Origin of the sequence: Pseudomonas sp. PSKL.D1, from assembly GCF_028898945.1 — a bacterium.
In the GTDB taxonomy this organism is placed as follows: Bacteria; Pseudomonadota; Gammaproteobacteria; order Pseudomonadales; family Pseudomonadaceae; genus Aquipseudomonas.
Window position 1 is genome coordinate 2832941 of record NZ_CP118607.1, and the last position, 115343, is coordinate 2948283.

Below are 115343 nucleotides of genomic sequence, written 5' to 3' on the forward strand. Positions count from 1 at the left end.
GATGAACACAAGCTGCGCCACCACCAGTATCCAGTTCACCCGGGTGATCGACTCGATGCCGATCAGGTTCAGAAAGGTCACCAGGGCAATCGACCCCGCCACCCACACCCAGGCGTGCACGGCCGGGAAGTATTCGGACATGTAGATGCCGATCAGCAAATAACTGAGCAACGGCAGGAAGATGTAGTCCAGCAGCAGCGTCCAGCCCGCCATGAAGCCGAAGTGGCTGCCGAAGGCTTTGCGGGTGTAGGTGTAGACCGAGCCGGAATAGGGGTGGGCCTGCACCATGCGCCCATAGCTGTAGGCGGTGAGCAGCATGGCGGCGAGGGTGATCAGGTAGGCGGTGGGCAGGTGCCCCTTGGTCATCTGGGTGACCAGCCCGTAGGTGGTGAATACGGCCAGCGGCACCATGTACGCCAGGCCGAACAGCACCAGCGCGGTCATGCTCATGGACTTTCTGAAGCGGCCTGCAGTGCCGACGGGCGACGCATGATGGGGGTTCAAGGCAGGGGCTGTAGTTGTTGTTGTATGCATTGCTAACTCCTGAAAGGGGATGCAGGAAGCCGCAGTACGCGAGCAGGCTCGCTACTGATAAGGGAGTTGGAAGGGAAACGCTGTCAGGGGTGGGGCTGGTTGAATGCTCCCACACTCGTCAGGGGCTCGATATCACCCTTTGGGGGGAGCTGATGTTTCGGCGCTCGTAACATTTTGCATTAATTGCTTACATTTATAGAATGGCTGCATCAATCCGCCCGTCACCGAGTGCGCGCCATGGCCATCAACTTTGACCTCAACGACCTGCAAGCCTTCCGCGCGGTGGTCGACCAAGGCAGTTTCCGCAGGGCCGCCGAAGCGGTGCGTATCTCCCAGCCCGCCTTGAGCCGGCGCATCGAAAAGCTGGAAGACGCGCTGGGCGTGCGGCTGTTCGAGCGCACCACCCGCAAGGTCAGCCTGACCCAGGCCGGGCGTGGCTTCATGCCCAGTGTCGAGCGCCTGCTGGACGACCTGGACAACGCCCTGCTGGGCATCAGCGAAGTCGCCTCCACCCGGCTTGGCCAGGTCACGGTCGCCTGTGTACCTTCTGCCGCGTACTACTTCATGCCCCGGGTGGTGGCCCATTACCACCGGCAGTTTCCGCGCATCAAGGTCAAGGTGCTGGACGCCAGTGCCCACGAGGTGCTGAGTGCCGTGGTGGAGGGCGAGGCCGACTTTGGCCTGAGCTTCATCGGCACAACCGAAGCCGATGTGGAATTCGAGCCGCTGGTGCAGGAAAGCTACGTGGTGGCGTGTCGGCGTGATCACGTATTGGCCGGGCGCGCCAGCGTGACGTGGGAAGAGTTTTACCAGCAGGACTACATTTCGCTGGGCAAGACTTCGGGCAACCGCTTTTTGCTGGACCAGGCGCTGAGCGGCATCGTGCCGCAGCGCCAGAGCATTTGCGAGACGCGCCATGTGACCACGATGATAGGGCTGGTGGAGGCGGGCCTGGGCGTTGCCGCCGTACCGCTGATGGCCATGCCAGCGGCGGATCACCCGATTCTTACCCGCGTGCCGCTAACCGATCCCCAGGTGATGCGCAGCGTTGGCTTGATCAAGCGCCGGGGCCGTACCCTGACCCCGGCGGCGCTGGCGCTGGAGCGCCTGGTGGTGGAAATGAAAGCCGCGCAGGTCAGCGCTTAACGGAATCCAGGCCGGTGGCCTGCACCTGTGGCTGAACGGCGGGTGAGGCCAGGTAATCCAGCAGTGCCCTGGCTTGAACCGGGTGTTGCGCGCCCACCGGGATACCGGCGGCAAAGCGGGTGACTGACTGCACCTCCTCGGGCAATTTGCCGACAAAGCTCACACCTGGCACCGGCAGCAGTTCACTGACCTGCTGAAAGCCAAACTGGTAATCACCCTTGGCGACCACCGACCCCACCGGGATTTTCTCGATCATGCTGGCTTTGGGTTTGACCTGGGTTTCGATGCCCAGGCGTTTGAACAGCTGGTCCTGCACGTATACGCCACTGGCGCTGTCCGAATAGGCCACCGAGCCTGCGTCGAGCAGGGTCTTTTTGAGCGCGGGCACGGTGCTGATATCCGGTTTTGCAGCACCTTCGCGTACTACCAGCCCGATACGTGAATCGGCCAGTTCCACCCGTGAGGCCGGGTCGACCTTGCCTTGCCTGATCAGCTCGTCCAGGGCGTAGCCGACCATGATCACCACGTCGGCCTGCTCGCCACGGGCCAGGCGGTTGGGGATGGCTTCGGGGGCTTTGCCCATCGACGGGCCGAGGGTGGTGGCCAGTGTGTTGCCGGTATCGGCGGCAAATTGCGGGCCCAGTGCTTTGTAGGCTGCGGTAAAACCACCGGAGGTCATCACCCGGATCTCTTCAGCCTGGGCCACGCAGGCCAGGCTGACACCGGCCAGCAAGGCCAGGGATTTAAGCAGTTTGTTCATGTTCATTCCTTGTTCTTATGGGTTTTGTGGGAGCGGCTTTGTGTCGCGAAAGGGCCGCAGAGCGGGCCCGGCGATATGTGCGTTACGCTGAAATCCTGGGGCCGCTGCGCGACCCTTTCCGACCGGTCCGGCGTCCCGGCAAGGCCGCTCCCACAGGGATTGCGCATGCCTTGAGGTACGCGTTGAACCTGGACGCCGGCACAAGACAGTTGCACCCACACCGGCCCGGTGTTTGTCAGCTGGCCACGGCCGGCTTCAGGCCGCCGCCGGAGCGGCGATACATGAACAACGTGGCGCACAATGCACACAGTGCGGCAAAGCACATCCAGTAACCCGGGGCCGCCTTGTCACCGCTGTACTGGATCAGGAACGTCGAAATCGCCGGCGTGAAGCCGCCGAAAATCGCGGTGGCGAGGCTATAGGCCAGGGAGAACCCGGCAACCCGCACTTCAGCCGGCATGATTTCGGTCAGCGCCGGGATCATCGCGCCGTTGTACAGGCCATAGATGAACGACAGCCACAACAGCACTTCCAGCATGTGCAGGAAGCTGGGTGCGTTCACCAGGTAGGTCAACGCAGGGTAAGCGGTAGCCAGGGTCAACAGCGTCATGGCGATCAGCACCGGGCGCCGGCCAATGCGGTCGGACAACATGCCGCCCAGCGGCAGCCAGATGAAGTTCGACACACCCACCAGCAGGGTCACCAGCAACGCATCGGACGTGCTCAGGTGCAGCACGGTCTTGCCAAAGGTCGGCGCGTACACGGTGATCAGGTAGAACGCCGTGGTGGTCAGCGCCACCATCAGCATGCCGGCAATCACGGTTTGCCAGTTCTTCAGCAGCGTACGAAACACCTCCGCCATGGCCGGGCGATGCTTGCGCGCGGCGTACTCTTCAGACTCTTCCAGGTTGCGCCGCAACAGGAAGATGAACGGCACGATCAGGCAACCGACCAGAAACGGAATACGCCAGCCCCAGTCGGCAATGGCTTCTTGCGCCATCCACTGGTTCAGGGCAAAGCCCAGTGCAGCAGCAACCACGATGGCCACCTGCTGGCTGGCCGACTGCCAGCTGGTGAAGAAGCCCCGGCGGCCCGGTGTGGCGATTTCCGCCAGGTACACCGACACCCCGCCCAGCTCGGCGCCCGCCGAAAAGCCTTGCAGCAGCCGGCCGACCAGCACCAGAGCCGGCGCCAGCAGGCCGATGGTTTCATAGCCGGGAACCAGCACGATCAATATCGTGCCACTGGCCATGATCGACAACGTCACGATCAGGCCTTTGCGCCGGCCCACTTCGTCAATGTAGGCGCCCAGCACCACAGCGCCCAGCGGGCGCATGAGGAAGCCCGCGCCGAATACGGCGAAGGTCATCATGAGTGAAGCGAATTCGCTGCTGGCAGGGAAGAAGGCCGCCGCGATGTGCGTGGCGTAGAAGCCGAACAGGAAGAAGTCGAACTGTTCCAGGAAGTTGCCTGAGGTAACCCGGAAGATGGCACCGGCCCGGGAACGCCCGGTGGGGTTTGCTGCTGTCATTGCCGTACTCCATACCGCTTTTGTGACGTGCACCGCCTGGATGCGGGCACGGTTCTTATTGAGCGGTTATGGTGCGGCAGGGGTATTGATCTGTTAATTGCATTGTTCGCATGGATTGATGTGTGGGCTGGATGAGTGCGTTTGTCTGTGGGGGCCTATCGCGGATAAATCCGCTCCTACAGGTTACGCGCAACGCGTTGTAGGAGCGGATTTATCCGCGATAGGTCCAACTCATTCTTCCAGCCCGGCCCGGCGAAGCCCCTCGGCCAGCCGGTCCATGTCCACCTGCCGGTGAACCGGCAGCCAATCCTTCAACCGCGAAACCCGCAGTGCAGGGCCTAGCGCCAGTAAGGTTTCCAGCGCCCGGGCCGCTTCCACCTCACGCCCGCTCAGCCCATGGCACGCCGCAATCACCGCATGCGCCGGCAACAGTGTCGGCAGGCTCAAGGCAGCCTTTTCGGCCCACTCCAACGCCACATCCAGCCGCCCGGCAAAGAAATGCGCCAACGCCATGCCCACCTGAATGCGGAACATCTCCGGGTCCAGCGGGCTCAGGCGCTCGGCATGGGTGAGGTTTTCTACCGCCACCTCGGCCTCGCCACGCAGCGCCCGCAAGATACCGCCCAGGTACCACGCCGGGGCAAGGTTGGGGTTGAGCACGCGGGCGCGGTCAAGCAGCGCGATGCCGCCCTCCAGGTCGCCGGCCAGGTGCGCCAGGGCATGGCCGCTGCGGGTCAGCGCCACGGCGTCGTCACGGCCCAGTTCAACGGCCATTCTGGCCAGGCGAATGCCTTCGGCGATTTCCTGCGGGCGGTCGAGCATCCAGGCGTTGATCTTGCGCCAGAAGTAGCACCAGGCCGCCATGGCGTAGGCCGATGCAAACTCAGGGTCCAGCTCGATAGCCTTGTAGTACAGGGGCAGGGCGGCTTCGATGGCCTCGCGGGTGCCCTGGTGCAGCTTGGCCGTGGCGCGCAGGTAATAGTCGTAGGCGCACAGGTTGTCGGTGGGTTTGCGCTTGGCACGTTCGATTTCGGCAAGCTCCAGCTGTGGTGCTATGGCCCCCACAACGCATTGCGCGACGCGGTCCTGCAGCTCGAAGATGTCATCCAGTTCGCCTTCAAAACGCTCGGCCCACAGGTGCGCGCCGGTGCTGGCATCAAGCAACTGGCCGGTAATGCGCACCCGGTTGCCAGCCTTGCGTATGCTGCCTTCCAGCACATAGCGAACCCCCAGTTCACGGCTGATGGTTTGCAGGTCAACCCGCTGGCCTTTATAGGTGAAGCTGGAGTTGCGCGCGATCACGAACAGCCAGCGCACGCGCGACAGGGCAGTGATGATGTCCTCGACGATGCCATCGGCAAAATAGTCCTGCTCCGGGTCGCCGCTGAGGTTCTGGAACGGGAGCACGGTAATCGACGGCTTGCCGGGCAGCGCGGGCGGTTGCTGCGTGGTCGGTGCCGGGGGGGCGTCATGGTGCTGTGCCTGCACTTCCCCGACAAACCGGTAACCCTTGCGTGCCACGGTGCGCAGCAGCCGCTGTTCGGCGCCGGTGTCGGCAATGGCCGCGCGCACGGCGTTGATATGGCTGGTGATGGTCGATTCCGAGACGATGCGCCCGCCCCACACGGCCTGCAGCAGTTCATCCTTGCTCAGCACACGGTCGGGGCTTGTGATCAGCGCCAGCAGCAGGTCGAACGCCTGGGGGCTGATGGTCACGGCGTCGCCGCGCTGGGTCAGCTCCCGGCGTTGCTGGTCGAGCACGAAGTCTTCAAACAAAAAACGCACGGTGTTTATCCTGGCCGCACTGAGGGTGGTTAACCCCCGATGATACGGCAGCGCCAAGCGGCCTGCACCGTGCGTGAAGCTGGACGCTATTCCAATACTTTCTGAAGGTAAAACCAAGGGTTTGGCAAGGACTCACCGGCGCTGCTGGCGCATCCTCAAGCGGCATCGACGGCAACGGCTGCGGTCGAACACGCGGAGAATCGCCATGAAATTCGTCATCATCGGAGGCACTGGCCTCATTGGCTCGCAACTGGTCAGCCGCCTGCGCGAAGGTGGCCATGAAGTGATCGCGGCAGCGCCCAGCACCGGCATCGACAGCATCACCCGCGAAGGCCTTGCCGCGGCCATGGACGGCACCGACGTGGTGGTCGACGTGGCCAACGCGCCGTCCTGGGAAGACCAGGCTGTACTGGACTTTTTCCAGACCTCCACCGGCAACCTGCTGGCGGCCGAAAAAGCTGCCGGTGTGCGCCACCATGTGGCGCTGTCGATCGTGGCTTGCGAGCGTTCACCGGCAAACGGGTACTTCCGCGCCAAGGTCGCGCAAGAAGACCTGATCAAGGCATCTGGCCAGCCCTACAGCATCCTGCGGGCCACGCAGTTCTTCGAATTTGTCGGCGGCATCGCACAATCGGCCACGGTGGGTAACGAAGTGCGGGTTTCACCTGCGCTGATTCAACCGTTGGCTTCGGCCGATGTGGCGGCTGCGCTCGCCGAAGTGGCCCTGGGCGCGCCAGCGAACGCTACGCTGGAAGTGGCCGGCCCTGAAGCCTTGCCGCTGGACGAGCTGATAGGCCGTTACCTGCGCCTGACCGGCGACCCCCGTCAGGTTGTGGCCGATGTGCATGCGCGCTACTTCGGCGATGTGCTGGATGACCAGTCGCTCACCCCGGGCCCGCACGCCCGTCTGGGTAAAATTCGCTTCGAAGACTGGCTGGCGCGGTCCTGACCCCTTACTCGATCCAAGGAGAATCACCATGTTCACTCGCACCCTTATGGCCTGCACCCTCATGGCGTTGTCGGTTGGCGCAATCGCCGCCGATAGCCCGCCGGCCAGCAAAGTCACTGAAGTGTTCAACCAGCCGCTGCCGAACGTGCCGGGCAAAAGCATGCGGGTGGTGGAGGTCGATTACGCGCCGGGCGCGGCATCGCCGTCCCACCGCCACCCCAAAACCGCGTTCATCTATGCCACGGTCATCGAGGGCGAAATCAGCAGCGCCGTCAATGGTGAGCCGGCGCGCACCTTCAAGGCCGGTGAAAGCTGGTCCGAGTCGCCCGGCGACTTCCACGGCGTCAGCGCCAATGCCAGCAAGACCAAACCGGCGCGGCTGAAGGCGGTGTTCGTGCTCGACAGCAGTGAAACGCAGTTGGTAACGCCGGCCGACAAGTAACGGCCACTGCAGGAGCCCCGATCATGGACACCCCGCTGCAAGACACCCCTCAGGCCAGCCCTCGGCGGCGGCTGGGCATGCTGTTGTGCTTCGGTGCACTGGCCGTGCTGGCGGTGGGCGGCTACCTGGCTTGGTCGGGCGCCGACACCTCCACCGACAATGCGTACGTGCGGGGTGATGTCACCGCGATTGCCGCCAAGGTGCCCGGTTATGTGACCGAAGTGGCGGTGGCGGACAACCAGCGTGTACAGGCAGGTGACGTGCTGTTTCGCATCGATGACCGCGATTACCGCGCGCATCTGGCGCAGGCCGAGGCCAATGTGCAGGCGGCCGAGGCGCGCCTGGCCAACGTCGACGCCGAAACCCGGTTGCAGGGGGCGCAGATCCGTCAGGCCGACGCCCGCCTGCAATCGGCGGTGGCCGAACGCAATTTGGCCAGCAAAACCCACGAGCGCAACCGCAAGCTGATTGCTTTCAACGCTGTCAGCCAGTCGCTGGTCGACCAGACCTACGCCGCGCGCACCGACGCTGAAGCTTCTGTGGCCGCGACGTCGGCCACCCGCGATGCCGAGCAACAGCGCCTGCTGGTGTTGCAGGCACAACGGCAAGCTGCGCTAGCCGCCATCGAGCAGGCCCAGGCCGCCCGTGAACTGGCCATGATCGATCTGGAGCATACCCAGGTGCGGGCGCCGGTAGCGGGTGTGGTGGGTAATCGCCAGGTGCGGGTAGGGCGTTACGTAACCGCCGCCGGTGCATTGCTCGACCTTGTCCCTGTCGACAACGTGTGGGTGGTTGCCAACTTCAAGGAAACCCAGGTGGAGCACATCCGCCCAGGGCAACCTGCCCGTATTGTCATCGACGGCTACCCTGACGACGTGCTCGACGGGGTGGTCGATAGCGTTGCACCCGGCAGCGGTGCGGCATTCAGCCTGTTGCCGCCGGACAACGCCACCGGCAACTTCGTGCGTGTGGTGCAGCGGGTGCCGGTGAAAATACGTCTGGTCGCCAACCCTTTGCCCGGGCGGATTGTGCCGGGGCTGTCGGCACGCGTGGTGGTCGAGGCAGGTAAAGAATCGTGAACCGCGTGCAGGCGGGTTGGGCGCTGATTGCCGGCATCGTGCTGGCCACCCTGACCGAGGCCATTACCAGCAGTGTGCTGGCCTTGGCGCGTAACGACATCATCGGCGACACGGCCGCCACCCCGGATGAATTTGCCTGGTTGGACGTAAGCTATATCGCCTGCAAACTCACCGGTTTTTTGCTGGCGCCCTGGCTGCTCGGGCGCCTGGGGCCGCGCAACCTGCTGTTGAGCGCAACAGCCCTGATGGGGGTGGCCTGCCTGGCTGCAACCCTGAGCCTGCAACTGCAGTGGCTGATTGCCTTGCGCGTGGTTCAGGGGCTGGCCGGCGGTACCTTGCTGGTAGCCGGGCAGGCGGCGCTGTTCTACGGTTTTGAAAGCCGCCGGCAGCCCACACTGCAAGCGCTGTTTGCCATCGGCTCGGTGGTGGCGCCCGGCACCCTGGCGCCGGCCCTGCAAGGCTGGTTGATCGATACCCGGTCATGGGGCTGGGTGTTTTTCAGCGCGGTGCCGCTGGCGACCGTTGCCATGGCTCTGATTGCCCATGCCGGCTGGCCGCGGGCATTGCGACCACCCGCACAGCGCTTCGACTGGCTGGGGATGGCGCTGATCGCCGCCAGCCTTGGTGGCTTCACCTACCTGTTGAGCCAGGGCAACCGTTGGGACTGGTTCGAACAGGCGCATATTCGATGGGTGGCAGTACTGGCCCTGGCCTCGTTGTTGGCGCCTTTCGGCCAGCAGGCCATGCGCAAGGGCCCTGGCGTCTTCGACTTCACCCTGTTTCGTACCTACGATTTCACTTTCGCCTTCATCGTCAGCTTTGTCGCCGGGGCGGCGTTGTTCGGCAGTGCTTACCTGATACCAGCGTTTGCGCTGTCGATGCTCGCGTTCACGCCTACCGACGCGGGCCTGCTGCTGTTGCCCAGCGCAGGGTTGTTCATCGCGGCGCTGTTGTTGGCGGCCTGGTTGTTTCAGGTACGCAAGGTGGCGCCGTTTGCCACAGTGCCGTTCGGCATCCTGCTGATCATGCTGGCCATGTGGATGCTGGCCCACGTGAGCGGCGAGAGCGGGGCGCAGGACATGACGCCCGCCATCCTGCTGCGCGGCCTGGGCCTGGGTTTTCTGTTCCTGTCTATTACCTTGATTGCGTTTTCGGGCCTGAACCACGAGAACCTGGCAGCTGGCATCGGCCTGTTCAACACCGGTCGGCAGTTGGGCGGCCTGCTGGGCGTAGCCGGGCTGCAGACGCTGATAGACCACCAGGTGGCCGTCAATGGCGTTGTGCTGGGGGCGCATGTGGTCAATGGCGCACCGGCAGTGGTGCAGCGGTTGGCCACCACGGGCACGCTGTTGTCAGGCAAGGGCATGGGCCCGGAAGCCGGGCAGGCAGCAATCACGCTACTGGGGCGCAGCGTAGCTACGCAGGCGGGGGTGATTGCCTTCGACACAGCCTTTTATGCCGTGGCGCTGCTGTTCGTGGTCGCAGCCCCGGTGCTGGTCGGCATCAAAGTGTTGCTCGCGCGGCGCGCAAAACACGCGAGTTCGGAACGATCCTTGCTGATTGCTAGCAATCCATGCGAAGGAGCTAGCAATGAATCCATCCCTGACCGCCCATTCCCGTGGCGGCGTGTTGTGCACCCCACACCCCCTGGCCAGCACGGCGGGCCTTGAAGTACTGGACGGCGGCGGCACGGCCATTGATGCAATGCTGGCCGCCAGCACGGTGCTGGCGGCGGTATACCCGCACATGACGGGCCTGGGCGGCGATGCACTGTGGTTGCTCCACGATGACCGCATACGCACCATTATCGGGATCGGCCAGGCGGGCACGCAGTTGCCGCAGGGCGGGGTCATCAGCCTGCGGGGCCCGGCATCGGTGGCGACCACTGCTGGCGCCATGGCCAGCTGGCTGCAGGCCAAGGCCGTGAGCGAAAGCTGGGGCTCGCGCATGGGGTGGGGCGATTTGCTTACCCCGGGCGCCGAGTTAGCCCGCGAAGGGGTGGAGGTGTCTGCCTCGCAGCTGTTCTGGCAGGGCCAGCGCGCCGGGTTGATCGACACGCTGCCCAGCCTGCACCCACTGTGCAAACGCGATGGCCAGTGGCTTCAGGCCGGCGACCGGTTGCGCCAACCCGCGCTGGCCAACAGCCTGGAACATCTGGCGCGCCATGGGCTACAGGACTTTTACCACGGTGAACTGGCGCACGCTTTCGGTAATGCCTTCGAGGCGCTGGGCTGCGGCCTCACGGTTGACGACTTGCGAGCGACGCGGGCACACCTGGCCGAGCCGATCTCGGTACGCTACCGCAACGGTCGGCTGTTCAATGTGGCGCCGCCTTGCCAGGGCCTTTATACGCTGCGCGCCATGGCGGCGCTGAACACGGTGGAGCTGGGCGAAAACGGCAGCCCGCGTTACTACCACTTGCTGGTCGAGGCCATCAAACAAGGCCTGCTGCAGCGTAACGCGCAGTTGCATGACCCGCGCGCAAGCGGCTGGGATTACCACCAAAGCCTGGCTCAACCCGCCGCGCCGCTCGACCCGCACCATGCCGCCCCCTGGGCCGAACCCGGTCGATCGGCCGACACCGTCTGGATGGCCGCCACCGACCGCGAAGGGCGCAGCGCCTGCCTGATCCAGAGCCTGTTCCACGACTTTGGCTCCGGCTGCATCCTCGGTGACACCGGCATCCTCTGGCACAACCGGGCCGCCGGCTTCAACCCGCAGCCCGGGCACGCCAACACCTGGGCACCCGGCAAGCGGCCGGCGCACACCCTCAACCCGTCAGCCTACGTGGCAGACGATGGCCGGCGCTGGTTCTTCGGCACCCAGGGCGGTGATGGCCAGCCGCAAACGCAAATGGTGCTGGCCACCCAGTTGATCGACTACCAGCAATCCCCTCAGGGCGCACTGCGCACGCCGCGCTTCTTGCTGGGCCGCAGCTTCTTCGACAGCACTGACAACCTGAAACTGGAAGCCGATATCGGCCAGGCAGTGCTTGAGGGCTTGGCCAAGCGTGGCCACGCCCTCGAGACCACCCCGGCACTCAGCCCGCTGATGGGCCTGGCCGGCGTGATCGCCATCGACGCCGACGGCAACCGCAGCGCCGCCTACGACCCGCGCAGCCAAGGGAGCGCCCTCGGCCAGGCGCGCTGAAACACCCGATTGCCGTGGCAACGGGCCGGGCGGATAATGCCGGCCCATCGCGTACGAGGGTTTCGAGGTTTTGATGAAAGGCAAAGCGGTCAGCAGCAAGCAACAGGAAGTCCAGCGTATCGCCGACATGCTCGCCAAGGCCATTGCCCAGCACCGGCTGCGCCCCGGCGCGCGGCTGGTCGAAGCGCAGATCGTCGAGACCCTGCAGGCCAACCGCAACCATGTACAGGCGGCGTTGCAGCGCCTGGCCATGCAGCGCATCGTCGACATCGAACCTAACCGTGGCGCCACCGTGGCCCAGCCCAGCGCCCGCGAGGCCCGGGAAATCTTTGCCGCCCGCCGGGCGGTGGAACGGGCGATCGTCGAGGCCATCACCCCGGCGCACATCGCCGAGCACCAGGCACGCATCGACCAGCACATGTGCAATGAACGCCAAGCTACCGCCAGCACCGACCGCCGGGCCATCGTCGGCAGGCTGAGCGAGTACCACCTGCTGCTGGGCACGGTGTGCGGTAACCAGGTGTTGGCCGACATCCTCGCCAACCTGATGGTGCGCAGTTCGCTGATCGTGGCCCTTTACCAGCGCGGTGACAGCCCGCCCTGTGCCTCGGATGAACACCAGGCGATCATCGATGCCCTGGCTGCCGGTGACACCCAGGCGGCGGTACGTGAAATGATCGCGCACCTGGATGAACTCGAGGGCCAGTTGGCCCTCGAGGAAGTGGCGGCCCCTGAAGTCAACTTGCGACAGGCACTGGACGGGCTTTGAGCGGGCTGCGCAGCAACTGCGCGGCCGGGCGCTCGAAGGTTTGCACGCCGTGCTTGAAGCCCATCAGCGGTGGGGCGATGCGGCCAATCACATCGGCGGGCGAAGGCACGTCGAACACCACGAAGTCGGCCCGGCAGCCCGGTTCCAGGCCATAGTCGCGCAGGCGCAGCAGGCGCGCCGAGGTGCGCGAGATCCAGCCCAGGCACATCAGCAGCTCCTGCGGCGTGCCCAACTGCGCGACGTTGGCGTACAGGTTGGCCTGGCGCACCAGTGACGCGTCGCCATAAGGGGTGAAAGGGTTGCCGATGTTGTTGCTGGAAACCGAACAGGTGACCCCGCACTGGTGCAGTTGCGCCAGCGGCGCGACTCCCCGTGGCTTGTCATGGAAGCGTTCGCGCCCGGTCAGGAACAGGTCGGTGGCCGGCAGGCAGGTCACCTGCACGCCGGCCTCGGCCAGGGCATGGCCCATGGCGATGAGTTCGGCCTTGGGCAGCGCCGACAGCTTGGTGGCATGGCCCACTGTGACGCGGCCGTGCCAGCCGTGCGCATGGGTGCAGCGGATCACCTCGCCCAGGGTCATGCCGGCCACCTGCAGGTCGAAATCCAGGTGCAGGTCCAGGTCGCGGTCATAGGCCACCGCCAGTTCGAACAGCCGGCGAATCTGCGCGGGCGGGTCGCTGTCGGTGTAGGGGCAACCGCCCAGCACCTCGGCGCCTTCGTCCAGGGCCTGGCACAGCAAGGCTTCGGTGCCGGGGTTGTCGAGCATGCCTTCCTGGGGGAACACGCAAATCTCAAGGGTCACGGCCCAGGCGTAATCGGCCTGCAACTGGCGGATGGCACGCAGGCCGGTCAGGCCGATCCCCGGGTCGATTTCCACGTGGGTGCGCATGTGTGTGGTGCCCTGTGTAATCGCCTGCTCCAGCACGGCGGCGCCCCGGGCGTAAACATCCGCCTTGGTGAACGCCGCCTTGGCCTGGCGGGTCTGGGCGATGGCTTCGGCCAGGGTGCCTTCCTGCAAGTGGCAGCGCGACAGGATGCAGGCTTTGTCGAGGTGGATATGGGTTTCCACCAGGCCCGGCAGCACCAGGCAGCCTGCCAGGTCCAGCGTGGGGGCCGGGCGGCTCAGGCGGGAGACGAAGCGGCCGTCTTCGATCAGCAGCCGTGTGGGGGCAGGGTTGTCGCCAACCCGTACGTTAATCAGTTCCAGTGAAGTCATGCGGCGGCTCCTGCACCCAGGTAGGCGGCTTCAAGTTGAGGGTCGCCACGCAAGGCTTCGGCGCTGCCTTGCTTGACGATACGGCCGGTTTCCAGCACGTAGGCGCGGTCGGCCACCTGCAGCGCCAGGTTGGCCATCTGGTCGACCAGCAGCAGGGTCACGCCTTCGTCGCGCAGAGCGGCCAGGGCATCGTACAGTTCGCCGATCATTGCCGGGGACAGGCCCAGTGAAGGCTCGTCCAGCAGCAGGATGCGCGGCTTGGCCATCAGCCCCCGGCCGATGGCGACCATTTGCTGCTCGCCGCCCGACAGCAGCCCGGCGGGGCTGTCGATGCGATCGCGCAAGCGCGGGAAGCGTTTGAGGATGGCCTCGATCTCGGCGTCGCTGTCCACGGCATCGGTGCGCACGTTGGCGCCCAGCAGCAGGTTCTCACGCACGCTCAGCTGGCCGAACAGTTGCCGGCCCTCGGGCACCAACGCCAGGCCCAGGCGGGCAATCTGGCTGGCGTCGAGGCTTTCGATGCTGCGGTCATCCAGCACGATACTGCCACGGCCAGGGCGGTGCAGCCCGGCCAGGGCTTGCAGGATGCTCGACTTGCCCGCGCCATTGGCACCCAGGATGGCGATCAGTTCGCCGGGGTTGACCACGAGGTCCACCGCTTGCACCACGGGGGCGGCGCCGTAGTCGATGGTCAGGTCGCGCACGTGCAGTACCGCATCGCGCGCCCCGGCCCAGGCCTGGGCACGGGGTTGTGCCTGGTATTGAGTGCCACCCAGGTAGGCCGCGATCACCTTGGGGTTGTTGCGCACCTGCTCAGGGGTGCCCCAGGCGATCGGCTGGCCCGCATCGAGCACCAGCAGCCGCGCCGACACGGCCATCACCAGCGGCATGTCGTGCTCCACCAGGATGATCGTCAGGTTGAAAGCGGCCAGCCGTTGCAGCAGCGCGGCCAGGCGGTCGGTGTCCTGGCGGCCAAGGCCGGCGGCGGGTTCGTCCAGCAACAGCACCTGGGGGCGGGTGGCCAGCGCCCGGGCGATTTCGACCAGGCGGCGGTCGACGTGGGGCAGGTCATCGGCCGCCACATGCAGGTTGCCCCGGTAACCGACCAACGCCAGCAACTGGGTGGCCATGGCGTGGCGTTCGGCCTGGTGCACGGCCCAGGGGCGTTCGATGGCGCCTTGCTGGAATGCCACCAGCAAGTTCTCCAGTACGCTCAGTTCGCCGAACAACTGGGTGGTCTGATAGGTACGGGCAATGCCGGCGCGGGCGATGCGCCATGCGGGTTGCCCGGCCAGCTCGTCGCCCAGGGTGATCGAGCCGCTGTCGGGGCGGTAGAAACCGCTGATCAGGTTCAGCACCGTGGACTTGCCGGCGCCGTTGGGGCCGATCAGGCTGGTGATGCTACCGGGCACTGCATGCAGGCTCACATTCTGCGCTGCCTGCACCCCGCCAAAGCGGATGCCGATGCCTTGCACTTTGAGGCCGGTGGTGTTGCCCCCGGCAAAGAAGGCCTGCAGCTTGCCGGTATCTAGCTCGGCCGTGACCGGCACCTGCAAAGGGCGCCAGAAACGCCGGGCCAGGCTGCCCAGCACACCCCGTGGCGCGGCCCACAAAACCGCCAGCAACAGCACCGAGAACGCCAGCAGGCGGTATTCGGCAAAGTCGGCCAGCAACTCGGGCAGCACGATGATCACCAACGCCCCCAGCACCGGGCCGAACAACAGGCCGGCACCGCCGACGATCACTGCCAGCACGAACAGGATCGACTGGGAAAACGGGAACGCCGCCGGGTTGATGAACATCAGCGCCGGGGCCACCAGCGCCCCGGCCGCGCCCGCCAGGCCGGCCGACAGGGCAAAGGCCAGTGTGCGCGTTTGCACCGGGTTGATGCCCAGCGAGCGGGCGGCAATCTCCGATGCCTTCACCGCACGCATGGCCAGGCCCCAGCCACTGCGTTGCAGGCTCCAGTAGAACGCCAGCGCCGCCAGCATCAGCAGCACCGCGCCCACGCCTAGCAGCACGGCCGGGTCCAGGGTGCCGAATTCGGGCAGCGGGATGCCCATCAGACCGTTGGCGCCGCCGGTCACGCTGCGCCACTCGATCAGGCCGTTGTGCACCACCAGCGCAAAGGCGATGGTGATCATCGCAAGATACGGCCCGCTGACCCGCAGCGCCGGTATCGCCAGCAACCCGCCCAAGGCCGCACAACCCAGGCAGGCCAGGGGCAGGGCAGCGGCGAGTGGCAGCCCGGCGATGGTCAGCAGCGCCGACAGGTACGCGCCAATGGCGTAGAACGCGATATGGCCGAAGGACATCTGCCCCGACAGCCCGATCAGGATGTTCAAACCCACCCCGACGGTGACCGCCAGGGCATACAGCGTCAGGATCAACAACGAGTAACTGTCGAGGCTCACGGCCAGGCCCAGCCCGGCAACGCCGAGCAGGGCCAGGCCCAAAGGGGCGAGCAATTGGCGCATCGTCATACCTTTACCCAAAGTTTGCGGCCAAACAGGCCGTCGGGGCGTACCGCCAGCACCACGATCACCAGTGCAAAGCACAGCAATTGGGTGAAGGCAGAACCGAAATACAGCGTCACCAGCGCCTCGACCAGGCCAAACAGCAGGCCGGCGGCAAATACCCCACCGGCGCTGGCGATGCCGCCCAGGATGGCCACGGCGAAGGCCTTCAGGCCGAACAACGTGCCCATGTCGGCATGCACGCTGTACAGCGGAGCAATCAACAGCCCGGCGATGGCAGCAAACACGGTCGACAAGGCAAAGGCCGCCGCCACCACCCGGTTCACCTCGATGCCCATCAGGCGCGCTGCGCGCGGGTTTTGCACGCAGGCTTCCAGGCGCAGGCCAAGCTGGGTGCGCTTACGCACCCAGAACAACCCGGCCGCGACCGCCGCGCCCACCAGCGGGATCGCGATCTGCACGGCATTGAGGTTGCTGTCACCCAGCGCAAAGCGCAGGTTGGCCAGGTCACTGCCGAACTGCCGGGGCTCCTTGCCGAAGGTGAACATGGCCAGGTTGTCCAGCAGCAACCCGCCGGCCACGGTGGCCATCAGCCAGGCGTCCGACCCGCGCGCATGGAAAGGCCGCACCAGGAAGCGCTCGATGGCCAGGCCCAGCACCGCGCACAGGATGAGGGTGGCCGGCAGTGCCAGCCACAGCGGCCAGCCCCAGGTCACCGCCAGGCTGTAACCCAGCACGGCGCCGACCATCATGGCGCTGCCCTGGGCAAAGTTGACCGTGCGTGACACGGCGTAGGTGAGGTGAAAGCCCAGGGCCAGCAGCGCATACATGCTGCCCAGGCCCAGGCCGCTGACCAGTGCGGTGGTAATCATCCGTTAAGCCTCCGCTCAGGGCGTGACGGGCACGATGGTGTCGCCGTCGAAGCGGCTGAACACGTAATCGTCAGGCCCCAGGGCATCGTGGCGGGCGGGGGTGAATGGCTGCTGGTAATGCTTGATCAGGCCGGCGTAGTCGTTGATGGCATAGAAGCCGTCGCGCACTTTGCTGCCGCTGGTGTCCTGCGCCTGGCTGATGGCAAGGCCCACCAGGTGCATGGCGTCATAGGCGTTGGCAATGCCCACGGCTGGCGTCACATCGGCCAGGCCCTTGATTTGCGGGTAGCGCTGCTTGAGCGCGGCCAGCAGGGCATCGCCACGGGCACTGTTGTGCTCGCCGAACACGAACGTCTGGATGAAGTGCACACGCCCGGCATCCGGCCCGGCCAGCTCACCGAAGCGTCCACCGGCCGGCCCCCAGTGCGACACCACCGGCACCTGCCAGCCCATCTGGTCGAGGGACTTGACCACTTGCGCCGACGGCCCGACGTTGCCCACCAGTAGCAGGGTGTCGACGCCCGCGTTCTTCAGGCGGGTAAGTTGCGGGACCATGTCCAGGTCGCTGTCTTCAAAGCGCTCGGCCGGTGGCTGTGGCAGGTTGCGGCGGGCCATGGCGGCGTTCAGCCCGGCCAGGTTCGACTCGCCCCACGGGTTGTTGGCCAGGATCAGCCCCGGCTGCTTCATGCCCTGGCGCAGGCCGTAGGCCACCAACGCCTCGTCGACCTGCTCATCCACCGCCGACACGCGGAACACGTAGTTATCCTTCGCGCCGTTTTCGGTGATCTTGGTGCCAGCGGCCCAAATCCCCATGAACGGCGTTTTCATCTGGTTGGCCAGCGGCACGATGGCCAGCGACACCGGGGTATCGAGCCCGCCGAACAGTACGCTGACTTTCTCCCGCTGGATCAGCTCGCGCGCCGCCAGCATGCCCTTGGCCGGGTTGCTCTCATCGTCACGGCGCACCAGCTCCACCGGCCGGCCCAGCAAGCCGCCTTTGGCGTTGATCTCGTCGATGGCCAAGGTCAGGCCGCGGGTGAGGGCCTCACCCGATTTGGCCGACTGCCCCGACAAGGCGGCCACCAGGCCCACCTTGATCGGCTCGGCCGCCTGGGCCCAGCCCGTGGCACAGGCCAGTGTAAGGGCTGCGCAAGGCAGCCAGCGACGCAGCAAGGAACGGGTGAACATGGGGCGAACTCCTGATTGCTAGCAATTTGTGAAAATGTGCTAGCAAAACAGGTGCCATTCGGGAAATACTCGAAAAACCCCGTGATACGGGGCTTGTGCCTGCGGTCCAGCTGCGCGGTCGTGCACTGGATCAAGGCAACGCAGGGGCACAACGCCCCGTTCTGGACAACCTCGGAGATTTTCCATGACCGACAGCAACGCCGCCGTACAGCTCGTGCGTGACTTCCTGGCCGCTTCGATGGCCCCCGACCCGGTGCGCGCCGCCACCTACATGAGTGCCGACGTGCGCATCACCTTCACCGGCGGGCGCCACATGCCCACGCCCACCGACATCACTGCCTTCAACGGCGCGCGTTACACCTGGGTGAAGAAAGAGCTGGGGCAGTTCGACTGGTGCGAGCGTGAAGACCATACCGTGGTGTACTCCAACGGTACGTTGTACGGGCAATGGCCGGATGGGCGCAGTTTTTCGGGTAACCGCTACCTGGACCGGTTTGAGGTCAAGGGCGGCAAGATTGTGCGGATGGATGTGTGGAATGACAGTGCGGAGTGGATGCTGGTGCCGGAGATTGCCCGGGGGGTGTGAAGGATGGCACGGGCTTCGCCCGTGCTGGCCTGATGCAGCGTTACTCGGCACTGCCCGAGCGGGACAAAGCCTGCAGTACCTGCATCGCTTTGGCTGCGTACTCCAGGCCCACGAAAATGTGGTCATGGTAATAGCCCGCGACAACGTTGCAACTGATGCCGGCATTGCCCAGCGCAGTGGCAAAAGCTGCCGTCAGGCCCACCGCATCCAGCGCCGAATGGACCGTCAACGTGATCCACGCCGACACGAAGCTGTACTCAAGCCCAAGCGCGTCGGCGTGGGCCCTTTCGATGATCACAGTAAGGCCTTCTTGTTCGCGGAAGGTGCCAATCACTTCAGTCCCTTGCAGCACCGAAATGTCCGGTACCGTGCAGAACACGAATTCACCTTCGTTGAGGGTAGGGCGCATGTTGCGCAGCAGCACTTCGATCGATGTTTCGCCAGCCATTGGGTAACTCCCATCCAGTAGAGCGGGCCAGTGTGCACGCCAGTGGGCGATTCGCTTAATTAATGTTGCTCATGCTCGATTAGCGGTGCTGATGAACTTTACATCGGTTCTGGGCAGGGCACGTGCTCTGGGGGCACACTGTGCCTTTCGCCCGCGCGTGGCGTTTGGAGACCAACATGATCAACCTTGGCGATTCGCTGCCTGATGTCACCCTGTATGAGTACAACGATGGCGAGGGCGGCTGCTCGATCGGGCCGCGGGCGTTTTCCCTGCGTGCACGCTGTGTCGGCAAGAAAGTCGTGATCTTCGGCCTGCCCGGCGCGTTCACGCCAACCTGCTCGGAGCGCCATGTGCCCGGCTACCTGGCGGCAGCGCAGGACCTGTTCGATGCCGGCGTGGACGAGATCCTCTGCGTGGCGGTGAACGATGCCTTTGTGATGCACGCCTGGGGCAAGACGTTCGCGGCCGAGGGCGAGGTGGGCATGATTTCCGATGGTAACTGCGCGCTCACCGATGCCCTGGGGCTGGCCCAGGATGCTTCGGCCCGTGGCATGGGCCGGCGTTCGCAACGGTATGCCTTGCTGGCAGATGACGGGGTGGTGCGGCGCATCGTGGTGGATGCGCCGGGCAAGCTGGAGGTCAGTGATGCTCAGAGTATGCTGGCGTTTTTGCGAGGCTGACTCAGGCGCCTAGCGTGCTGTTGTCGATGACGAAACGGTATTTCACATCGCCCTTGAGCATGCGCTCGTAGCTGGCGTTGATGTCGTGCGCACTCACCAGTTCAATGTCCGCGACCAGGTTGTGTTCGGCACAGAAGTCGAGCATTTCCTGGGTTTCGGCAATGCCGCCAATCATCGAACCGGCCAGTGTGCGGCGCTTCATGATCAGGTTAAACACGTTGGGGCTCGGGTGCGCCGTTGCCGGCGCACCGACCAGCGCCATGCTGCCGTCGCGCTTGAGCAGCACCAGCAGGGCATCCAGATCATGGGGGGCGGCCACGGTGTTGAGGATCAGGTCGAAGCTTTTGCCGTGGGCGCGCATTTCGTCCTCGTTGCGCGACACTACGACTTCATCTGCACCCAGGGCGAGCGCAGCGTCGCGCTTGGATTCGGAGGTGGTGAACGCCACGACGTGCGCGCCCATGGCGTGGGCCAGCTTGATGCCCATGTGGCCAAGGCCACCGATACCGACAATGCCAACCTTCTTGCCGGGGCCAGCCTGCCAGTGCCGCAGCGGCGAGTAGGTGGTAATGCCCGCGCACAGCAGTGGCGCCACGGCTGCCAGTTGCTCGGGGGCATGACGAATACGCAGCACGTAGCGTTCGTGTACGACGATGGCCTGGGAGTAACCGCCCAGGGTCCAACCGGGTGCATCCGGGGTTGGGAAATTGTAGGTGCCGACCATGCCGTCGCAGTAGTTCTCCAGCCCTTCGTCACAATCCTGGCAATGTTTGCAGCTGTCGACGATGCAACCCACGCCCACCAGGTCGCCGACGGCGAAACCTTGCACATGGGCACCCACCTGGGCCACGCGGCCAACGATTTCGTGGCCGGGCACACATGGGAACTGTGTGCCCGCCCATTCGGCGCGGGCCTGGTGAAGGTCGGAATGGCAAATGCCGCAATAGGCGATCTCAATGCGCACATCGTGTGCGCCTGTGGCCCGACGGGTGATGGTCATGGGTTCGAGGGGCTTGTCGCCCGCATGGGCGCCATAGGCATTTATCGACATGGTGTGGCTCCACATAAGTGAGGTGTGCAGCCATTGTCTGCCTGGGCTTGCGCGGGCGGATAGCGCATTACGCCGGGGTGATTGCCTGATCCTTCCTCAATGGCACCCATCGCGGCTAAAGCCGCTCTCATGGAACTGCACATAACGTATTGGCAGTAGTTCCCGGAGCGGCAGTGCGTTCAGAGCACCTTGAACCCGTGGGTGCCGTCTCGCTCCAGTTGGGCGATCAGGCCGAATTCCCAGTCGAGGTAGCCCTGCATGGCTTCACGCGGGTTGTCGGTGCCCTCGTAGGGGCGCCGGTAGCGGTCGCTGCGGGGAACTGCAAGGCGGGTTTCGCCGGTTTCCAGCGGTTGGCCGGCGGCTATCCACTGGGCAGTGCCGCCTTCGAGCACGTACACCGGGGTGCGGGTCAGGGCTTGCAGGTCGTGGGCGGCGAAGCGTGCCAGCAGGCTGCTGCCACAGGTCAGCACGTAGCGCTGTGCCTGGGGTACGTGCTCCAGCGCTTCGGCCAACTGCGCGCGGATGGCCCAGTGGGCGCCGGGGATGTGGCGTTTGACGTAGTTGGCACTGGTGGTGAAGTCCAGCAGCACGGTGCCGTCTTCCTGCAACCAGTCGGCCAGTTGCGCAACGCCGATTTCGCTGGCGGTCGGCAATCCGGGCAGGGGAGGCTGCCATTCGCCTTGGGCACTGAAGTCGGCTTCGGCCAACCCGTCCAGCACAGCCACCTCCCAGCCCATTTGTGCCAGCCACGAGGCACTCATGTTGGCACGCACGCCATCGTTATCCAACAGCACGATGCGCGCCCCGCGTACGCTGGCCACGTGGTCGGTTTCCTGTACCAGTTGCCCGCCGGGTACAGAGCGGCTGCCGGGCAGGTGGGCGGCGGTGTATTCCTCAGGGGTACGCACGTCGAACAGGTAGGTGGTGCGCGTGCTGTCGGCTTGCCAGTCGGCCAGGCCAACCGTGGTCAGGCGCAGCACACCGGCGCGGTCGGCGACTGCGCGGGCCTGTTGCCCGGCGTGGCTGCGGGTACCGGCGCTGACCTCGGTAAAGCGGCGCTCCTGGCCGTGGGCAAGCTGCTGACCGGCCAGGGTCCAGCCAATGGTGCCATTGCGCAGGGCCGCCACCGGGTTGGGGATGCCGGCGTTCACCAGCGACTGGGTACCGATGATGCTGCGGGTGCGCCCGGCGCAGTTGACGATCACCTGGGTGGCCGGGTCCGGGGCCAGCTCGGCCACGCGCAGTACCAGTTCGGCACCGGGCACGCTGATGCCGCCGGGGATGCTCATGGTCTGGTACTCGTCGAAACGGCGGGCATCGAGCACCACCACGTTGGCCTTGGCATCAAGCAGCGCCTGCACCTGCTCGGCGGCCAGTGACGGGGTGTGGCGCACGCTTTCAACCAGCTCGCCAAACGCTTTGCTCGGCACGTTGACGTCACGGAACAACTCACCGCCAGCGGCGCGCCAGCCCGCCAGGCCGCCCTCTAGCAGGGCTACGTTGGTGTAGCCCAGTGCCCGCAGGCGTTCGGCAGCCGTTGCGGCCAGGCCTTCACCATCGTCGTACAGGGTGACGGCGGTGTCGCGCCGCGGTACCCGGGCGTACACCTCGATTTCCAGTTTCGACAGCGGGATGTTGACGGCGAACAACGGGTGCTCCTGTGCGTACGGGTCTTCCTCGCGAACATCGATCAGGGCCAGTTCTTCGCGGGCCAGCAAGGCCCGGCGGATGTCATGCAAGCTTCGGGTGACAGGGTTGCTCATGGGGCGACGCTCTCTTTGGACAGGTCCCAGATGTTGGGCAGGCGGGTATTGGAATAGCCGGAAATAAAGGGTTTTTCGGTGCCGTCGGGCAAGTACACGGCGCGGCTGACCGCGCCGATATTGGCGCCATACACATGAATGCTGATCGACACCCGGTCGCTGAAGGCGTTGCTGACCTGGTGGATATCGCCAATGCGCGGCGAAACCGCCTCCACGTGGCCGGGGTCGATGCGCACCGGCGCGCCGCTGGGCACCAGGGCGCCCTGCGGGTTGCGGGCGAACCCTTGGGAATATTCGGCGCCGCGCAGCATGCCGATCAGGCCCCACACGCGGTGGTCGTGAATCGGGGTTTGCTGCCCCGGGCCCCAGACAAAGCTGACCACTGAGAAACGCTGGCGCGAATCGCAGTGCAGCAAGAATTGCTGGTAACGCGTCGGGTCGGGTTGGGCCAGCTCATCGGGTAGCCAGTCGTCGTGGGCAACCAGGCTGCGCAACAGGCCTTGGCCGTGGTCGAGCAGGGTGGCTTCGTCGGGTTGCCGGTCCAGCAGGTCGGCGAGGGCGCCGATGAAATGACGCAGGCGGTCGGGGCGCGATGGTTGGCTCATGGTTCAGGCTCTGCGTAGGGTTTCCGATAACCCTAGCAAACACCCTGATTATTCTCAAAATTCAAATTATGCATAAGCTAATATGCAATTACTGCATTTACAGTCACGCCATTATGCTTTCAAATTCGCTCATGACCGTGGCATTAGGTTATGCCAAAAGCGCATTTCACAGCCCGGTTTATACGTTTTAGTTTATTAACTGTCGCGTATTTAGATTAAAAACGCATATTCGAACCTCCCTGACCAAGGTCCCTCCCATGAGCGTTCAATTCATCGGCATGATCGGCCATCGGCTGTCTTCGGAAACCCACGAGCCTGAAGGCCCGATTCTCGACAAGGCGTACATCACCCGCTTCGCCCAAGCCCACGAACAGGCGGGGTTCGATCGTATCCTGGTGGGCTACTGGTCTGATCAGCCGGACGGTTTTCTGGTGACTGCCCTGGCGGGCCTGGCGACCTCGCGCATTCATTTTTTGCTGGCGCACCGCCCCGGTTTCGTTGCCCCGACGCTGGCCGCACGCAAGCTGGCAACCCTCGAACACCTGCTCGACGGCCGCCTGGCTGTGCATGTGATCAGCGGCGGCAGCGACAACGAGCAGCGCAAGGACGGCGATTACCTGGACCACGACCAACGCTACGCCCGCACCGACGAGTTTCTTGAGGTGGTGCGCAAGGTGTGGACACAGGCCGAGCCTTTCGACCACGCGGGCGCCCATTATCAGGCGCAAGGCGCGTTCTCGGCGATCAAGCCCTTGCAGCAGCCCCACCTGCCGATCTACTTCGGGGGTTCTTCCCCGGCTGCCCTCGAAGTGGCTGGCAAGCACGCCGATGTGTTTGCCTTGTGGGGCGAGTCGCTGGAGCAGACAGCCGAAACCATTGCTGCGGTGCGTGCGCAAGCCGCACGCCACGGCCGCGAGGTGCAGTTCAGCGTGTCGTTTCGCCCGATCATTGCCGCCACTGAAGAAGCCGCTTGGGCAAAGGCCGAGGGCATTCTCGGCCAGGCCCGTGCGCGCCTCGAACGCGCCGGGCCGGTGATTGCCAACAAGCCGCAGAGTGTGGGCGCCCAGCGCTTGCTGGACACGGTGGCCAAGGGCGAACGCGTCGATCAGCGGCTTTGGACCGGCATCGCCGCGCTGGTGGGCGGCGGGCACAACTCCACCGCACTGGTCGGCACCCCGGAGCAGGTGGCCGATGCTCTGCTGGCCTACTACGACCTGGGCGTCACGCGCTTTTTGATCCGCGGCTTCGACCCGCTCGAGGATGCCGAGGACTACGGCCGCGAACTGATCCCGCTGACCCGCGCCAAGGTTGCCGCGCGCAACGCCTGAAACTTAATTTCATCAAGTAACGACGAGACCGCACGCGCGGATCGCCATGCCATGCCCCACGGGGTATCTGGAGACGAACGTGCGCTACCTCAAACAATTGGCCGCCGGTGTGCTGGCCGCCTCACTGAGCCTGTCGGCCGCCGCGCAAACACTGGTTGTCGGCGACCAAAGCTTCAACGCCAGAGCCGTGATGGAAGCGGCCGGTGTGCTCGACAACCTGCCGTATACCCTGGAATGGAAGCAGTTCACCGCAGGCTCCCCTGTGGCGGAAGCCCTCAACGTCGGCAGCCTGGACATCGGCCTGCTGGGCGATGCGCCGCCGCTGTTTCTCGGTGCACTCGGTGCGCCGATCAAGGTCATCGCCGTCAGCCGGCAGAACCTTGACGGTGTCGCAATCCTGGCCCGCAAGGACTCGAACATCCATAGCCTGGCCGACCTGCGCGGCAAACGGGCAGCCATCTGGAAGGGGTCCTGGAGCCAGCAACTGCTGTTCAACGCACTCGACAAAGCTGACGTGCCCCGTGATGCACTGGAGCTGCGTTACCTCAGTGCGCTGGATGCCTCCCACGCGCTGGACGGCGGCTCGGTGGATGTGATTGCCACCTGGGAACCCTATGTCACCCAGCAAGAGCGCCAAGGCGCACGGGTGCTGGCCACCGCCGAAGGGCTTATTCCGGCGCAGAGCTTCGTGGTGGCCAATGCCAAAGCAGTGGACGCCAAGCGGGCGCAGATCAGCGACTTCCTGCAGCGCTTGAAAAAGGCCCGCGAGTGGACCCTGAGCGACCCCGCCAACACCGAGGCTTATGCCGATGCCTGGGCCAAGCGTACCCGCGCCGACACCGAGATCGCCCGCGCCTGGTTTGCCCGCGCGCGTACCGACCTGGCCCCGCTCAGCCCACAGGTGATCGTGGATGCACAGAAGACCGTCGACTTTTTCGCCGGGCTTGGGCTGATCAAGGGTTATCCGGCGGGGGAGCTGTTTGATACCTCGTTCGGGCCCTCCATTGGCGGCGACTGAGCCAGCCTGCACGGGCCCTATCGCGGATGAATCCGCTCCTACAGAGGGAACGCAGCCCCTGTAGGAGCGGATTTATCCGCGATGAAGCCAACACTATTCGCAAGGATTTTCACCATGACCAAACGCCAGATCAAACTCGGTGCCCTGACCATGGGTTGCGGCGGCCCAGGCCGCCATAACCTGTGGCTCGACCCCGAACTGCCCGCCGACGCCAGCGTCAACATCGACTGGTACATCGACATTGCCCGCCAGGCCGAGGCAGCGCTGTTCGACCTGATGTTCATCGTCGACAGCCAGTTCATCACCCCCGGGTCGCCGTCCCATTACCTGAACCGCCTGGAGCCGTTGACGCTGTTGTCGGCACTGGCGGTGACCACGCGCCACATCGGCCTGGTCGGCACCCTTACCACGTCCTACAACGCCCCTTACAACGTGGCCCGCCGGCTCGCCTCGCTGGACCTGATCAGCAAAGGCCGCGCAGGCTGGAACGTGGTCACCAGCGGCGATGCCGGCACGGCCGGCAACTACGGGTTGGACGAGCATTACGATTACGACACCCGCTATGCCCGCGCCAAGGAACACGTGCAGGTGGTGCAGGGCCTGTGGCATTCGTATGAAGACGACGCCTTCCCCCGTGACCGGGCCACTGGCCGCTTCCTGGACCCGGGCAAGCTGCACGGGCTGGCGCACAAAGGGGAGTATTTTTCGGTGGTCGGCCCGCTGAACATCCAGCGTTCGCCGCAAGGGCAACCGGTGATCTTTCAGGCGGGTGACTCCGAGCAAGGCCGTGATCTTGGTGCTGCCACGGCGGATGTGGTGTTTACCCATGCAGCCAGTATCGAACAGGGCCAGGCGTTTTACCGCGACATCAAGGCACGTGCGACACAGCTGGGGCGCGACCCGGAGCAGCTCCTGGTGCTGCCCGGTGCGGAAATCTACGTGGGCGACAACGACGCGCACGCCCGCGAAATAGAACGGCACTACCATCAGCAGGACCACAGCTTCGAGCTGGCCCTGAAGGAGTTCGGGCGCAACTTCGGCTGGCATGATTTCAGCCAGTACGACCTCGATGCGCCGTTCCCGCAGCAAAGCCTTGAGTTTGCCCGCAGCAGTTTCTTCACCAACGCCAAGCGTATCGCCGACCAGGCTCGGGACAAGGGTTTCAGCTTGCGCCAGGCGGTCGAGTTCGGCCGGCAACTGCGGCCCGGGGCGTTTGTGGGGTCGGCGCCAACCGTGGCGGCGAAGATGGCTGAGTGGTTCGAGGCGCGGGCGCTGGATGGGTTCAACATCTACATTGGCCACCCCGGGCAGTTCCGTCGGTTCACCGAAGAGGTGGTGCCGTTGCTGCAGGAGCGGGGGCTGTATCGCACGGCGTATGAGGGCAATACCCTGCGGGAAAGCCTGGGGTTGGCGATCCCGCAGTTCGGCCGCTAAGCGCTTTTAGAAGTCATACGCCAGCTTGGTGTACCAATACCCGCCGCCCGGATGGAACGGCGGGTTGCCGTAGGCGGCCTGGTTGCCATTAGGGTTGTAAACGCCGTTTTTGTCCGGGCGCACGTTGAAGATGTTGGTGCCGCCCAGGCTCACCGTCAGGCTGTCGAACAACAGGTAGCTCAAGTCCAGGTCGGTGATCCACTTGGCACCGAAGCTGCGGTCCTGAGCGGGGTTTTGCTGCCAGGTCTCGACCTTGCCGTAACGGGTGGTTTGCAGGGTGCCGGTGAAGTTGCCGAGCAGCCATTGCCCGCCCAGCACCCATTTGGTCTTGGGCGACGCTGCCACCAGGTCGCCCTCACGGCCATGGCCCACCACCTGAATACCGGCATCGGCCAGCGCCTGCGGCGTGTTGCGGGTGCCGCGCACGGTGGTCTTGTTCCAGTTGAAACCCAGGGTCCAGCGCACATCACCAAACGCGCCGAATTCGCTGGTGTGGTCGGCCACCAGGTCGAGCCCGCGGGTGCGGGTGTCGAAGGCATTGGTGTAGTAGTTGATCCAGGTGGTGCGGGCCAGGCCGAGCGATTCGAGGATGTCGCCAACCGCACCGGCACCGCCTGCACGGTCGTAGATGTTCTCGGTGAGCAGGATGCGGTCGTCGATGTCGATCACGTAGGCGTCCAGCGTCACGCTGGTGCGCCGCGCCGGTTGCCAGGTGATGCCCAGGCCGGCATTGCGTGATTTTTCCGGGTCCAGCGAGTCGCCGCCAAAGGCCTTGGCCGCGGCGCTGCCGGGGGCGACGGTGCGGCGCAGGGCCGGGACCACGTTGCCATTGGCGTCCAGCGCGGTGCGGTTGTCGCTGACGGTGTAGCCGGTCTGGGTCAGCGACGGCGCACGAAAACCGCTGCCCAGCGTGCCGCGTACGGCCACGGTTTGGGTCAGCTCATAACGCGAGTTGAGCTTGAAGCTGGCCGTGTTGCCGGACTCGTCATCGTAATGCTCAAAGCGTGCGGCGGTGCCCAGGTACCAGCGGGGCGTCAGGTCGAAACCCAGGTCGAGGTAGGCGGCGTAGTTGTTGCGCTTCACATCGGCTTCGTCTTCCGGGCGAATGGTCAACGCCGCCTGGGCACCCACGGCGGTCTGGCCGTTGGCCAGGGCGTACAGTGGGTTGGGGCTGCCGTCGGCCAGTGTGGCCGGGTAGGTGTAGGGGCCAACGCTGTAGGCAACCGGGTCGCCGGCAAAGGTACGGAACCGCTCCCAGCGGTGCTCCAGGCCGGCCGACACGCGGGTCGGCACCGCCAGCCCGAACAGCCCGTCGAAGGCGCGGCTGATGTCCAGGTTGTTCACCCACTGGTCGAACTGCAAGGTGGCCAGGTCGTCGAAGGAGGTGGGCGAGGCCGGGCCGTAGGTGGGGTTGATGGTCAGGTCGCTGGACTGTTCGTTCTTGTTGCGCCCGTAGGTGGTGGACAGGTCCCAGTCCCAGGCACCGGCGGCGCCTTTGGCGCCGAGCAGCCACTGGTAGTCGGTGTCCTTGATGTTGTTGAGGGGGAAGTAACCGTCCGGGAACAGCTCGGGGATCGAGGCATTGCTGTTGGGCAAGCGGTAGTTGTTGTAGGCCTCAAGCTTGCGTTCGGCGTAGGTGGCGAACGAGTACAGCTTCAAATCGTCGCTCAGGGGCAGTTCGGCGTTGTAACCCAGGCTGAACGCGCGCAGGTCGGGGTCGCCGTTTTTCACGGCCTGGTGGTCCCAGGCGGCTTGGCGATCATCCTCGAAGTAGGCGCGGTAATCGGGGGCGGCCTTGTCGATCCAGTTGGCCGTGCCGCGTTTGCGGGCTTCGCCCGAAAGGTGCAGAAAACCGCCGTCACCCAGGGTAAAGCCCTGGTCACCCGCCATTTTGATGGTTTCGCCCTGGCCGCTGTACAGCTGGCCGTAGCTGCTTTCGTAATGGCCGCCACTGCTGGCGCTCTTGAGGATGATGTTGATCACCCCGGCCACGGCGTCGGAACCGTATTGGGCGGCGGCGCTGTCCTTTAGCACTTCGATGTGCGACACGGCGCTGACCGGGATCATGTCGATGTCGACTGCGTTGGCGCCGCTGTTGTCGGTGGAGCCGCTGGCCGGCACGGCGCTGTTGTGGCGCCGCTTACCGTTGACCAGCACCAGGGTGTATGCGGGGCCGAGGCTACGGTTGCTCAACGGCCGTACGCCCGACTGGAAGCCAGCGATGTTGGTGCCGAAATTGAACGAGGGCAGTAGTTTGGCGATGGCTTCGGACAGTTCGGCGCGGCCGGTGCGCAGCAGTTGTTCGCTGCTGATCACGTCGATGGGTGCCGGGCTGTCGGCGACGGTGCGCTGGTTGCCGCGTACGCCGGTGGAAATCACCGTGACGGTGCTCAGGCGTGGGTCTTCGGGGGTGGTATCGGCGAAGGCCTGCGGGGTAAGCAGGCAGGCCAGGGGCAGGGCGATGAAAGGCGGTTTGAACATCAGGGCCTCGAAATGCACGCAGGGGTACAGGCGCCAGGCCCGGTTTGGGCTGGCGGTGGGGTTTGAGAATCGGGAATTGTGTTGGGGCTATCGCGGCTGAAGCCGCTCCTACAGGAGGGGCGTCATTTGTAGGAGCGGTTTTAACCGCGATGGGGCCGGCTCAGATCAAGCGCTACGGGTACTACGCCCCGTTTCCAGTTGCTCAACCAGCGCACGAATCCGTGGGATCAGGTCTTGCCCGTACTCCACGGCATCGCGCAGCTGGTCGAAGCCACGGAACAGGAATGTGCTCACGCCCAGTTCGTAGTAGGCCAGCGCCGCTTCGGCCACCTGCTCGGGCGTGCCGACCAGTGAGGTGGAATTACCGGCACCGCCACCCAGTGCGGCAATCTCGGTCCACAAACGGGTGTCGTGCACCTTGCGCTCGCTGGCCAGTTGCACCAGGCGTTCGGAGCCCGCGTTGCTGCGCCCGAAATTCTTCTCGCGGCGGTTGCCCTGGCGGATGCCGATGCGTTGCTGCGCGTCGGCCAGAATGCGCTCGGCACGGGCCCAGGCTTCGGCTTCTGTTGCCCCCAGGATCGGCCGTAGCGAGAGGCTGAAGCGGATGTGTTTTTCCCGCCCGTAGCGGGCAGCAGCCTTGCGCACCTGGGCGATGCGTTCGCGGACCTGCTCCAGCGGCTCACCCCACATCATGTACACGTCGGCGTGCTTGGCCGCGACTTCCACCGCGGCGTCCGAGGCACCGGAGAAGTAGATGGGCACGCCTTCTTTGCGCACCGGTTTCACCAGGGTCAGGTTGTCCTCCACCCGGTAGTGCGCGCCCTGGTGGTCGAACGGCTGCTGTCGGGTCCAGGTGTTGCGCAGCACTTCCAGGTACTCGTCGGTGCGGGCGTAGCGGGCGTCCTTGTCGAGAAAGTCGCCGTCGCGTTGCAGGTCGCCGCTGTCACCGCCGGTGATCACGTTGATCGAGGCGCGCCCGCGGCTGAGCTGGTCAAGGGTGGCGAACTGGCGGGCTGCGAAAGTGGGCGCCTGAAAGCCTGGGCGATGGGCGACCAGCAGGCCGATGCGTTCGGTCAATGCGGCGACGTAGCTGGCCAGAATCATCGAGTCGGGTGCGCTGGTGTTCACTGCCAGCAGCGCTTTGTCGAAGCCGCCGTATTCCTGCGCCTGGGAAAAGGCCTTGATGAACTCCAGATCAACCAGCGGGCCACGCGGGGCTTGTGATTCGCTGCTTTCCTGGGGGCCGATCAGGCCGATGAATTCGAGGGTCATGCGGTGGAACTCCTTTTCGTCGTGGTAATTGGCCTCCGCCGGGAAAGGGGTCGGTCTGTTCAAGGATGACGTTAACGTGGGGCAGTGCGGGTTGTGAAAGGCTTTGTGGTTCTAAGCTAAGTATGCAATCGGTTAATAACAGTAGATCAACAATATGCGTATAAATACGTTTCTTTACACAGCTACCGGAAGCACGCTGCGCGAATGCCCTGGGACGGCCGCAATCAGCTCACGCGTGTAGGCACTGGCCGGGTGGCTGAACACCTGCACCGCCGGCCCTTGCTCCACCACCTGGCCGCGACGCAGCACCAGCACCTGGTCTGCCATGCTGGCAACCACGGCCAGGTCATGGGACACCAGCACGTAAGCCACACCCAGCCTGCGCTGAAGGTCGTCCAGCAGCGCCAGGATCTGCGCCTGTACCGACACATCCAGTGCGCTGACGGGCTCATCCAGCAACAGCACGTCGGGCGCTAACGCCAGTGCCCGGGCAATCGCCACCCGTTGGCGCTGGCCGCCCGACAGTTCTTTGGGCAAGCGGTCAAGGAAGTGAACGGGCAAGTGAACCTGCCGTATCAGCTCGCGGGCCTTGCGTTCCAGTGCTTCACCTTTGAGCAGGCCGAACGACACCAAGGGTTCGACGATGCTCTCAAAAACGGTAAAGCGGGGGTCGAGCGCGGCGAACGGGTTTTGCTGTACCAGCTGGATGCGCTGGCGCAAGGGGCGCAACTGCTGCCAGTTGTAGCCGGTGACATCGTTGCCCGCGATTTCGACACGCCCCTGGCTGGGTTTTTCCAGCCCGAGGGCAATACGCAATGCGGTGCTTTTGCCCGAGCCGGACTCGCCGACAATGGCCAGCGTCTGCCCGGCGTGCACCTCAAGGCTCAGGGCATGCAGGGCCGTGAAGGGCTCTGCTTGCCCGGGCACTGCAAAGCCTTTACCGACGTTGTTCAGGCGCAACAGCGGCACCTGGCTCGCTGCTGCGCCTGGCCTGCGCCGTGGCACAAAGGCTGGCGCCGCATCAAGCAAGTCGCGGGTGTAAGGCTGCTGCGCAGCCCAAAGGATTTGACGGGGTGAGGCCTGCTCCACCAACTGGCCTTGCCTCATCACCAGCAGCCGGTCGGCACGGTCGCAGGCCATACCCAGATCGTGCGTGATGATCAACAAGGCAATCCCGCGTTCGGCGACCAGTTGTTGCAAGTGATCGAGGATGCGCCGCTGGACAGTGACGTCCAGCGCGCTGGTGGGCTCGTCGGCGATGATCAGTTTGGGCTGGCCGGCCAGGGCGATGGCAATCAGCACCCGCTGGCGCATGCCGCCAGACAGCTCGTGGGGGTACTGGCGGGCTCGCAGGGCCGGGTCGTCCAGGCCGACCTGGGCCAGCAGGTCGAGCACATCGGCATCCAGCCCTGGGTAGCGCCTGCCACGGGCCAGCAGCAGGGCCTCGGCGATTTGCTGGCCAACGCGCAGGGTGGGGTTGAGGCTGACCATCGGGTCTTGCGGCACCAGGCCGATGGTGCGCCCACGCAATTGGCGTTTGGCGCGTTCGCTGGCGTGGGCCACATCGATGCCATCGACCCGCAACTGGCCGCTGTCAATCCGGGCATTGCCCGGCAGCAGGCCGAGCAGGGCGTTGGCCAGGGTGGATTTGCCCGAGCCGGACTCGCCGACGATCGCCAGGGTTTCGCCCGGTGCCAGGTTGAACGACAACTGCTGCACGGCCTGGGTGCGTTGGCCGGCGAAGGTATAGCTGATGCTGAGGTCGCGGACCTCGATCAAGGCGGGCTGGCTCATCGGGCATGTTCCTCGGCGCTACGCGCCAGGTGGTTGAGGCTGAACACCACGGCCACCACGAACAGCCCCGGCAACAGGGATACCCAGGGCGCGGTGATCAGGAAGTGGCGGCCATTGGCGATCAGCGTGCCCCATTCGGCCGCGGGCGGCGCGGCGCCAAAGCCGAGGAAACTGAGCCCGGCGGTGGCCAGGATGGCCGCACCGAAGTCGAGGGTGGCAAGCACGGCCACCGGGCCCCAGGCGTTGGGCAGCACATGCCGCCACAGCGTGCGGGCCCAACTGGCGCCGCCCAGCCGCGCGGCCTCCACATAGGGCAAGGTCTTGATACGCAGCACTTCGGCGCGTGTGGTGCGGGCGAAGCCCGGGATGATGCCAACCCCGACCGCCACGGCCACCGGCACCGTGCCAAAGCCGATGGCCGTGACGATGGCCAATGCCAGCAGCAGGCCGGGCAGGGCCAGCAGCACGTCGATCAGGCGCATTAGCGCCGCATCCGTGCGCCCGCCGGCAAACCCCGCCAGCACGCCCAGGCCCAGGCCACCGACCAAGGCAATGGCCACGGCAAGCAGGGCGGCCAATACCGACAAGCGCGCGCCATACACGACACGGGTGTACAGGTCGCGGCCCAGTTCATCCGTGCCAAACCAGTGCACAACGCTGGGTGCGCTGAGTTTGTCGGCGGGCGAGGTGGCGTAGGGGTCGAAACTGCTCAACCAGTGGGGTGCCAGGGCGCAGAGCAGGGCAAACAGCACGGTCAGCAACGCCAGGGTGAAGCCTGGGCGGCGCAGCAGCGGCACAAAGGCCTGATGCACACGTTGCAGGCGGGTCCGCCGTTGCCAGGAGGCCTCGGCGGTGAGGGTGATGTCGAGGGTCATGTCAGCTCACCTTGGCAGTGTGGGTGATGCGTGGGTCAAGGTAGGGGTAAAGCAGGTCGACGATCAGGTTGACCAGCACGAAGGCGGCGGCCGAAACCGCGACAATCGCCAGCACCACGGGGATGTCCTGGCGCAACACGGCCTCCTGGGCCAGGCGGCCAACGCCATTGCGCGAGAAAATGGTCTCCACCAGCACGGCGCCGGACACTGTGTTGCCCACCTGCAAGCCGACCAGGGTCAACAGCGGCAGCGCCGCGTTGCGCAAGGCGTGGCGCGATTGCACCTGAGCGCGGCTCAGGCCCTTGGCGAAGGCGGTGGCGATGTACGGCTCTTGCCACACACCCTGAAACCCGCGCTGCAGCACCTGGGCGTATACGGCGGCGCTGGGGATTGCCAGCGTGATTGCCGGCAGCACCAGGCTGGCCAAGCCTTGGCTACCCGTGGCCGGGAACCAGCCCAGGCCAAAGGCGAACACCTGAATGAACAATAGGCCCATCCAGAACACCGGCACCGAAAAGCCTAGCGAAGGCACGCGGGCCAGTGCGGTCTTCAAGGGCCGCCATTGCAGGTAGGCGGTCAGGTAAGCCAGGCCAACCCCAAGCAGCAGCGACAACCCGATGGCCACACCGGCCAGGGCCAGGGTTTGAGGCAGGCGCTCGGCCAGCAACGCGGTGACCGGCCGGCCTAACGACAGTGATTGCCCAAGGTCGCCGTGCAAGGCACGCCAGAGCAGGTCGAAGTACTGCTCGAACAACCCCTTGTCCAGCCCGTAGTAAGCGCGGGCCTTGGCCAGGTCTTCGGGCGACAGGCCGTCGGCTTCCATGCCGGAGGCACTGAGCATGATCGCCAAGGTGTCACCTGGCAGCAGATACAGGATGAAATAGGTGATGGTATAGGCCCCCCACAGCACCAGCAGGGCCTGACCGATGCGGCCAATCAGGTAGCGCTTCATGGCTGGGCGACCTGAATGTCGCTGAGGAAGGCAAAGCCTTCGGCGGTCCAGCGGAAGTCTTTCACCCGTGGTGCAGTGGCAGCCTGCCAAACACGCTCGTACAGCGGGAACGCGCTGGCTTCATCGACCAGCAAATCCTGCAGCTGGCCATAGGCCTGAGCCCGTTGCGCGTCGGCGGTGGCGGTGATACCGGTGTCGAACAGCGCCTGCGCCTTGGCCAGGGTGTGGGGCTCGTAGGTGTTGGTGGCCACCGTCGCGCTGTTGGCGGCGCGGGGGTCGAGGATGGTCTGCAGGATGATCGGGTCGGCGCGGGTCATGTAGGTGGAGGTCAGGTCGTAGGTGCCTGCCGCGTTGCCTGCTACCCATTCGGCGCGGGTGAGCACGTTCAGCTTGAGGTCGATGCCGACCTTGCGCAGTTGGTCCTGCACCAGCACGTCACCGGCGCTTTCGGCAGGGGTGAGGTTGTAGCGCAGGGTCAGGCGCTGGCCGTTCTTGTGCCGGTAGCCGTCGTCGCCCCGGTGCCAGCCAGCGGCGTCGAGCAGCTGTTCAGCGCCCTTGGGGTCGTAGGCGAGTTTGTCGGCCTGGGGCTTGAAGTACGGCGTGGTCACGTCATAAACGCCTGTGACCACCGGGAAGTCGGCGTTGTACACGGTGTGCGCGTAACTGGTGCGGTCGATCGCTTTTTGCAAGGCCAGGCGCACCTGGCGGTCGCCCAGCAGGCGGTCGTTGCGGGTGTTGGGGTACAGGTTCAGCGCTGGCCCGGGCAGGGAGCGGCTTTGGATGGTTGCACCCTTGGACTGGAACAGTTTCAGGTCGACTTCCGAGAAGGGGTTGCGCGGCCACAGGATGTCGGCCTTGCCCTGCAGGAACAAACCGTTGCGCACGCTTTCTTCGGGGATGTAGCTGATGTCCACCGCATCCAGGTGCGCGGCGCCCTGGTTGCGCACGTTGGCCGAGGCCCAGGCATAGTCCGCCCGTTTGACCAGGCGCGCGCCGACTTCCGGGGTGTAGTGCTCAAGCACAAACGGGCCGGTGCCGATGATATTGCCCAGTGAGCGCTCCTGGGCAGTCAGCTGGTAGGAGGCCGGGGCCAGGATCGCCAGGTTGGTGGTGGAGGTGGCCTGCAGGAAGCCGGCGTTGGGTTTTGCCAGCACCAGGCGCACGGTGAAGTCGTCAATCACCTCGGCGTGGTCGTAGCCGGCCAGGTAGGTGGCGCCGAACGTGGCTGGCAACTGGGTGGCGAAGGCCTTGTTGCTGTCGAAGGCGGTTTTAACCGCGTGGGCGTCGAAGCGTTCGCCGTTGCTGAAGGTGACGTCCTGGCGCAGGTGGAAGGTGTAGCTCAGGGCATCGCTGCCCACCTCCCAGCTTGTGGCCAGCCACGGGATGATGCGGCCGGTTTCCGGGTCCTGGTCGGTGAGTGACTCGGCGACGTTGCGCAGCAAGACGCGGTGTTCCAGCCAGTAGACCTGGAACGGGTCAACGCTGACCAGCGTGGTGTTGTCGCCCCAGAAGGCGATGTTGAGGGTTTTGCTGGCGCTGGTGTTGTCTGCGGGAGAGCAGGCGGTGAGGGCCAGGGCGAGGGTGCCGAGGGCGAACAGGCGGTGGAGTGTGGGCATGGGGTGGTCCTTCAGGAATTGGGGGCGGCTTCATCGCGGATAAATCCGCTCCTACAGGGGATTGCGCTGCCTGTAGGAGCGGATTTATCCGCGATGAGGCCCTGGAGGTCAGGCTTGGTAATCGCGTCCTTCACGGTCCAACTGCCGAATCAACGCATCCCAATGCCGCTGGATGCCTTCCCCCTTGCCATCGGAAAACCGCTTCGACTGCTCATGCACCTTGGCAATCGCCGCCTCCGACGCATGCAGCAACTGGTCATTGCCGCCGGCCTGCGCCGCCACCTGGATGTTGCAGGCCCGCTCCAGCCCATGCAGTTCGCGGAACGCGTGCTCCACGCTGATGCCGCCGGTAAGCAGCCCATGGTTGCGCAGGATCAGGATGTTGCTGTCGCCCAGGTTGGCCACCAGCCGCTGCTGCTCGTCCAGGTCCAGGGCCACGCCTTCGTAGTCGTGGTAAACCACCCGGCTGTAGTAGGCCAGCGCGTGCTGGGAGATCGGCAGCAGGCCGCCGCGCTGGGCCGATACCGCCGCGCCGTCGCGGGTGTGCGTGTGCAGCACCGCGTGCAGGTCGGGGCGGGCGCGGTGGATGGCGCTGTGAATCACGTAGCCGGCCTGGTTGATGCCCAGGCCCAGCGGGTCGTCGATAATCGTGCCATCGACATCCACCTTGACCAGGTTGGAGGCGGTGATCTCGTCAAACAGCAAGCCGAAGGCGTTGATCAGGAAGTGTTCATCCGGCCCCGGCACGCGGGCGGAGAAGTGCGTGTAGATGTGGTCGGTCCAGCGAAACAGCGCGGCCAGGCGGTAGGCGGCGGCCAGCTTTACCCGCACCTCCCATTCTTCGGCGCTGACCCGGTCGCGGACGTTATGGGGTGTGGTGGTGACGGCAGACAGTGAACTCATGCGGGTGTTCTCCGATTAATCAGGGGGGGCTTATGCCAGTGCGGTGCGGCCGACCTGGCCGAACACCACATCGTCCTGTGGGGTATGAATGCGGCTGCACAGCACGTCGCGGTAATGCCGTTCCAGCGGGTTGCGGCGTGACAAGCCGGGGTTGCCGGTGGCTTCGATGGCCAGCTCAACGGCCTGGATCGCGTTGCTGCTCACCAGGTGTTTGACCTGCCCGGCATGCTGCGGGCCGACGTGCCCTGCAGCGGCCGAATCCAGCAGGCTATGGTTGGCGAACAGCAGGGTGTCGATGCGCCCGAGTGCATCCTGGAAACGGGGCAGGGTGGCCAAAGGGGCACCCAAATTCGAAGGCGCACGCTGCTTGAGAAATGCCACCAGCCAATCCCGCGCGGCGCGGGCCACGCCGTCGTATACCGCCGGCAGCAGCACGGCCATCCACAACAGGCTTTCGCCGTCCAGTTCGGCTTGCGGCGCGCTTGCGGGGCTGACGCTGACAGCGTGGTCGAAGGGGATCAGCACGTTGTCGAAACGCACCTCATGGCTGCAGGTAGCACGCATGCCAAGGTGGTCCCAGTCATCGATGATGGTGATGCCGGGTGTGTCGCGGTGTACCAGAAATCCGCCCACCAGCGGGTCGCGGTCATCGCTGCGGCCCCACACCAGGTACCAGGTCAGGCCGTGGCTGCCGGTGGAGTAGATCTTGCGCCCGCTCAGCCGCCAGCCTTCGGCGGTGCGCCGCGCCACGGTAGCCGGCAGGCCGCCCCGGGCCGGGGTACCAAGATCGGGTTCGACGCGCAGGGCGTTGATCAGCGCACCCTGCTGCACGGCATCGTGAGCGACGCGCTGGCGAAGGTGGCGGGGCCAGCGCGGGTCGTCCTGCAGGCGAAAGTGCTGCAGGTACTGCATTACCAGGATCAGCGCGGTGGCCGGGTCGCCTTTGGCCACGGCACTGATTACCCGGCGGGCGTTGGCCAGGTCGGCACCACTGCCGCCTAGGGCTTGGGGGACCGTGTAGGCCAAAAGCCCCAGGCGGTGCAGCAGGTCGAAATTATCCTGGGGGAAGGCGGCACTGCGGTCGTAGCGCTCGGCATTGGCCGCAAGGGCCTGCGTCAATTCGGCGAGCGCGCTGTCGGACGGGTGACTCATGGGGGTTCATCCCTGAATGACGGTGTGTTGGCTAAGACCGTATTCTTATGAATGAACGCTGTAAAAGTCTTTTTGGTTCTATGCTAATTATTTGTTTATAGAATGTATAAAGCTAAATGTTATGCAAAGAATGTATTTAAACAGTCGTGACGGCAGCGCACATCAACCCAGCAACCGGTGCCCGGCGACCTCGCCAAACAATTCAACCGGGTCTTGCAGGTTGCCCAGGTAACGGGGATGGAACAGCCATAGGTCGACCTGTGGCTTGAAATCGCTGATCGAGAGCACTTCCAGCGCATCGCGATGCTTGCTGGCCAGCAGCAGCGGCTCGGGCACCAGGCCCAGACCCTGGCCGTTGGCGACCAGCCCCAGTTGCAGCTCGGTGCCGAAGGTTTCCAGGTTGATTGACAGGCTCAGCCCTTGTTCGCTCAGCGCACGCTGCAGCCCGGCACGAAAGCCGCAACCATCGGGGTTGAGCACCCAGCCGCGGGTGTAGCAGTCCTTGAGCTTGTAACTGCGCTTGGCAACGCTGCCCTTGGCCGCCACCACTTTCAACGGCATACGCGCAATCGAGCGGCTGGCAATGCCCTCCGGGAAGATCTTGCCCGGCGGGAACAGTGCCGCGGCAGCATCCAGTTCGCCGTTTTCCATGCGTGCGATCAGGCTGCTGCCCCAGCCGCTGCTCACCTGGGTGCGCAACTGCGGGTAGGCCTCGCGGATGTGTGCCAGGGCCTCCAGCAGCACCACATCACCCAGGGTTTGCGGCACGCCCAGGCGCAAGGTGCCCGAGGGGGCACCGTCGTTGGCCACCAGTTCGCGCAGCGCGTCGATTTCGCGCAGTATTGCCTTGCACTGCTCGTACACCCGCAGGCCCATTGGGGTGGGCTTGAGTGGCTTGGTGTTGCGGTCGAGCAGGGTGGCACCAAGTGCTTCCTCGAAGTTCTGCACACGGCGGGTGATGGCCGGTTGTGTCAGTTGCAGGGCTTCGGCTGCCAGGTTGGTGGATTGGCAACGGATGACGGCGACGAACGCGTCCATATCATCGATTTTCATACTCGCGCTCACTGGTTCGAACGGGGGAAATACGTTTTTAGCATAATCTGACGGGTGAGTGATGCCATGTCAAAATGATCTTGCCCACGTTCAGAGCGGCTTCCATCCGGCGATGGGCATCTGCGGCGCGTTCGAACGGGATCGTGCTGTCGACTACCGGCTCCAGGCCGCCAGCGCCGACGAAGCGGTTGAGCCAATGCGCCCGAAAGCGCCCGACCATCGCGTGCTTTTCTGGCTGGGTACGCGATTTCATCACGGTGCCGATGATTTTCAGGTGGCGGTACAGGATGTCTTCGAGCCTTACCGCAACATCCCCGCCACCGCCCATGATGCCTACCTGAACCAGCCTGCCACCGTTGGCCAGTGCCTGCAGGTTACGGGCGAAGTATGGCTTGCCCACGAAATCGATGATCACATCGACGCCGCGGCCATCGGTGTGCTGCGCGACCACCTCGGTAAAGTCCTGCGCCTTGTAATCGATGGCTACAGCGGCCCCCAAATGCTCGACGCGGGTGAGTTTGCCCGCGTCGGTCGTGGCAAAAACCTTGGCGCCCGCGGCATGGGCCAACTGCACTGCGGCCGAGCCTACGCCCCCCGCGGCGGCGTGGATGAGCACGGTTTCACCGGCCTTCAGCTGCGCCAGGTGCATCATGGCTTCGTGTGCGGTGACGAACACCTCGGGTATGGCCGCTGCATGTACGTAGTCCAGGCCGGCAGGGATCGGCATTGCCATGCGGTAGTCGATGCGGGCGATTTCAGCATAGGCGCCGCCGCCCACAACACCCATGACTCGATCACCGATCTGGTAACCCTGTACCTGGCTGCCGATCTGGATGACCTCGCCGGCCATCTCCAGGCCCATGAGCGTCGAATCGCCAAAATTGGGGCGCCCGTAGCCGCCTGTTCGGTGGGTCAGGTCCGCCCGATTGACGCCGGCGGCATGCACTTGCACCAACAGGTCGGTAGGGCGCACGGCCGGTGCCGGTACGTCGCTCAGCTGGAGCACTTCTGGGCCCCCGAACGTTTCAAAGGTAATGGCTTGCATGGCGGTGCCTCAGATCTGGCTGATGAATTTGTGGGTGAGGTAGTACTCGATGCCTTCCACGCCGCCCTCGGCGCCGTGGCCGCTTTCCTTGATCCCGCCGAAGGGCAGCTCGGTGGCGACGATGCGGTACTGGTTGATGCCGATCATGCCGGCCTCCAGGCCGTCGGCCACATCGATGGCCGTGCGGGCGCTGCGGGTGAAGGCATAGGCTGAAAGCCCATAGGGCAGGCGATTGGCCTCTGCCAGCCCATCTGCAAGCTCATTGAATGGCATCAGGATGGCGATGGGGCCGAACGGCTCCTCATGCATGATGCGGGCGTCCATGGGCACGTTGGCCAGTACCGTGGGTGCGAAAAAGAACCCCGGGCCGGGCAAGGCTTCACCCCCTGCCAGCACGTGCGCGCCTTTGGCAACGGCATCTGCCACCAGCTCTTCCATCTTGCTCAGCTGCCGCCTGTTGGCCAGTGGCCCTACCTGGGTGTGCGGGTGCATGCCGTTGCCCACCCGCAATGCCAAGGTGGCGGCCACGAAGTGTTCGGCAAACTGCGCATAAGCCCCACGCTGGACGATGAAGCGTGTTGACGAAATACACACCTGGCCAGTACCCCGAAAGCGGTTGGCGGCGCCCTGTGTGGCGGCGTGCTCGATGTCTGCGTCGTCGAAAACCAGTACCGGGCCATGGCCGCCCAGTTCGAGGGTGATGGGCTTTACACCCTCGGCGGCCCGCCGCGACAGCAGGCGGCCGATGGGCACCGAGCCGGTGAACGTGACTTTGCGAATGATCGGCGAGGCAATCAGTTGGCTGGAAACCTCATCCGGTACGCCAAACACCACCTGCAGCACACCTTTGGGCAAGCCGGCATCGTCCAGTGCGCGGGCCAGTGCCAGCGCGGTGGCGGGGCTTTCTTCCCCGGGTTTGAGGATGACGCTGCAACCTGCCGCCAGGGCGGCAGACAGCTTGCGCGCCGGGGTGATGGCCGGGAAGTTCCAGGGCGTGAAGGCGGCCACGGGCCCGATTGGCTGGCGCTTGACCATTTGCAACACGCCGGGGCGGTTGGCAGGTACCACACGGCCATCAATGCGACGGGCACTTTCGGCGAACCATTCAAAGTATTCGGCTGCTCGGGTCACTTCGTCCATGGCTTCGCCAATTGGCTTGCCTTCTTCCAGGGTCATCTGCGCGGCAATGTGCGGCGCACGCTCCAGCAGCAGGTCGGCAGCACGCTTGAGCACCCGCGCGCGCTCTGCGGGCACGGTGCTGCGCCATTGCTCAAAGCCGCGTTGCGCGGCCAACAGCGCGCGGTCCAGTTCAGCCGTGGTGGCCAGTGGTATCTGACCAATGACTTCCTCGGTTGCCGGGTTGATGACCGGCGCGGTGTGGTGGCTTTTGGCGTCGAGCCATTGGCCGTCGATGAAGAGGTAAAGCGGGTCGTAGGGCGTGTTCATGGCGGTGGCCTTCATGGGGATCTCGGTTTGGGGTCAGCCTGAAGGGCGGCGGTTGCCGGCCCGTGAATCCAGTCTATGGCGGTCACCTGCGTGGATTTAGCCCGTTACAAGGGAATGATTGTTGTGGCCAACGGTAAAATCGCTTCCCAATGCGCGTTGATTTGCACACAGTGGCCGTTGAATGTGCTGAGCCGATGGGGAGGGGTGTGATGGACAAGTTTTCGAACATGGCGGTGTTCGTGAAGGTGGTTGAGATGGGCAGCTTCACGGCCGTGGCCAACCACCTGGACTCCACGGTGGGGAATGTCTCCCGGGCAGTGTCGGCACTTGAGCAGATGCTCGACACCCGCCTGCTCCAACGCTCCACTCGGCGCCTGGCGGTTACCGACGCCGGCCAGCGTTATTACGCACGCTGCACCGCCATCCTTGCCGACCTGGAAAATGCCGAAGCCCAAGCCCGCAATGCATTGCTCGAGCCACGTGGCACGCTGCGCGTGCACTGCGTACCGGGGCTGGCTCGGCACTTGGTGACAGCGGCGGCCCTGCACTATCGCGACACGTATGCAGAGGTCACGGTAGACCTGATGCTTTCGCAAAGAATGCCGAACCTGCTGGAAGACCAACTGGATGTCTCGATCCAGATCGCCAGGGTGTTGCCGGACTCAAGCTATGTCAGCCAGAAGATCGGGGTAAGTCACTGCGTGCTGGTGGCATCGCCGCAATACCTGGCAAAACATGGCGCGCCACAGGCACCCGCTGACCTGGCAGATCACGCCTGCCTGCTGCTCAACACCGTGGACTACGCGCGTGACGCGTGGGAACTCAAGAGCCGCAAGGGCGATGCAACGTTCATCCCCAGTGGGCCAAGCTTCAGTGTGAATGACATGGAGGCCATGGCCGTGGCGGTGCAAAGCGGGGCGGGGATCGGGCTGCTGGCGGGCTTCGCCGCCATGGACGGGTTGCGTGCGGGGAGCCTTGTGCGCGTGCTGCCGGGCTATTACACGCAGGCGCGCAATGTGTATGCGGTGTACACGTCGCGGCAGTTTGTGGATGCCAAGATCACGCGATTCATGGAGGTGCTCAGGGCCACCGTGGGTAATGAGCTGGCAGCGATTGCCGAAGCGCTGAACGTGGATTGAGGCATGCAGGGCCTTGCAGCAGCAAGGCCCTGCAGCACGGCTATCAGTCCTGCAGCCTGGCTGCCAGTTGCTGGACCCGCTTGAGGTCGGCCTTGGCCACTTTGGCCAGCCCGGTGCCGTAGTCCGCATCCGCTTTGTAGAAGAACGACAGCATGATGTAACGGCTTTGTTCGTCAGCGGTGGCCAACGCTTCACCCAGGCTGTTGATCAGGTCGGTCTGTTCCTTTTTGCTGTAGGACCGGTACAGCTCGCCTGCCTGCTTGAAGTTTTGCTCACGGCGGATCTTGGCTTGCTGGGTGGTGCCGTTGAGCGGGGTCTGAACGTAACGGGCAGCGGGCTGCTCCTCACGCGGCTGCAGCCGGCTTGGCTGGTAGTTCACGCCGCTGTTGCTGGCGCCATGGTTGGCCGGCCCATCCTGGTTGATGGTGTTGACCTCCACACGCGGGCGGTTGACCGGCAGGCTCAGGCCATTGGCACCCACACGGTGCATCTGCGTGTCGGCATAGGCGAACAGGCGCCCTTGCAGCAGGCGGTCTTCGGACGGTTCGATGCCCGGTACCAGGTTCGACGGCGCCATGGCGACCTGTTCGGTTTCCTGGAAGAAGTTGTCGACGTTGCGGTTAAGTACCATCTGGCCGATCTTGCGCTCTGGGATGTTGGGCCAGATCTTGGTGGCGTCCAGCGGGTCGTAGTCCAGTTTGGCCATGTCTTCAGGCTTGAGCACCTGGATGTACAAGTCCCACTTCGGGAAGTTGCCTTTGTTGATCGCGCTGACCAGGTCGTGGGTCATGTGGCTGTAGTCGCGGCCCTGGATTTGCGCGACCTGTTGCGGGTCAAGGTTCTTTTGGCCTTGCAGGCTCTTCCAGTGGAACTTGACGTAGTGCACGTCACCTTTGGCATTTACAAACTTGTAAGCGTGAACGCTGTTGCCGTCCATTTCACGGTAGCTGGCCGGGGTACCTTCGTTGGAGTACAACAACGTCAGCGTACGGGTTGCTTCAGGTACATGGGAGAAGAAGTCGAAGCGGCGCGAATCGTCATCGAGGTTGGTGCGCGGGTCCGGCTTGAAGGCATGCACCATGTCCGGGAACTTGATGGCATCGCGGATGAAGAACGTCGGGAAGTTGTTGCCTACCAGGTCCCAGTTGCCATCAGCGGTATAGAATTTGGTGGCAAAACCGCGGGGGTCGCGCAGTGTTTCCGGCGAGTGAGTGCCGTGAACGACCGACGAGAAACGCACCATGACCGGGGTCTTCTCCCCTGGGCGGAACACCTTGGCCATGCTCAGTTCGCTGATGTCGGCGCTGGCGACGAATTCGCCGTGAGCACCGGTGCCCCGGGCATGCACCACACGCTCCGGGATGCGTTCGCGGTCAAAGCGCTGAAGCTTTTGCAGCAGCTGTACGTCTTGCAACAAAACGGAACCGTTTTCGCCAGCGGTTTGTGAGTTCTGGTTGTCGCCGACGGGGGCGCCGTTGTCACGTGTCAGTGTGGCCGCTTGAACCGACTGCGCCAGCAGTGTCGTGGCCAAGGCGGCCGTGACCAGCAAGCGGCCGGGTTGGAAATGGGGCAGGGAAGGGATCATAGAGTACTCCTGATGGCTCTAGCATGCGCTTTTGGTGCGCTGGCCAGAATTCTAGGAAGTTAATCCTGATCATCTAAATTGATATCGCTTATGCGATTGATTGGCCATTTCAATTTGTGCAGGGAAGCGGCAGGGCTATAACCCTGCACTAAGCGCCTGCCACCAGTTTGTTCACGCTGGTAATCCGCCCGCTCCATACCATTTCATAATGAGATGACTGGATGATCGAGGCCACCTGGCGTGGAGTCGTCAGCGCCCAGCAGGTGTTGCCCATCGCGCGAACCGAGTGATAGCGCAGCCCCGGCGCCTTGGCAGCTTTCACGTCCCGGCCCAACGCGCGTGCAAACGTGTAGTCATCCGGTGCGTAGATCGGGTGCGTCAAAGGCAGGCTGGTCGCGTCGAGCACGCCGGCTTCATCAAATTGGCAAACCAGCCCCCTGAACACGAAGCGCTCGTAATTCAGGCCATGGACCTTGCTCCAGTACGCTTGTTGATGGTGGCGCACTTCGGCAATGGCGGTTTCCATGGTGTCGGCCAGGTACAGCATGCCGAACGAGCCGTCCGCGAAGCGCGAACCGTCAGGGTTCACATGGGTAAAGGGTGCTGTCGCGTAAGAACAACCCTTGATCCCGAATGGAATTTCGCTGCGTGGAATCAGGTTAAGGCTGCCGACTTCGTTCTGCAGCCGGGGGTTGGTGAGTGCCTGAACCGCATACAGGATGTCGAACTCATCCGCGCTCGCGACGTCATCGAACAGCGCGATGGGGGGGAACTTCGAATTCACCAACCGGTACGACTGGATGAGGCCACCGCCGCGTACTGCGTGCAAGCTTGCAGCATTTACCATTGGGCACCACGCAGCGCATCGATGCGCCGGAATGTTTCGTAAAGCTGGATGAAGGAGCCTTCCCCCATGATGTCCAGCGGTGAGCGGCCGTCGAAAAAGGCATTGTCATTGGCCATGGACGGGAAGCCGTAGACGTTCTCCGGGTTGTCGAAAATCGTGCGCAGGCTGGCGTGAATGTTCAGCACAAGGCTGATGCGGGCAATCTGGTCGCTGTCCAGGCTAACCGAGCGCTGTTGATCCTTGGCGCGGGCATAGGTGCTGCGGGAAATACGCAGCACATTTTCAATCTGCCTGGAGGTGGAGTTCCATTTTTCCATGATGTTCACTGCAGTGCGAAGCGCAACGGCACCCGCATCCTTGCTGGCAGGGGCTTGCTGGCTGGGCATTTGGCTCATGGGTATCTCCATGATTGTGATCTGTAGATTCAAATTTAGCTTAAATGAATCTTCAGATCAAATCCGCTGGCTCAGCATGACGCTTCGGTACATCGGGTAAAGGCCGGGGGGCAGCCTCCAGCCGTGCTTTCAATTGGGCTACGTAGGCCTGCGCTTGCTCAGCATTGGTAAACGAAACTGCAATACCATTAATGATCACTTTGCAGTCCGAGCCGTTGCAGGGGTACTGGATATCGATCTTCATGCTGCTCAGCTCCTGAGTGTTTAACGGTATGCGGGTGGGTCAGCTACCAGGGAAATACCTACCGTTGAACAAGGGTGCCGGGTTTACCGGGGCATGGCTGTCGGATAAATCCGTTTACGTTGACCGCGCGAGCATCACTTGAGGTGCGGGCGCTCCGCCAATGCCCACATCACCTTTTTGTTCTCCAGCCTCAGCTTTTCCAGATCAGCCATCAGCAAGGCATTCATCTGCACAAGCTTGGCCGTGTTCCTGCGCGAACGGCGCAGCTCGGCCCAGACATCCCTCAGTTCACTGTGGAGCAGGGCGCATTCTTCCCGGGCCATTGCCAACGGGCTTGGTACATCCAGGCTGAAGTCAGAGTCGTCATTCATGAGGGAAATCCGGAAGGAGAACATTTGTACTCCTGGCAGGATAGCGGCCATTACTGGATATATCAACAGTGGTTTATGGGTTCGGAAAAGTCGCAACCGGGGCGAGCAGTTTTCGCCCCGGTTGCGGGGTCAGGGGCGGTCCTTGAGCGTTTCGAAGGCTTCGACGCGTTTGATCAGGCTTTTGTGGCTGGCGGAGCTGGCAGTGTTGAACAGGAAGGAAAAATCAGAGGCCAGCGTGTCGCTGCCGGCAATCGTCGCGTATTGATGGCACTGGTTACAGTTATCCGCTTGCACGTAAGTTTCCATGGTGGTGTTGGCCACCGGCACGCTGCCCTCGCTGATGAACGGGCCGTACGAGAGTGGCGCTTGTGCCTTGGCACCTGGTTCCGGGCTGGGCGGCGTGGGGGTTTGGGTCCAGAGCACGTTGATCAGCTTGTAGTACTGGAACACCGATTGCCCTTGGCTGTGCTGCGCGAAGTTGGCTTGCACCGCGCTGTTGAGGGCTTGCAGGTTGCCGGGTACGGGGTGCTCGCGGGTGGTTTGTACCGGTTGGTCGCGGGGGAAAGGCTCGGTGCAGTCATTGCCGTTGCACTGGATGCGGGCCACGTTCGGCTTGCACTCGGGGCCGCTGCCGCAGTTGGGGTTGTTGAAGGCGAAACCTTCCGGCGGGGTTTGTTGCGCTGGGGTTTGCGCGGGTTCAGGCACGTTGTCCACCTGCTCGAAGGTGGTCCAGATGAAGTTGGGCGAAGCCTGGGTCTTGTTGATGATATGCAGGCCCACCAGCCCCACCACTTCCTGGGTGCACTCAAGGGTATCAGGGCGCTTGAGCCAGGCGACGGTGGTCAGGTAGCGCCCGTATAGTTCGGGCTTGCCAGTCAGTACTCGCCAGGCGGCCTTGAGTTCGATCGCGCCAAGGTCCTCCTGTGGCACGGGGTCGGGCGGCAGGGCGCGCATCGCTTTGCCGATGGGCAGCGACAGCCCTTCCGGTGTGTTGCCGTCCTGATTCTGCGCCACCTTCAGCTGGTTGGCAGCGTCATAGAGCGCATGCTTGACGATGTAGTCGAACTCGGCCTTGCCCACCTTGCGCTCAAAAAACACCAGGTTGCCCGACTGGTCCGTGAGCCAGCCACCGGACGCTTCCATCACCGAGTCGGGAATGGTCGCCAACGTGCCGGTCGACAGATGGAAGCCGTGCAAGGCGTTGATCGCGCCCTCGGAGGTGGCGTTCATGAACTTGCGCGCGCCTACCGTGAGTGCCGTGAGGCTGCCTTGGGTGCTGCAGCCATCTGGCACCAGGGTTTGCACGCCCCAGTCGCTTGGCTTGGGCGCGCCGGGCAGGAAGATGTCGTTGGCGTCCTTGTAGCTGGCCCATACCGGGGCCACGCTCATGGGCTTGCCCGGCTCGGAAGGCACGCCGAACTGGGCCAGTGTGCTTTTCATATCGGGCTCACCCGCCAAACTGGCGGTAGCAGGCCAACCGGGGTTCACCGGCCAGTTCAAGGCAATGAACAACTGCCAGCCAAAGCAGTTCATGAAGGCTTGATCGTTGGCATTGAAGTTGTTGACCGGCAAAAACCCACCGCTGGCCGGGTTGAACACCAACTGCTGCTGCACACAGGTGTCGGCCGCCGTAAGGGGAGCCGCCGAGGCAGGTTGCAGGACGGACAGGCACAGCAGAATGCCGCCCAGCAGCGACAGAAGACTCAAGCGTATCCTGAGCATGATTGCGCTCCTTGCACGTTGGGAGCCGCACCCGAAGGTGCGGCGAGGCGGGGTTGTTCAGGCGCCAGGCACCAATGCCAGGCCAGATTCCCAAGGGTGATCTGCCGCACTCACGTTCGCGTCTTCACCCGGGTTGAGGGCACGTACCGTTACCAGACCGGGTGTTGCGTTGGGGCTTACGTTGATGGTCAGGATGTAGGCCTGGGTGCCGCCCGAGTTGGTCTGGCCCGGAATGGCCGATGCGTCGGGCAAAAATTGCGTGACCTGCGCGGTCACGTCGGGGTTGGAGAACTGCACCCTGGCATTTTGCGCCGTGGTGCTCGGATCGGCACCTTGTACCACCAACACGAACGTGTTGCTGCTGCCCGGGGCAAGCCAGGCAGGCAAGTCGGTAGGGGATTGCCCGTAGAACAGGTCCACCGGCAGCAGTTGCACCGGCCAGGGTTGCAGGCCGCTCACACGGTTTTGCACACACGGGAAGGAGGATGGTGTGGTGGTGATCGGTTTGACGGTGACGCTCAGGCCCACCAGCAGTTGTTGGGCAATGACCCACACATAGTTGATCGGTTGTTTGTTGATGGTGATGTCATTGATCGAGAAACCGGCGCTTTCCGGCACTTCGAATACCGCCTGCAGGATCTGGTCGGAGCCATTGGCGGCTGTCTTGGCCGAGCCGCGGGTGATGCGCCAGTACTGGCTTACGTCCTGGCCTTGCGGGCCTTTCCAGGTACTGAAGTCGGTGGGTTGTTGCAGGTACAGGCCAATGGGGTTGGTCAGCGACAGGCGATTGTTCACCGCCGTTGCGTTGGCCATGTAACCGATGTGGGGGTCGGAGTTTCGGTAGTTTTGCCCATACTGGGCGCAGCAGATGAGCGACTGGGCGTTCTGGCTGCTGCTCAACGGCCGCAGGATGGTGCCGGCCGCGGCCAGGTAAACCTCGGCGCTTAGGGTGTTGGGGCCGGACGTGAGGTGCATGGCGCCGCCGTATTGGCCGGGTACACACGCGGTGCCGGCGTTCCACTTGTTCACCGTGTCGTAGGCCGGCTGGCCAGTGGTGGGGTCGATGACCGGGTCGCCGGCCTTGCCGGTGGGGCAGTCGACGGTGTAGCGCAGGTAAAGGTCTTCAAGCTGCACGCTCGGGTCGATGTAGTCGCGGTACAGGCCCAGCACTGCCTGCGGGTCGATGCGCCACATGGCCAGGAAATACGCCGGGTTTTCACACGTGAAGGTGATTTTGCGCATGTTGCCGTTGGCATCGCGCACGATCGACCACTCGCAATACTCGTCGAGCCAGCCCCGTGGGCCCGAGGGCGAGAATGCCGTGAACTTGCCGCTCCAGTCGATGCTCGGGCAGCGTTTGGCCGGCAATTGCAGCAAGGTGCCCTTGTTGTCAGGGTCGTACAGCGTGTACAGGGTGCCGTTGATGGTGATCTGGCCGTTGTCGGTGAGCTCCATCACCTGCTCCAGGGTCATTGCACCGCCACCCAGTTGAGGAATGACCGCCTTGCCCTGGTTGTAGAAGAAGGTCCAGAGCCGGTTGGGGAAGGGCTGCCAAGTGATGGCGGGCAATGTCTTGTCGCCAAAGCCTTCCACCAGCGGGTTGTAGTAACCCGATCGGGGGGCGTCGTTCAGGCCGGACCACGGGTTGCCGATGATGGACGATTCGGTCCAGCCGGTGAGGTCGTTGTTCCAGTCGGTTTCAAACTGCTGCAGCTGGTCTTCCAGCCCCAACTTGTTGTAGTCCTTGGGGGCTTGGCCGGCGGGAGAGGTGAATTGCTTGAAGGGCGTGCTCATTTCGGTTCTCCAGGTGTGTGTGAAGTGGAAGTGGAGCAGCAGCCGGCGACCGGAGGCGGACCGGCGAGGGTTTGGCGTGGGTCGTCCCACACCAGTACGGCGGTGAATCCGGGCAGGGCGGTGCAGTCGTCCGGCGTCAGCACCCGGCCGCTGTCAAGGTGGGTCACCACCAACGACAGTTGCACCGCATCGTGGGGGCCAAGGCCCAGCGCAGCGGCGTTGCGGGCCGCGTTCAGTGCGCGGGACACGCCATGGGTGATGCAGCGGCCCTTGTCATCGACCAACCCCATGCCGATACGGCTGAAGCGCCCCACGTAATGGGGGTTGTCAGCGCTTGCGTGGGCCGCGGTAGCCTCAGGCTGGTCGAGGAAGGCATCGATCAGGTAGGTGTCATGGGTGCAGCGCACATGGTCGAATACCACCCACGGCCCGGGCCCGGCCGCATTGCCCGCCGCAGGCGTGGTGTTTACGTTGTGCTTGCAGCAGGCGCTTGTTGCCGCCTTCGGCGCGCCGAACTGGGGGGCCACCGGTGTACCGTAGTCGTAGCCGATATGGCGGCTGTCCTGGGCCATGTCACCGAGGGTGGTATAGCGCCAGGCGTCGGCACTGGTGAAGGTGACCTGCGTGGCGTCATGGCCGGCGAAAGGTTGCAGCAGGCACTGGGTGGTGTACTGCGCCCCCGGGTTGGCCCTGATCCAGACCTCCAGCATGCGGTCGATGTTGGCGTGATACGAGCAGAACACCGGGTCGAAGGCGGTATAGGCATTGTCGGCCATGTCGCCGCCGATCCAGCCGTGATAGTTGTCGTGGGGTTGTTCGTACAGGCCGTCGAAGTTGAGGGCTCGATTGGGGTACAGGTTGTCCTTCTGGGGCGGGTCGAATACCGGAATGTTGGCCCATGGGTAACCCGGCACACCTTGTGGCTGGCTGAAGGTGGTGAACTTCAGGGCATCGACTACCTGTTGCTGGAAGATCCGGCTCATGGCGTACAACCGCGAGCGTGCCAGGCGTGAATCGTCACCACGGGTGTAAAACAAGGGGTCACGTTGCACATACCGGCAGTCGACCCCCTTGGTAGCGCCATTGGCGCACACTTTGGAGCAACCGTCCTTGGCGGCCGCATAGCGCAAAGGGTTGGGCCGGGTTTCGCCGGTGTGCGGGTGCACATAGGTTTCATCGAGAAACGCCTGGGGCAAGCCTGCCTGAGGGCTGCCGTCGACACTGGCATCTTCGGCCATCCAGTCCCAGTAAGGGATGGCGCAGCCGATCAGGCCTTCCAGATACAACAGGTACGCGCGGTGCCAGAGGGCAAAAGCCTCTTGATAATGCAGGCACCAGTTGGTGTGGATGTAGGCGTACCGTTGCCAGGGTGAACCGCTGTCCGGGTCGCCCACCCGCATCACGTCGTCCAGCTTGGCGCGGTACAGGTTCAGTTGATCAAGGGGCAGGGCGCGGATGTCCTGCCTCACGCGCTTCACCGTTTGCGGCAGGTCTGGTGGGGGAATGCGTTCGGCGATATCGAATGGCGCACTGGCGTCGAGGCGCCAGCCCTGGTTGACCCATAACCTGAAGGTTTCCAGCGCATCGATTGGCCAGAACTGCTGCTGGTCAAGGGTCAGCGGCATGTTGCGCGAGGCCAGGTGCTGGTAGATGGTTTCTGACCAGGTCTTGACCGATTCCGGGTTGTCCAGGTACACGAAATAGCCGTTCATGCACCCGGCCCAGGTGGCCGCCACAGCTGCACGCTGCTCGGCAGGAATCCAGTAGGGAGCGGTGAAAAGGCCGTGTATATCCGCGGTCCATGTCGGTTTGGCAACAATCATAAGATCCCTCTCATGCGCCCTGCAGGTGGGCTGCTAAGCTCAGTTGATGGTAAAGAGCCAGCGCGCAGGAATCGTGCAAATTGGCGCATCCTTGCGCCGCATTCATTGCAGTTTTTCAGGGAAGACACGGAAAAAATGACAGACGCCATGGATCTGAAAATTCTGGGCAAGCTGCAGAAGGATTGCAGCCAGAATCTGGAGTTGCTCAGCGACAGCGTCGGGCTGTCATCCACCAGTTGCTACCGGCGCATCAGGCGGCTGGAAAGCGCAGGCATCATCAAGGCCAAGGTCGCGATACTGGACGAGCGCAAGCTCGGCATACAGGTGACGGCCTTTTTTCTGGTCAAGCTGGACCGCGACAGCTACGACATCGACCGCAAGATGCAGCACATTCTGGCCAGCCACCCGGAGATTCAGGACTGCTACCTGATGACGGGCGAGTTCGATTTCGTGATGGTTGCCAAGTTTCGTGATGCGACCGAGTACACCGACTATATCTACCGGTTTCTGGACACGTACCGGGATATTCCGATTCGCACGTATTCATCTACGCTGGTGGTGCGTACGGTGAAAAAGTCGTATGAGTTGCCACTGGAGGGTGGGTGGCGTCATGCGGTGGATGGGTGATGCTCATGGGTGTAGGTTCTGTACGAAAAGTCTTGAGACGCAGGTCAGGCAAGGCGAAAACAGCCGAGGAAGCGCAGTGTACTGGAGTACATGAGCATTCCGAGGCTGTTTTCAACGCAGCATGAACAAGTATCAGGGCTTTTCGTACAGAACCTAGTGCAGTAACCAGCCAGCAGCCCCTTTTATGCAAGGATTTCGCGATGGCTGAGGCAAGCAGGAAGATGAGCCTGACGGGGCTCACTACGCTGGTGACGGTGAACATGATGGGCAGCGGGATCATCCTGTTGCCCACCAGCATGGCGCAGCTGGGGGCCGTTTCGCTGCTGTCCTGGGTGTTCACCGCCATAGGCTCCATGGCCATTGCTTACTGCCTGGCGCAATGCGGGGTGTTTTGTACACGCTCTGGCGGCTTGTCGGCCTACACCGAGGAAGCCCATGCGAAGTCGGGCTTCTTCCTGTGTTCCTATCTGTACTTCCTGTCCCTGGCCATCGCCAACGTGGCGGTTGCCATTTCCGCGGTGGGCTACATGACTGCGTTCGTGCCCTGGCTGGGGACCGGCGCGATTCCCCTGTGTGTCGGCACGATCAGCTTGATCTGGCTGACCACGCTGGCCAATTTCGGTGGGCCGAAGGTCACCGGCAAGATTGGCGCGTTCACGGTGTGGGGCGTGATCATTCCGGTCGCGGGGCTAAGTATCTTCGGCTGGTACTGGTTCGACCCGGACATCCTCAGGGCCGCCTGGAACCCCAACCAGCTGCCGATTTCCGAGGCTATCAGCAAGGCCATCCCGCTGACCCTGTGGGCGTTCCTCGGCATGGAATCCGCGGCCCAGGCCACCGACGCCGTGGAGAACCCCAGGCGCAACGTGCCACTGGCCTGCCTGTTCGGCACGCTGGGGGCTGCCGTTGTGTACGTGCTGTCCACCACGGTCATCCAGGGCATCATCCCCAATGCCGACCTGGCCAAGTCCTCGGCGCCGTTCGCGCTGGTCTATGCCACGATCTTCAGCCCGGCTGTAGGCAACTTCGTCATGGCACTGGCGGTGGTGGCCTGCATCGGCTCGCTGCTGGGCTGGCAATTCACCTTGGCGCAAACCGCCAAGATGACAGCGGACCAGGACCTTTTCCTGAAACTGTTCGGCAAGGTCAATGCCATGAATGCCCCCGCGATCGGCATGACTGTCTGCGCCATGCTGCAAACCGTGATGGCCCTGTCGACCATCTCGCCGGACGCCGCTGCCCAGTTCGCCAGGCTGGTCAGCCTGGCAGCGGTGACCAACCTGATTCCCTACATCACAGCCTTGACCGGCTTGCTGGTGATCATGCACAAGGCAGGCGTCACCCCGGGCGTGTATACCCGCAACATGGTGGTGCTGCTGGTTGCCGTGGGGTATTCGTTGTATGCGCTGCATGCCTGCGGGCTGGAGGCGGTGATGGGCGGCACCTTGGTGCTGGCGATCGGTTACCTGTGCTATGGGTTTCTGGGGCAGAAGTTTGCCGAAGCGTCCGTGCCTCGACGCTAGGCAGATGGGGAGGGTGGTTGGATCCTGTGGCGTAAAGCACTATCCTTGCCCCGCCACGCCGCGCTTGATGCCGGATGGCGCGCACTTTACCCTCAGGAGATTCACCGACATGAACGTCACGTTCCGCCCCCAGTGGCTGCTTGCCCTTGCTTTACCTCTCGTCCTTGCTGCCTGCGGCGACAATGAACCCAAGCAACGCGCTGCCTTCAGCGAATTCCTGCAAACCCGTATCGTCGACAAGCCAGGCGTGCACGTGCCCAAGCTGACCACGGACGAAACGCAGGCCTTCGGCCCCTACAGCGATCACTATGCGGTCATCACCAACTTCAACGGCGCCATGGATGCTGCCGTGAAGCCCTTGGGCAACCTGCTGCAAAAAGGCGCGGTACGCTCGCTTAACGATGTCACCGCCCGCCGTGACGACATCAAGGCGGTGCAGACGGGCCTGAATGACATGGGCAGCCAGCTGCAGGAGCAGAAGGCCAAGGCCGATACCGCGCACGCCCAGCTCAAGCAGCCAGAAGACCTCAAGGTTGTCTACGACAAGGCCTTCGAGCGCACTGTCAGCGTACCGGCCGATACCTTCCTGGAGGTGCTGCCGCAAATTAACGGCACCCTCGACAGCAGCCTGAAAATCGCCGACTACGTGGACGCCAACAAGGCCAAGATCGAAATCAACGGGCCAATCGTGAAGGTGTCGGACCCCAAGGTTCAGGCTGAGCTCAACGCGATGCTGGCGGATCTGAACACCCAGGCCAAAACCGTGCAACAGGCACAGACACGGCTGAAAACCGTGATGCTCGGGCGCTAATGCAGTAGCTGCGGATGTATCGCGCCTCCTGTGGGAGCGGCTTTAGCCGCGAAGCAGGCGACGCGGCACCTGGCACCGGCTTCGCCGGTGTTCGCGGCTAAAGCCGCTCCTACAGGGATTGCGCATGCCTTGAGGTAAGTACAGAACCTGTAGGAGCGGATTTATCCGCGAAGAGGCCGACACTAGCAGCACAAGACTGTTGCTCCCACATTACCCTGCTAAACCGTGAAGCACGACTAGAACTCCACCTTGCCGCGACCCGCCTTGACAGTGCTGCGCCTGGCTTTTCCTTCGAGGCGGCGGGTCTTCGAACCGAGGGTCGGCTTGGTGGGGCGGCGTTTCTTCTCGGTTTTGCCGGCAGTGCTGATCAATTCGGCAAGACGCGCCAGTGCGTCAGCGCGGTTCTGTTCCTGGGTGCGGTACTGTTGAGCTTTGATGATCAACACGCCGTCGCTGGTGATGCGACTGTCACGCAGCGTCAGCAACCGCGCCTTGTAAAACTCCGGCAGCGACGAGGCGGGGATGTTGAAGCGCAGGTGCACGGCGCTGGACACCTTGTTGACATTCTGCCCACCTGCGCCTTGGGCACGGATGTATGTCAGTTCGATGTCGGCGTCTGGCAGATGCACGGTGTTGGAGATGGTCAGCATGACTGGGCCTTTGTGATTGCCCACCATTATTACAGCCTTGGCCGCTCGCTTACACAACAGAACACGGTGTACCTGCGCGATCTTGAACTCCTGCCATCAACCGAGAGCGGCAGCCTGCTGCAGGCTCATCGCACGCGTCTCAGGGGCAAGCAGCCAAGACAGCAGCAAACCGAAGAAGGTGATGCCGGCAGCGATGTACATCGTTTGGGCAATGCCGAGGGTGTCGAGCGAGATGGGCACGAGATAGGTGCCTACCGCTGCACCGATTCGCGAAATCGACGTCCCGACACCCACCGCAAAAGCGCGGATCTCTGTCGGGAAGATTTCGTTTGGGTACACCAGGGTCAACACTTGTGCCCCGCCTATGAATAGCGCATAGAGTGCGAAAAACGCCAGGATTCCCAGGCCCGCGCTGTTGTTGAATGCGCCCAGGCAAAGCAGCGCGATACCCGACACGCCGAAGCTGTACAGCAAGAGGTTACGCCGGCCAAGCGTGTTGATGAGGCGTGTGGCGCCAATGCAGCCGACCACGAAGAACAACGTAATCAGTACCGACCCGATGGAAGCGCTGTCGCCTTTTACGTTCATCGCCGCGAGCACCTTGGGGGCAAAGGCATACACCGCGAACAGCGGAATGATGCAGCAGGTCCAGAAGACGATGATGAACAGCATGCGCTTGGCATAGCCCGAATACACGAGGCTCCAGACGTTGATCTTGTAGTTCGGGCTTTCTTCCGGCAGGTTTTCAAGGGAGAAATCGTCGCCATAAACCTGTTTGATGACCTGCTGCGCCTCGGCATCGCGGCCCTTGCTCAAAAGCCAGCGTGGCGACTCGGGCGTGCCGATGCGCACCACCAACAGCGCCAGGCCAATGGTGGCCGAACTGGCCAGTACCCAACGCCAGGCATCTTCACCGCCTGTGCGCAGTATCAGTTCGCCGACGATGTACGCCGCTGCAGCGCCAGCAAACCAGAGAATCGTCAGCATCGCCAGGCGAGGGCCGCGGTATCGCTTCGGCATGAACTCCACGAGCAGTGACGTGGCGACGGGGTACTCGATGCCGACCGCAATGCCGATGATCAGCCGCAGAATAAAAATCGCTTCAGCGGAGTCGGCCCAGAACTGAGCGATAGAGGCGAGAATAAAAAGGGTGGGGCCTACGAAAAACAGGCGTTTGCGGCCCAGGCGATCAGTGAGCCAGCCGCCGAGAAAACCACCGAAAAAAATGCCGATCAATGCGGATGCTGCGATCAGGCCTTCCCAGAAACTGCTCAGGGAAAGCGAGGCGGTGATGTGGGCCAAGGCCACGCCAATGATGCTCAGGACATAACCGTCCACAAAAGACCCGCCACCGGAGCGAAACGTGAGCAGTTTATGGAATGGGTTGAGGGGGACATCTTCAACCGAGATTTTAGGACTTGTCATTGTTGTCTCCTGATCAGGTTTATAAAAGATGGCAGCGCGATGCCAATACGCAGACGCGTCGGCTCGAAAACCGGCTCAAACTGGCTGTGAGCGGTCGTTTTATTGTTAGGGGTTTGTAAAATTCGATCGGTTTGCTTCAAGCACCGGCAACCGCTGTTCAAACGTCATACCGGATTTCTTTTGAAGGTGGGTGCCCAAAAAAAGCACTGTATGACCTGCTGAAGTGCGTGCAGGAGACGAAACCACAGGCAAGCGATACATCGAAGATCGACGCGCTGGAGTTCTGGATCAAACGGCGGGCCTCCGTAATCCTCAGCTGGAAGTAGTATTTTTGCGGTGTGGTATTGAGCTGATCCCGGAAGAGCCGCTGGACCTGCCTGATCGACAGGCCAACGACCCGCGCCAGGTGTTCCGGGCCAAGCGGTTCTTCAAGGTTGGCCTCCATTAACGCGATGATGTCGCGCAGTGCCTTGCCGAGCTTGGGTTGTTGCGGTTTCTGAAAGGCGCGGTGTTTGCTTCGATCGTAATCGAGGGTATCCAGCACCGCGTCTGCCAGCACTGGGGTTGTACCCTGGCCCAACCACCGGATCATCATGTCAAAAGCGCCGTTTGGTGTAGCCGAGGTCATGCGGTTTCTGTCGTATGCCAAAGGTTCGTGGGAGACGTTCGCACGGGGCGTGCGCTCTGCCAACGCGGTACGCTGCTCGGCGTGGATGGCACACCGGTAGCCATCCAGCAAGCCGGCAGCGCCCAGATACCAAGCGCCATTCCACAGGCCTCCAAGCGCAATGGGCAGCCTGGCGACTTTGTTGAGCAAGGCCAACAGCCAGTTCGGCACGGTTCGGGCGGCGCGCAACCCACCGCAGATCACCAGCAGGTCGAGATCGGACAGGCGTATATCGGTTAATGGCGTGTCTGGCCTGATCGGGATACCCAGGTCGCTGATAACCTCGGCGTGGTGATGGCTGAATGTATGCACCCGCACACGGCCAGGCGAAATGAGGTTGGCCGTGACCAGCACATCCAGTGCCTGGGTGAAACAGGGCAATGAAAAGTTGTCCAGCAGCAGGAAACCGACTCTGGAAACCGTGCACGGGGTGTGGCCCTGAGCGATGAAACCCAGGTTACGGTCGGCGAACGTTCGGCTGAAGGTTCTTGTAATTGTTTTCATTGTGGCACCCCAAGCTCAACGCTTGATGCTCTCGTTGATGGTGGCGCGTTATGGATAACGCATTTGAATCGTGAAGTTGTTGTCCGCCAGCCTAGGCTCTGGGCATATTCAGGGTCCAGCAATATTTCCGACCTTTTTTGGATAACGTCGAGTTATCGGTAGGGCGCGTGGCGGCCACTAAAATAGGGCGGAGTTCGAGTGGTTGTCCAGCAAGAAGTGTGCGTTGCCCCTGCATAACTTTGGGTTATGCAAACGGTAATTTTTTGCGCTGTAATTTTCGTTGAAGTGCGTACTATGAAAGCGGCGTAGTGCATGAGATGGGAGCGGAGCACAGTATGTCACAACGGCACGTTGACCCAGACACCTTGCTGCTCAAGATGCCGTCCCTTAGAGCGGTTAAAGCGTTTGTGGCTGCCGCAAAGTATGAAAGTTTCACCCGTGCGGCAGAAGCCCTGTGTGTAACCCAGGCGGCAATCAGTCGGCAGATCCGGGAGTTGGAACTTTACCTGAATGCGCCGTTGTTTGTGCGTGTGGGCAGGGCGGTAGAGTTGACCGCGGCAGGTGCTGTTTTCTTCGACGCTTCACAGATTTCATTTGTCAATATCGCGCAGGCGGCAGAGCGGATACGCAATATCCCCGGCGACCATGACAAGCGTGTATTGACGGTTTCATGCTCGCCCGCTTTTTCCTCGTTGTGGCTGGCGCATTACATACAGGATTTTCGCAACAAGCACCCTGATATTCAGTTGAACCTGATTACCACGCAAAACTTTCAGGCCAGAGAGCCGGGTGTCGAGCCAGATGTTGTCATTTCGAAATGCGTCAATGTGGGCGAGGGGTACACACCCTATCCGTTGTGTCACGACATCATCTACCCCGTGTGCTCCCCGGCCTATTTAAAGCAGCACCCTGGCGTCGCGACACTGGAGGGGTTGAGGGATTCCGAACTGTTGGACCTGAGCCCATACGGTCGCTCTGGCGTGGCTGAACATGTCGACTGGCGAGTATGGCTCGCTTTCCTGAATATCAATATCGATGAGCGGGCCCCAGCCAGCCCACCGTTGTTTCACGCCAACGATTACAGCTTGATCATCAATATGGTGCGTGCAGGTCAAGGTGTGGCACTGGGGTGGAACCAGTTGGTCGGCCACTTTGTGGAGAGCGGGCAACTGGTCAGGCCGACCCAGGAGCACGTGACACTGAATAACAGCCTGCACTACCTGGCGTATAAAGAAAACAACAGTGACGACGATGCCTGTGAGCGGCTGAGGGACTGGATCATGTCCAAATTCTCGTGGTGGAAAATTCCCGGGCGCAACGCATAACTGCCCTTGTGGTTATTTACAATAAAAAGTTTTCAGTCAATTGCACAGGGTGGCAACGCGCCTGGGTGCAAGGAGGATAATAATGAACAGTAATGAATCCGTCATTCGCCTGATCCAGCAGCGCAAGCCTCGCCATGTATTGCCCCGGCAGCTTTACCTTGACCCGGATGTATACCGCCAGGACCTTGAGCATATCTGGCACAAGGATTGGGTATTTGCAGGACACACTTTCGAAATCCCGAAAGCCGGCCAGTATTTCACCCTGCAGATTGGTGACTACCCGGTGGCTGTTGTGCGCGGCAAGGATGGCGAAGTCAGGGCGTTTCATAATGCCTGCCGCCACCGGGGTGCAAAAGTCTGTGAGCATGCCAGTGGCAAAGTTGCCAAGCTGGTGTGCCCTTATCACAAGTGGACGTTCGAACTGGATGGCAATCTGATCTATGCCGGTAACATGGGGGCTGATTTTGATCGTTCGAACTATGGCTTGAAGCCGGTGCATGTCGAGATCGTGCACACGTACATTTATGTGTGCGTGGCAGAAAAAGCCCCGGATTTTGCGGGCTTTCGTGCCGCCGTCAGCCCCTTCATCGCGCCGCACTTTCTGGAAAACTGCAAAGTTGCCTTTGAGTCGAACTTGATCGAAAAAGGCAACTGGAAGCTTGTGTTCGAGAACAACCGCGAATGCTACCACTGCGACGGTACACATCCGGAGCTGCTCAACTCGTTCGTCGAGAACCTCTCGGTGGCCGGCGTAGGCGGTGATGACGACCCCGAACTGGTCGCGCACTGGGATCGCTGCGAGGCAGCAGGCATGCCGAGCCGCCTTAACATGGACCCGCTGGGGCGCTTTCGCATGACGCGCATTCCGCTTTCTGCCGGCGCCGTGAGCTACACCATGGACGGCAAACCTGCCGTTGCCGGGCGGCTGGACAAGAGTGGCGAAGCTGACATCGGCGCGCTGTTGTATTTCAACTACCCGTCGACCTGGAACCACTTCTTGGGCGACCATGCGCTCAGCTTCCGGGTGTTGCCGGTTGGCCCGGGTGAAACCCTTGTGACCACCAAATGGCTGGTGCCTGAGTCGGCTGTCGAGGGGGTGGACTACGACCTGGAAAGGCTGACCAAAGTATGGCTCGCGACCAATGACCAGGATCGCCGCCTGGTGGAAGGCACGCATGCGGGGGTTTCGTCCCCGGCCTATGAGCCCGGCCCGTTCTCTGAGAATGCCGAGAATGGCGTGTGCCAGTTTGATGACTGGTACTGCGACACGATGCTGGATCGCCTCTCGGGGCGGCCATCATTGAAGTCAGTAGTTTGATTGAACGGCGCCTCAAAGGCGCCGTTTCTTCATGCCACGGCTTTTCGCTGCAGCCATTGCACGATGGTCATGACGGTGGGCGTCAGTTCACGGCCTTTGGGAATGACCAGGTAGTACGACTGAGGTGGCCTGACCACGAACGGCTCAAGCTTGATGAGCTGACCATTGTCGATGAAATGGTCCACCATGCGGCCCCAGCCCAATGCAACGCCATAACCGTTGACGGCTGCGTTCACGACATCGGTATACAGTGTGCAGCGCAAATTCAGGTTCAGTTGGCGGGTTGCAGCGCCCATCTCCGTGAACCAACCCGACCAGGTCATCCAGCCTTCGGAGGTAGCGTCGGACTCCAGTAATCCCGACTGTGCCAATTCAGCCAGGGTGGTGGGGGCAGGATTACGTTCAAGCCAGGCGGGCGAGCACACCGGAAACACCTCTTCTTCAAAGAGCAGTATCGATTGCGCGTCCGGCCAATGCCCATGGCCAAAGCGGATATCCAGGTCGTAGTTAGGTAACTTTAAATCCCCCGTGAACATCTGGGTCGCGAGCCGAAGTTTTACGCTGGGTAAAACGTCGGCCAATCGCTGCAGACGCGGCATGATCCGAAACTGGGAGAAGGTTGCCGTGGAGGCAAGAATAAGTTCTTCCCGTTCACTGCCTTCGCGGATCTGGTCAAACCCGCTGGCCAGCTTTTGCAGCGACTCTGAAATGATGGCGAATAATGTTTCACCGGCTGGCGTGAGCTGAATGTGCCGATGGTTACGCTGGAAGAGTTGAACGCCAATATTGTCTTCCAGCACCCTGATCTGTTTACTCACGGCGGCCTGGGAGACGCCCAGCTCTTCGCCCGCCAATGTAAAACTGTTCAGCCGGGCAACGGACTCGAATTGCAGCAAGGCGGTCATGGAGGGAATGATGCGCCGGTAGCCTTTATGCGGGGTGACAGGGCCTTGATTTTTCATGTTATTCCTTCCCGATACCGCGCCAAGCGTAGCATTTTTCGCTGGCCTGTCGGGGCGTAGAGCACCCGACAGTTTGGATAACGCCCGGTTATCCAAACGCGCGCCTAAATGTTGCTTGTCGCGGGTTCAGCCATCGAAATAGATTGCCTGTAAGCCTGTGCCTGCTTGAATCAACCCAGTCGTAGTCGTTAAGCAATCATATTAATAATGTGCTTGGAGACCGTGATGCCCTCAACGTATTCCATCCCACCTGACAGTCGACGCATTGACCCCGCCAGGCGGCGAACAACCGCGCTTAAACCTGACGGCTCGCTCGATGACAATGACCGGGCCGAGATCGGTCCGACGCAGTTGGCCTTTTCAGAATGGGCACAATTGGGATTACAAGTGCCCCACCTCGCGACCCTGCGTGAATACCGTTTAGGTCGAATCCGGCAGCAATTGATCGCCCGCGATTTGGCCGGCATCCTGCTGTTCGACCCGCTGAACATTCGATACGCCACCGACACCACCAACATGCAGCTCTGGACGACCCACAACCCGGCACGGGCGTGTTTTGTTGCAGCCAGTGGCCATGTAGTGTTGTGGGACTTCCATGGCTGTGACCACCTCAGCGCGCACTTGCCTCTGGTGAGCGAATTGCGCAGCGGCGCGTCGTTTTTCTATTTCGAAACAGGCGATAGAACTGAAGAGCACGCGCGCCGGTTCGCGGGCCAGGTCGATGGGATCCTGCGCACACATGCTGGCGCCAACCGCCGTCTTGCGGTGGACCGGCTAGAGCTTGCGGGTATTCGGGCGCTTGATGCATTGGGTATCGAGCTGCACAGTGGCCAGGAGGTCACCGAGTTCGCCCGGGCGATCAAATGCCCCGATGAGGTCAAGGCCATGCGCTGCGCGGTGGCTGCTTGCGAGGCGGCCGTTGCCGAGATGCAGCACGCCCTGTGCGCCGGCATGTCGGAGAACGATGTGTGGGCCGTGTTGCACGCTGGCAACATTCGGCGGGGAGGCGAGTGGATTGAAACCAGGATCCTCAGTTCAGGCCCGCGCACCAACCCGTGGTTTCAGGAATCCGGGCCTCGTATCCTGAGTGATGGTGACCTGCTGTCGTTCGACACCGATCTTATTGGTGTCTACGGCATGTGTGTCGACATGTCCCGCAGCTGGATATGCGGGGGGCTGGCGCCCACTGCCGAACAGAAGCGGTTGTACCGCATCGCCCATGAGCACATCACCCACAACATCGAGATGATCAAGCCTGGTGTGCGTTTCTCCGAACTCACGGCCAAAGGCCATCGGTTGCCGGAACCTTGCCGTGCCCAGCGTTACGGCGTCATGTTCCATGGGGTAGGGCTGTGTGACGAATACCCGTGCATTCGTTATCCCGAGGATATTGACGCGTACGGCTATGAGGGCGAACTGCAACCGGGGATGGCGTTGTGCGTCGAGGCCTATGTCGGCGAGGTGGGCGGACGTGACGGGATCAAGCTGGAGAACCAGTTGTTGGTTACCGAGACGGGGTATGAACTGCTTACCCATTACCCCTTCGAGGACAGCTTTCTGCTGGATTGACGGGTTCAGGCTCAAGTGCGCGGTCCGCTATGTCATCCAATTATTGAAATGTGTCTAACATGGGCATGCCAAGGCCCTGCCAGATCCAGTAGCATATGCGCCCGTTTTTTGAGGTTAGGTAATGATCACCAGCAAGCGCGGTGCCACGATGTCTGGCCTGTTGGCAATCGCTATGTGGAGTATGTCGATCGCGTTGATTCGCAGCATCAGTTCGACGTTTGGCCCGGCAGGGGGAGCGGCGCTGATCTACACGCTGGGCACGATCCTGTTGCTGGTGTTGCTTGGCAAACCGAGGTTGAGGTCTACGCCTTGGCTCTACCTGGTCGTGGGCGGTGCACTGTTCGTCACTTACGACGTCAGCATGTCCCTGGCGTTGGGCTACGCCACCACCGATACACAGGCGGTCGAGGTCAGCATCGTGAACTACCTGTGGCCTTGCCTCACGGTAGTGATCTCGATCTGGATGAACGGCCAACGCGCGCGCTGGATGATCGTCCCGGGCACGATGCTGGCCATATTCGGCATTTTGTGGGGCGTGGCAGGCGACGGGCTTTCACTGGAGCGGTTGGCAGCGAGTGTCGAGTCCAACCCCGTGGCCTTTGGTTTGGCCTTCGTCTGTGCACTCAGCTTCTCGCTGTACTGCAACATCACGCGTCGCTACGCCGGGGCAGGCAATCAGGTCGTGCTGTTTTTCATGCTGACCACTGCTGCGCTTTGGACCAAGTACGCCCTGAGCGATGAGCAGCTTCACGGATTCAGCCTGGCAAGCAGTGTTGAGCTTGCGGTCGCGGCGCTTGCTGTTGGCGGGGGGTATGCGTTGTGGAACCACGGCATCACACGAGGCAACCTGACTTTGCTGGCTACAGCCTCTTACTTCGCACCGGTGCTCTCGGCCGCATTTGCTGCGATCTGGCTGGGCGCGAACCTTACCGTGCAGTTCTGGCAGGGCGCTGTTCTGGTCACTGCCGGTTCGCTGCTGTGCTGGTACGCCACCCGGGAACTTGCACCCAGCGCTGAAGCGCAGGCTTGAACGCGTTATTTTGATACCGACGCGTTACAAGGGGGAGGTTGCTGCCCAGGACATGTTTTCCAGGATGGCGGCCTGGGTGCTCGGGGGCAGGGTAGGCCAGTACTTGAAGGCCAGGAAATACCCAAGACCCGCGATGATGTAAATCAGAAGGGCACAGGCTGGGATGACATAACGAACGCTGTAGATGAGGCCAGCGGTCTTTCTCAGAATTTCGGTCATGATGAGGGTTGCACAGGGGGCGATTGAAGGGGGAGCACTTTATGGTCTTGTATATTAGCAAGCTAAGCAATTATAGAGACAGTGGCATTGTGTCACATGCCCGTTAAATAAAGGGCAATTACAGAGCAAGCGATAGTTACCTGGAGCCATGAATGGATGTGCTGAATGCGATGTGTCGACTTGCCGGTGTCCGTGGGCCATCTGCTCATCATTCCGTCGCTCATGGAGTTCCAGCAACGCTACCCTGGGATCGAGTTGACGCTGGGTACCAGTGATAAACCGGTCGACCTGATCAGCGAAGGTGTCGATTGCGTCGTGAGGCTTGGCGCCCTGGAAGATTCCAGCCTGATTGCAAGCGGGATTGGTTATCTACCCATGGTGACGTGCGCGTCTCCAGCGTACCTGGCTCGACATGGGGTGCCCGAGTGCGTGGGGGATCTGAGCGAACACGTTGCGGTGAACTATTTCTCGGGCAGTAACCCTCGTACGCTGGAATGGTTATTTGTTGACGACGATGAAATTCAGACCGTGCGGGTCAGGTCGGCAATCAACGTGAATGACACGCAGGGCTTCGTCGCATCAGCCCTTGCCGGGTTCGGCCTGATCCAAGGCCCAGCGCTCAATGTTCAGGCACATCTTGATTCCGGCGCGCTGGTGCGGGTAATGCAGAATTGCCCGGTACCCGCCAAGCGTGTCTCGATCCTGTACCCCCATCGTGAACTGATGCCGCCGACGGTTGAGGTCTTCGTTGCATGGCTTCGGTCGCTGATGGCTGAGAAGGGCTTGATCCAGCCTTGATTGGTAATTTTGGGATACCAGTCTGTAACTCCGACGCGTCTTTTTCTCTGCCTTGCGGCTCGGTAATTTTGAGCTTTGAGCATTTGCAAGAGGAACAGAGACATGTCAAAGGTTGTTCGATTTGGCACGTGGTTTGAAGTCAGCACCTCATTTGTTTTCGGGTCGCTGTCGCCACTGTAGAGACGATAATCATAAGCTGTGTAACCCAGCAGCAGGTTGGATACGCTGAGCGCCTCAACCGCCAGCGAGAATGAGGTGAGAGCGAAACCAGGAAACAGAATGAAGCCAACGCGCCTTACAGGGGGCTGCGGTTGCGTTTTTTGCATGGCATGAATATCTCTGGCAGGACGTTCAAAGCAAACAGGGGATATTTGAATGTCAGCACAAGCTGTCTGGGCACCAGCCTGACAGTAATGCAGCCTGTACGCATGGATCAAGGTGTACAGAAGACTCGAGAGCAGCGTCAGTAAGCCCAGTTGCGGATTGTAACGCTCAAACAGAATACCAGATTTAACATAATCATCATTATGCGCACATTCGTATACACCGCTGAATGCCGACATGCTCAGATCCAAAAATGCAGCACGCACAAAATCCGCACATTGTTTGATCCTGGTTAAGGTTTCTGCCAATGACTTCCCGCATGCTCATGGCTCGGTATCCTCTTATCGCGGGAGGCTCCACATGACGCTCATCGTAACCGGCGCTGCCGGCTTCATTGGCAGCAACTTGATTCAGGCGCTGAACCAGCGTGGCGAAACCAACGTCATCGCCGTTGACGACCTGACTGATGGCGACAAGTTTCGCAACCTGGCAGACAGCGACATCGCTGATTACCTGGATAAAGATGATTTTCTTGAGCGCTTCAGCCGTGGCCAGTTTGGCAAGGTGCGCGCAGTGCTTCATCAAGGCGCTTGCTCGAGCACCGTCGAAGGCAACGGCCGCTTCATGATGGACAATAACTACCGCTTTAGCCGGGATTTGCTGCAGTCGGCTCAAGCCCAACAAATTCCGATGCTTTATGCTTCGTCTGCCGCCGTGTACGGCGCCGGGCAGGATTTTCGCGAGCAGCGTCAGTGTGAGCGCCCACTGAACGTTTATGGCTACTCCAAGTTTCTGTTCGATCAGTATGTTAGGCGTCAGTTGCAGGCGTCATGCAGCCAGATCGTGGGCCTGCGTTACTTCAACGTTTATGGGCCGCGTGAACAGCACAAAGGCACAATGGCGTCTGTTGCCCTGCATTGCTACAACCAGTATCAAGCGCATGGCGCTGTTCAATTGTTTGGCAGCTATGGAGATTATCCTGCAGGTGGGCATTTACGAGACTTCGTTGCTGTAGACGATGTCGTGCGGGTCAATCTGTTCTTTCTGGATCACCCGGGCCTGAGCGGAATTTTCAATGTTGGTAGCGGCCGCGCTCAGTCTTTCAATGACATAGCATTGGCGGTCATCAACAGGCTTCGCCTGGCGCGCGATGAGCCACCTGTTTCGCTGCAAGTGGCATTGCGTGACAAACTCTTGAGTTACAGTGAATTTCCTGTGCATCTTCGCGGTAAATATCAGTGCTACACCTGTGCCGACCTGAAGCGTTTGCGTGATGCGGGTTACCGGGCGGCAACCCTGACGGTTGAGCAAGGCATCAACCGTTACTGTGATGAGTTATTGGCCAATCGCGCCGCTGCTCCCTCCCCGGTGGCGCACGGTTTTGCCGCTTGAAAAGTTATAACTACACTAAATAGTCATTTAGTGTAGTTATATAAACGCAGTATTCATCGCTCAGCCACTTGCCCCATCAGTTGCCACGCTTTTTCGGACAAGGCCTTTAAACTGAACGGTTTGAGCATCAACTGCTGCGCGGGCACATCGTTGGTCGCATGCAGATACCCGGTCACAAACAATACCGGCAGTTCCGGGCGTATTTGCAATACCCTGTCCGCCAGTTGCCAGCCGTCTATCGCTCCGGGCAGGCCGATGTCAGTAATTAGCAGATCTACTTCACTGTGCCTGTGTAATTGCTCAAGGGCCGCCGCGCCCGCCATTGCCTGAACGACCTTGAAGCCACTGTCTTCCAGCGTTTCCGCCATGACTTGGCGCATCGTGTGCTCGTCCTCCACCAGCAAGATCGTCCCGCCCCGGTGCGCTTTAACCGTGGCAGTTTCGTCCGATGCGGTGCGCAATTGGCTGGCTTGCGCAAGGTAACGAGGCAGATAAAGGTCTACTGTGGTCCCCTTGCCCGCTTTCTACGTGGCCGCCTGATTGTTGAGCGAAACCGTAAATCATCGACAGGCCAAGGCCCGTCCCCTGCCCTGCGGGTTTGGTAGTAAAGAAGGGTTCGAATGCATGCGAGGCTGTTTCGGGGGGCATACCGATGCCGGTATCGATCACCCTCAGATGTACGTAATGGCCGGGTAGCAGATCGGTAGCCTGGGGGCTCTGCGCGTCCACCGCAACGTTGCTGGCTTTAAGGGTAATCTGGCCGCCGCTCGGCATGGCGTCGCGGGCATTGTTACACAGGTTCAGCAGTGCATTTTCAAGCTGCGCTGCGTCTACGTAAGCCTGCCATAATGCTTGGTTGCCCAGAATTCGGACATCAATTGCCGGGCCGAGCGTAGGGGCAATGAGTTCACTCATGCCCTCCAGCACGGTCATCACATCCACGGCCCTTGGGCTAAGCGCCTGGCGGCGGGAAAATGCCAACAATCGGTGCGTTAACGTAGCTGCACGGCTCACGTTGCCCTGGCAGACGGCCAGGTGTTTGTCCACCTCGGCCAATTGGCCCTCAGCAAGGCGATGACACGCCAGCTCCAGTGAGCCGGAAATGCTGCCGAGCAAGTTATTGAAGTCATGAGCCAGGCCACCGGTGAGCTGGCCCACAGCCTCCATTTTTTGCGATTGGCGCAAGCGCTCTTCCACAGCCATCAGTTCGTGGGTGCGGGTAGCCACCCGTTGCTCGAGGGTGTCGTTGAGTTCTTGCAGGCGCCCCTCTGTGGCTCTGAGCTCGTTGCAGGCGCGCTCCAGTGCTTGCTCACGGCTGCGCAACGCCTCTTCAGCCAGCGTGCGTTCGAGCAGGTCGGCAGCCGTGCGGGCGAGAATATCCAGCAGCCTCAAAACCCGTTCGGAAGGCTGGTGTGGCTCGCACCAGTGGTTGGACATCATGCCCAGTAGCCGACCGGTTCGCGACACCAGCGGCGTGGTTTGCGCCGCCCGGATGCCAGCGTCTCGAAATGCCTGAAGCTCCGGGGTGCCGGCAATATCGCTCCATTGCTCGAAGTCGGCGATGACCGCTCGCTTGCCTTGGCGCAGTGCCAGCCCACAACTGCTCAGCGCATTCTGGTTGACCCACTTCCAAAAAGCTTCCGCGTCGGCCGACAAGCCGCGTGAGCACAGCAACTGCAGCTCACCTGCATGCCCCGACGGGTCGTCCGGCGGGCAAAGCACCTGCATCGTGGCAAACTGGGAGCCGGTGATGGTGGCCGCCGCATCAATGATATGGCGGTACAGCATCTGCCGGTCCTGTTCGCCAATGAGCGCCACGCTGATGCTGTGCAACAACTCGATATCAGACATGCCGGGCTGCAAAGCCGCTGGCGAGCGCTGGGCAGATGTCATCATTGCGGTTCCCGTAAGAGCTACGCTGGTGCACAAGCGTAGCAATAAAAGGCACGGCTACACAGTCATGCCAGGCCGCCAAAACGCTTGTAGAAGTTCTCGTTCACATCGGGCAGTGGGCCATCGGCGGTTTCAAGCGCCGCATTCAGCCACGTTTCCGCCTTGGCAAATACCAAACGGTACAGATTACGGCACAATTGCCGCGCTGCCCGGCCTTCCCAGTCGCCAGGCAACAGCTCGTCCGGCAGTTGCGGGTCGCGCAACAACAGCCGGCGGTACTCGTGAATCAGCAAAGTACGAGCCAGGAAGCAGTCCTGGGCATCTAGCTCGTCCTGCTCTTTCAAGCCTTGCCACAACGGCCGGAACAGCTGGATGAATTCGCTGTACTGCTGGCCCAGCTCATCGATGCGCCAGCTTTCGCGCACTTGTGCGCGCATGGCCTTGGAGGCGAGCACCTCCTGGGTATGGGTATCGAACACAATGCTGTCGTCACTGGCCTCGAGTTCACGCAGGGTAGCCGCCAGGTCAGTGCGGTCCGCCCGAGGGCAACCGAGGACGTTCGGGGCCATCACACCAAAACCTTGCCATTCCAGTTCTTCGCGTACGGCCTTGCGCTTGGCGGCTTCCAGTTGAGAAAGCAGTACCAGCGTCCATGCACCGTCCCAGGCCGGCTGGCTAGGGCTGTACACCCGCTTGAAGGCTTTTTCGAAGCGGCGACGCCCAGTGCCGGTCAGGCTGTAATAGCTGCGTCGGCCAACCTTTTCGGCGGTTAGCCAGCCTTCTTTGGTAAGGCGGAAGATCGACGTGCGGATCAAGCGCTCGTTGATGCCGATCGGCTCCAGCAGGTTGATCAGGCTACCCAGCCAAACCGTTCCACCATGGGGCTCGATGGCATCACCGTACAAGGTGATGATCAGCGAGCTGGCACGGATCGGAGTCTGTTCCTGAAAGCGTTTGATCAGCGTGTTCAGTGGGGCGAGGTTGCTCATGAATGAACTGCTTGCAGATAAAGCATCGACTATACCTGTGCGGCGGCCCGCCTGACCATGGCGCTGCGCAGGGAGGTTCATGCGCCCTCCTCGCCTTTTGGCCTGAAGCCGCCGTCGCCCATGCGCGGGCGATGCGCTTCGGCCTCGGTCAGGGGCTGGCATTCCACGAGGCTGGCCATGCAGCGTTGTGTCAAATGGTGATACTCGGCGGTACCGCGCTTTTTCCAGGTGATTTCCTGGTCGCTTAATGCACGTTTGACCTGTGCGGGTGCGCCCATCACCAGGCTTTGCGCCGGGCATTCGAAGCCAGCCTTGACGAAAGCGGTGGCGCCGACGATGCAGCGCGGCGCCACGTGTGCGCCATCCATCACCACTGCGTTCATCCCGATCAAAGCGTCTTCTCCCACGCGGCAGCCATGCAGTACCGCGCCGTGGCCGACATGACCGTTGCGCTCGACCACGGTATCGCCCCCCGGGAAGCCATGCATCACGCAGGTGTCCTGCACGTTGGCGCCCTCCTCCAGCACGATGCGGCCGAAGTCACCGCGCAATGACGCCAGAGGGCCGATGTAGCAACGCGGGCCGACGATTACGTCGCCAATCAGCACGGCGCTGGGGTGCACGTAGGCGGTGGGGTCTACCACGGGCGTCAAGCCATCAAGGCGATAGCACGGCATGATCAACTTCCTGAAATAATTTATTGATAGGAACAATCCTGTATCGGGTCTGGTAATGCCGTCAACCAATAAAATAGGCACTAAGCTCTTCTTAAGTCACGCATAGGATACGTAAACACAATTTAGATGTTGCATTCATGTATCGCATGGTAGCTATACTGTCCACACCCTGGGTACGGCATCGCCCTGCCCCTGCAGACAATTCCAACAAGCGCCGGCCATGCAATGCGCCGCGCGAGCAGCCCGAGGACCCACCATGCCGCGTTTTCTCGAAGTGCAGGCGCCAGACCACGGCGTGCGCCTGATCACGCTGTACCGGCCCGAAGCGCTCAATGCCTTGTGCACCGAACTGTTGGCCGAGCTTGCCAACGAATTGAGCAGCGCCGACAACGACCCCCAGACCCTTGCAGTCGTGATCACCGGCAACCGCAAGGCCTTTGCCGCAGGTGCCGATATTGCTGAAATGGCCGAGCGGGACCTCGTGGGCATCTTCAATGACCCGCGTGCAGCCCATTGGCAACGCATTGCGGCCTTCAGCAAGCCCTTGATCGCGGCAGTGAACGGCTATGCCCTGGGCGGCGGCTGCGAACTGGCGATGTGCGCGGATATCGTCATCGCCGGTGAAGAGGCCCGCTTCGGTCAACCGGAAATCAACCTCGGCATCATGCCTGGCGCCGGCGGTACACAACGCCTGCTGCGCGCAGTAGGCAAGCCATTGGCGATGCAAATGGTGCTGACTGGCGAAGCCATCACCGCCCGCCACGCCCTGCAGGCCGGCCTGGTCAGCGAGGTCACCCAGCCCGAACTGGCCGTCGAGCGCGCCATGCAGGTGGGCCGAAGCATCGCCACCAAGGCGCCACTGGCCGTACGCCTCGCCAAGGAAGCCTTGCTAAAAGCCGGCGACACCGACCTGGCCAGCGGCCTGCGCTTCGAGCGCCACGCTTTTACCCTGCTGGCCGGCACCGCCGACCGCGAGGAAGGCATCCGCGCCTTCCAGGAAAAACGCCCAGCCCAGTTCAAGGGCTGCTGATACGCCCTCCCCATCGACCGACGGAGCAAGTCTGCGATGACTTTCGAGCACATTCTGTTTTCCATCGAGGGCGGCGTTGCCCTCCTTTCGCTGAATCGGCCCGAGCAGCTGAACAGCTTCAACACGCACATGCACCTGGAAGTGCGCGAAGCCCTCAAGCAAGTGCGCCAGAACAGCACGGTACGGGTGCTGCTGCTCACGGCCGAGGGCCGCGGCTTCTGCGCGGGGCAAGACCTGTCCGATCGCAACGTCGCCCCCGGTGCGGCAATGCCGGACCTGGGTGAGTCCATCGAAAAGTTCTATAACCCCCTGGTGCGCACCCTGCGTGAACTGCCGCTGCCTGTGGTGTGTGCGGTAAACGGCGTGGCCGCGGGTGCCGGCGCGAACATCCCGTTGGCCTGTGACCTGGTTTTGGCGGCCCGTTCGGCCAGCTTCATTCAGGCGTTCTGCAAAATTGGCCTGGTGCCCGACTCGGGCGGCACCTGGTTATTGCCGCGGCTGGTCGGCATGGCGCGGGCCAAAGCGCTTGCCATGCTGGGTGAGCGTTTGAGCGCCGAGCAGGCTGAACGCTGGGGGTTGATCCACCGCGTGGTTGACGATGCTGCACTGCGTGACGAAGCCCTTGCCCTCGCCCGCCACCTCGCCACCCAGCCAACCTATGGCCTTGCACTGATCAAACGCAGCCTCAACGCCAGTTTCGACAACACGTTCGACCAGCAACTGGAGCTTGAGCGCGACCTGCAGCGCCTTGCCGGGCGTAGCGATGATTACCGCGAAGGGGTGAGCGCCTTCATGGGCAAACGCACCCCCGCATTCAAGGGGCGTTGAGTATGAGCGCTTTAGGCAACAACGCCCTGGTGGCGGTAATCGGTGCAGGCGCCATGGGCGCTGGCATTGCCCAAGTGGCCGCCCAGGCCGGCCACCCCGTCAAGCTCTATGACAACCGCCCGGGTGCCGCGGCCGAGGCTGTGGCGGGCATTGACCGCCAATTGGGCCGATTGGTGGAAAAAGGCAAATTGCAGCCGGCTGCCCGAGAGTCGATCCGTGCGCGCCTGCAGCCAGTGGAGGCCATAGAGGCGCTCGCTGACGCGCGCTTGGTGATTGAAGCCATCGTTGAAAACCTTGAGGTCAAACAAGGCCTGTTCCTTCAGCTTGAGGCGCTGTGTGCCGACAATTGCATCCTTGCCAGCAACACCTCGTCATTGTCGATCACCAGCCTGGCCGCCGGCCTGAAGCGCCCGCAACAGGTCATAGGCATGCACTTCTTCAACCCGGCGCCGCTGATGGCTCTTGTGGAGATTGTTTCGGGCCTGGCCACTGACCCCGCGCTGGCGGTATCGCTTTATGAAACCGCCAAAGCCTGGGGCAAGCTGCCTGTTCACACCCGCTCTACCCCGGGCTTTATCGTCAATCGCGTGGCCCGGCCGTTCTATGCAGAAAGCCTGCGCCTTTTGCAGGAAGGCGCCGCCGATTGCGCAACGCTGGATGCCTTGCTGCGTGAGGCTGGCGGCTTTCGCATGGGCGCGTTCGAACTCACCGACCTGATCGGCCATGACGTGAACTACGCGGTTACCTGTTCGGTGTTCAATGCTTTTTATGGCGACTTTCGCTTCCAGCCGTCGCTTGTGCAGAAGGAGTTGGTCGATGCCGGCCGCCTTGGGCGCAAGAGCGGCCAAGGCTTCTATTGCTATGGCGAAGGCGCCGAGAGCCCACAACCCACCCAGTTGCAAAGCCATGAATCGGTGGACAGCTGCGTGATCGAAGGCGACTTGGGCATCGTGCAAGGGCTTGCCGAGCGCCTGCGCGGTGCTGGCATTGCCGTGAGCGAACGTGCCGGCCGCGGCCTGATCCAGGTCGGTGACGCAGTCATTGCCCTGTCCGATGGGCGCCTGGCGAGCCAACGTGCCCGTGAAGACGGCTTGCGCAACCTGGTACTGATCGACCTCGCCCTGGATTACCGCACCGCGTCGCGCATTGCCATCACCTGGTCTGCGGATACCACGCCAGTCGCCCGCGATCAGGCGGTGGCGTTGCTGCAACGTGCAGGCCTTGCCGTCAGTGCCGTTGCCGACCTGCCAGGCCTGGTAGTGCTGCGCACCGTGGCCATGCTGGCCAACGAAGCTGCCGATGCGGTGCTGCACGGCGTAGGCAGTGCCGCCGATATCGACCTGGCGATGTGTGCCGGTGTCAATTACCCACGCGGCCCGTTGGCCTGGGCCCAGCAACTGGGCGCTGGCTACACGCTGCGCGTGCTGGAACACCTGGAGCGCAGCTATGGCGAAAGCCGCTACCGCCCTTCGCTGTGGCTGCGCCGTAAAAACGCCCAAGGAGCCACGCTCGATGAATGACCTGCAACGTTCCCCCACCGAGCTGGCACTGGCCTGCGCCGACGCCATGTTCGCCCGCGACAACGCCACGCAGGCGCTCGGCATCAGCCTGCTGGGCGCTGGCCCCGGCTGCGCGACGCTGCGCATGCCGGTTCGCGCCGACATGATCCAGGGCCACGGCACCTGCCACGGGGGGTTCCTCTTCGCCTTGGCCGATTCGGCTTTTGCCTTCGCCTGTAACAGTTACGACGAGGCCACGGTGGCGCTCGGCTGCAGCATTGATTATGTGGCCCCGGCCATGCGCGACGACGTGCTCACCGCCACCGCCACCGAACTGAGCCGCAAAGGCCGCACCGGCCTGTACGACGTGCGCATCGAAAACCAGCATGGCGCGCTGATCGCCATGTTCCACGGCAAATCCTACAAAGTGCGCGGCACGGTGCTCGCGCAGGAGACGCAAGATGACTGAACCCACTGCCTGTGACGCCTTGATCATCGATGCCGTGCGCACCCCCATCGGCCGTTACGGCGGCGCGCTCAGCAGCGTACGTGCCGATGACCTGGCGGCGGTGCCGATCAAGGCGCTGGTCGAGCGCCACCCTGAACTGAACTGGCAGGCCATTGATGACGTGATCCTCGGCTGCGCCAACCAGGCCGGCGAGGACAACCGCAACGTGGCGCGCATGGCGGCGCTGCTGGCCGGGCTACCGATCAGCGTGCCGGGCACCACCCTCAACCGCCTGTGCGGCTCGGGCATGGATGCCATCGGCAATGCCGCCCGCGCCCTGCGCTGCGGTGAAGCCGGGTTGATGCTGGCCGGTGGCGTGGAGTCGATGTCCCGTGCGCCTTTCGTGATGGGCAAATCGGAGCAGGCCTTTGGCCGCAGTGCCGAACTGTTCGACACCACCATCGGTTGGCGCTTCGTCAACACATCGATGCAGGCGGCGTACGGCATTGATTCCATGCCGGAAACAGCAGAAAACGTCGCTGAACAGTTTGGCATCTCGCGTGCCGACCAGGACGCTTTCGCCCTGCGCAGCCAGCAGAAAGCCGCCGCTGCACAGGCCCGTGGCCGCCTGGCGTGGGAAATCGTGCCGGTGGCGATCGCCCAACGCAAAGGCCCGGCCAAGTGCGTTGAGCACGATGAGCACCCTCGCGCCGATACCACCCTTGAACAACTGGCCAAACTCGGCACGCCGTTCCGCCAGGGTGGCAGCGTTACCGCAGGTAATGCCTCGGGCGTCAACGATGGCGCTTGCGCCCTGCTGCTGGCCAGCAGCCAGGCGGCACGCAAGCATGGCCTCAAGGCCCGTGGCCGGATTGTGGGCATGGCCGTGGCCGGGGTCGAACCGCGCATCATGGGCATCGGCCCGGTGCCGGCCACCCGCAAAGTGCTGGCTCTGACAGGCCTGAGCCTTGCCGACATGGATGTGATCGAACTCAACGAAGCGTTCGCCGCCCAAGGCTTGGCCGTGTTGCGCGAATTGGGCCTGGCGGATGACGACCCGCGAGTGAACCCCAACGGTGGCGCCATCGCATTGGGCCACCCGCTGGGCATGAGCGGTGCGCGGCTGGTAACCACGGCCCTGCATCAACTGGAAGAAACTACCGGCCGTTACGCCCTGTGCACCATGTGCATCGGCGTGGGCCAAGGTATCGCCATGGTCATCGAACGCCTCTGACCAACGGTTTGTTACCCAACGCGACGCGGCCGGTTATGCTGCGTCCATGACACTCACGGCGCCTGCGGGCAGCCGGTCTACAAGAACAATTCGAGTGAAGCCATGAACATGTACCATGATGCCGACCGTGCCCTGTTGGACCCGATGGAAACCGCCAGTGTCGACGCCCTGCGCGAGCACCAGCTGCAACGGCTGCGCTGGAGCCTGAAACACGCGTACGACAATGTGCCGCTATACCGCAAACGCTTCGACGAATGCGGTGCCCACCCCGATGACTTGACCAGCCTCGAAGACCTGGCGAAGTTCCCCTTCACCGGCAAGAACGACCTGCGCGACAACTACCCCTACGGCATGTTCGCCGTGCCCCAGCAGGAGGTCGTGCGCCTGCATGCATCAAGCGGCACCACCGGCAAACCCACCGTGGTCGGCTACACCCAGAACGACATCGACACTTGGGCCAACGTGGTGGCTCGGTCGATTCGCGCCGCTGGCGGGCGCAAGGGCGACAAAGTGCATGTGTCGTACGGCTACGGCCTGTTCACGGGCGGCCTGGGTGCCCACTACGGTGCCGAGCGGCTGGGGTGCACGGTCATCCCGATGTCCGGCGGGCAAACCGAGAAACAGGTGCAGCTGATCCGCGATTTCCAGCCTGACATCATCATGGTCACGCCCTCCTACATGCTCAATCTGGCCGACGAAATCGAGCGCCAGGGCATCGACCCGCATGACCTCAAGCTGCGCCTGGGCATTTTCGGTGCCGAGCCATGGACCGATGAACTGCGCCGTTCCATCGAGCAACGCCTGGGCATCAACGCCCTGGATATCTACGGCCTTTCGGAAATCATGGGCCCTGGCGTGGCCATGGAGTGCATCGAGACCAAGGATGGCCCGACCATCTGGGAAGACCACTTCTACCCCGAAATCATCGACCCGGTTACCGGTGCGGTGCTGCCCGACGGCCAGCTGGGCGAATTGGTGTTCACTTCACTGAGCAAGGAAGCGCTGCCTATGGTGCGCTACCGCACCCGCGACCTGACCCGATTGCTGCCGGGCACGGCGCGGCCGATGCGACGGATTGGCAAGATCACCGGGCGCAGCGACGACATGCTGATCATTCGCGGGGTTAACGTGTTCCCGACACAGATCGAGGAGCAGGTGCTTAAAATAAAACAGCTTTCAGAGATGTACGAGATTCATTTGTATCGTAATGGCAACCTGGATAGCGTCGAGGTGCATGTGGAATTGCGTGGGGAGTGCCAGCATTTCGATGAGGGGCAGCGCAAGCTGCTGGCCGGGGAGCTGACCAAACAGATCAAGACTTACATTGGCATCAGCACCCAGGTGCGTTTGCAGCCTTGCGGGACGCTGAAACGGTCCGAGGGCAAGGCTTGTCACGTATTTGACAAACGGTTGGCTGGCTGAGTCATCTCAGTCGCCTTTGTAGCCCCGGCCTGGTCCGGGGTTTTTTTGCCTGTGAAACTGTCTGGGGCCGCTCTGCGGCCCAATCGCGACACAAGGCCGCTCCCACAGGAGATCGCGTTCCCTTGTGGGAGCGGCCTTGTGTCACGAAAGGGCTGCGCAGCAGCCCCTCGACCTGAAACCGATACACAAATTTCATTTGATACACATAAAACAGTTTGACGATGCGTTTTGTATCGCATACAAATGACTCATGCCTTAGCAGGAGTCGGAACATGTACGCACAGCTCGTGGAAACCGGTGTCAAGCACGTCAAGTCGCTGGAAGAAATGTCCCCGCAGGAACGCCACTTCCAGGAAAAGATCGACGCCGAAATCAAGATCGAAGCCAAAAACTGGATGCCGGACGCCTACCGCCAAACCCTCATCCGGCAGATCTCCCAGCACGCCCACTCGGAAATCGTCGGTATGCTGCCCGAAGGCAACTGGGTCACCCGCGCCCCCAGCCTCAAGCGCAAACTGCAGCTGATGGCCAAGATCCAGGACGAAGCCGGCCACGGCCTTTACCTGTACAGCGCCATGGAAACCCTCGGCGCCGACCGCGACGAAGAAATCGCCAAACTGCACAGCGGCAAGGCCAAGTACTCGAGCATCTTCAACTACCCCACCCTCAGCTGGGCCGACATGGGCGCGGTAGGCTGGCTGGTCGACGGCGCCGCCATCGTCAACCAGGTGGTGCTGCAGCGCACCTCCTACGGCCCCTACTCCCGCGCCATGATCCGTATCTGCAAGGAAGAGAGCTTCCATCAGCGCCAGGGTTACGAGCTGTTGCTGACCATGATGCGCGAGGGTACCCAGGCGCAGAAGGACATGGTCCAGGACGCCATCAACCGCCTGTGGTGGCCCGCGCTGATGATGTTCGGCCCCAGCGACGAGCACTCCCCCAACAGCGCCCAGTCGATGGCCTGGAAGATCAAGCGCCAGACCAACGACGAACTGCGCCAGCGTTTCATCGACCAGACCGTGCCGCAACTCGAACTGCTGGGCTGCACAGCCCCCGACCCACACCTGAAATGGAACGCCGAACGCGGCCACTACGACTTCGGTGACATCCAGTGGGACGAGTTCTACGAAGTTATCAAGGGCAACGGCCCCTGCAACCAGGAGCGCGTCGCCACCCGCCGCAAGGCCATCGAGGACGGTGCCTGGGTGCGCGAAGCCGCGGTGGCCTATGCACGCAAACAACAGAACAAGAACGCCGCCTGAGCGGCGATTGATGCGGAGATCGAAAATGTCTGTCTGGACCCTTTACGAAGTGTTCGTGCGCAGCAAGCACGGCCTGAACCACAAGCATGTTGGCAGCGTGCACGCCGCCGACGCCGCCATGGCCATTGAGAATGCCCGTGAGCTGTACACCCGCCGCAGCGAAGGCGTGAGCCTGTGGGTGGTGCCGTCGGCGCTGATTACCGCGTCGTCCCCGGACGAGAAAGACCCGCTGTTCGTGCCGTCGGACGACAAGGTGTACCGCCACGCCAGCTTCTACGAACTGCCCGACGAAGTCGGGCACATGTGAGGTTGGCCATGCACAAGCAAGCACTCATCCCCTACCTGCTGTTGCTCGGCGACAGCGCCCTGATCCAGGGCCAGCGCCTGTGTGAATGGTGTGGCCACGCGCCAGCGCTGGAAGAAGAACTGGCCCTGATGAACGTTGGCCTCGACCTGGTCGGCCAGGCGCGTAACTGGCTGGAATATGCCGCCGAGCTGCAGGCGGACGGCCGCGATGCCGACGCCCTGGCGTTCCGCCGTGACGAGCGGGCTTTCCGCAACTTGCTGCTCGTCGAGCAACCCAACGGTGACTACGCCGTGACCATGCTCAAGCAGTTTCTTTATGACGCCTGGCATTACGCCGTGCTGCAAGGCCTGGCCGCTTCGACCGATGAACGCATCGCCGGTATCGCCGCCAAGGCGCTCAAGGAAGTGACCTACCACCTGCGCCGCTCCAGTGAGTGGGTACAGCGCCTGGGCGGCGGCACCGACGAAAGCCGCCGTCGCATGCTCGAGGCGATCCCGGCCCTGTGGCGCTTTACCGTCGAACTGACGGCGGGCAGCGACAGCGAAACCGAACTGGCCCGGGCTGGGGCCATTGCCGACCCTGCCCAGGTGGGTGCGGCATGGCTGAAGCAGGTGAGCGCGATTTTTGCCTCGGTCGAGCTGCCGCTGCCCAAGGCTGCCAGCCACTTCTACCTGAGCGGCCGCCAAGGCCTGCACACCGAGCACCTGGGCTTGCTGCTGGCCGAGATGCAGTTCCTGCCGAGGGCCTACCCCGATGCAACCTGGTGAGCTGATTGCCGGCGACCGTGGCGCCCGCGCGCTGCGCGGTGACGACCTGAGCCGTGCCTGGGCCGTGCTGGGCCAGGTCATGGACCCGGAAGTGCCGGTGGTCAGCGTGGTCGACCTTGGCATCGTTCGCGACCTGGGCTGGCGCGCTGGCCACCTGCATCTGGTGGTCACCCCCACTTATTCCGGCTGCCCGGCCACCGAGGTGATTGAGGGCGACATCCGCGATGCGCTGGAGCAGGCCGGTTTTGCCGCGCCCGACCTGGAGCGGCGCCTGACCCCGGCCTGGAGCACCGACTGGATCAGCCCGCTGGGCCGTGAACGCCTGCGTGCCTATGGCATCGCACCGCCCCAGGGCAGTAGCAGCAAGCGCAGCCTGCTGGGCGAGGCACCCGAGGTGTGCTGCCCGCAATGCGCCAGCCACAACACCGAACTGCTCAGCCAGTTCGGCTCCACGGCCTGCAAGGCGCTATACCGCTGCCGCGAGTGCCTGGAGCCGTTCGACTATTTCAAATGCATTTGAGCCGTGGAGATCACCATGAGCCAGTTTCACAGCCTGACCATCAAGCAAGTGCGCCCGGAAACCCGCGACGCGGTGTCGATTGCTTTCGACGTACCCGCGCATTTGCAGCACACCTTCCGCTTCACCCAAGGGCAATACCTGGTGATGCGCACCCAGCTGGATAACGAGGAAGTGCGCCGTTCCTACTCCATTTGCAGCGCGGTGCAGGACGGCGAGCTTCGCGTGGCGGTAAAACGTGTACCCGGCGGGCGTTTTTCGGCCTTCGCCAACGATGTGCTCAAGGCGGGCCAGCAGCTGGACGTGATGCCACCGGCCGGCAGCTTCTTCGTGCCACTGGAGCCTGCTCGCCGAGGGCATTACCTGGGCGTGGCCGCCGGCAGCGGCATCACCCCGATCCTGTCGATCATCGCCACCACGCTGGACGCAGAACCGAACAGCCGCTTCACCCTGCTGTACGGCAACCGTTCCAGCTCCGGGGCGCTGTTTCGTGACACGCTCGAAGACCTGAAAAACCGCTACCTCAACCGCTTGAACCTGATCTTCGTGTTCAGCCGCGAGCAGCAGGACATCGACCTGTACAACGGCCGCATCGATGCCGACAAGTGCGGCCAGTTGTTTTCCCGCTGGATGGATGTGCCCAGTCTGGATGCGGCCTTCATCTGCGGCCCGCAAGCCATGACCGAAACCGTGCGCGACAGCCTGCAGGCCAATGGCATGGACAAGGCCCGCATCCACTTCGAACTGTTTGCCGCCGCCGGCAGTGAACAGCGCCGTGAAGCCCGTGAAGCTGCCCGCCAGGTGGATGCGGCGCTCAGCCATATCACCGTGATCAGCGATGGCCGCGCGCTCAGTTTCGATTTGCCGCGCAATACCCGGAACGTGCTGGACGCCGGCAACGCCATCGGTGCCGAGCTGCCCTACTCGTGCAAGGCCGGTGTGTGTTCGACCTGCAAGTGCCGGGTGATCGAGGGCGAGGTGGAAATGGACAGCAACCATGCGCTGGAGGACTACGAAGTGGCGGCCGGGTATGTGCTGTCGTGCCAGACGTACCCGATCAGCGACAAGGTAGTACTCGATTTCGACCAATTGTAAGACCGCGTCGCTTTCATCGCGGATAAATCCGCTCCTACAAACGCGTGCCCTTGTAGGAGCGGATTTATCCGCGATGAGGCCCTCAGCAACACCCGCGTGACCTCACCAAAACAATTACAACACCCACGAGATCGCAACCCATGACCCCCGAACACATCGAAACCATCACCAACCACCCCGATTTCCAGCACCTGGTGCGCCGCAAGCGCCGCCTCAATGGCAGCCTGACCCTGGCCATGCTGGTGATCTACTACGGCTTCGTCCTGCTGGTGGCGTTTTCCCCCAGCACCCTCGGCCAGTCCCTTAGCGGCGGCGTGACCACGGTGGGCATGCTGGTCGGCGTGCTCATGGTGCTGTTGTCGTTCGCCCTGACCGGCCTCTACGTGCACCGCGCCAACAACGTGCTCGACCCGCTCAACGACAAGGTCAAGCAGGAGTGCGCGCAATGAACTGGACTGCCATTTCGATGTTCATGGTGTTCGTCTGCTTCACCTTGCTGGTCACCCGCTGGGCCGCCTTGCGCACCCGTTCGGCCAGCGACTTCTACACCGCAGGTGGTGGCCTGACCGGCATGCAGAATGGCCTGGCGATTGCCGGTGACATGATCAGCGCCGCGTCTTTCCTGGGCATTTCGGCAATGATGTTCATGAACGGTTACGACGGCCTGCTTTACGCCCTGGGCGTGCTCGCTGGCTGGCCGATCATCCTGTTCCTGATCGCCGAGCGCCTGCGCAACCTGGGCAAGTACACCTTTGCCGACGTAGTCTCGTACCGCCTGGCACAGACCCCGGTACGCCTCACCTCGGCGTTCGGCACCCTGGCCGTGGCGCTGATGTACCTGGTGGCGCAGATGGTCGGCGCCGGCAAGCTGATCGAACTGCTGTTCGGTATCAGTTACCTGTACGCGGTGATGCTGGTGGGCGTGCTGATGGTGGCTTATGTGACCTTTGGCGGCATGCTGGCCACCACCTGGGTGCAGATCATCAAAGCGGTGATGTTGCTGTCGGGTACCAGTTTCATGGCGTTCATGGTGCTCAAGCACTTTGGCTTCAGCACCGAGGCCATGTTCGCCAACGCCGTGGCCGTGCACGCCAAGGGCCAGGCGATCATGGCCCCGGGCGGGCTGCTGTCCAACCCGGTGGACGCGATTTCTCTGGGGCTGGGCATGATGTTCGGCACTGCCGGCCTGCCGCATATCCTGATGCGCTTTTTCACCGTCAGTGACGCCAAGGAAGCACGCAAGAGCGTGTTCTACGCCACGGGTTTCATTGGCTACTTCTACCTGCTGCTGATCGTCATCGGTTTTGGCGCCATCGTCATGGTGGGCACCGAGCCCGCTTACCGTGATGCCACGGGCGCGATCATCGGCGGCGGCAACATGGTGGCCGTGCACCTGGCCCAGGCCGTGGGCGGCAACCTGTTCCTCGGTTTCATCTCGGCCGTAGCGTTTGCCACCATTCTCGCCGTGGTGGCTGGCCTGGCTCTGTCGGGTGCTTCAGCGGTGTCCCATGACCTGTATGCCTGCGTGGTGCGCAAGGGCCAGGCAACCGAACAGGAAGAAATGCGCGTATCGCGCATCGCCACCCTGGTGATCGGCTTGCTGGCCGTGGTGCTGGGCCTGGTGTTCGAGTCGCAGAACATCGCCTTCCTGTCCGGCCTGGTGCTGGCCGTGGCGGCCTCGGTCAACTTCCCGGTGCTGCTGCTCTCGATGTTCTGGAAGGGCCTGACTACCCGTGGCGCCGTATGCGGCAGCATGGCCGGGCTGCTGTCGGCCATCGTGCTGGTGGTGCTGGGCCCGGCAGTGTGGGTCAACGTGCTGCACAACGAGCGGGCACTGTTCCCTTACAGCAACCCGGCACTGTTCTCCATGAGCCTGGCCTTCCTCGGCGCCTGGGTGTTCTCGGTGACCGACACCTCCGAACGCGCCCAAGAGGAACGCGGCCGCTACCTGGCCCAGTTCATCCGTTCCATGACCGGCATCGGCGCTGCCGGCGCCAGCAAGCACTGATCCTTTCGAACCAATGTCGGGTATAAAAACAATGAACCGCCTGCACCTGAAATCGGCCGCTTGCCTGGCCACCTTTGCCCTGCCCCTGCCCGTCATGGCGGACTTCATCGGCGACAGCCATGCGCGGCTGGAACTGCGCAACCACTACATCAACCGCGACTTCCGCCAGAGCAATGCTCCTCAGGCCAAGGCCGAAGAATGGGGCCAGGGCTTTACCGCGCGCCTTGAGTCCGGCTTTACCGATGGCCCGGTCGGCTTTGGTGTGGATGCCATTGGCGAGTTGGGCATCAAGCTCGACTCCAGCCGTGACCGGCGCAACACGGGCCTGCTGCCATTCGGCCCCAACAGCCACGAGCCGGTGGACGACTACAGCGAACTGGGGCTCACCGGCAAGGTGCGGGTGTCGAAAAGCACCCTGCGCGTAGGCACCTTGCAGCCCATCCTGCCGGTGATTGTCTATAACGACAGCCGCCTGCTGTCCACGACCTTCCAGGGTGGCCAGCTGACCAGCCAGGACATCAATGGCCTGACACTCAATGCCGGGCGCCTGACCAAGGTCAACCTGCGGGATTCGTCTGGCCGCGAAGACATGGGCTACGGCGCCGCTGTCAGCGACAACCTGGACTTCGCCGGCGGCAGCTACGCACTCACCCCGCAAACCAGCATCAGCTACTACTACGCCAAGCTCGAAGACATCTACCGCCAGCAATTCGTTGGCTTGGTTGACACACGCCCGTTGGCCGAAGGCGTCAGCCTGCGTACCGACCTGCGCTACTTCGACAGCCGCGAAGACGGCGCCCAGCGTGCCGGCAGCATCGACAACCGCAACTTCAACGCCATGTTCACCCTGGGCGTAAAGGCGCACAAGTTCACCGCCACCTGGCAGCAGATGTCGGGCGACAGTGCCTTCCCGTTCGTCAACGGTGGCGACCCGTTCACCGTCAACCTGGTCACCTACAACACCTTCACCCGCGCCGGCCTGGACTCCTGGCAGGTGCGCTACGACTACGACTTCGTGGCCATGGGCATCCCCGGCCTGAGCTTCATGACCCGCTACACCGACGGCCGTCATGCCGAAACCGCCACGGTCAGCAACGGCCGTGAGCGCGAGCGCGACACCGACCTCACCTACGTCATCCAGAGCGGCCCGTTCAAGGACGTCAGCCTGCGCTGGCGCAATGTCACTTTCCGGTCCGGCAACGGCCTGACCAATGCCCTGGACGAAAACCGCCTGATCATCGGCTACACCCTGGCGCTGTGGTAAGCGCGCCCCTTGAAGGAGTACACCATGTCTGAAGCCCCTACCCTGCAAAGTTTCATTGCCGGCCGCTGGATCGGCCAGCACGGCGCCCAGGCCCTGCGCAGCGCCCTCGACGGCCACGTGCTGGCCTACAGCCACGAAGAGCGCTCGGATTTCGCCGAAGCGGTGGACTTTGCCCGCGCCCGTGGCCTGGCTGAATTGATGGCCATGGACTTCCAGCAACGCGCGGCACGGCTCAAAGCCATCGCGCTGTACCTGGCCGAGCGCAAAGAGCAGCTTTACGCGTTGTCGCACCACAGCGGCGCCACCCGTGCCGACAGCTGGATCGACATCGAAGGCGGCAACGCCACGCTGTTCGCCTACGCGGGTATTGGCAGCCGCGAACTGCCGTCGGGCAACCTGGTGCACGAAGGCCCCGCAATCCCGCTGGGCAAGCAAGGCCACTTCGCCGGCAGCCACATCCTGGTGCCACGGGCCGGTGTTGCCGTGCACATCAACGCATTCAACTTCCCGATCTGGGGCATGCTCGAGAAGTTCGCGCCAACCTTCCTGGCCGGCATGCCGTGCATCGTCAAGCCTGCCACCTCCACCAGCTACCTGACAGAAGCCGTGGTGCGGCTGATGAATGAGTCGGGGTTGCTGCCTGCCGGCAGCCTGCAGTTGGTGATCGGCAGCACCGGTGACCTGCTCGACCGCCTGCAAGGCCAGGACGTGGTCACCTTCACCGGTTCCGCCGACACGGCAGCCAAACTGCGCGTCACGCCCAACCTGATCCGCAATTCGGTGCCCTTCACCGCCGAAGCCGATTCGCTCAACTGCGCCATTCTGGGCCCGGACGTGAGCCCGGACAGTGAAGCGTTCGACCTGTACATCAAAGAGGTGGTGCGCGAAATGACCACCAAGGCCGGGCAGAAATGCACCGCCATCCGCCGCGCGATCGTGCCGGCCAAGCACCTGGACGCCGTGGCCAGCCGCCTACGCGAGCGTTTGAGCAAAGTGGTAGTCGGCGACCCGTCGGTGGAAGGTGTGCGCATGGGCGCCCTTGCCTCCCATGACCAGCAGCGTGACGTGGGCGAGCGGGTGCGCAGCCTGCTGCAAAGTTGCGACCAGGTGTTTGGCGCCAGCGACGGCTTCAGCCCGCGCGGTGAAGGTGTGGCCGAAGGCGCCTTCTTTGCCCCGACCCTGTTGCATGCCCGCAATCCGCATGCCGAGGGCGGCGCGCACGACATCGAAGCGTTCGGCCCGGTCAGCACCCTGATGGCGTACGACGACCTCGACGAAGCCTTGGCTTTGGCTGCCCGCGGCAAGGGTAGCCTGGTGGCGACGCTGGTGACCGCTGACCGCGCCGTTGCCGCCAAGGCCATCCCTGTGGCGGCCGCCTGGCATGGCCGTTTGCTGGTACTGGACAGCGAAGCAGCCAAGGAATCAACCGGCCACGGCTCTCCCCTGCCCCAGCTCAAGCACGGCGGCCCCGGGCGTGCCGGCGGTGGTGAAGAACTGGGCGGCCTGCGTGCGGTCAAGCACTACCTGCAGCGCGCTGCCGTGCAGGGTTCGCCGAGCATGCTCGCAGCCGTCACCGGTGAATACGTGCGCGGTGCCGAGGTGATCGAGACCGACGTTCATCCGTTCCGCCGCCATTTTGAAGAGCTGCGCATCGGCGAGTCGCTGCTTACCCACCGCCGCACCGTGACCGAAGCCGACCTGGTCAACTTTGGCTGCCTCTCGGGCGACCATTTCTACATGCACTTCGACGAAATCGCCGCCAAGGCGTCGCAGTTCGGCAAGCGCATCGCCCACGGCTATTTCGTACTGTCCGCCGCCGCCGGGCTATTCGTTTCACCAGGTGAAGGGCCGGTGCTGGCCAACTATGGGCTGGATACGCTGCGGTTCATCAACCCGGTGGGAATCGGCGACACCATCCAGGCGCGGCTCACCTGCAAGCGCAAGATTGACCAGGGCAAGAGCAGCCCGCTGGGGCAGCCGCAGGGTGTGGTGGCGTGGGACGTGGAGGTGACCAACCAGTTGGGGGAACTGGTGGCCAGTTACGACATTCTGACCTTGGTCCTCAAAAAGCAAGGCGTATAATGCTATTCACTTAAGATCGCCGGGGCCGCTTTGCGGCCCCTGCATTTTTGGGTGCGGGCCGCTCCTACGCATCCACTGCCGTGGTGGACCTGCTGCCAGACACGCGCCAACTCACCGCCGTAATCCCATAGCGCTCCGCCATCGGCCTGCTGATCTTTCTGATCTTCTCCCGCCCGAACTTGGGAATGATGCCGATCCCCGCATCGCAGCTCGCCCAATGCCACGCCTCAGCATTGTCGAGGCGGTCCAGGCGGATGATGAAACTGCGTGGCTGGCCATGCAGTTGGTAATCGATGATGTACAGCTGGGGGTTAGGCATCACGGGGCCTCCTCTTCTCCATGGATGACTCAATCATTGAGTGAGGCGCGCCGTGAAGATTCAAAAAACTTACGCATGCACACTCCATTGTGTGACGTCCGCCTCGACGGGCAGTTCGTCGATGGCATGGATCAGCCCGCAATCCAGCGCCTCGCGAGGCCCCAGAATGCGTGGGTAGGCCATCAGGTAACGCGGCACATCGAGCGTTTCGGCACTGCCTTCTGTGCGCTCGGCAACAATTTGCGCATACAGCCGCAGGTCGTAATCCAGGCTCATTGCATATTCGGCCATGCGCGCGTGGTCCACCGAGCCATGCAGCGTCCAGTGGAACGGGTGGAACAGGAACTTGCTGTAGCTGCAGGCGGTGCGGTGTTCGCCCGCCAGGAACAGGATGTTGCCCATGGACTCCACGGTGCCCAGGTTGTGCGTGTGTACCGGCACCGGTAAAGCCCGCAAAAAGTTGTACAGGGTAAAACCGTAGCTGCATTCCCCGCCCATGGTGGCGATGTTCAATTGCAGCACCTCAGCCCCCTGTTGCAGCACTTTGGCGCACGTATTGATCAGGTTGCCGCAGGTGGACGAGTTGATTGGGCCGGTGAAATGGATGATGTGTCTGGCCATGTTTGCCTCCAGGGTTGGCGGGGCCTTCCTGTAATGCCGCCCTACGGTGGAAACACGCACCGGCACAAAGTTCACCTGTGGCGCCGGACGGCCACTGGTCAACTGTGCTGAACCCTTGCCGCGCTGCTCAGGTCACACCTCAAAGGACGTAGCGAGGATGGCGGCGTGACTGAAACCCACAGCAAAAACGCAACGACCGGTACACAAGAGCAAATTGCCACGGTGCACCGCCTGAATGTGCTGACCATCAATGTGCACAAGGGCTTCACGCCGTTGAACCGGCGCTTCATCCTGCCGGAGCTGCGTGAGGCCGTGCGCGCCACGGGTGCAGACCTGGTATTTCTGCAGGAGGTGCACGGCAGCCATCAGCACCATGCACAGCGCCACCCTCACTGGCCGCAGACGCCGCAATACGAGTTTCTGGCCGACAGCATGTGGCCGCAGTTCGCCTACGGGCGCAACGCGGTGTACCCCCACGGCGACCACGGCAACGCCTTGCTGTCGAAGTTTCCCATTGCCGATCACCGCAACCTCGACGTGTCGATCCATGGCAACGAGGAACGCGGGCTGCTGCACTGCCAACTGGACGTGCCGGGCCACACTCAAGTGCATGCCGTGTGCGTGCACCTTGGGCTGCGTGAAGCCCACCGCCGTCGTCAGGTGCAGCTGTTGCTGGAATTGCTGGAAAGCTTGCCTGCCGATGCCCCTGTCATTGTTGCCGGTGATTTCAACGACTGGCGCCTGAAAGCAGATGCGGTGTTGTCGAAGCAGCTGGTGGAGGTATTCGGCGAGCGTTTTGGCAGCCCTGCACGCAGCTTCCCGGCCCGTTTGCCATGGTTGCGGCTCGACCGCATCTACCTGCGTAATGCCGAGCCGGCCAAGGCCCAGGTACTGGCCAAATACCCGTGGTCGCATTTGTCCGACCACGCCCCCTTGGCGGCGGAGGTGCACCTGTGAACAGGTCTTGGGTGGACGGTAATCAGGTAGAGCTGCTGATCAACGGTGAGCAGTATTACCCAAGGGTGTTCGAGGCCATGGCCCAGGCGCAGGAAGAAATCCTGCTGGAAACCTTCATCATCTTCGACGACAAGGTTGGCCAGCAGCTGCGCCAGGTGCTGATTCACGCGGCGCGCCGGGGCGTGCGGGTAGAATTGGCGGTTGACGGCTATGGCACGGCGGACCTGCCTGACGGCTTCATTGCCTCCATGACCGAAGCGGGCGTGTGCTTTCATGCGTTCGACCCCCAGCCCCGCCTGGCCGGCATGCGCACCAACCTGTTCCGTCGGCTGCACCGTAAGATCGTGGTGGTCGATGGCAAACGAGCGTTCATTGGCGGGATCAATTACAGCGCCGACCATTTGGGCGACTACGGGCCGATGGCGAAGCAGGATTATGCCGTTGAGGTCACCGGGCCGGTGGTGGCGCAGTTGCATGCGGCCAGCCAGCGGCTGATGGCGCCGGTGCTGCAACCGCCGAGTGCCGTGCGCCCCGCCTTGCAACGCACTGGCCCTGCCAGCGCATTGTTCGTGGAGCGCGACAACGGGCGCCATCGCACCGACATCGAACTGAGTTACCTGCAAGGCATACGTGCCGCCCGTACGCGCATCATGGTGGCCAACGCGTATTTCTTCCCGGGCTACCGGCTGCTGCGCGAGCTGCGCAATGCGGCCCGGCGCGGTGTCGAGGTGACCCTGATTTTGCAGGGGCAACCGGACATGCGCTGGGTGCGGGCGCTGTCGCGCCTGCTGTACAACTACCTGCTGCGCGATGGCGTACACATTCATGAGTATTGCCAGAGGCCGTTGCACGGCAAGGTCGCCCTGGTTGATGACGAGTGGGCCACGGTCGGTTCCAGCAACCTGGACCCACTGAGCCTGTCGTTCAACCTGGAGGCAAACCTGCTGATTCGCGATCGCGCCTTCAACCGGCAGCTTCACCAGCACCTCGCCACACTGGCCAGCGAGCAATGCAAGGCCGTGACGCTGGAACGCATGATCCGCGGCTATTGGTGGCGGGCGCCGCTGATCTTTGCGGGGTTCCACCTGACGCGCTACTTCCCGCGCATTGCCGGCTGGTTTCCGGCGCACCGGCAGAAGCTGCGCTCGGTACAACCGGAAATTGACGCACACAGGGATTTGCACGAGGGCAATACCTGATGGCACAGCCGGCCTGGCAGACCTGGGGCAAGCGCGTGCTGACCCTGTTGTTCGTGCTGTTGATCCCGGCGTTGCTGTACACGCTGGCCAGCAACCTGGACTGGCAGGAGGTGCGTCAGTCGCTGCTCGCCTACAAAGCCAGTACTTTGGCCATCGGCCTGGCCCTGGCCTTGTGCAGTTACCTCACGTTCGCCAGCTATGACCTGCTGGCCCGCGCCTACACAGGGCATCAGCTGCCGGCCCGGCAGATCTTGCCGGTGGCGTTCGTGTGCTATGCCTTCAACCTCAACTTCACCACCTGGGTGGGCGGTGTGGCCCTGCGTTACCGGTTGTACAGCCGGCTCGGGCTGGACACGGGCACCATCACCAGGATCCTGACGCTTGGCCTGCTGACCAACTGGATGGGCTACATGCTCATTGCCGGTACGGTGTTCGCCTTGCGCCTGGTCAAGCTGCCGGCAAACTGGGCAGTCGGTGAAACAGGGCTGCAGCTGATCGGCTTGCTGTTGCTGGCGATCGCGCTCGCCTACCTGCTGGCCTGTACCTTTGCCAAGCGCCGTACCTGGCAGTTTCGCGGCCATGAAATCATGTTGCCTTCATGGCGCCTGGCGCTGTGCCAGGTGGTACTGGGGGCGTGCAACTGGGCCTTGATGGCAACCTTGATTTACTGGCTGCTGCCGCAAGGCCTGTTCTACCCGACGGTGCTGGGCATTCTGCTGATCAGTTGCGTGGCCGGCGTGGTGGCGCACATACCCGCCGGGCTCGGCGTGCTGGAGGCGGTGTTCCTGGCGCTGCTGCACGGGCAGCTGGGCCAGGGCAGCCTGGTGGCGTCGTTGCTGGGCTATCGCACGCTGTATTACCTCATTCCCTTACTGCTGGCGATAGGCATCTACCTGGTGCTGGAAAAACGCGCCCGGGCCATGCGCCAGCATCGGGAAGGCTCGCTGCGCAAATCCTGAGCTGCACTCAGAACAAGACGCGACGGAAGGCCTTGGCGGCCAGGTGCACCTGCACCGACCAGTCCTCTGCCGCATCACTGCCGGCATCATCGGAGATGTACTTCAGGCACACGAACGGGATGCCCTCATCGCGGGCGATCAGTGCGAACACGTAGGCTTCCATATCGACGATGTCATACGGCACGTCGCCGTGGTTCACTTCGAAGCTGTCGCCACTGCCACAGGTTTCAACGGGCAGCCCGGCAATCACCTCGCCATGCTCCAGGAACACGGGCACGTCAGAAAGCGGCGTCTGGTAGCGCTCGAAGCCCAATGGTCTCACATCCATGTCGCGCTGCACGAAGCGCGTGCAGCACACCACCTCGCCCTTGCCGTGGCGTTGGCTGCCGGCCGAGCCGAGATTGACGATCAGTTTGGGGCGGTGTTGCTGGATGGCTTTGGTCAGCGCAATGGCGGCGTTGACCTTGCCGATACCGGTGAACACGGTGTTGACGTCGGCAAACACGTCCCCCGCCTCTGCCTCCAGGGCAAAAACGAACAGGGTGTCGGCAAGGGAAATGGCAGGGAAATGTGTGTTGAGCAACATAGGGCGGTAGGTCCGAATGGCCTGCGTGGGTGGCAGCCATTGTCGGTATCTACCGGGGGATTGCAAGCGCTGGCAACGACCGGGGCATTACAAGCCATTGCAGTGCCAGGTTGCCCCGGCACTGCATTGCAAGGCTTACGAACGGCCGCCTTTGTGGCCTTGTTCGCGGTCTTGCTTCTCGCGGTCCTGGGTCATGTTGCCACCGGAGGATTGGCCACCTTTGCGGCCTGCTTCGGATGCTTTCTGCCGGTCATTGGCGAAATTGCCTGGGTTTTTGTTACCACCTTGGCTGCCCATGCGGCTGTTCTCTTTGTTGGCCATGGTCTTGAAACCTCATGTGACTTCAGGATGCACGGCAAGCGCCGTACACAATGTCGGAGTATGGCAACACGGCGGGATTCGTTTTATTGCAGGGGCTTCGGACCGGTGGCGTTAAATAAACGGTGGTTGTGTATTTGGCGCGCCAGCTGCCGTCGCAGGTTCCTGGCCCAGATTTTGCGCCTCCAGTTGCCGCTGCCGGCGCCCCAGCCAGCCGCCAGCAAGACCCCAGCCCAAGGCGATGACTGCACCCATCAACATGGCCAATTGCGGATGGTCGCCGATCACATCCAGTGCCCGTTTAACCCAGCCGCTCAAGGCATCACCGCCGCGGTACACCACGGTATCAATGAAATTCTTGGCTTTGTACTTGTCCTCGGCGGGCAGTACGGTGAACAGCATTTCCCGCCCAGGGCGCACCAGGGCGTACTCGCCCGCCCGGCGCACCACCATCACCACCACGAACACGGCAAACACGGGCGCCAGCGCCAGCCACACAAAGCCCGCCGCCATCACCAACGGCACCGCCACCAGTAATACGCCAACCCCCAGACGCCGGGCCAGGCGGCCGGTGATGAACACTTGGGTGAGGATGGCCAAGGCTTGCACCACGGTGTCGATCAGGCCGAATACCTGCGTCTGGCGGGTGCGATCGGTGAAGGTTTCGCTGACGATGCGGGCCTGTTCGAAATACAGGAAGGTGCTGACGCTGGCCAACAGCACCACGAACAGTGCGATGCCCAACAGGTAGGGTGAGCGCAGCACGGCCGTCGCCCCGGCAAACGGGTTGCCGCCCAACGGGCGGGAGGCCGGGTGTTCGGCCGTGGCGGGTAACGGATGGCGGTCACGCCAGCGCTGCAGGGCGATACTCGCGCCAACGCTGCCAATCAGGAACAACGCAGCCAGCACCACCAGCCCTGCATGCCCCAGGGGCGCCACCAGCAAGGTGCCCAGGATCGGCCCGCTGAGCCCGCCCAGGCTGGCCCCGGCCGCCAGCAACCCGAAAAGGCGTTTGCCCTGCTCGGTGCTGAACAGGTCGGCAAGCACGCTCCAGGCCAGGGAGATGGTCAGCAGATTGAACACCGACAGCCAGATGTAAAAGGCCCGCGCGTGCCACAGGTCGTCCGGGTTGTAGGCGAACAGTACGGCAAACAGCAACAGGTTGGTGGCAAAAAAACCGTAGGTCCACGGCAGGATATGCCGACGCCGCACCCGGGAAGCCAGCCAGCCGAACAGCGGCAGGCACACCAGGGTGGCAATGAAGGTGCCCGTGAACAGCCACTGCAGGTTGTCGACTCCCCCCGCCACCCCCATGGTTTCGCGCACCGGCCGGAGCATGAAATAGCCCGTGAACAGCAAGTAGAACAGCGCCAGCCCGGCCATTACCGCCGGGCCTTCACCGGGCTTGACGTTCAGCCCTTGCTCGATGCGCGCTCGCCAGGTGCTCATGGCATCAGCTGAACTGCTGGATCAGCGCCTGCTGCTGGGCGCTGGTGAGCAGGGGCTCATGCCCCGCCTTGAGCTGGTCGAGCTGGCGATCGGGCCGACCGGTCGCGGGTATGACGGTGGTAACCGCCGGGTGGCTGATGGCGAATTTCAGGAACATCTGCGCCCAACTGCCAATGCCCGCCTCTGTCGCCCAGCCGGGCAGCGGTTGGTCCTTGACCCTGGCGAACAGGCGGCCGTCGTCAAACGCCCGGTTGATCAGCACCGCGATGCCCTTGTCCTGGCACAGGGGTAGCAGTTCACGGGCGGCCTGGGGCGCGTTCACCGAGTAGTTGATCTGGATGAAGTCCAGCGGTTCGCTGCGCACGATGCTGGCGACAGCGTCCTGGCCACTTTCCAGGTAATGGGTAATGCCCACGTAACGGGCCTTGCCCTGTTGTTTGAGTTCGCGGGCGTAAGAGAGCTGTGTTTTCCAGTCTCGCAGGTTGTGGATTTGCAGCAGGTCGACCTTGTCGGTGCGCAGGCTCTTCAAGGTACCCGCCCATTGCGCTTCGGCGTCAGCCCGGCTGTCGGCAGCAATCTTGGTGGCAATAAAGCATTGGCGGTGCCAGCCACCCTCCTCCAGCAACTGGCCGAGGATGCTGTCGGCGCCACCATAGTTCGGCGAGGTGTCGATGACTTTGCCACCGCCATCGAAGAAGGCTTTTAGCACCACTTTGAGTTGCTGGTACTCGGCAGAGCCGGCCGGCACTTCAAAGCTGCCGGAGGTGCCCGCGCCGATCACCGGCAACGCCTCGCCGGTGGAAGGGACTTTGCGGGTCAGCAGCCCGCTGGCGGGGGCGGCATACAGCCAAGGGCTAGCGGCCACCAGGCCCAACGCCGCCCCGGCGCGTAGGATTTCGCGACGTCCGTACATGGGAAAGCTCCCGTCATCAATCGGAAACTTTCAAGGCTAGCCGCTCTACTGCGCCCCGGCGGGTGATTCTGTTTCTGGATGTTTAGTGCTCAGGCTTTCAGCAACAGGCTCAGGTCCAGAGCGGCCTCACCCCGTGGCGGGCACCAGTAATAGCCACCGGTCAGTGGGCGGCTGAAGCGGTACAGGCCATCTATGATGCCGTCCTCCAGGCCGCTCATGCGCCGCAATTGCGCGTCGAACGCCGCAAAGCTATGGCCCAGGGCGACAAACGCCAGGCCCGCGCCGCGCTCGTCGGCCCAGGCCAGCGAACGGCGCACCATGAATGCCTCGGGTTCGAAGCTTTCCTGGGCGGTGCGTTTGACGTGGGCCGACTCAGGCGCGTCGTCGAGTTCTTCGTTGTCGCTCAGGCGGCGGCCGATGATGTTGTCCTGGTCCGCTTGCGGCAACGACTTGAAGTAGCCCAGGTCGTGTTTCCACAGCTGAAAGGCGGCGAAGCTGGAGCCAACCAGGCCCGGCTGGCCGTCTGCGACGATCGCGGCGTCGATGGCGTCCTGCTCGACCGGGTTTTCGGTGCCGTCTTCATAGCCCGTGAGGTCATGGCCACCACGGTGCAGAAAGCCATCGACGCTGTCGACCAGGGTGAGCGCGGGTGCGAGCAGTTGCTCCAGCGCCTGGCCCTGCAGCAGCAGGTCGCCGCGTTCGTTGCCGCGCAGCCACAGCCACAGGGCGTGCTGGGTGCTGGGGTTCTCAACCACCGCGCCCAGCAACGGGAACGGCTGCAAACCCGGCACTTCGCGGCCCAGCGCTTTCACCAGCGGTGCGCCGACGCCCAGGATCAGGTTCAGGCCATCCACCTGTGGCAACAATGCATCCAGTACACCGGGCAGTGCCTCGGCCGCGTGCAGGGTGAAGAACAGGTGACGGGCATGGGCCGGCACCGGGGTGGCAAGCAAGCCTTGCTGGAACGGCATGACGGGCGAATCCTCGGTAAAAGCGGGAATGCTACTTTGATGGCAACGTCGTCGCAATTAGGCGCAAGCCTGTGCGTTAACAAAACATTACCCAAAAGCCTCCCGTAGCGATTAGCCATTCCCCGCCACCGTCCTACACTCCTCGGAATTCTTCGTCCGAGTGCCCGCCCATGACCGCTTCGCCCCTGCTTACCGCCGTCCTCCCCCTCGCCTTGGGCATCATCATGCTGGGCCTGGGGCTGTCGCTGACGCTGGCGGACTTCGCCCGTGTGGTGAAATACCCGAAACCGGTGGTGATCGGGCTGGCCTGCCAGATCCTGCTGCTGCCGCTGGTGTGCTTCCTGATTGCAAACGGTTTTGGCCTTGAGTCGGCGCTGGCGGTTGGGCTGATGCTGCTGGCGGCCTCGCCCGGTGGCACCACGGCTAACCTGTTCAGCCACCTGGCTCACGGCGATGTCGCTTTGAACATCACGCTCACGGCGGTGAACTCGCTGATCGCGATCCTGACCATGCCATTGCTGGTGAACCTGTCGCTGATGTGGTTCATGGAGTCCGATCAGGCCATCCCGCTGCAATTTGCCAAGGTGATGCAGGTGTTCGCCATCGTGCTGCTGCCGGTGGCGCTGGGCATGCTGATCCGCCGCTTCGCGCCGCGTTTTGCCGGGCGCATGGAAAAGCCCATGAAGCTGGTGGCGGCGCTGTTTCTGGCATTCACCATCGTGCTGGCGCTGGCCAAGGACTGGCAGACGGTGGTCGAGTACGCCCCTGTGGTTGGCCTGGCGGCGCTGCTGTTCAACCTGCTGAGCCTCAGCGTCGGCTACTGGGTGCCACGCCTGCTGAACATCCCCAAGCGCCAGGCGATTGCGATCGGCATGGAAATCGGCATTCACAACGGCACATTGGCCATTGCGCTGGCATTGAGCCCGTCGCTGTTGAACAACCCCACCATGGCCGTGCCTGCAGCGCTCTACAGCCTGATCATGTTCTTCACGGCGGCCGGCTTTGGCTGGTGGGTAAGCCGTGGCCATGCGGCCGAAGCACCACAAGGCAAAGGGGAAACGGTGAACTGAGGTATCAGTTGCGGTTGCGCCGCGCCTGCAGTTGCCGCTTGAGCACTTGCAGCGGCGGCGCATAGAAGAAGCCGAACGATACGCTGCCCTTGCGGCCCTTGATGGCGTGGTGCAATTGATGGGCGCGATGCAGGCGTTTCAGGTAGCGGTTGACCGGCCGCGGTGCACGCGGCCAGTGCCGGTGGAAAAACCCGTCGTGGGCAATCACGTACAGCACGCCATAACTCGCCACGCCGCCACCCACCCACTGCAGCGGTGCATAGCCGGCCTTGCCCAAGGCCACCAATGCAGCGGCAATCAGCCCCAACGCGACCAGATACAGGTCGTTGGTTTCGAGCATGCCCAGGTGCGGTTCGTGGTGCGAACGGTGCAGCCACCAGCCCCAGCCATGCATGACGTACTTGTGCGCCAGCGTACCGACACCTTCCATGGCCACCAGCGTGCCGAGCAGCACGGCGAGATTGAACAGCATGTAACGGTCCGCAAGAAGGCAAAGAATGGCGCAAGGGTAACGATTGCCGGCTGATTTTTCCATTCAGCCGTGACTGGTGGTGCCGCTACCGTCACGCCCCCTGGGCAGGGATTGCCTCGTCACGTTTGCGCAATTCACCTTGCAGAAACGCCAGCTGCCGGCCCTGTTCAGCCTGCAGGGCGCGTTGTTCATCCAGGCTCTGCGCCTGCAGCTGCAGTTGCCGGCGCATTTCATCGCTGGCGCCCTGGGCTTGCGCGAGGATCGTGCGCAAGCCCTGAATTTGCGCGTCGCGCTGCTCCAGCAACTCAACCTGCACCTTGCATTCGCCGCTGGCCTGGCGGTGCTCGCCCAACAGCCGTTCGTTGTCGCGGTGCAGGCGGGTCAGTTCGTCCTGCTTGACGATCATGCCCTGCTGCAGCTGGCGCAGCTCCACCTGCAACTGTTGAAGCTGCGCCTCATGGCGACGTTGGTCCTGCTCACGTTGCTCGCGGCTGGCGGCGCGGTAATGCTCCAGCGCATCGCGGGCGTGGCGGTGTTTGTCTTCCAGCGAGCGTACCTGCTCGTCCTTGTCGGCCAGCCGCAGCTGCAACTCGCCCAGCGACTGGTTGAGGCTTGCGCTGCGCAGTTGTTCGGTTTGCAGCGTGCTTTGGGTTGCCGCAAGCCGTTCGGACTCGGCCGCCAGCGCGGCTGCCTGAATTTGCTGCTGTTGATGGGCAGCTGCCAGCGCCTGGCGGGCCAGCTCCAGTTGCGCCTGCAGCTGTTCGCGCTGTTCGGTGAAGGCTGCCAATGCCTGCTCGACCCGGGCATCTGACTCTTCCTGCAGCTGCTCGGCCAGCTGGGTCACCAGCTTGGTCAGCGGGTCGCTTAGCGCGGAGGCACCCTGCAACACCAGAGGCTTCTTGTCTTCCAGCTCTTTGAGGTAGCGATGGATGGTGGTTTTTGAGCCTGTATTGCCCAGCTCGATACGTACCGCATCGATGCTGGGGTACTCGCCCCGGGCGATCAACAGCTGCCTGGCCTGCTGCACTAGTGCCTTGTTTACGCCGCCTCGGGCCATGCTTGCTCCTACGATTTCGTATTGTGGTACGTACCATGTATATATTGGTGGATTCTCTTCCTATTCAGGTAGGGTTTCAAGTGGAATCTAAGGCTTAATAATCACGGCTTATCGAATCTTTTGAGGCTTGAGACGCGGTCAAGAGGTGAAGGTGTTGACGGTAGTACGATGGTGGTGGGCAAATCGCGGATAAATCCGCTCCTACAGGGGATCGCATTCCTTTGTAGGAGCGGATTTATCCGCGATGCGCCGCGGGGCGGCGCCCCATCTCACAGGCGCTACAACTCCCCGATCAAGACGCCAGAATAAAGTCCGCCACGGTAACCGTGGTGGCATCCGCCACCCCAACCAGCCGTATCGAATCCGCCCCGCCGATGGTCACCAACGTGTCCGCCCCCACATCGGCGATGTTGACGTTGGCGGCAAAGCTCGCCGCCGTAATGTTCAACCCCGTCACATCCAGCCGGTCCTGCCCGCCCGCCGGGTTGGCATCGAAGTTGATGATCAGGTCGGCGCCAAACCCGGCGGCAAACTGGAAGATATCGTTGCCGTCGGTGGCAACCATGGTGTCGTTGCCCGCCCCGCCGATCACCGTGTCATTACCCTCTGCGCCGTTGAGGAAGTCGTTGCCGGCGCCGCCCTGCAAGGTGTCGGTGCCGGCCGCGCCAAACAGCGTGTCGTTGCCGTCGCCACCCACCAGCAGGTCATTGCCCACGTCCCCGTTGAGGTTGTCGTTGCCCGCCCCGCCCAGCAGCGTGTCGTTGCCGGCGCCGCCATTGAGTGTGTCGTCGTTGTCACCGCCATCCAGGCTGTCATCACCGCCGCCGCCGTTCAGGCTGTCGATACCCAGGCCACCGAACAGCTGGTCGTTGCCTGCGTCACCGTTGAGGGTGTCGTTACCGGCATTGCCGTTGAGGATGTCGTTACCGCCGTCGCCGTTCAGGGTGTCGTTGCCCACCCCACCATTGAGCGTGTTGTTCAGGCCATTGCCCACGCCCGTGAAGTTGCCGACGCCTGTGTAGGTCAGCATTTCCGCATTGGCTGCCAGCGTGAGGGTGGCCAGCGAGGTGAGCACCGTGTCCGTCCCGGCACCGGTGCCCTCCACCACCACATCACTGGCGTTATCGACCACGTAGGTGTCGTTGCCCACACCACCCACCAGGCGGTCAGCGCCAGCACCACCGTTGAGCAGGTCGTTGCCGGCAGCACCGGTCAGGGTGTTGGCCAATGCGTTACCGGTGCCGGTGAAATTGCTGCTGCCGGTGTAGGTCAGGTTCTCGACGTTGTTGCCCAGCGTATAGCTGGCCAGGCTGGTCTGAACCAGGTCGGTACCGCCATTGGCGGCTTCGGTCACGGTGTCGCCTGCGTTGTCGACCACGAAGGTGTCATTGCCCAGGCCGCCATTCATGGCATCGGCACCCGTGCCGCCGTCGAGGATGTCGTTGCCATCCTCGCCATTGAGGATGTCGTTATCGGCACCGCCATTGAGGGTGTCGTTGCCCACACCGCCGAACAGTTGGTCCATCCCGCCCAGGCCATTGAGGATGTCATTGCCACCCAGGCCCGACAGCGTATCGCTGCCCGCTGTACCGGTCAGGGTATTGGCCCCGTTGGTGCCCGTCAGCACCACACCGGGCGGCACCACCACTGGCGCCGTCGCGGCCGAGGTGACGGCCTCCAGTGCACCAAAGCCATCGGTATACCGCACCACCACCCGCAGTTGCTGGTTGCCCTGGGCAAACGCCGGGGTGAAGGTGGCAGCGGTGGCACCGGCAATATCGGTAAAGGTGCCGCCGGTGCCCTGCTGCCACTGGAAGCTGAAGGCCCCGAGCCCGTCCAGGTCGGCAATGCCGGCAGTCAGCGCCGTCAAAGCCTGCCCCAGGTCGGGGGTGGTATCGCTGATCAGCACGGCGCCTGTGGGTGCATCGTTGACGTTGGCCACCGGGTCCAGAATGTCGGAAGCCACGGTTTCGGTCACGCCGAAATCATCCACGTAGCTCACCACTACCCGCATGTTCTGCCCCACCTGCGCCTGGGTCAGCACAAAGGTGCTGCTGATGGCGCCGGCAATGTTGACCCAACCCACGCCGCGGTTGGATTGCCACTGGAAGGTAAACTGCGGGTTGCTCAGCCCGTCGGCATCGATGATGGTGGCCGGGTTGGCAGTCAGTACCTGGTTCTGTACCAGCAACCCGGTAACAGCCAGCCCGGCTGTTGGCGCACTGTTGGCCGACGAATCGACGATTTCCAGCGTGCCCTTGGCATCCTGATACACCGCCCGCACGCGTATGTTCAGGCCCGCCACGTCGTCCGTGACCCGGTAGGTCGTACCCGTGGCGCGCGACGCTTCACCAGCGGCGACGAAGGTGATGTCTTCGTACACCCCCGACCCCGGCAACTGTTCGACTTGCCAGTAATAGGCCACTGGGCCGGTAACGACGCCGCCATTGGGGTTGTCGGCATCGTGCACGCCCCGGCTGGTAACCCGCAGCAGTTGCCCGGCCACGGGCGAGTCATCGCGTACCCCGGTGGCATCGTCGAGGATCACCAAGTGCCCCGAGGGCCCACTGTTCAGGGCTGTACCCACTCCCGAGGCCAAGGCCCGGTCAGAGAACTGCAGGCGCTCGATGCCCGTCAGGCGGTCAACGCCATCACGGCCGGCCACCAGGTCGGTGACGATCACGGTATCGCCCTCCACCACCACGTTGTAGTCGGTGGCCACGCCCGAGAACAGTGCCGTGTCGTGCTGGTCGGTACCCTTGAGGATTTCCCGCACGATTACCAGTTGCCCCGGGTTGTAGGTGCCGTTGAGCATCAGTGGCACCATCGGCTCCATGCTGTCGAAGCTGGCGATTTCCGGGCCGCTGCCGTCGAGGTTGGCGCGCACGCTGATGCGCACGTTGAGCCACTTGTCCCCGCTCAGGATGTCATCGCCACCGCGCCCTTCGAGCAAGTCGCTGCCGCTGCCACCCAGGATGATGTTGCCACCGTCATAGAAGGTTGCGCCGGCGGCCAGCAGGTCGGCCAGGCCGTTGATCAGGCCGATGTTGGTCAGCACGCTGCCGTTGGCGCCGGCGGTGGGCAGCGAGGCGGCATCTTCGTTGTCACCCCGCAGGAAGTCGCCGTGGGCACTGCCCGACAGGCCTTCCATGATGTCGAAGCGCACCAGTGCCGAGGCACCGGAACCTGGCACCAGCGGTACATCGAAGAAGCGGTCGGTATAGTCGATGGACACGCCCTGGGCCAAGCCCTTGAAGGTTGCCCAGTCATAGCCTGAGCCGCCAATGTAACGGTCACCGAAGCCCAGGCTGCCGACCATGATGTCGTCGCCGCCTTCACCGTTGAACTTGTCGTTTTCGTTGCCGCCGATGAACACATCGTTGCCGATCACCGGGTCGTTGCCTAGCGGGTCGAAGTTGTCGCCTGGCGCACCGTCCGAGGTGCCCTTCTCGATCCAGTCATCACCCTCGTTGCCCATGTCCTGCTCGTTGGCCTTGCTGCCGAGGATGAAGTCGTTGCCCTGGCCGCCGATGGCTTCGGAGGCATCCTCACCCGTGACGATGAAGTCATTGCCGAAGCCGCCGATGATCAGGTTGACGCCATTGCCGCCGTGCAGCACGTCGTTGCCGTCGCCACCCTGGATGTTATCGTCGCCGCCAGTGTCACTGATGATGTCGTCGCCGGCGCCACCGCGCAGCTGGTCATTGCCGTCGCCGCCGTCGATGCGGTCGTTGCCGGCATCGCCCCACACGGTATCGTCGCCTTCGCTGGCAATCAGAATGTCGTTGCCGTTGCTGCCACCGAGCACGATGTGTTCATCACCGGTGTAGCGGATGTAGTTGCTGTCCGCGCCTGCCGTCAGCGGGTTGTCGCGCCATACCACTTGCTGGCCATGGTCACCCAGCGGGTCGAGCTTGCCCAGCCCGTCGTTGTACTGCTTGCCCGGGTCGACTTCCAGGTATAACCCGACCTCCGAGAACACCAGCCCCGGCAAGTGAGTGGCCGAGGTGTTGGCCATGATCAGCTTGGCGAACGAGTTGCTCTCAAGCTCGGCGTTCATCGACAGGCCGGCCGTACGCTCCAGGTAATAGAAGCGGTCGCCATCCTGAAGTTTTTCCAGCTGGTTCTCGAACACGAAGTTGAACGTGGAGCCGAGCATGCCGCCGAACGGGGTTTTCTCCTCGGCCAGGCCACCGATCCACAGGTCGATGGCATCCACACCGGTAATGGTCACCCCCTTGAGGTCGTCCACGGTGCCCACTACGCCGTCCTTGCCGGCCAGGGTCACGTTGGCCCAGGCGCCAGTGCCGTTGAGGAAGTCCAGCCGGTCTGCCGGCGCGCCTTCGCCACCGAACACCAGCGCCATGGCTGCATCGCGCTTGCCCACCAGTGTGGTCGCCGAGGTGATGGTGGCATGGGTGCCGTAGGCGGCGATGAAGTTGATCAGCGACTCGGGGTGCTTGAGGTGCTGCACCAGGTCGACCCAGCTGGTGTAAGGCTTGAGCTGGGTATCGCCGGTTTGCCCGTAGATGTCGCGACGCACCGCGTTCAGCGACGGGATGCCCACGTCACGGCCCCGGGCGATGTTGATGGCTGGCAGGTCCAGCGGCAACCCCAGCAGGTTGTTGCGCAGCGCTTCGGTGACGAATTCGTCGATTTCGTTGCCCGCCTGCCGGGTGACGCCGCGCACGATGGCACTGGTGGCGTCTTCGGCGCTGACGCCACTGGCGGCGTAGGCCAGCGGGTTGAGGAAGGCGGCGATCAGGCCCAGTTGCTGCTCCGGGTTGGCGCTGCCGGGGTCACCGATCACGTTGAAATCGATGTCGAAGCGGTCCACCGTCTCGGTCAGCATCGAGTGGCCGAAGCGGTACACGGTGTGCGCGAACTCGGCGACGATCGAGGCATCGAGGTCGACGTCGTAGACTTGGGTCGGCGCAAAGAACAGGTCGACCCGTGGCTGAATGGTACGGGCGAACTCCTCGAACACCAGGTGCTGGTACTGCATTTCGGTGCCGAACTTGGCTGCCTGGAACAGCCGCTCGCCGTTCCACACCAGGGCGTCTATTTGTGCCTGGTTGACCGGCAAGGCGGTGACAGGGTTGAGCAACCATTCGTTGAGGAAGCCCAGGTCGCCCGCGTCGAGCACGGTGTCCTTGGTCTGCGCCACCAACCGGTTGTGCTCACTGTGGAAGATCGCGTGCACTGCGGTCAGGCCGATGTTTTCGTTCACCCGGCCATCACCGGCAATGTAATGCGCATCCAGCAGTTCGTTGTCGTAAGCCAGGTTGTTGCCGGTTTGCGGGTTCATCGGCACCGCATTGCCGGCCACGCTGTCGGCGTCCGGCGCGAGCACGCCGCCGCTGAACACCGGTACGGCATTGTGGGCGATGTCGGCCAAAAACTGATGCCCGGTGCGCACGGCATTGGCCAGGTCGATCGGCGCCAGCGGGTTGCCCTCCACCAGCACATCGTCGGCGGTGCCGCCCAGGCCATCGGCGCCTTTCATCACCACCATCGGGTAACCGTGGGGCCCTTTGACGAAGTTGCCGTAGGCGTCGGTGGCCAGCAGCGGCACGTTGTCGACGTCGGCGTCGGTCAGGTGGATGCCCAGCACATCGTTGGCCTGGGCCTTGACCACCTTCCAGGTGGCCATGCCGCCCAGTTCGGTGTCATCGCCGGTGCCGTACTTGCCATCGGCGCCCAAGTCACGGTTGGTGATCAGCCGGCCGGTGGCAATCGGCCCATGCTCGGTCAGTTGATACCCACGCAGGAACACTTGATGCGAGGGGTGCGAGCTGTAGGTCTGGTTCTGGTCCACAAACGGCGTGGTGGTGTTGGTGTGCTCATGGATGTCATCAGCAGTGCCCAGCACACCGTCGGCGCCCGGCAGGTTGGTGGCGCGGGTCAGCACCATGAAGTTGCTGTGGCCACCAGGCACGTACAGTGGGTCATCCGGTTGCAGCGGGATGAACACGGTACCGGAGCCGCCCTTGGTCACCAAGTCCAGCCCATGGTCGAAGAACTGCCCGAAGAAGGTCATCCAGGCGTTGAACGGTGCCGACAGCCCGGCATCGGCCGCGGTGTTCTCGAACAGGTAAACGTCATGGTCGTCGGCGGTGCCGAAGTTGCCATCCATGCCGGGGCTGGCGACGATGCGCACGCCGTCCTTGAGCACGTCGTCGCTGCCCGCCGCGCCGTAGTCGAGCTTGCCGTTGGCGCCCGGGTCGTATGCCGTGGCATAGGCGGCCGGGTTGTTGGACGTCTGGTCGACGATCAGGTTACTGATGGTGCGCGGCTGGGAGTCGAACACGTAGCCGCTGGTTTGCTGGTACGAAGACCCTGGGATGGCGGGTGACCCGGGGCCAAAGAAACCGGCAGGCGCCCCCTCGGCGCTATTGAACACCGGGTCGGTCAGGCGCGGGAACACGTTGTCGGCGGCGCCGAACTGGGTGTTGTTGGTGCCGTTGAGGTTCAGCAGGTTGTTGTTCGAGCCATCCACCGCACGCAGGCCCATGGGGGCGCGGATGTTGGGAATCAACGAGAGGATGTCCTGGCCAGCGGCATCTGCCTCGGCGATCTTGATCTGCGCGAGGATGAAGTTCAGGTCCGAGCGCACCATGTGCAGGCCTTCGCCGCCTGCCGTGGCATCCACAACCGGCACCGCCTGGGTTGGCACCACTGGCGCGCCAGCCGCCACCGCCGTTGTAGGTTGCGAGAAGAGGATTTCGGTTGTGCCGTGGGCGTCCTGGTAGATGGCCTTGACCCGCAGGGCCAGGCCTTCAAGGTCGGGCGACACTTTGAACGCGGTGCCATCGGCGCTCTGGAAGGCCAGGTCGCCGGCCGGCAGCAGCACGATGTCTTCGAACACGCCACTGCCCGGGTCGGCCTCGAACTGCCAGTAGTACGACACCGAACGGTTGGCCAGCGTGCCCAGCGGGTTGCCGGCGCTGATGTTGTCGGCATCGCGTACCCCGGCCACGCTCACGCTGAGCATGTCGCCCACGGTAATCACACCGCCATTGTTGTCGGTCAACGTCGGGCTGCCGGTTGGCTGGGCGTTCTGGCCTGCCACCAGCACCCGCTGGCCATCGGCAAACTGCAGGCGCTCGATGTGCAGCAGGGTGTCAGTGCCGTCGCGGCCGGCCACGCTGTCGGCCACGGTCCAGACGTCATCTGCCGTGCTGGCCGTGCCTTTGTCGTTGACGGTGACCACGTATTCCGACTGCACGCCGGAGAACACTGCCGTATCGAACGCCGCGCCGCCCGCCGATGTGCCAGGCAAGATTTCCCGCACGGCCTTGAGTTGCCCCGGGTTGTAGGTGCGGTCGAGCATGAACGGGATCATGTCGACCATGCTGTCGAAGCTGGCGATTTCCGGGCCTGTGTGGTTCACGTCACCCACCGCGTACACGGCGATGCGCACGTTCAGCCATTTGTCGCCATCGATCAGGTCGTCGCCACCCCGGCCTTCGATCAGGTCGCTGCCGTTGCCGCCCAACAGCATGTTGCCGGTGGCAAAACCAGTGGTGGGCAGCCCGGCATCCTGCAGCAACTGGCGCAGCCCTTTGATCAGGTCGACGTTGGTCAGTGCACTGCCGGTGGCGCCACCGTGGTTGAGGATGGTCACCGCGTCCACGTCATCCCCTTTGATCACGTCGGCATACTGCGAGCCAGAAACACCCTCCACCTCGGCGAAGCGGTCGAGTATGGACGTTGGTGAGGCACCAACCGGGTTGAACACGCCGGTATTCTGGTTTGGCGCATTGCCATGGGGTTGGGCCAACGCCGCCAGGCTCAGGTCGACGGTTACGCCGGCCTTGTCGTTCTTGTACGTCACCCAGTCAAAACCGGACATGCCGTCCATTTTGTCCTGGGCATCGCTGCCGACGAAGATGTCGTCACCGCCCTCGCCAATCATCTCGTCAAAGCCACCGCCACCGACAAAGATGTCGTTGCCCGCCACGTCATCGGTCAGCAGCGGCGCGAAGTTGTCGCCCGGTGCGCCGTCCTGGGTGCCCTTCTCGATCCAGTCGTCACCGGCGTTGCCGGTTGGCGGCAGGTTGGTCTTGGCGCCGAGGATGAAGTCGTCGCCCTGGCCGCCGAAGGTGGTGGTGATGTCTTCGGTGGTGACGATGAAGTCCTGGCCATCGCCGCCCAGTACCAGGTTACCGGCGGCCAGCATGCTGCCAACCACGATCACGTCGTTGCCGCCGTTGCCTTCCAGGCGGTTGTCGCCGAACGAATCGGTGATGATGTCATCGCCCTCGCCGCCCAGCACGGCGTCGTTGCCGGCGCCACCCTCCAGGCGGTCGTCGCCGCCGTCGCCGTAGACGGTATCGTCACCCTCGCCGGAAATGATGATGTCGTTGCCGGCGGTGCCACCCAGCACCACATGGTCTTCGCCGGTGTAGTGCAGGTAGTTGCTGTCGGCCCCGTCGGTGTCCGGGTTGTCACGGATCACCCGCTTGACGATCTCCACGCCGTTGATCATCAGCCCACCGGTAGGGTCGGTCTTGCCGTCCGCGCCAAGCCCGGTGAACTGGTTGGCCTGGTTGACCTCCAGCGTGTAGGTCGGGGTCAGGAACACGGTGTTGGACAGGTGGGTCACGTCGGTGTTGAGCATGATCAGCTTGGCGAACGAGTTGTTCTCAAGCTCGGTGCCGAAGTTGAGCCCCGCCGTGCGCGACAGGTAGTAGAAGCGGTCGCCGTTCTGCAGCGCTTCAAGCTGGGTCTCAAAGACGAAGTTGAAGCTTGAACCGAGCATGCCGCCGAACGGCATTTTCTGTTCGGCCAGGCCACCCACCCAGAAGTCGATGGCATCCACGCCAGTGACGGTTACGCCGGTCACGTCGTCGGCCGTACCCGGCACACCGTCCTTGCCGGCCAGGCTCACATTGGCCCAGGCGCCCGTGCTGTTGAGGAAGTCCATGCGGTCAGCCGGGGCGCCCGCGCCGCCGAACACCAGGGCCATGGCTGCGGCACGCTTGTCGGCCAGGGTGGTGGCGCCGGTGAGGGTGCTGTGGCTGCCGTAGGCAGCAATGAAGTTGACCAGTGACGCGGGGTGCTTGAGGTGGTCGGCAAAATCCACCCAGCTGATGTAAGCCTTGAGCTGGCTGTCGCCAGTCATGGCGTAGAACTCGCGGCGCGCTTCGTTCAGGGTCGGGATGCCGGTGTCGCGGCCCCGCGCCAGGTTCAATGCCGGCAGGTCGAGCGGCAGGCCCAACAGGTTGTTGCGCAGCGCCTCGGTGACGAACTCGTCGATTTCGTTGCCGACCTGGCGGGTGACGCCGCGAATGATCGCCCCGGCGGCTTCATCTGCCGTGGCACCACTGCCGGCGAATGCCAGCGGGTTGAGGAACGCCGCGATCAAGCCCATCTGTTGGTCGGGGTTGCTCGGGTCGGTCAGGATCGGGTTGAACTGCGGGTCGAAGCGGTCAACGGTTTCGGTCAGCATCGAGTGGCCGAAGCGGTACACCACATGGGCAAACTCGGCGAGGATGGCCGGGTTGATCGAGGTGTCATAGCCGTTGGGGGCCAGGAACTCGTCGACTTGCGGCTGGATGGTGCGGGCGAACTCTTCGAACACCAAGTGCTGGTACTGCATCTCGGTGCCGAACTTGGCGGCCTGGAACAGGCGCTCGCCGTCCCACACCAAAGCGGCGATCTGCGCCGGGGTGGTAGGCATCGCGGCCACGTCATCCACCAGCCATTCGTTGAGAAACGCCAGGTCGCCAGCGGCGAGGATGGTGGCCTTGGACTGCTGCACCAGGCGGTTGTGCTCGGAATGGAACACGTGGTGCACGGCGGTCAGGCCGATGTTTTCGTTGGCGCGGCCGTCACCGGCGATGTAGTGGGCGTCGAGCAGCTCGTTGTCGTAGGTCAGGTTGTTGCCACCCGCGCCCACGGGCTGGGCATTGCCTGCATTGCTGTCGGCATCGGCCTGCAGCACCCCGCCCACCTTCACCGGCTCTGCGTTGTGAGCGATATCGTCAAGGAAGCCGTGCCCGGTGCTGACCGCATTGGCCAGGCTGATGGGCGCGGCGCGGTTGCCTTCGACCAGTTGCGTCACGTCATCGGCGGTGCCGGCAACGCCATCGGCGCCATTGCTCACCCGCATAACCACCTGCGGCATACCGCCGGGCCCGCGGATGAAGTTGCCATAGGCATCGGTGGCCAGCAGCGGCACATTGTGCACGTCGGCATCGGTCAGGTTGATGCCCAGCATGTCGCGGGCTTGGGCCTTGACCACCGCCCAGGTGGCCATGCCGCCCTTCTCGCCATTGCCATCGTCGGCGGTGCCAAACTTGCCGTCCGCGCCCAGGTCGCGGTTGGTGATCAGCCGGCCGGTGGCCACCGGGTTACCCGCCGCGCTGAGGGTGTATTCGCGCAGGAATACCTGATGGGACGGGTGCGAACTGTAGGTCTGGCTCTGGTCCACGAACGGCGAGGTGGTGTTGGGCTGGCCATCATCCGCCGTGCCCACCACGCCGTCGGCGCCCGGCGTACGCACAGCTCGGGACAGCACCATGAAGTTGGTGTGGCCGCCCGGCACGTACAGCGGGTCGTCTGGTTGCAGCGGGATGAACACGATGTCGCTGGCGCTTTTGCTGACCAGGTCCAGGCCATGGTCGAAAAACTGCCCGAAGAAGGTCATCCATGAGTTGAAGCTGGCGCTCAGTCCGGCATCCGCCGACTGGTTGGGGATGAAGAACACGGGTGTGTCATCAGCCGTGCCGAACACCCCGTCCTGCCCGGGGCTCATCACCGAGGCCGCGCCCCCGTTGGCGTCGACAGCAGCCGGGTTGCCGGCGGTCTGGTCGACGATCAGGTTGCTGATGGTGCGCGGCTGGGCGTCCACCACCGTGCCGGTGGCGGCGTAGGCCGCGGAACGGTACTGGGCATCGAGCAGGCGCAGGAACGAATTGTCGGCGGCACCGAATTCACTCTGCCCGGCCACCAGGTTGTTGTAGCTGCCGTCCACCGTGCGCAGGCCAAACGGTACCTGGCTGTTGGGCAGCAAGTCGAGCAGGCTGACGCCCTTGGCATGAGCCTCGGCGATGAAAATTTGCTTGAGGATGAACTCCAGGTCCGACTTGCTGAAATTGGCCATTTTTCGATGCCCCTGTGATGTCGGGAGAAGACACAGGGCGACAGGGTCCATCCCGCGCCCAGTCAATGTTGACGTGCGCAGTTCGTGGTCACTGTTTTGGCGGGTTTGCGGGCCGGCATGCCGGTGATGAGGCGCCAGAAACATGGCAGGCCTGTGCAGGGCCTGCGTTATTCGTGACTAAAGACGCAGGCCATCACCTTGTCAATATCACGTCGAAAAAATGGCTCGCGATGCAAATGCGTTGCAACTCGCTGTTTTCACGCAACTTATGAAAAGTTCAAAACTTGATTAGAGCAAAATGATATTACCAAATGTTTCTATGCTGCCTACGCTGCTGCTTGAGGACGTCGCGCAAGTATTTCGCGGAGCAGCCAGTAGAGCTACCCGCCCGCGCCCCTCTGCAACGCTACTTTCAGCAGTCCGGTAAGCCGCAAAGGCCACCGGTTTTCGAAGAGGGAGGCCCACCATGCACACGCTGCCACGTACCCGCTCCGAACTTGCCGACACACTGTTTCACCTGCGTCGCACCTTCTATGCCCTTGCTGCCTTCAGCGGGGTCATAAACGTCATGATGTTGACGCCTTCGGTGTACATGCTGCAGGTGTATGACCGTGCGCTGGTGAGCCGTAACGTCACCACCTTGACCATGCTCACCTTCCTGGTGGTGGGCCTGTTCCTGCTGATGTCGGCACTTGAGTGGGTGCGCAGCCGGGTGATGGTGCGGGTGGGCAACCGCCTCGACATGGGCTTGAACCAGCGCATCTTCAGCGCGGCGTTCGAGCGCAACCTGAGCCGCGCTGGCGGCAACCCGGCGCAGGCACTCAACGACCTGGCGCAGGTGCGGCAGTTTCTGACCGGCAATGGCCTGTTTGCCTTCTTCGACGCCCCCTGGACGCCGATCTACCTGCTGGTTTCCTACCTGATTCACCCGCTGCTGGGCCTGGTGACCCTGATCGGCTCACTCATTCTCGTGGGCCTGGCCTACCTGACCGAAAAGGCCACGCAAAAGCCGCTGGGCGAGGCCAACCAGGCCGCCCTGGCGTCGGCCAACTACGCCAACAACAACCTGCGCAATGCCGAAGTGATCGTGGCCATGGGCATGCTGCCAGCCATCAGCAAGCGCTGGTACCAGAGCCATTTGCGCATCCTGCAGATGCAAACCCTGGCCTCTGACCGCGCGGCGATCATCAGCAGCACCGGCCGCTTCGTGCGCATTACCCTGCAGTCGCTGATTCTGGGCACCGGCGCGCTGCTGGCGATCGAGGGCAAGATCACGCCCGGCATGATGATCGCGTGCTCAATCCTGACAGGCCGCGCACTGGGGCCGGTGGAGCAAGTGATCGCCTCTTGGAAGCAACTGTTGGGCTGCCGTTCGGCCTGGGGCCGGCTCAATGAATTGCTGCAGGATTACCCGCGCCGCCCGCCCAGCATGGCGCTGCAACGGCCCGTTGGCGGGTTGGCGGTGGAGAACGTGTTCGCCGGCGCGCCTGGCGCCAACAACACCATCGTACGTGGCGTCAGCTTTACCATTGCGCCAGGTGAAAGCCTGGGCATCATCGGCCCGTCCGCCTCCGGCAAGTCCACCCTCGCCCGCTTGCTGGTGGGCGTATGGCCCACCCAGGCCGGCAAGGTGCGGCTGGACGGCGCCGACATCTTCACCTGGAACAAGGCCGAACTTGGCCCTTGGCTCGGCTACCTGCCCCAGGACGTGGAACTGTTCGAAGGCAGCATTGCCGACAACATTGCCCGCTTTGGCGAGGTAGACAGCGACGCGGTCATCCGCGCTGCCAAGGTTACCGGCGTGCACGAGATGATTTTGCGCCTGCCACACGGTTACGACACGCGCCTGGGCACCGATGGCAGCCCACTGTCCGGTGGCCAGAAGCAGCGCATTGCCCTGGCCCGCGCACTGTATGGCGAACCCAGCCTGATCGTGCTCGATGAACCCAATGCCAACCTCGACGACCTCGGTGAAAAAGCCCTGGTCGATGCCTTGGCCGAACTGAAGGCCCGTGGCACCACGGTCATACTGATTTCCCATCGCCCCAATGTGCTGTGCGCCGTCGACAACGTGCTGATGCTGCGCGACGGCGGCGTGCAGATGCTCGGCAGCCGCGATGAGGTGTTTGCCGCACTGCGCAAGGCCAGTGTGATCCCCGCCGGCGCCGCCGCGCCGCTGGCCGCCGTGAAAGTACGGGAGTAGCCGACCATGCACACCGAGATGATCCCCGCCGATGCCAAGGGCCTGATCGACCTGGACACCGGCAAACCCGCCCGGGCCGGCCTGTGGCTGATGCTGGCCGGCTTTGGCGGCTTTTTGCTGTGGTCCTGGCTGGCGCCGCTGGATGCCGGCATCGTCGCCACCGGCACGGTGAAGGTCACCAGCAACCGCAAGGCGGTGCAGCACCTCACCGGCGGCACCGTGGAAGCCATCCTGGTGCGCGAAGGCGATGTGGTGAAAAAGGGCCAGCCGGTGGTACGCCTGGATGCCCTGCACGCGGTGGCCGAGCAAGGCGCCGTCAGCGCCCAGTACATTGTCAGCAAGACCGTGCACAACCGCCTGGAGGCCGAACGGGACGACCAGAAGACCATCACCTTCGACCCCGAACTGCTCGAACGCTACGCCGACGACCCCCGGCTGCAAGCCGCCATGGACCTGCAACAACGCCTGCTGGACACCCGCCGCGCCGGGCTGGCGGGCGAAATCAACATCCTTGAAGAAAACCTCAGCGCCTCCACCACGCAGCTCAAGGGCCTGCAACAGGTGTATGGCGCCCGCTCCACACAGCTGGGCTTTCTCAATCAGGAACTCAAAGGCACCCGCACGCTGGCCGCTGAAGGCTACGTGCCGCGCAACCGCCTGCTGGAACTGGAGCGCAGTAACGCCGACCTGTCTGCCGGCCAGGCCGAAAACCTCAACAACATCGCACGCGCCCGCAGCCAGGCCACCGAGATCAAACTGCGCATCCTGCAGCGCCAGCACGACTACCTGAAGGAAGTGGAATCCCAGCTCACCGACACCGCCAAGGAAAACACCACCCTGGCCGACCGCCTGAGGGCGCTGGATTACGAGGTGAACCACACCGTCATTCGCTCGCCCATCGATGGCATGGTCCAGGCCCTGAGCATCGCTACCGTCGGCGGCATCATCCAGCCTGGCGCGCGCATCATGGAAGTGGTGCCCCTGGACGAGCCGCTGCAAGTCGACGCCATGATCCCGGTGCAGGCCATCGACAAGATGGTGCCGGGCCTGGCCGTGGACCTGGCCTTCCCGGCATTCAACCACGCGCACACCCCCAACATCCCCGGCCGGGTCAAGACCGTTTCCGCCGACCGCCTGATGGATGAAGAAAGCAAGCAACCGTTCTACCTGGCGCAAGTGGAAGTGACCCCCGAGGGCATGGACCTGCTCGGCAGCAACCACATCCGCCCGGGCATGCCGGCCACCGTCACCATCAAGACCGGTGAGCGCAACCTGCTCAGCTACCTGCTCAAACCCATGCTGGAACGCGTCGACAGCGCGTTCAAGGAGCAATGACATGCACCGCTCCTGCCTGTTCGCCTGCCTGCTGGGCCTGGCAGCACCCGCCGGCGCCATGGACCTCAAGCAAGCCTGGGACCTGCTGCAGTATCAAGGGCCGGTCTACCAGGCCGCCGTGCACGAGCAACAGGCTGGCCTGGAAAACCGCGCCATCGGCCAGGCCGGCCTGCTGCCGCAGATCAACGCTTCGGCCTACAACAACAAGGTCAACGGCAGCCAGCGCCAGAACGGCCTGGACCGCGACCTGGACTATGACTCGCGCGGCGCCAACGTGCGCCTGCGCCAGCCGTTGTTCAACAAACAGAAAATGGCCGAATACCACCAGGGCCAGCAGCGCGCCGATTACAGCGTGGCCGTGTTCGACGCCAAGACCCAGGACGCAGCCGTACGCCTGGCCGACAGCTACTTCAACGTGCTGCTGGCCAGCGAAACCATTGCCCTGGCCAAAGCCAAGCTCAGCGCCTTCGAAGAACAACTGGCCTCGGCCAAACGGCGCATGGAGTTGGGCGACGGCACCATCACCGACATCGACGAGTCCGCCGCTCGCCGTGACCTGGCCGAGGCCGAACTGATCGAAGCGCAGGACAACCTGGTCAATGCCCGGCGCAAGCTGGAGGAATACATCGGTGAAACGCCGCAGTCACTGACCACGCTGCAACCCGGTTTCGCCACCCCGCCGCTGCTGCCCGGCAACCTGCAGGACTGGCTGGTGAAAGCCCAGGCCGACAGCCCGCTGATTCATGCCCGGCGGCACAGTTATGAGCTTGCAGAAGAAGAAGTGAAACGCGCCCGGGCCGGGCACTTTCCGACCCTGGATTTTGTGGCGGGGTATACCGCAGGCGAAAGCCAGTCGATTTCCGAGTTGAACCAGCGCAACCATTACAGCTCGATCGGGCTGGAGATCAACATTCCGCTGTACAGCGGCGGCAGTGTCAGCGCCCTGACCCGGCAGGCCAGTGCCAACAGTTCCAAAGCCCTGGACGAGCTCGATGCCACCCGCCAGGAGGTCATTACGGGCACAACCCGCGAGTTTCGCGGCGTGCAGAGCGGCGCCTTGCGTGTGCGGGCGCTGGAAAAGGCAGTGGCGTCCAACGAGCGCTCGTTGCTGTCGGCTCGCAAGGGGTTCAAGGAAGGCGGCACCAGCACCAATTCCGATGTGCTCAATGCCGAAGAACTGTTGTTCGTGGCGCGGCATGATTTGTTCGAGGCCAAGCTGCGGTATTTGATGTCGCGGCTACGGCTGGCCTCGTCGGTGGGGAGTTTGGGGGATGATGATATCCGGCTGGTCAATGATTACCTGGGGCCGGAGTTGGTGGTGAGCAATTAGAACCTGATAGCGATGAGATGCCTGGATCGAGCGCCGCTTACGCGCCGCATCGCGGATAAATCCGCTCCTACAAAGGAATGCGACTCCCTGTAGGAGCGGATTTATCCGCGATGCGGCGCGTAAGCGGCGCCCGTTTCTTACAAACCTTGCGCCAACCCCATCTGCCAGAAGTCCGCCTCCAGCTTCGACGCCTGCCCAAAAATCCCCGCCAGCTCCACAAAGCGCTGCTCGGTCATGCTACGCGCCGCCAGCACATCCAGGTGCTCACGCGCCGCCGCCGCCACGCCCTGATACGCCGCCCCGGCATACTCGCCAATCCATTCCCGATACGGGTGCCCGCTCAAATCGCCAATCTGCCCCGCCAGCCGGCTGCCGATCTCGGCATAGCCAATCACACAGGGGGCCAGCGCTGCATGCAGCTCCAGCAGGTCACCTGCCGCGCCGCAGTCGAGTACATAACGGGTGTAGGCCACCGTAGCCTGGTGCTCGGGTGCCGCCTCGATATCCGCCTTGCTCAGCCCCCAGCGGGCGCACAGGCGCAGGTGCAGTTCGGTTTCGTCCAGAATCGCCGCCAGCCCCGCCTGGGCCGCGCGGATGTCCGACGGCAGGCGGCTCTTGTAGGCCGCCAGCGCGTAGGCACGGGCGAACTGGATCAGGAACAGGTAATCCTGCACCAGGTACACACGAAAGGCAGCTTCGGGCAAGGTACCCTCGCCCATCTGCCGCACGAATTCATGGTCGACGTAGCTGGCCCACTGCGGCGCGGCGGCGGTTTTCAAACGCTGGAAGATATCCATGCTTACGCCGCCTCGTCGTACACAGCGTCGAAGAAGGCCAGCTCCAGCGCCACAGTGCGGGCAAAGAAGTCGCTGCTCAGCGCGGCCTCTTGCGGCCCCACGCGGTCCAGCTCGCTTTGCAGGAACCCGACGAATTCGCTAAAGGCAGGGTTGTCATGCAAGGTAATCCATTCGGCGTGAACGAAGCTGGCTGGCAGTGGTTTGGGTGCTCGGGTTGCCCAGTCCAGGTACAGGCCTTCGGCGACGTTGAGTACGGCCAGCGCAGCGGCGTAGGAGCGCGTGGCGGCAGCTTCGCGCATGATCGCCTTGAAGCCCGCGGTAGGCACAGTGTCTGCGGGTTCGGTGCGCTGCACGGGGCTGACATCCAGCGCCTCGAAGGCGCGCAGGAAGTAGGTGTTCTCGTCGCTGGAAATCATCCCGGCAAAGCGGCCGAAACGCAGGCGGGCTTCGAAGGTGTCGGCGGTGGCGATGGCTGCGCCGAGCAGGGTCAGGAAGCTGTCGAGAAAGCGGTGATCCTGCACCAGGTAGCGAATCATGACCGGGTCGGCCACGCTGCCATCGCACAGCTCGCGGACAAAACGGTGGCCAACGGCGGCGTCCCAGGTGGCCAGGCTTTGGCGGCGAAGGGTTTCGGTGAAGCGTTCGGTCATGGTTGCGGCCTCGCAGTGGGGGCCGGCAAAAAGGCAGGTTTTTTCATCCCATCCCTTCGCCGGCATGATCCGGATCAGGTTCGAAGGGTCACCGCGCCAGCGGTTTCTCAGCCCGTTGCCGGGCTCCCCTTGGAGGCCTGCAGGTATACCGCAGTTGTTAAGGTTTTGTCACCCACCCACCAGAACTGGGCCACGGTTTTACCCCGCTTGTGGGTGCCATCACCCATTTATTGACACCCCAGTGTTTAGTGCACATCAGGCCGCGCAAGGGTTTGTTTAACAAAGTATTACTGGCCTTGAAGTTGGCACATCCGTTGCTCCAGCCCTTACAAACGAGGCAAAACGCCATTGATGGCCCCCAGCCATTTAGCTGCGAGCGAGGCACAAGGCAATGAAAACCCCTGCCGTGACCCACCCCAACCGCCACGCCTTCCAACTTACCGCCGTTGCCGCGCTGATACTCGGCCTGGGGCAAGGGCCGTTGATGGCGTCGTCGCTGGACGACGTCAGCCAGCCTCCGCCGACAGACCCATCGCACTTCGACGATCAGCCGGCCGACCCCAACCCGGCACTGCTCAACCTGTTCAATCTACCCGAGGCCAATGAAGGCTCGCTGGAGCTGAAGGATGGGGTGTACGGCGACCGCTCGACCAACCGGGTCGACAACGTACTGCCGCCTGCCCTGCAAACCTCACGCAATTACCCTACCAACGGTAAGCCAAGCCCGCTGTTCGGCGCGCAGCCTTTCACCCAGCAGCTGCTGCTGTTCGAAGAATTCGGCCCGGAAAAACTCGACCCCAGCCTGCCGCCGCCCGCGCTGACCTTCCCCGTGCCAACGCTGGGTGCCGCGCCCGCGCAAGACCCGGATGTGGTCGCCCGCAGCAGCCCCAACGGCAATGCCCTGGAAGCCTTCCTCAAGCAACCGGGCCTGTACCCGTTCCCTACCCAGTATTCCAACGTGCTCGACCGCAACCCATGGAAGGCACAGATCGAGATGTTCCTGAACCGCAACGGGGTAGGCTCGCCAGCAGAAGGCCGGCCACCAGGAAAAGGCTGGTCGCACCAGCGCTGGAACGAGTTCTACCCCCAGGCGGCGTTCAAGACCGCGCAGGCCGGGGCGCGCATCAACCAGGGGCTGCGTGACCGCAAGCAGTTGCACAACTATGCCGTGGGCGAGTTCGCCCCGGGCGGGCTGTATTACCAAACCTCGGACATCCCCACCACCCTCGGCACCACCAAAG

General features: G+C 63.0%; 96 protein-coding genes, 1 pseudogene and 1 riboswitch (2 of these 98 running past the window's edge). Of the genes and pseudogenes, 45 read left to right on the plus strand and 52 right to left on the minus strand.

The annotated features are described in order from the left end of the window. A protein-coding gene (locus tag PVV54_RS12680; protein ID WP_274910272.1) for an APC family permease crosses the window boundary here: on the minus strand, window positions 1-534 show its beginning. It extends 846 nt beyond the left edge of the window; 534 of the gene's 1380 nt are visible here — the first part of the coding sequence; its start codon is at window positions 532-534; the stop codon falls past the left edge of the window. A gap of 237 nt (window positions 535-771) precedes the next feature. Here PVV54_RS12680 and PVV54_RS12685 point away from each other — a divergent pair, with 237 nt between their 5' ends. After that, complete coding sequence (locus PVV54_RS12685) at window positions 772-1680, plus strand: LysR family transcriptional regulator (protein WP_274910273.1); 909 nt, start codon at window positions 772-774, stop codon at window positions 1678-1680. Here PVV54_RS12685 and PVV54_RS12690 read toward each other — a convergent pair. From PVV54_RS12690 to PVV54_RS12700, 3 genes are all read right to left on the minus strand, one after another. After that, window positions 1670-2440 (minus strand): substrate-binding domain-containing protein, encoded by a 771-nt coding sequence (locus tag PVV54_RS12690; protein ID WP_274910274.1) that lies wholly within the window; start codon window positions 2438-2440, stop codon window positions 1670-1672. The genes PVV54_RS12685 and PVV54_RS12690 overlap by 11 nt on opposite strands. A gap of 235 nt (window positions 2441-2675) precedes the next feature. Continuing rightward, a complete protein-coding gene (gene tcuC, locus PVV54_RS12695; RefSeq protein WP_274910275.1) occupies window positions 2676-3971 on the minus strand; it encodes an MFS transporter in 1296 nt (431 codons plus the stop codon). A 231-nt stretch (window positions 3972-4202) separates the two neighbouring features. Then, entirely contained in the window at window positions 4203-5756 is a 1554-nt protein-coding gene (locus PVV54_RS12700; RefSeq protein WP_274910276.1) for a winged helix-turn-helix domain-containing tetratricopeptide repeat protein, read from the minus strand. 205 nt (window positions 5757-5961) lie between these two features. Here PVV54_RS12700 and PVV54_RS12705 point away from each other — a divergent pair, with 205 nt between their 5' ends. The 6 genes from PVV54_RS12705 (at window position 5962) to PVV54_RS12730 (ending at window position 12145) form a co-directional block, all read left to right on the plus strand. Beyond that, window positions 5962-6705, plus strand: coding sequence for an SDR family oxidoreductase (locus tag PVV54_RS12705; RefSeq protein WP_274910277.1), 744 nt, complete (start codon window positions 5962-5964; stop codon window positions 6703-6705). A gap of 28 nt (window positions 6706-6733) precedes the next feature. Continuing rightward, entirely contained in the window at window positions 6734-7147 is a 414-nt protein-coding gene (locus PVV54_RS12710) for a cupin domain-containing protein (protein ID WP_274910278.1), read from the plus strand. A gap of 23 nt (window positions 7148-7170) precedes the next feature. Beyond that, window positions 7171-8226 carry an HlyD family secretion protein gene (locus PVV54_RS12715; RefSeq protein WP_274910279.1) on the plus strand — a complete coding sequence of 352 codons (1056 nt, stop codon included), beginning with the start codon at window positions 7171-7173 and terminating at the stop codon, window positions 8224-8226. Beyond that, window positions 8223-9896, plus strand: coding sequence for an MFS transporter (locus PVV54_RS12720; RefSeq protein WP_274910280.1), 1674 nt, complete (start codon window positions 8223-8225; stop codon window positions 9894-9896). The genes PVV54_RS12715 and PVV54_RS12720 overlap by 4 nt, the downstream gene beginning before the upstream one ends. Then, complete coding sequence (locus tag PVV54_RS12725; protein ID WP_274910281.1) at window positions 9817-11376, plus strand: gamma-glutamyltransferase family protein; 1560 nt, start codon at window positions 9817-9819, stop codon at window positions 11374-11376. The genes PVV54_RS12720 and PVV54_RS12725 overlap by 80 nt, the downstream gene beginning before the upstream one ends. A gap of 73 nt (window positions 11377-11449) precedes the next feature. Beyond that, entirely contained in the window at window positions 11450-12145 is a 696-nt protein-coding gene (locus tag PVV54_RS12730; protein WP_274910282.1) for a GntR family transcriptional regulator, read from the plus strand. On the opposite strand, the gene PVV54_RS12735 is transcribed toward PVV54_RS12730, so the two are convergent. From PVV54_RS12735 to PVV54_RS12750, 4 genes are read right to left on the minus strand one after another with little or no spacing between them, the layout of a single operon-like run. Next, on the minus strand, window positions 12114-13361 hold the full coding sequence (locus PVV54_RS12735; RefSeq protein ID WP_274910283.1) for an amidohydrolase family protein: 1248 nt from the start codon (window positions 13359-13361) through the stop codon (window positions 12114-12116). The two genes, PVV54_RS12730 and PVV54_RS12735, sit on opposite strands and share 32 nt — an antisense overlap. Further along, a complete protein-coding gene (locus tag PVV54_RS12740) occupies window positions 13358-15844 on the minus strand; it encodes a branched-chain amino acid ABC transporter ATP-binding protein/permease (protein ID WP_446731446.1) in 2487 nt (828 codons plus the stop codon). Before PVV54_RS12740 ends, PVV54_RS12735 begins: the two co-directional genes overlap by 4 nt. Then, window positions 15841-16710 (minus strand): branched-chain amino acid ABC transporter permease, encoded by an 870-nt coding sequence (locus PVV54_RS12745; protein ID WP_274910285.1) that lies wholly within the window; start codon window positions 16708-16710, stop codon window positions 15841-15843. The genes PVV54_RS12740 and PVV54_RS12745 overlap by 4 nt, the downstream gene beginning before the upstream one ends. A gap of 15 nt (window positions 16711-16725) precedes the next feature. Further along, complete coding sequence (locus PVV54_RS12750) at window positions 16726-17898, minus strand: ABC transporter substrate-binding protein (protein WP_274910286.1); 1173 nt, start codon at window positions 17896-17898, stop codon at window positions 16726-16728. A gap of 184 nt (window positions 17899-18082) precedes the next feature. Between PVV54_RS12750 and PVV54_RS12755 the strand changes: the two genes are divergently transcribed. Continuing rightward, window positions 18083-18484 (plus strand): nuclear transport factor 2 family protein, encoded by a 402-nt coding sequence (locus tag PVV54_RS12755; protein ID WP_274910287.1) that lies wholly within the window; start codon window positions 18083-18085, stop codon window positions 18482-18484. Between the two features lie 40 nt (window positions 18485-18524). Here PVV54_RS12755 and PVV54_RS12760 read toward each other — a convergent pair whose 3' ends face one another. Continuing rightward, the gene (locus tag PVV54_RS12760; protein ID WP_274910288.1) at window positions 18525-18932 is read right to left on the minus strand and encodes an ACT domain-containing protein; all 408 of its coding nucleotides are present in this window, start codon (window positions 18930-18932) and stop codon (window positions 18525-18527) included. A gap of 176 nt (window positions 18933-19108) precedes the next feature. Here PVV54_RS12760 and PVV54_RS12765 point away from each other — a divergent pair, with 176 nt between their 5' ends. Continuing rightward, window positions 19109-19612, plus strand: a complete 504-nt coding sequence (locus tag PVV54_RS12765) for a peroxiredoxin (protein WP_274910289.1) — start codon at window positions 19109-19111, stop codon at window positions 19610-19612. Between the two features lies 1 nt (window position 19613). Here PVV54_RS12765 and PVV54_RS12770 read toward each other — a convergent pair whose 3' ends face one another. The 3 genes from PVV54_RS12770 to PVV54_RS12780 all read right to left on the minus strand — a co-directional run bounded on the left by PVV54_RS12770 (window position 19614) and on the right by PVV54_RS12780 (window position 23031). Further along, window positions 19614-20663: an NAD(P)-dependent alcohol dehydrogenase gene (locus PVV54_RS12770; protein WP_274910290.1), complete on the minus strand. Its 1050-nt coding sequence runs from the start codon at window positions 20661-20663 to the stop codon at window positions 19614-19616. Window positions 20664-20842: 179 nt separating this feature from the next. Beyond that, a complete protein-coding gene (locus tag PVV54_RS12775) occupies window positions 20843-22426 on the minus strand; it encodes a rhodanese-related sulfurtransferase (RefSeq protein ID WP_274910291.1) in 1584 nt (527 codons plus the stop codon). After that, the gene (locus PVV54_RS12780; protein ID WP_274910292.1) at window positions 22423-23031 is read right to left on the minus strand and encodes a cysteine dioxygenase family protein; all 609 of its coding nucleotides are present in this window, start codon (window positions 23029-23031) and stop codon (window positions 22423-22425) included. The genes PVV54_RS12775 and PVV54_RS12780 overlap by 4 nt, the downstream gene beginning before the upstream one ends. Before the next feature lie 257 nt (window positions 23032-23288). On the opposite strand from PVV54_RS12780, the gene PVV54_RS12785 reads away from it, so the two are divergent. From PVV54_RS12785 to PVV54_RS12795, 3 genes are all read left to right on the plus strand, one after another. Then, the gene (locus tag PVV54_RS12785; RefSeq protein ID WP_274910293.1) at window positions 23289-24359 is read left to right on the plus strand and encodes an LLM class flavin-dependent oxidoreductase; all 1071 of its coding nucleotides are present in this window, start codon (window positions 23289-23291) and stop codon (window positions 24357-24359) included. Window positions 24360-24438: 79 nt separating this feature from the next. Further along, window positions 24439-25377 (plus strand): ABC transporter substrate-binding protein, encoded by a 939-nt coding sequence (locus PVV54_RS12790; protein ID WP_274910294.1) that lies wholly within the window; start codon window positions 24439-24441, stop codon window positions 25375-25377. 114 nt (window positions 25378-25491) lie between these two features. Next, entirely contained in the window at window positions 25492-26811 is a 1320-nt protein-coding gene (locus PVV54_RS12795; protein ID WP_274910295.1) for an LLM class flavin-dependent oxidoreductase, read from the plus strand. Window positions 26812-26817: 6 nt separating this feature from the next. On the opposite strand, the gene PVV54_RS12800 is transcribed toward PVV54_RS12795, so the two are convergent. From PVV54_RS12800 to PVV54_RS12850, 11 genes are all read right to left on the minus strand, one after another. Beyond that, a complete protein-coding gene (locus PVV54_RS12800) occupies window positions 26818-29292 on the minus strand; it encodes a TonB-dependent receptor plug domain-containing protein (RefSeq protein WP_274910296.1) in 2475 nt (824 codons plus the stop codon). A 165-nt stretch (window positions 29293-29457) separates the two neighbouring features. Beyond that, complete coding sequence (locus tag PVV54_RS12805) at window positions 29458-30564, minus strand: LLM class flavin-dependent oxidoreductase (protein ID WP_274910297.1); 1107 nt, start codon at window positions 30562-30564, stop codon at window positions 29458-29460. Between the two features lie 174 nt (window positions 30565-30738). After that, a complete protein-coding gene (locus PVV54_RS12810) occupies window positions 30739-32358 on the minus strand; it encodes a dipeptide ABC transporter ATP-binding protein (RefSeq protein WP_274910298.1) in 1620 nt (539 codons plus the stop codon). Continuing rightward, window positions 32355-33233, minus strand: a complete 879-nt coding sequence (locus PVV54_RS12815; RefSeq protein WP_274910299.1) for an ABC transporter permease — start codon at window positions 33231-33233, stop codon at window positions 32355-32357. Before PVV54_RS12815 ends, PVV54_RS12810 begins: the two co-directional genes overlap by 4 nt. 1 nt (window position 33234) lies before the next feature. Next, complete coding sequence (locus PVV54_RS12820; protein ID WP_274910300.1) at window positions 33235-34185, minus strand: ABC transporter permease; 951 nt, start codon at window positions 34183-34185, stop codon at window positions 33235-33237. Next, entirely contained in the window at window positions 34182-35801 is a 1620-nt protein-coding gene (locus tag PVV54_RS12825) for an ABC transporter substrate-binding protein (RefSeq protein ID WP_274910301.1), read from the minus strand. Before PVV54_RS12825 ends, PVV54_RS12820 begins: the two co-directional genes overlap by 4 nt. Window positions 35802-35909: 108 nt before the next feature. After that, window positions 35910-36704 carry a class II aldolase/adducin family protein gene (locus PVV54_RS12830; RefSeq protein ID WP_274910302.1) on the minus strand — a complete coding sequence of 265 codons (795 nt, stop codon included), beginning with the start codon at window positions 36702-36704 and terminating at the stop codon, window positions 35910-35912. A 30-nt stretch (window positions 36705-36734) separates the two neighbouring features. Continuing rightward, window positions 36735-37856: an acyl-CoA dehydrogenase family protein gene (locus PVV54_RS12835; RefSeq protein WP_274910303.1), complete on the minus strand. Its 1122-nt coding sequence runs from the start codon at window positions 37854-37856 to the stop codon at window positions 36735-36737. A 162-nt stretch (window positions 37857-38018) separates the two neighbouring features. Next, window positions 38019-38909, minus strand: a complete 891-nt coding sequence (locus PVV54_RS12840; protein WP_274910304.1) for a LysR family transcriptional regulator — start codon at window positions 38907-38909, stop codon at window positions 38019-38021. A 37-nt stretch (window positions 38910-38946) separates the two neighbouring features. Next, entirely contained in the window at window positions 38947-39954 is a 1008-nt protein-coding gene (locus PVV54_RS12845; RefSeq protein ID WP_274910305.1) for an NAD(P)H-quinone oxidoreductase, read from the minus strand. 9 nt (window positions 39955-39963) lie between these two features. Beyond that, window positions 39964-41400 carry an NAD-dependent succinate-semialdehyde dehydrogenase gene (locus tag PVV54_RS12850; RefSeq protein ID WP_274910430.1) on the minus strand — a complete coding sequence of 479 codons (1437 nt, stop codon included), beginning with the start codon at window positions 41398-41400 and terminating at the stop codon, window positions 39964-39966. A gap of 209 nt (window positions 41401-41609) precedes the next feature. Here PVV54_RS12850 and PVV54_RS12855 point away from each other — a divergent pair, with 209 nt between their 5' ends. Continuing rightward, the gene (locus PVV54_RS12855) at window positions 41610-42539 is read left to right on the plus strand and encodes a LysR family transcriptional regulator (protein WP_274910306.1); all 930 of its coding nucleotides are present in this window, start codon (window positions 41610-41612) and stop codon (window positions 42537-42539) included. A 43-nt stretch (window positions 42540-42582) separates the two neighbouring features. On the opposite strand, the gene katB is transcribed toward PVV54_RS12855, so the two are convergent. The 8 genes from katB to PVV54_RS12895 all read right to left on the minus strand — a co-directional run bounded on the left by katB (window position 42583) and on the right by PVV54_RS12895 (window position 51320). After that, the gene (katB, locus tag PVV54_RS12860) at window positions 42583-44124 is read right to left on the minus strand and encodes a catalase KatB (RefSeq protein ID WP_274910307.1); all 1542 of its coding nucleotides are present in this window, start codon (window positions 44122-44124) and stop codon (window positions 42583-42585) included. A gap of 148 nt (window positions 44125-44272) precedes the next feature. Then, window positions 44273-44971 (minus strand): RES family NAD+ phosphorylase, encoded by a 699-nt coding sequence (locus PVV54_RS12865; RefSeq protein ID WP_274910308.1) that lies wholly within the window; start codon window positions 44969-44971, stop codon window positions 44273-44275. After that, window positions 44965-45366 carry an antitoxin Xre-like helix-turn-helix domain-containing protein gene (locus PVV54_RS12870; RefSeq protein ID WP_446731447.1) on the minus strand — a complete coding sequence of 134 codons (402 nt, stop codon included), beginning with the start codon at window positions 45364-45366 and terminating at the stop codon, window positions 44965-44967. Before PVV54_RS12870 ends, PVV54_RS12865 begins: the two co-directional genes overlap by 7 nt. 52 nt (window positions 45367-45418) lie before the next feature. Then, window positions 45419-45610, minus strand: coding sequence for a hypothetical protein (locus tag PVV54_RS12875; RefSeq protein ID WP_274910309.1), 192 nt, complete (start codon window positions 45608-45610; stop codon window positions 45419-45421). A 134-nt stretch (window positions 45611-45744) separates the two neighbouring features. Further along, window positions 45745-45981, minus strand: a complete 237-nt coding sequence (locus tag PVV54_RS12880; RefSeq protein ID WP_274910310.1) for a hypothetical protein — start codon at window positions 45979-45981, stop codon at window positions 45745-45747. Between the two features lie 129 nt (window positions 45982-46110). Further along, the gene (locus tag PVV54_RS12885) at window positions 46111-47703 is read right to left on the minus strand and encodes a hypothetical protein (protein ID WP_274910311.1); all 1593 of its coding nucleotides are present in this window, start codon (window positions 47701-47703) and stop codon (window positions 46111-46113) included. A gap of 57 nt (window positions 47704-47760) precedes the next feature. After that, window positions 47761-49497: a hypothetical protein gene (locus PVV54_RS12890; protein WP_274910312.1), complete on the minus strand. Its 1737-nt coding sequence runs from the start codon at window positions 49495-49497 to the stop codon at window positions 47761-47763. Continuing rightward, on the minus strand, window positions 49494-51320 hold the full coding sequence (locus PVV54_RS12895) for a tyrosinase family protein (RefSeq protein WP_274910313.1): 1827 nt from the start codon (window positions 51318-51320) through the stop codon (window positions 49494-49496). Before PVV54_RS12895 ends, PVV54_RS12890 begins: the two co-directional genes overlap by 4 nt. A 147-nt stretch (window positions 51321-51467) precedes the next feature. On the opposite strand from PVV54_RS12895, the gene PVV54_RS12900 reads away from it, so the two are divergent. The 3 genes from PVV54_RS12900 (at window position 51468) to PVV54_RS12910 (ending at window position 54281) form a co-directional block, all read left to right on the plus strand. Next, window positions 51468-51947, plus strand: coding sequence for an Lrp/AsnC family transcriptional regulator (locus PVV54_RS12900; protein WP_274910314.1), 480 nt, complete (start codon window positions 51468-51470; stop codon window positions 51945-51947). 200 nt (window positions 51948-52147) lie between these two features. Further along, window positions 52148-53470, plus strand: a complete 1323-nt coding sequence (gene potE, locus PVV54_RS12905; RefSeq protein WP_274910315.1) for a putrescine-ornithine antiporter — start codon at window positions 52148-52150, stop codon at window positions 53468-53470. Window positions 53471-53579: 109 nt separating this feature from the next. Then, window positions 53580-54281 carry a DUF3053 domain-containing protein gene (locus PVV54_RS12910; RefSeq protein WP_274910316.1) on the plus strand — a complete coding sequence of 234 codons (702 nt, stop codon included), beginning with the start codon at window positions 53580-53582 and terminating at the stop codon, window positions 54279-54281. A gap of 236 nt (window positions 54282-54517) precedes the next feature. Here PVV54_RS12910 and arfB read toward each other — a convergent pair whose 3' ends face one another. From arfB to PVV54_RS12925, 3 genes are all read right to left on the minus strand, one after another. Further along, window positions 54518-54931: an alternative ribosome rescue aminoacyl-tRNA hydrolase ArfB gene (gene arfB, locus PVV54_RS12915; protein WP_274910317.1), complete on the minus strand. Its 414-nt coding sequence runs from the start codon at window positions 54929-54931 to the stop codon at window positions 54518-54520. Window positions 54932-55027: 96 nt separating this feature from the next. Next, complete coding sequence (locus tag PVV54_RS12920) at window positions 55028-56356, minus strand: MFS transporter (RefSeq protein ID WP_274910318.1); 1329 nt, start codon at window positions 56354-56356, stop codon at window positions 55028-55030. 157 nt (window positions 56357-56513) lie between these two features. Next, window positions 56514-57527: a GlxA family transcriptional regulator gene (locus PVV54_RS12925; protein ID WP_274910319.1), complete on the minus strand. Its 1014-nt coding sequence runs from the start codon at window positions 57525-57527 to the stop codon at window positions 56514-56516. A gap of 335 nt (window positions 57528-57862) precedes the next feature. On the opposite strand from PVV54_RS12925, the gene PVV54_RS12930 reads away from it, so the two are divergent. Beyond that, window positions 57863-58852: a LysR substrate-binding domain-containing protein gene (locus PVV54_RS12930; protein WP_274910320.1), complete on the plus strand. Its 990-nt coding sequence runs from the start codon at window positions 57863-57865 to the stop codon at window positions 58850-58852. Window positions 58853-58934: 82 nt separating this feature from the next. Next, window positions 58935-60170: an aromatic ring-hydroxylating oxygenase subunit alpha gene (locus PVV54_RS12935; protein ID WP_274910321.1), complete on the plus strand. Its 1236-nt coding sequence runs from the start codon at window positions 58935-58937 to the stop codon at window positions 60168-60170. A 29-nt stretch (window positions 60171-60199) separates the two neighbouring features. Here the strand turns inward: PVV54_RS12935 and PVV54_RS12940 are convergent, their stop codons facing one another. After that, complete coding sequence (locus PVV54_RS12940; protein WP_274910322.1) at window positions 60200-61132, minus strand: LysR substrate-binding domain-containing protein; 933 nt, start codon at window positions 61130-61132, stop codon at window positions 60200-60202. Window positions 61133-61357: 225 nt separating this feature from the next. Between PVV54_RS12940 and dddP the strand changes: the two genes are divergently transcribed. Then, a complete protein-coding gene (dddP, locus tag PVV54_RS12945; RefSeq protein WP_342456617.1) occupies window positions 61358-62701 on the plus strand; it encodes a dimethylsulfonioproprionate lyase DddP in 1344 nt (447 codons plus the stop codon). A gap of 121 nt (window positions 62702-62822) precedes the next feature. Further along, window positions 62823-63731: an aromatic amino acid DMT transporter YddG gene (gene yddG / locus PVV54_RS12950; RefSeq protein ID WP_274910324.1), complete on the plus strand. Its 909-nt coding sequence runs from the start codon at window positions 62823-62825 to the stop codon at window positions 63729-63731. 24 nt (window positions 63732-63755) lie between these two features. Here the strand turns inward: yddG and PVV54_RS12955 are convergent, their stop codons facing one another. Beyond that, window positions 63756-63950 carry a hypothetical protein gene (locus PVV54_RS12955; RefSeq protein WP_274910325.1) on the minus strand — a complete coding sequence of 65 codons (195 nt, stop codon included), beginning with the start codon at window positions 63948-63950 and terminating at the stop codon, window positions 63756-63758. Window positions 63951-64115: 165 nt separating this feature from the next. Between PVV54_RS12955 and PVV54_RS12960 the strand changes: the two genes are divergently transcribed. Both PVV54_RS12960 and rfaD read left to right on the plus strand, forming a co-directional pair. Beyond that, complete coding sequence (locus PVV54_RS12960; protein WP_274910326.1) at window positions 64116-64748, plus strand: LysR substrate-binding domain-containing protein; 633 nt, start codon at window positions 64116-64118, stop codon at window positions 64746-64748. A gap of 684 nt (window positions 64749-65432) precedes the next feature. After that, window positions 65433-66464: an ADP-glyceromanno-heptose 6-epimerase gene (gene rfaD, locus PVV54_RS12965; protein ID WP_274910327.1), complete on the plus strand. Its 1032-nt coding sequence runs from the start codon at window positions 65433-65435 to the stop codon at window positions 66462-66464. 53 nt (window positions 66465-66517) lie between these two features. Here rfaD and PVV54_RS12970 read toward each other — a convergent pair whose 3' ends face one another. The 4 genes from PVV54_RS12970 to paaY form a co-directional block, all read right to left on the minus strand. Further along, window positions 66518-66844, minus strand: a complete 327-nt coding sequence (locus PVV54_RS12970) for a response regulator (protein ID WP_274910328.1) — start codon at window positions 66842-66844, stop codon at window positions 66518-66520. Window positions 66845-66890: 46 nt separating this feature from the next. Next, a complete protein-coding gene (locus PVV54_RS12975) occupies window positions 66891-68360 on the minus strand; it encodes an ATP-binding protein (RefSeq protein WP_274910329.1) in 1470 nt (489 codons plus the stop codon). A 62-nt stretch (window positions 68361-68422) separates the two neighbouring features. Further along, the gene (gene paaX, locus PVV54_RS12980) at window positions 68423-69346 is read right to left on the minus strand and encodes a phenylacetic acid degradation operon negative regulatory protein PaaX (protein WP_274910330.1); all 924 of its coding nucleotides are present in this window, start codon (window positions 69344-69346) and stop codon (window positions 68423-68425) included. A 77-nt stretch (window positions 69347-69423) separates the two neighbouring features. After that, a complete protein-coding gene (paaY, locus tag PVV54_RS12985; RefSeq protein WP_274910331.1) occupies window positions 69424-70023 on the minus strand; it encodes a phenylacetic acid degradation protein PaaY in 600 nt (199 codons plus the stop codon). Window positions 70024-70279: 256 nt separating this feature from the next. Between paaY and paaF the strand changes: the two genes are divergently transcribed. The 15 genes and pseudogenes from paaF to paaZ all read left to right on the plus strand — a co-directional run bounded on the left by paaF (window position 70280) and on the right by paaZ (window position 85786). Next, window positions 70280-71053, plus strand: a complete 774-nt coding sequence (paaF, locus tag PVV54_RS12990; protein ID WP_274910332.1) for a 2,3-dehydroadipyl-CoA hydratase PaaF — start codon at window positions 70280-70282, stop codon at window positions 71051-71053. A gap of 36 nt (window positions 71054-71089) precedes the next feature. Then, window positions 71090-71881: a 2-(1,2-epoxy-1,2-dihydrophenyl)acetyl-CoA isomerase PaaG gene (gene paaG / locus PVV54_RS12995; RefSeq protein WP_274910333.1), complete on the plus strand. Its 792-nt coding sequence runs from the start codon at window positions 71090-71092 to the stop codon at window positions 71879-71881. Between the two features lie 2 nt (window positions 71882-71883). Further along, window positions 71884-73401, plus strand: coding sequence for a 3-hydroxyacyl-CoA dehydrogenase PaaH (gene paaH, locus PVV54_RS13000; protein ID WP_274910334.1), 1518 nt, complete (start codon window positions 71884-71886; stop codon window positions 73399-73401). Further along, window positions 73394-73849, plus strand: coding sequence for a hydroxyphenylacetyl-CoA thioesterase PaaI (gene paaI / locus PVV54_RS13005; RefSeq protein ID WP_274910335.1), 456 nt, complete (start codon window positions 73394-73396; stop codon window positions 73847-73849). The genes paaH and paaI overlap by 8 nt, the downstream gene beginning before the upstream one ends. After that, on the plus strand, window positions 73842-75062 hold the full coding sequence (pcaF, locus tag PVV54_RS13010; protein ID WP_274910336.1) for a 3-oxoadipyl-CoA thiolase: 1221 nt from the start codon (window positions 73842-73844) through the stop codon (window positions 75060-75062). Before paaI ends, pcaF begins: the two co-directional genes overlap by 8 nt. 102 nt (window positions 75063-75164) lie before the next feature. Beyond that, window positions 75165-76484, plus strand: coding sequence for a phenylacetate--CoA ligase PaaK (gene paaK / locus PVV54_RS13015; RefSeq protein ID WP_274910337.1), 1320 nt, complete (start codon window positions 75165-75167; stop codon window positions 76482-76484). A 272-nt stretch (window positions 76485-76756) separates the two neighbouring features. Further along, window positions 76757-77746, plus strand: coding sequence for a 1,2-phenylacetyl-CoA epoxidase subunit PaaA (paaA, locus tag PVV54_RS13020; protein ID WP_274910338.1), 990 nt, complete (start codon window positions 76757-76759; stop codon window positions 77744-77746). Window positions 77747-77771: 25 nt separating this feature from the next. Further along, window positions 77772-78053, plus strand: coding sequence for a 1,2-phenylacetyl-CoA epoxidase subunit PaaB (paaB, locus tag PVV54_RS13025; RefSeq protein ID WP_008096376.1), 282 nt, complete (start codon window positions 77772-77774; stop codon window positions 78051-78053). An 8-nt stretch (window positions 78054-78061) separates the two neighbouring features. Further along, window positions 78062-78820: a 1,2-phenylacetyl-CoA epoxidase subunit PaaC gene (gene paaC / locus PVV54_RS13030; RefSeq protein ID WP_274910339.1), complete on the plus strand. Its 759-nt coding sequence runs from the start codon at window positions 78062-78064 to the stop codon at window positions 78818-78820. Then, window positions 78807-79340 carry a 1,2-phenylacetyl-CoA epoxidase subunit PaaD gene (gene paaD, locus PVV54_RS13035; protein ID WP_274910340.1) on the plus strand — a complete coding sequence of 178 codons (534 nt, stop codon included), beginning with the start codon at window positions 78807-78809 and terminating at the stop codon, window positions 79338-79340. The genes paaC and paaD overlap by 14 nt, the downstream gene beginning before the upstream one ends. Window positions 79341-79355: 15 nt before the next feature. Beyond that, complete coding sequence (gene paaE, locus PVV54_RS13040; protein WP_274910341.1) at window positions 79356-80432, plus strand: 1,2-phenylacetyl-CoA epoxidase subunit PaaE; 1077 nt, start codon at window positions 79356-79358, stop codon at window positions 80430-80432. A 140-nt stretch (window positions 80433-80572) separates the two neighbouring features. Then, on the plus strand, window positions 80573-80881 hold the full coding sequence (locus PVV54_RS13045) for a DUF485 domain-containing protein (protein ID WP_274910342.1): 309 nt from the start codon (window positions 80573-80575) through the stop codon (window positions 80879-80881). Beyond that, window positions 80872-82440, plus strand: a pseudogene (locus PVV54_RS13050) (cation acetate symporter); the annotation flags it as partial. The gene PVV54_RS13045 and the pseudogene PVV54_RS13050, both read left to right, overlap by 10 nt. 31 nt (window positions 82441-82471) lie before the next feature. Beyond that, window positions 82472-83704, plus strand: coding sequence for an OprD family porin (locus tag PVV54_RS13055; protein WP_274910343.1), 1233 nt, complete (start codon window positions 82472-82474; stop codon window positions 83702-83704). A 24-nt stretch (window positions 83705-83728) separates the two neighbouring features. Beyond that, on the plus strand, window positions 83729-85786 hold the full coding sequence (paaZ, locus tag PVV54_RS13060; RefSeq protein WP_274910344.1) for a phenylacetic acid degradation bifunctional protein PaaZ: 2058 nt from the start codon (window positions 83729-83731) through the stop codon (window positions 85784-85786). A gap of 64 nt (window positions 85787-85850) precedes the next feature. Here the strand turns inward: paaZ and PVV54_RS13065 are convergent, their stop codons facing one another. Both PVV54_RS13065 and PVV54_RS13070 read right to left on the minus strand, forming a co-directional pair. Next, window positions 85851-86105 (minus strand): DUF6555 family protein, encoded by a 255-nt coding sequence (locus PVV54_RS13065; protein ID WP_274910345.1) that lies wholly within the window; start codon window positions 86103-86105, stop codon window positions 85851-85853. Between the two features lie 69 nt (window positions 86106-86174). Beyond that, window positions 86175-86726 carry an ATP-dependent Clp protease proteolytic subunit gene (locus PVV54_RS13070; RefSeq protein WP_274910346.1) on the minus strand — a complete coding sequence of 184 codons (552 nt, stop codon included), beginning with the start codon at window positions 86724-86726 and terminating at the stop codon, window positions 86175-86177. 165 nt (window positions 86727-86891) lie between these two features. On the opposite strand from PVV54_RS13070, the gene PVV54_RS13075 reads away from it, so the two are divergent. The 3 genes from PVV54_RS13075 to PVV54_RS13085 are packed head-to-tail and all read left to right on the plus strand — an operon-like array spanning window position 86892 to window position 89841. Then, window positions 86892-87683 (plus strand): endonuclease/exonuclease/phosphatase family protein, encoded by a 792-nt coding sequence (locus tag PVV54_RS13075; RefSeq protein WP_274910347.1) that lies wholly within the window; start codon window positions 86892-86894, stop codon window positions 87681-87683. Next, window positions 87680-88882: a cardiolipin synthase ClsB gene (gene clsB / locus PVV54_RS13080; protein WP_274910348.1), complete on the plus strand. Its 1203-nt coding sequence runs from the start codon at window positions 87680-87682 to the stop codon at window positions 88880-88882. The genes PVV54_RS13075 and clsB overlap by 4 nt, the downstream gene beginning before the upstream one ends. Next, window positions 88882-89841, plus strand: coding sequence for a lysylphosphatidylglycerol synthase domain-containing protein (locus tag PVV54_RS13085; RefSeq protein WP_274910349.1), 960 nt, complete (start codon window positions 88882-88884; stop codon window positions 89839-89841). Before clsB ends, PVV54_RS13085 begins: the two co-directional genes overlap by 1 nt. 7 nt (window positions 89842-89848) lie before the next feature. On the opposite strand, the gene PVV54_RS13090 is transcribed toward PVV54_RS13085, so the two are convergent. The 5 genes from PVV54_RS13090 to PVV54_RS13110 all read right to left on the minus strand — a co-directional run bounded on the left by PVV54_RS13090 (window position 89849) and on the right by PVV54_RS13110 (window position 94078). Continuing rightward, a complete protein-coding gene (locus PVV54_RS13090) occupies window positions 89849-90427 on the minus strand; it encodes a 5'-methylthioadenosine/S-adenosylhomocysteine nucleosidase family protein (RefSeq protein ID WP_274910350.1) in 579 nt (192 codons plus the stop codon). A gap of 135 nt (window positions 90428-90562) precedes the next feature. Beyond that, on the minus strand, window positions 90563-90748 hold the full coding sequence (locus PVV54_RS13095; protein WP_274910351.1) for a general stress protein: 186 nt from the start codon (window positions 90746-90748) through the stop codon (window positions 90563-90565). Window positions 90749-90859: 111 nt separating this feature from the next. Then, on the minus strand, window positions 90860-92194 hold the full coding sequence (locus PVV54_RS13100; protein ID WP_274910352.1) for an NTP/NDP exchange transporter: 1335 nt from the start codon (window positions 92192-92194) through the stop codon (window positions 90860-90862). A gap of 4 nt (window positions 92195-92198) precedes the next feature. Continuing rightward, on the minus strand, window positions 92199-93107 hold the full coding sequence (locus PVV54_RS13105; protein WP_274910353.1) for an aldo/keto reductase: 909 nt from the start codon (window positions 93105-93107) through the stop codon (window positions 92199-92201). 89 nt (window positions 93108-93196) lie between these two features. Next, a complete protein-coding gene (locus PVV54_RS13110) occupies window positions 93197-94078 on the minus strand; it encodes a Dyp-type peroxidase (protein ID WP_274910354.1) in 882 nt (293 codons plus the stop codon). Window positions 94079-94248: 170 nt separating this feature from the next. Between PVV54_RS13110 and PVV54_RS13115 the strand changes: the two genes are divergently transcribed. Next, window positions 94249-95148: a bile acid:sodium symporter family protein gene (locus PVV54_RS13115; RefSeq protein WP_274910355.1), complete on the plus strand. Its 900-nt coding sequence runs from the start codon at window positions 94249-94251 to the stop codon at window positions 95146-95148. A gap of 4 nt (window positions 95149-95152) precedes the next feature. Here PVV54_RS13115 and PVV54_RS13120 read toward each other — a convergent pair whose 3' ends face one another. The 3 genes from PVV54_RS13120 to PVV54_RS13130 all read right to left on the minus strand — a co-directional run bounded on the left by PVV54_RS13120 (window position 95153) and on the right by PVV54_RS13130 (window position 107787). Beyond that, window positions 95153-95620 carry a sterol desaturase family protein gene (locus PVV54_RS13120; RefSeq protein ID WP_274910356.1) on the minus strand — a complete coding sequence of 156 codons (468 nt, stop codon included), beginning with the start codon at window positions 95618-95620 and terminating at the stop codon, window positions 95153-95155. 91 nt (window positions 95621-95711) lie between these two features. Beyond that, window positions 95712-96677, minus strand: coding sequence for a DNA-binding protein (locus PVV54_RS13125; protein WP_274910357.1), 966 nt, complete (start codon window positions 96675-96677; stop codon window positions 95712-95714). Between the two features lie 292 nt (window positions 96678-96969). Continuing rightward, complete coding sequence (locus PVV54_RS13130) at window positions 96970-107787, minus strand: peroxidase family protein (protein WP_274910358.1); 10818 nt, start codon at window positions 107785-107787, stop codon at window positions 96970-96972. A gap of 466 nt (window positions 107788-108253) precedes the next feature. On the opposite strand from PVV54_RS13130, the gene PVV54_RS13135 reads away from it, so the two are divergent. From PVV54_RS13135 to PVV54_RS13145, 3 genes are read left to right on the plus strand one after another with little or no spacing between them, the layout of a single operon-like run. After that, entirely contained in the window at window positions 108254-109990 is a 1737-nt protein-coding gene (locus PVV54_RS13135; protein WP_274905655.1) for a type I secretion system permease/ATPase, read from the plus strand. A gap of 6 nt (window positions 109991-109996) precedes the next feature. Next, on the plus strand, window positions 109997-111325 hold the full coding sequence (locus PVV54_RS13140; RefSeq protein ID WP_274905656.1) for an HlyD family type I secretion periplasmic adaptor subunit: 1329 nt from the start codon (window positions 109997-109999) through the stop codon (window positions 111323-111325). A 1-nt stretch (window position 111326) separates the two neighbouring features. Then, a complete protein-coding gene (locus tag PVV54_RS13145) occupies window positions 111327-112655 on the plus strand; it encodes a TolC family outer membrane protein (protein ID WP_274905657.1) in 1329 nt (442 codons plus the stop codon). A 137-nt stretch (window positions 112656-112792) separates the two neighbouring features. Here the strand turns inward: PVV54_RS13145 and tenA are convergent, their stop codons facing one another. Further along, window positions 112793-113452, minus strand: a complete 660-nt coding sequence (gene tenA / locus PVV54_RS13150; RefSeq protein WP_274905658.1) for a thiaminase II — start codon at window positions 113450-113452, stop codon at window positions 112793-112795. 2 nt (window positions 113453-113454) lie between these two features. Next, a complete protein-coding gene (locus tag PVV54_RS13155; RefSeq protein WP_274905659.1) occupies window positions 113455-114102 on the minus strand; it encodes a TenA family protein in 648 nt (215 codons plus the stop codon). 34 nt (window positions 114103-114136) lie between these two features. Then, window positions 114137-114242: riboswitch (TPP riboswitch) on the minus strand. Between the two features lie 251 nt (window positions 114243-114493). Between PVV54_RS13155 and PVV54_RS13160 the strand changes: the two genes are divergently transcribed. Further along, window positions 114494-115343: the start of an Ig-like domain-containing protein gene (locus PVV54_RS13160; protein WP_274905660.1), read on the plus strand. The gene runs 2546 nt beyond the window's last position; 850 of the gene's 3396 nt are visible here — the first part of the coding sequence; its start codon is at window positions 114494-114496; its stop codon lies beyond the right edge, outside the window.

Bases quoted from the DNA above. Each gene is read 5' to 3' on its own strand.
- PVV54_RS13070 (WP_274910346.1), bottom strand. From the start codon at position 86,726: ATGGCCAGACACATCATCCATTTCACCGGCCCAATCAACTCGTCCACC.
- paaE (WP_274910341.1), top strand. From the start codon at position 79,356: ATGAGCCAGTTTCACAGCCTGACCATCAAGCAAGTGCGCCCGGAAACC.
- PVV54_RS12975 (WP_274910329.1), bottom strand. From the start codon at position 68,360: ATGATGACATCTGCCCAGCGCTCGCCAGCGGCTTTGCAGCCCGGCATG.
- PVV54_RS12795 (WP_274910295.1), top strand. From the start codon at position 25,492: ATGACCAAACGCCAGATCAAACTCGGTGCCCTGACCATGGGTTGCGGC.
- PVV54_RS12870 (WP_446731447.1), bottom strand. From the start codon at position 45,366: ATGAGCCAAATGCCCAGCCAGCAAGCCCCTGCCAGCAAGGATGCGGGT.
- paaY (WP_274910331.1), bottom strand. From the start codon at position 70,023: ATGCCGTGCTATCGCCTTGATGGCTTGACGCCCGTGGTAGACCCCACC.
- PVV54_RS12875 (WP_274910309.1), bottom strand. From the start codon at position 45,610: ATGAAGATCGATATCCAGTACCCCTGCAACGGCTCGGACTGCAAAGTG.
- PVV54_RS13090 (WP_274910350.1), bottom strand. From the start codon at position 90,427: ATGTTGCTCAACACACATTTCCCTGCCATTTCCCTTGCCGACACCCTG.
- PVV54_RS12735 (WP_274910283.1), bottom strand. From the start codon at position 13,361: ATGACTTCACTGGAACTGATTAACGTACGGGTTGGCGACAACCCTGCC.
- paaG (WP_274910333.1), top strand. From the start codon at position 71,090: ATGACTTTCGAGCACATTCTGTTTTCCATCGAGGGCGGCGTTGCCCTC.
- PVV54_RS12805 (WP_274910297.1), bottom strand. From the start codon at position 30,564: ATGACCCTCGAATTCATCGGCCTGATCGGCCCCCAGGAAAGCAGCGAA.
- paaC (WP_274910339.1), top strand. From the start codon at position 78,062: ATGCACAAGCAAGCACTCATCCCCTACCTGCTGTTGCTCGGCGACAGC.
- PVV54_RS13130 (WP_274910358.1), bottom strand. From the start codon at position 107,787: ATGGCCAATTTCAGCAAGTCGGACCTGGAGTTCATCCTCAAGCAAATT.
- PVV54_RS12820 (WP_274910300.1), bottom strand. From the start codon at position 34,185: ATGAAGCGCTACCTGATTGGCCGCATCGGTCAGGCCCTGCTGGTGCTG.
- PVV54_RS12780 (WP_274910292.1), bottom strand. From the start codon at position 23,031: ATGAGCCAACCATCGCGCCCCGACCGCCTGCGTCATTTCATCGGCGCC.
- PVV54_RS12835 (WP_274910303.1), bottom strand. From the start codon at position 37,856: ATGAGTCACCCGTCCGACAGCGCGCTCGCCGAATTGACGCAGGCCCTT.
- paaF (WP_274910332.1), top strand. From the start codon at position 70,280: ATGCCGCGTTTTCTCGAAGTGCAGGCGCCAGACCACGGCGTGCGCCTG.
- PVV54_RS12855 (WP_274910306.1), top strand. From the start codon at position 41,610: ATGGACAAGTTTTCGAACATGGCGGTGTTCGTGAAGGTGGTTGAGATG.
- paaX (WP_274910330.1), bottom strand. From the start codon at position 69,346: ATGAGCAACCTCGCCCCACTGAACACGCTGATCAAACGCTTTCAGGAA.
- PVV54_RS12850 (WP_274910430.1), bottom strand. From the start codon at position 41,400: ATGAACACGCCCTACGACCCGCTTTACCTCTTCATCGACGGCCAATGG.
- PVV54_RS12705 (WP_274910277.1), top strand. From the start codon at position 5,962: ATGAAATTCGTCATCATCGGAGGCACTGGCCTCATTGGCTCGCAACTG.
- PVV54_RS12725 (WP_274910281.1), top strand. From the start codon at position 9,817: ATGAATCCATCCCTGACCGCCCATTCCCGTGGCGGCGTGTTGTGCACC.
- PVV54_RS13145 (WP_274905657.1), top strand. From the start codon at position 111,327: ATGCACCGCTCCTGCCTGTTCGCCTGCCTGCTGGGCCTGGCAGCACCC.
- PVV54_RS12800 (WP_274910296.1), bottom strand. From the start codon at position 29,292: ATGTTCAAACCGCCTTTCATCGCCCTGCCCCTGGCCTGCCTGCTTACC.
- paaH (WP_274910334.1), top strand. From the start codon at position 71,884: ATGAGCGCTTTAGGCAACAACGCCCTGGTGGCGGTAATCGGTGCAGGC.
- PVV54_RS13085 (WP_274910349.1), top strand. From the start codon at position 88,882: ATGGCACAGCCGGCCTGGCAGACCTGGGGCAAGCGCGTGCTGACCCTG.
- PVV54_RS13095 (WP_274910351.1), bottom strand. From the start codon at position 90,748: ATGGCCAACAAAGAGAACAGCCGCATGGGCAGCCAAGGTGGTAACAAA.
- katB (WP_274910307.1), bottom strand. From the start codon at position 44,124: ATGATCCCTTCCCTGCCCCATTTCCAACCCGGCCGCTTGCTGGTCACG.
- tcuC (WP_274910275.1), bottom strand. From the start codon at position 3,971: ATGACAGCAGCAAACCCCACCGGGCGTTCCCGGGCCGGTGCCATCTTC.
- PVV54_RS12900 (WP_274910314.1), top strand. From the start codon at position 51,468: ATGGATCTGAAAATTCTGGGCAAGCTGCAGAAGGATTGCAGCCAGAAT.
- yddG (WP_274910324.1), top strand. From the start codon at position 62,823: ATGATCACCAGCAAGCGCGGTGCCACGATGTCTGGCCTGTTGGCAATC.
- paaK (WP_274910337.1), top strand. From the start codon at position 75,165: ATGAACATGTACCATGATGCCGACCGTGCCCTGTTGGACCCGATGGAA.
- PVV54_RS12745 (WP_274910285.1), bottom strand. From the start codon at position 16,710: ATGATTACCACCGCACTGGTCAGCGGCCTGGGCCTGGGCAGCATGTAT.
- PVV54_RS12920 (WP_274910318.1), bottom strand. From the start codon at position 56,356: ATGACAAGTCCTAAAATCTCGGTTGAAGATGTCCCCCTCAACCCATTC.
- PVV54_RS12760 (WP_274910288.1), bottom strand. From the start codon at position 18,932: ATGGCTGGCGAAACATCGATCGAAGTGCTGCTGCGCAACATGCGCCCT.
- PVV54_RS12845 (WP_274910305.1), bottom strand. From the start codon at position 39,954: ATGCAAGCCATTACCTTTGAAACGTTCGGGGGCCCAGAAGTGCTCCAG.
- pcaF (WP_274910336.1), top strand. From the start codon at position 73,842: ATGACTGAACCCACTGCCTGTGACGCCTTGATCATCGATGCCGTGCGC.
- PVV54_RS12955 (WP_274910325.1), bottom strand. From the start codon at position 63,950: ATGACCGAAATTCTGAGAAAGACCGCTGGCCTCATCTACAGCGTTCGT.
- PVV54_RS12815 (WP_274910299.1), bottom strand. From the start codon at position 33,233: ATGACCCTCGACATCACCCTCACCGCCGAGGCCTCCTGGCAACGGCGG.
- PVV54_RS12895 (WP_274910313.1), bottom strand. From the start codon at position 51,320: ATGATTGTTGCCAAACCGACATGGACCGCGGATATACACGGCCTTTTC.
- PVV54_RS12755 (WP_274910287.1), top strand. From the start codon at position 18,083: ATGACCGACAGCAACGCCGCCGTACAGCTCGTGCGTGACTTCCTGGCC.
- PVV54_RS13135 (WP_274905655.1), top strand. From the start codon at position 108,254: ATGCACACGCTGCCACGTACCCGCTCCGAACTTGCCGACACACTGTTT.
- PVV54_RS12730 (WP_274910282.1), top strand. From the start codon at position 11,450: ATGAAAGGCAAAGCGGTCAGCAGCAAGCAACAGGAAGTCCAGCGTATC.
- PVV54_RS12890 (WP_274910312.1), bottom strand. From the start codon at position 49,497: ATGAGCACGCCCTTCAAGCAATTCACCTCTCCCGCCGGCCAAGCCCCC.
- arfB (WP_274910317.1), bottom strand. From the start codon at position 54,931: ATGCTGACCATCTCCAACACCGTGCATCTGCCAGACGCCGACATCGAA.
- rfaD (WP_274910327.1), top strand. From the start codon at position 65,433: ATGACGCTCATCGTAACCGGCGCTGCCGGCTTCATTGGCAGCAACTTG.
- PVV54_RS12740 (WP_446731446.1), bottom strand. From the start codon at position 15,844: ATGACGATGCGCCAATTGCTCGCCCCTTTGGGCCTGGCCCTGCTCGGC.
- PVV54_RS12765 (WP_274910289.1), top strand. From the start codon at position 19,109: ATGATCAACCTTGGCGATTCGCTGCCTGATGTCACCCTGTATGAGTAC.
- paaI (WP_274910335.1), top strand. From the start codon at position 73,394: ATGAATGACCTGCAACGTTCCCCCACCGAGCTGGCACTGGCCTGCGCC.
- PVV54_RS13105 (WP_274910353.1), bottom strand. From the start codon at position 93,107: ATGTACGGACGTCGCGAAATCCTACGCGCCGGGGCGGCGTTGGGCCTG.
- dddP (WP_342456617.1), top strand. From the start codon at position 61,358: ATGCCCTCAACGTATTCCATCCCACCTGACAGTCGACGCATTGACCCC.
- PVV54_RS12825 (WP_274910301.1), bottom strand. From the start codon at position 35,801: ATGCCCACACTCCACCGCCTGTTCGCCCTCGGCACCCTCGCCCTGGCC.
- PVV54_RS12710 (WP_274910278.1), top strand. From the start codon at position 6,734: ATGTTCACTCGCACCCTTATGGCCTGCACCCTCATGGCGTTGTCGGTT.
- PVV54_RS12970 (WP_274910328.1), bottom strand. From the start codon at position 66,844: ATGCGCCAAGTCATGGCGGAAACGCTGGAAGACAGTGGCTTCAAGGTC.
- PVV54_RS12785 (WP_274910293.1), top strand. From the start codon at position 23,289: ATGAGCGTTCAATTCATCGGCATGATCGGCCATCGGCTGTCTTCGGAA.
- PVV54_RS12810 (WP_274910298.1), bottom strand. From the start codon at position 32,358: ATGAGCCAGCCCGCCTTGATCGAGGTCCGCGACCTCAGCATCAGCTAT.
- PVV54_RS12750 (WP_274910286.1), bottom strand. From the start codon at position 17,898: ATGTTCACCCGTTCCTTGCTGCGTCGCTGGCTGCCTTGCGCAGCCCTT.
- PVV54_RS13045 (WP_274910342.1), top strand. From the start codon at position 80,573: ATGACCCCCGAACACATCGAAACCATCACCAACCACCCCGATTTCCAG.
- PVV54_RS13155 (WP_274905659.1), bottom strand. From the start codon at position 114,102: ATGACCGAACGCTTCACCGAAACCCTTCGCCGCCAAAGCCTGGCCACC.
- PVV54_RS12865 (WP_274910308.1), bottom strand. From the start codon at position 44,971: ATGGTAAATGCTGCAAGCTTGCACGCAGTACGCGGCGGTGGCCTCATC.
- PVV54_RS12775 (WP_274910291.1), bottom strand. From the start codon at position 22,426: ATGAGCAACCCTGTCACCCGAAGCTTGCATGACATCCGCCGGGCCTTG.
- PVV54_RS13100 (WP_274910352.1), bottom strand. From the start codon at position 92,194: ATGAGCACCTGGCGAGCGCGCATCGAGCAAGGGCTGAACGTCAAGCCC.
- PVV54_RS12715 (WP_274910279.1), top strand. From the start codon at position 7,171: ATGGACACCCCGCTGCAAGACACCCCTCAGGCCAGCCCTCGGCGGCGG.
- PVV54_RS13140 (WP_274905656.1), top strand. From the start codon at position 109,997: ATGCACACCGAGATGATCCCCGCCGATGCCAAGGGCCTGATCGACCTG.
- PVV54_RS12690 (WP_274910274.1), bottom strand. From the start codon at position 2,440: ATGAACAAACTGCTTAAATCCCTGGCCTTGCTGGCCGGTGTCAGCCTG.
- PVV54_RS12840 (WP_274910304.1), bottom strand. From the start codon at position 38,909: ATGAAAATCGATGATATGGACGCGTTCGTCGCCGTCATCCGTTGCCAA.
- paaZ (WP_274910344.1), top strand. From the start codon at position 83,729: ATGTCTGAAGCCCCTACCCTGCAAAGTTTCATTGCCGGCCGCTGGATC.
- paaA (WP_274910338.1), top strand. From the start codon at position 76,757: ATGTACGCACAGCTCGTGGAAACCGGTGTCAAGCACGTCAAGTCGCTG.
- tenA (WP_274905658.1), bottom strand. From the start codon at position 113,452: ATGGATATCTTCCAGCGTTTGAAAACCGCCGCCGCGCCGCAGTGGGCC.
- PVV54_RS12940 (WP_274910322.1), bottom strand. From the start codon at position 61,132: ATGAAAAATCAAGGCCCTGTCACCCCGCATAAAGGCTACCGGCGCATC.
- PVV54_RS13115 (WP_274910355.1), top strand. From the start codon at position 94,249: ATGACCGCTTCGCCCCTGCTTACCGCCGTCCTCCCCCTCGCCTTGGGC.
- PVV54_RS12770 (WP_274910290.1), bottom strand. From the start codon at position 20,663: ATGTCGATAAATGCCTATGGCGCCCATGCGGGCGACAAGCCCCTCGAA.
- PVV54_RS12960 (WP_274910326.1), top strand. From the start codon at position 64,116: ATGCGATGTGTCGACTTGCCGGTGTCCGTGGGCCATCTGCTCATCATT.
- PVV54_RS12880 (WP_274910310.1), bottom strand. From the start codon at position 45,981: ATGAATGACGACTCTGACTTCAGCCTGGATGTACCAAGCCCGTTGGCA.
- PVV54_RS13120 (WP_274910356.1), bottom strand. From the start codon at position 95,620: ATGCTGTTCAATCTCGCCGTGCTGCTCGGCACGCTGGTGGCCATGGAA.
- PVV54_RS12925 (WP_274910319.1), bottom strand. From the start codon at position 57,527: ATGAAAACAATTACAAGAACCTTCAGCCGAACGTTCGCCGACCGTAAC.
- PVV54_RS13110 (WP_274910354.1), bottom strand. From the start codon at position 94,078: ATGCCGTTCCAGCAAGGCTTGCTTGCCACCCCGGTGCCGGCCCATGCC.
- paaB (WP_008096376.1), top strand. From the start codon at position 77,772: ATGTCTGTCTGGACCCTTTACGAAGTGTTCGTGCGCAGCAAGCACGGC.
- PVV54_RS13055 (WP_274910343.1), top strand. From the start codon at position 82,472: ATGAACCGCCTGCACCTGAAATCGGCCGCTTGCCTGGCCACCTTTGCC.
- PVV54_RS12885 (WP_274910311.1), bottom strand. From the start codon at position 47,703: ATGCTCAGGATACGCTTGAGTCTTCTGTCGCTGCTGGGCGGCATTCTG.
- PVV54_RS13125 (WP_274910357.1), bottom strand. From the start codon at position 96,677: ATGGCCCGAGGCGGCGTAAACAAGGCACTAGTGCAGCAGGCCAGGCAG.
- PVV54_RS12935 (WP_274910321.1), top strand. From the start codon at position 58,935: ATGAACAGTAATGAATCCGTCATTCGCCTGATCCAGCAGCGCAAGCCT.
- PVV54_RS12685 (WP_274910273.1), top strand. From the start codon at position 772: ATGGCCATCAACTTTGACCTCAACGACCTGCAAGCCTTCCGCGCGGTG.
- PVV54_RS12930 (WP_274910320.1), top strand. From the start codon at position 57,863: ATGTCACAACGGCACGTTGACCCAGACACCTTGCTGCTCAAGATGCCG.
- potE (WP_274910315.1), top strand. From the start codon at position 52,148: ATGGCTGAGGCAAGCAGGAAGATGAGCCTGACGGGGCTCACTACGCTG.
- paaD (WP_274910340.1), top strand. From the start codon at position 78,807: ATGCAACCTGGTGAGCTGATTGCCGGCGACCGTGGCGCCCGCGCGCTG.
- PVV54_RS12910 (WP_274910316.1), top strand. From the start codon at position 53,580: ATGAACGTCACGTTCCGCCCCCAGTGGCTGCTTGCCCTTGCTTTACCT.
- PVV54_RS12830 (WP_274910302.1), bottom strand. From the start codon at position 36,704: ATGAGTTCACTGTCTGCCGTCACCACCACACCCCATAACGTCCGCGAC.
- PVV54_RS13065 (WP_274910345.1), bottom strand. From the start codon at position 86,105: ATGCCTAACCCCCAGCTGTACATCATCGATTACCAACTGCATGGCCAG.